Below are 111,060 nucleotides of genomic sequence, written 5' to 3' on the forward strand. Positions count from 1 at the left end.
GAGCGCGGCTTCATCAAGGCCGAGACCATCGCGTATGACGACTACGTCGAGCTGGGCGGCGAGCAGGGCGCTAAGGCCGCCGGCCGCCTGCGCATGGAGGGTAAGGACTACGTTATGCATGACGGCGACGTCGTGCATTTCCGCTTCAACGTGTAGGCATGATCGCCACGCCGATCTATGGCCGCACTACCGCGCAGCCCGATGATGGCGCCGCGCGAGCACGCCTGAAGGAGAGAGGACTCACCTAGATGTTTAAATATGGAAAAAAGGCCGGCATCATGTCGATCGTGCTGATCGTCCTTGCCGTGGTGCCTTTGATTACGGCGGCGCTTTTTGTGCCGCAGATGCCTGAGCAGGTTGCAATGAGGATCGCCCAATCCGGAGAGGTCATGCGTTGGGGTAGCCGCTACGAGATGTTCGTGGTTCCCGTCTTCGCCGTTTTGCTGGGACTCGCTACCTACATGAGCGCCGGCAAGCAGGCTCGCGCCCATGAGATCGATTCGCCTGCGATGGCGGTTGTTACCGCCGAGCGCTTCCTGCGCAACGGCATCGTCACCGGCGTTGTGCTCAACCTGGCCAACGCCTACATGTTCTATGCGGCGCTGACCGGCCACGGCCTGTTCTAGCGTAAGCGTGCCGCGCTGCCGGCCACCTGCGTCCAATAACGCGCTTTATCGCGCGCTCGACAACGCAATAGATTCGCTAATGGCGTCCGGTTTGTCTGGACGCCGTTATTTTATGCTTACCGTCCGTGGGTATTGGGTGCAGCAATCCAGCGCAGGTACGTCCGGGCTCCCAGCTAAAGACTCGGTGCCCGGACGTGCTATCACTGCGTTTCATGCGTGCGCTTTGGCACCCAATTACCGGTTCGGCGCCCGAGCGTGCTTTCTAAACCGCGTGTGTATACAAGGCGGCACCCAGTTTAGAGCTGGGTGCCCAAACGGAAACAAGCGCTATGTAGTTATGTACGTAGAGGCACCGGGACTCAGGCTCGGAGCCCAAACGTGCAAATCAGAAACATGCCTCGATGCCTTGTCGTCCCGTTAGTGCGGCTTTAACAGCTCCCAAACCTCAACATCAAGACAGGCAGCCAAGTTCACCAGCGTTTCAAGCTTGGGGTTGCCGTTACCGCTCTCAATGTGATCCAGCTCGGGGCGACTGATGCCAGCGGTCAGGCAGAACTGGAGCTTGCCCAGTCCGGTTCCTTCCCGCCCGCGGCGGACGTTCTCGCCCAGAATATGTTGGATGCTCGTTTTCATGCCCTGAGTGTGCGGGTATTGCCGGAAAACACTGTAAACTGCAGTTTACAATCCTATGTTTTGCATAATTTCGACGTAAGGCGCCTTAGTCATTTTGGGGCGGCAAACGGTTACACACGGCGGGAGGCGACCGTGCGCATCATCGATATGAACCAGGCTCTTCGGGGCAGCCGGCTTGTTGCCGTGGGCTTATCTGCCGGGTTCTGCGTGGGCGCGCAAGGCGAGTCCGGCTTGTTTTACGAGGACGAGTGGGACCTGCTCAACCGCATGGCGGCGCAGGGCCGACGCGTAGTAGCGCTTTTGGACGATACGCCGCCGCTGCGAGCCCAAGCAACAGCAGAGCCCGCGCAGGTAGATTACGCGTGGGCGTCCCCGGATGCCCTGGGCGTCCTCAGTTTTCCCGTCGCTCGCGGCGAGGCCCTGGCAGCGCTATGCCATCGGCGCTCTCTGCGTATGGGCGATGTTGCCTATATAGCAACCAGCCCCCTGGACCGCGAGGTCGCTATGGGGGCTGGAAGGGTCCTTGCGCTGGCGGAGGCGGGGGACGAGGTCCGGCGCATGGCGGATGTTGTCCTGCCCGCGCGATCGGCGGGCGGTTTGGTGTTAGCGCTTCTGCGCGCTCGGGCCTTTAGTCCAAAACAACGCGATCGAAATTGACCGGTCGGTAGAACAGGTCGCGAACGGTCTGGGGATCGCGCGATTGTCCCAGGGCCCACATGGTCTTCGCTACCAGCGCTTCGGTGGTCATGTCGTCGCCCTTCAAGATGCCGGGATGCTCGGCATAGGCGCGGCCAACCTCGTACACGCCCAGGTCAAGGCCCTCTTCGGGCACCTGCGTGGTCATCACGATGGTGCGGCCGGAATCAACCCAGTCAAAAATCGCCTGCTGATAGGTAGGTCCGGCGTCGGCGCCGTACTCGGGAATGCCTCCCATGCCAAAGGTCTCCAAGATAATCGCGTCGTAATCCTGGGCGAGGAGCTCAAAGACGCGCGGGGTCATGCCTGGCGTGAGCTTGAGCACGCATACGCGATCGTCGATCTTGTTGTACGTAAGCGGCCCGCGTGCGTCCACCGTGCCCGACGTGCGCCGCGCGACCTCGGCGATGGCCTGCGCGGCAACCGCGGCGCCGCTGCGGATGATGCGGTCTGTGCGAATATATGCCAGCGACGGGTAGTTGACGCTGATGAAGGCGTTGGAGCTCATGGTGCGCTGTTTGCGCCCCCGCGTGCCGGCGATCGCCTTGCCGCCAAATACAATCGAGACGTCGCGCGAGTTATCATCGATGGCGTATAGCAGGCTTTGGTATAAGTTGAGCTTGGCGTCCGTAAAAGGGTGCCCCATGGGCTGCTGCGAGCCGGTGAGGACGATGGGCTTGTCGCTGTTCTGGATCAGGTAAGAAAGCGCCGCGGCGGTGTAGGACATGGTGTCCGTGCCGTGCAGCACCACAAAGCCGTCGTGGGTATCGTAGCCGTCCATAATGACGTCGCGGATACGCATCCAATCCTGCGGGCGCATGTTGGTGCTATCGATATTCATGGGTTGGACGATATCCAGCTGGCACATCCCTGCGATCTGCGGTACCGCCTGCGCTAGCTGCTCGCCCGTAAGAGCGGGGGAGAGACCGTTGCCGTCCTCTGCAGAAGCGATGGTGCCGCCGGTGGCGATGAGCAGGATGTTTTTCATTGCATAAAGCCGTTTCTCGTCCAAAAACGCAAAGCCCGTTACGGTAAAGGCACGGCAGGGCGCGGCAAGGGCGATGCGTGGAGTGGATAGTTCCAATTCATCATAGGCGGATATGGGGCGTAGGAGAAGAAGAGCGCGGCATTCCATGTCTTTTAATACGCCCTATTAACTGGTAGCTGTCTGGGCGCCGCGATGGAGCGGTTTGGTGCAAATATGCATTCTCGCAGGTGGTAGGTTACATTTCGCGTCATCTACATAGCGAGCGTGTATGATATGACGGTCGTTTTTTGTACTACCCACATGTTCGCATGGGCGTGCTTCCGTTGCGCCGGGTTGCATCTTGCGCCAAACCGCAGGAGGAACGCTGGCGTTTCCGGGGCTCGCACCGGCGGGCATATTAGGGAGGAGACCCATGTCTCAGAACCAGGCAAACGAGAAGGTGCTGGTGCTCGACTTTGGCGCCCAGTACGCACAGCTCATCGCCCGTCGCGTGCGCGACCTGCACGTGTATTCCGAGATCGTTCCGTGCGATATCTCCGCGGACGAGATTCGCGCCATGGAGCCGTCCGCGCTGATCCTGTCCGGCGGCCCCGCGTCCGTCTATGCCGAGGACGCCCCCGGCGTCGACCCCGCCATCTTCGACCTGGGCCTGCCCATTTTGGGCTTCTGCTATGGCCACCAGATCACCGCCGTCACCTTGGGCGGCGAGGTGGGCCATTCCGAGATCGGCGAGTACGGCCCCGCTACCATCGAGCGCGACCGCGAGAGCGCCCTGTTCAACGCCACGCCTCTCGAGCAGACCGTGTGGATGAGCCACCGCGACGCCGTCTCCGCCGTTCCCGCGGGCTTCGTGGTCACCGCCAGCACGCCGGTGTGCCCCGTCGCCGCTATGGAGAACGCCGAGCGCCGCATCTACACCACGCAGTTCCATCCCGAGGTCAAGCACACCGAGCACGGCCAGCAGCTGCTGCAGAACTTCCTGTTCGACATCTGCGGCCTTGAGGGCACCTGGACCATGGACAACCTGGTCGAGACCATGACCGCTGACTTCCGCGCGCAGGTGGGCGAGGACCGCGTGATCCTGGCGCTTTCCGGCGGCGTCGACTCCTCCGTGGTCGCCGCCCTGGGCGCCCGCGCCATCGGCCGCCAGATGACCTGCGTGTTCATCAACCACGGCCTGCTGCGCAAGAACGAGCCCGAGCAGGTGGAGGAGGTCTTCACCAAGCAGTTCGACGTCGACTTCATCCACGTGCACGCGGAGGAGCGCTACGCCAAGCTGCTGGACGGCGTGACCGATCCCGAGCAGAAGCGCCGCATCATCGGCACGCAGTTCTGGAACGAGTTCTTTGCCGTCGCCAAGGACCTGGAGACCGATGGCCGCCCGGTGAAGTACCTGGCCCAGGGCACCATCTACCCGGACATCATCGAGAGCGGCGCGCGCAAGACGGGCGGCAAGACGGCCACCATCAAGAGCCATCACAACCTCATCCCGTTCCCCGAGGGCGTGCACTTCGACCTCATCGAGCCGCTCGACCACTTCTTCAAGGACGAGGTCCGCGAGCTGGGCCTGGCGCTGGGGCTGCCCGAGCACATCGTGTACCGCCAGCCGTTCCCGGGCCCCGGCCTGGCCATCCGCATCATCGGCGCGGTGAGCCCCGAGAAGCTCGAGATCCTGAAGAACGCCGACGCCATCGTGCGCGAGGAGCTGGACGCCTACAACGCGCGCCTCTTCGAGCAGACCGGCGAGCGCAACTCCGAGCACTCCTGCTGGCAGTACTTCTGCGTGCTGCCCGACATCAAGTCCGTGGGCGTGATGGGCGACGAGCGCACCTACGCCCGCCCCGTGATCCTGCGCGCCGTTGAGTCCAGCGACGCCATGACCGCCGACTGGGCGCGCCTGCCCTACGAGGTGCTCGCGCGCATCTCCGGCCGCATCGTGGCGGAGGTTCCCGGCATCAACCGAGTGGCGTACGATATCACCTCAAAGCCCCCGGCGACCATCGAGTGGGAATAGTAATAGAACATTTGTTCTTGTTTTTCATACGGTTTCGTACGGTTCCGATGGCGACCGATGGGGGCGTTTCGCAACCGCCGCGCCTGCAAGCCACATGGTTTCACAATCGAGCAAAAACTCAGAAGGCTCCTCGAGAAAAACGAGGAGCCTTCCCGTTTCCTTAGGCGCGGACGGATCGGGACCGAGCGCCGATCTAGAGGCACTCGGTCAGAATCTGGAACACCTCGCTGCGCTCCAGTTTCTTGGCGCAGCCGCCGGTGAGCACACAGGTGTCCGCAACCTTGTGCAGCGTGTCGTCGGACGCGTCGGAGCCCATCTCGGCGAAGCTCGTGGGAAGCCCCATCTCGCCGATGAACGTCTGCAGGCGGTCGATGCCCTCGAGCGCCATCGTAAGGTCGTCTTTGCCCTTGGCGTCGACGCCCCACACCTCGCGCGCCCAGCGGGCGAACTGCGCGGGCGCCTCGGGGGCCAGGTGGCGGTAGAGCGCAGGGTGGATGACCGCGAGGCCCATTCCGTGGTTGGTGTGGGTGTACGCGCCGTACTGGTGCTGGATCATGTGCGCCTGGAAGTCCGTTGACTTGCCGATCTTGAGCACGCCGTTCTCGGCCATGGCGGAGTCGTATACGAGCTCGCTTCGGGCATCGAGGTTCTGGTCGTCGTCAGCGATGACGCGCATGTTGCGGATGACGTTGCGCTGGATGGCGAGGTTGATGTCGTCGGTGACGCTGCGTCCGCGCGGGCTTCCGAAATAGCTCTCCATGCAGTGCGAGAGCGTGTCAAACGCGCCGCTCATGAACTGCGCGTGCGGTACGGTGAGCGTGAGCGCCGGGTCGAGCGCCGCCCACATGGGCATCGCCCCCAGATAGGCGCCCTTCACGTGCGTTTCCTCGTTGGTGATGACGGCGCCGTTGTTCTGCTCGGCACCCGTGCCGGAGAGCGTAACGATGCAGCCCATGGGGATGAACGAACTCGGCATCTTGCCGTCGGCGTGCTCGAACGTCTCGATGTCCTCGTCAAGCTTCGCCTGCGCGGAGACCACCTTGCAGCAGTCGAAGACCGACCCGCCGCCGACGGCGAGAATGAAGTCGACCTGCTCCTCGCGGGCGAGCGCGGCGCCTTCCTGGCACTTCTCGTAGGTCGGATTGGGCATGATGCCGCCGAAGTCCACCACGCGCTTGCCGGCGCCCGTGAGCTTCTCGACTACGTGGTCGTAGACGCCGGTCCGCTTGACCGAGCCTCCGCCGTAGGCGAGCATCACTGTCTTGCCCATGGCGCCCATCTCGGCGTCGAGTGCCTGGTCCATGGCCCCCTCGCCGAAGTAGTTCCTGACCGGGTAGTCGTACGTGAATGAGTTCATGGCAATTCCTCCTAGTAAGTTATCAGTGCGGTCTGACCGCTCGTCTACACGTTGCGCGCGAGCCCGGACATCCATTCGATGGTGGCGGGGTCGTGGTGGTCGAAGAACGCGCTGCGCCCGGTGTCGAGCGCGGCGATGGCGACCATCTCGTCGTCGCCCAGCGCGAAGTCGAAGACGTCGAAGTTCTGCTCCATGCGATCGCGGTGCGTGCTCTTAGGGATGCAGACCACACCGCGCTGCAGCAGCCAGCGCAACACGACCTGGGCGACCGTCTTGCCGTGCGCCTCGCCGATGCGAGCGAGGACCTCGTTGCGGAAGAGGTCGTTTCTGCCCTCCGCAAAGGGCGCCCAGCCTTCCATGGCCACCTCCTTGCCGACCATGTACTCCTGCGCCTCGCGCTGTTGGAAGAACACGTTGCACTCGACTTGGTTCACGGCGGGGGCGATGCGGTTGAACGAGATGAGGTTTGCGAGGTGATCGGGGTAGAAGTTAGCTGTGCCTATGGCGCGGATAACGCCCTGCTCGTAGAGCTCCTCCATGGCGCGCCACGCACCGAAGACGTCGCCGAACGGCTGGTGGATGAGGTAGAGGTCGACGTAGTCGAGCCCCAGCCGCTTGAGCGCCGCGTCGAAGCCGCGCTTGGCCCCCTCGTAGCTCGCATCCGACATCCACAGCTTGGTCGTCAAGAACACCTCGTCGCGCGGCAGGCCGCTCGCGCGAATGGCGGCCCCGACCGCCTCCTCGTTGCCGTAGCTCGCGGCCGTGTCGAGCAGCCGGTAGCCGACCGAGAGCGCGTCCTCCACGGCGCGCTGGCATTCCACTGCGCCTGGGATCTGGTAGACGCCGAAGCCGAGTTGCGGCATCCTGACGCCGTTGTTCAAGGTGATGTAGTCCATGGTGCCTTCCTTTCTCGCTACTTGACGTATCCACCGTACGAAGGGCGCCGAACCGGCGGAAGTTTCCGTTGGTGAGGATTCTATAACGCTGGGGTGCGCACGGGGCTATAACCCGCGGGTTCAGGGCACCGCACCAAAGGGGGATTCCGCCGAGCGCTCCGCGGTCGTACGCTTGGCGATGAGAGAGCACAGGCCACCGACAGGGGATGTGCCCTAACGGAGTCCGATGAACGGGCGGACGAGGGCACGCGGTCCGGCTTCGCAAACAAATGACGGATATCATAGACAGGGAGAACAGGAATGGACAAGCGCGTTCTGGGAAAGAGCGGTATCGAAGTCAGCCCGCTCGGTATGGGCTGCATGGGAATCACGCATGCGAGCGGAGACCCGATGCCCGACGACGAGGCCGTGAGCGTCGTCCGTCAGGCCCACGAGATGGGCTATACCTTCTTTGACACGGCGGAGTGCTACGTTGGTACGTGCGCCGATGGGACCGAGGCACACAACGAGGATGTGGTGGGCAAGGCGCTCGCTCCCGTGCGCGACGAGGTTGTCATTGCTACCAAGTTCGGCGTCACGCACGCCCCGGACAAGACCATCCTCGTAGACTCGCGCCCCGAGGTTATCCGCATCTCGGTGGAAAAGAGCCTGCGCCGGCTGCGCTCCGACCACATCGACCTCTACTACCAGCACCGAATCGACCCAAAGGTCGAGCCCGAGGTTGTCGCCAGCGTCATGGCAAACCTCATCAAGGAAGGTAAGATCCGCGCCTGGGGAATCTCCGAGGCGACGGAGGAGTACCTGCGCCGCGCGGACGCTGTGTGCCCCGTTTCCGCCGTCCAGAACCGCTACTCCATGATGGCGCGCTGGAACGAATCCCTGTTCCCCGTGCTCGAGGAGCTGAACATTGCCTTCGTGGCCTTCTCTCCCATGGCGAACGGCTTTCTGACGGGCGCGTACAGCTACAACACCAGATTCGAGGGCGCCCAAGACTACCGCGATGGTATGCCACAGTACACCGAGGAGGGTGAGAGGCGCGCCGAGCCCCTCACGCGATTCGTTCACGAGCTGGCTGGATTGCACGCGGCGACGCCCGCCCAGGTCTCCCTTTCCTGGATGCTCGAGAAGAAGCCCTATATCATTCCCATCCCGGGCAGTCGCAAGCCCGAACGGCTGCTCGAGAACCTCGGCGCCGCCGAGGTCGGGCTCACCGACGATGAGGTTGCCAAGGTCGACGGGTTGCTTGACGGGCTCGACCTCATGGTCTTCGGTGGGCATGCGGTAAGGTAGGGAGCCATGAACATTAGACCCTATGTCATCTGTCACGTCTTTGCCGGGCTCAACGGGCGCATCGACGGCGCGTACATGCTCGACCCCGCCGCCTCGCCCGCACGCGCCGCGTACTCTCGCATGCAGGTCGAGTTCGGGGCGGACGCCGTGGCGTACGGGGCCGTGACCACGAAGGGCTTCGTCGGGTCACGCCCCCTTGCGCTCGATACCCACGGGAGCGCGCCCAAGGGGGACTTTGTGGCGCCTCATGACGAACGATCGTTCTACGTCTCCGTCGACCCCGCCGGGGAGATTGCATGGGAGTCCGCGACCTATCGTCGCGCCGGCCGTGCGGACGCGCACGTCATCGAGGTCCTCACCGAGGCGGCATCGCCGGCGTATCGCGACTATCTGCGAGAGCGCGGCGTCTCATATGTGCTTGCCGGCTCGCACGGGCTAGACCTCCCGCTCGCCCTGCGCAAGCTGCGCGAGCTTTTTGGCATCGAGCGCCTGATCGTGTGCGGCGGCGGAAAGACGGACATGTCGTTTCTTGCCGCGGGCGTGCTTGACGAGCTGAGCCTCGTTCTCTCCCCGACGGTCTCGGGGGAGCCCGAAACGGCTTCCGTCTTCGACGATATGCCTCGCTCAACCGGCGGTTCGCACGCATTCTCGCTCGAGCGCGTCGAGCGCCTTGCCGGCGACGGCCTCCACCTCGTCTATCGAGTGCTGCGATGATGTCGCGCCGTACGTTCTTGGCTGCGATCCTTGGAGCTTCTGGGGTGGCGCTCGGCGGCTGCGCTGCAAACGATCGGGCGGGACATGGATCGAGTTCCCGCTCCGAATCTGTATCCAAGACGGTGCAGGTCTCGGGCTCGACTCTCATCTACGATGTTATCGACAACCCTCTGTTTGAGGGCTATGGGCGCCTGCTCTTTCCCACGACGTTTTACCCGCCGACGGAGGATATGACGCTCGACGACCTTCCCGCATGCCTGCCGTGGTACTCGGAGATTCATACGAGTACCACGATCGATGTCGTCGGCTACCTGCTGTCAGAGCGCGCGGCGGGACGGACAATCTTCTACAACATCTATTCTGACGCCGAGAAGACAGCCGACCCATCGCTCGCCGACACGGGGCTCTTCCACTTCGCTGCCGAGGGGACGGGCGATGCGCCTGCGCCCTTTGCCGTGGTAAGCGCGGGTGGAGGCTTTGCCTACGTTGCCGCCATGCACGACTCCTTCCCGCACAGTCTGCACCTGGCTCGGACCGGTATCAACGGGTTCGCGGTCATCTACCGCCCGGATGCGCAGCTTGCTTGCGAGGACCTGGCCCGCGCCGTCTCCTTCATCTTTGAACATGCCGACGAGCTCGGCGTGGATACGGAGGGTTATTCGCTGTGGGGCGGCTCGGCGGGCGCGCGCATGGCGGCGTGGGTCGGCGGCTACGGCACTGCTGCCTTTGGCGCGCCGGCGGCAACGCCTCAGCCTGCGGCGGTCATCATGCAGTACACCGGCATGAGCGAGCTGACGGGTGACGACCTCGCTACCTACGCCTGCGTGGGCGACCGCGACGGCATCGCCAGCTGGCGCACAATGCAGGGACGCATCGACGCGCTCGCCAAGACGGGCGTGCCCACGGAGTTTCATGTTTACGAAGGCCTGAGCCACGGCTTTGGCCTAGGTGTCGACACCGTGGCAGAGGGCTGGATCGACGATGCCCTCGCGTTTTGGAAGGCGCAGCGATGAGGATGACAAGACGTATCTTCCTTGCGGCGGCGGCCGGCGCAACCTCCGCCCTACTTGCCGGGTGCGGCTTGGATAGCACTGGCGAAGAGCAAGAGTCGGACCGAGGCCAGGCGTCGCTCGTCGGCGTTGCGCGAGGGCTGCGGCGGTTGTATCGGCGATGGAGCCGATGCGCCGGTGGTGGCCGGACCGCACCCCACGGTTATAGGCTGCTTACGAGCGGGAACTTCTCGACAGATCTTTTCACGCCTATGGTAGAGGCGGTATCAGACAATGCGTGAGGAGTGGGACGTATGATTCTCTTCATCAACGGAAGCCCCAACAAGGATGGCAACACGGCGCGCCTGGCGCGCGAGCTCATCGGTGATCGTCCGTACGAGCAGCTTAACCTTGCCGAGCACAAGGTCTACGGCTACGGCCAGAGCTACGGCGACGATGACTTCGAGGACGTGCTCGCGCGCATCGAGGCGGCGGACACCCTGGTCGTGGGGTCGCCCGTCTACTGGCACAACCTCTCCGGCATGCTGCGCAACCTGCTCGACCGCTTCTACGGTCCGGTGCGCGAGGGCAGCATGAGCGGCAAGACGCTCTATTTCGTGTTCCAAGGTGGCGCGCCCACGCGCGAGATGCTCGATTGGGGCGAGTACACCATGAAGCGCTTCGCCGCGCTCTACGGCATGACCTACGGCGGCATGGTCGACAATACGCACGAGGCAAGGGCGCTCTCGAAGAAGCTCGCGTAGCCCCAACTTGCGTAACCCAGTTCGGCGGCGGTGGGCCCGTGAAGACGGGGCCCACCGCCCCTTTTCGTTAGCCTAGCGTATGATCGGACGGGCGCTACGAACGACTGCCCGCATGAGCAGGGCACCCAGAAATGCGAAAAGCGCCATGACGCACGCGTGCTCGAGCAGGTAAGCCGGTAGCGGGGCGCCGGCGGAAAGCACGAAGGGCATGCGCAGCGTCACGTAATCCCATATATGCAGTGAGAAGAACTCGTAGATGCCCACGCATGATGCGAGCAGCCACGCGGCAAATCCCAGCTTCTCAGCAGGTTTCGCCACGTTGCTCGTTGAGCGGCTAAGCGTTTTGGTTGCGTGGAACCCGGCGTGGAGGGGGAAGATGAGCAGTGCGAGATAGGATGAGCTGAGGTGCGCTGCACGGGCGAGCCCATCGAGAGGGCGCAGTACCGGTAAGATACCCGAGAGCACAAGCCCGCTTGCGGCGAGCGATACCATGAGGAGCAGAGATGTCCCCGCGCACACGGCGAGCAACAGGCGTGCGGCGCCCCAGCGCCCAGTTCTAAGCGAGCGGATCCATGTGCCGTTGAGCCAGATGTGGACGCCCGCAGCCGCGACCATCACGACACCCAGAAACGCATGGAAATCCTCTGGGAGCAGCTGGTAGCACATCTGAACCGCAAGCAGGGTCGCAAGGATTATGTCGACCGTGCGGCGCAGCGCCCTTCTCGCCAGTCCCTTTATTCTCCGCGTCATGAGAACAGCCACCCCATAATATCCTCGTCATGTGCAAACAGGTACCCGCCCGCTCCGTGCTGGCCGACGTTCTCGCCGAAGCCGTGTTCGACGAAATAGCTCGTCGGCTTCACGTCGAGTGTTATGAGCTCGTCGATGCGGCTCTCACTGAGCCCGCAAGCCCGGTAGGCCTCTCTTATGCGCTCCGCCGCCTCGCGCGCCGGCTCGGAACCGTAATAGTCGTCGTGCTCGCCGATGGCCATATACACCGGGACCTCGGCCGCTGCGAGCTCATCGATGTCGCCGTCCCAGCGCGAGATGGTGTGGAGCGCACGGCGGTAGAGCTCGGGGCGCGTTCCCAGAACGAGGGAGATGGTCTCGCCGCCGCCCGAGCAGCCGCTCAGATACACGCGGCCCGCATCGATGTTGTAGGCGCCGAGCAGCCATTCGGTGAGCTCCACCACGTCAGCCGCGGATTGCTCACCCCAGTCGTCGAGCTGGGGTGAGGCCACGATCATGTCGGCGATGTAGTCATTCGCCACAAAGGGATAGTCCTCCTGGAGGTTGGCGCCCACGCCCTGGAAGTAGAGCCCCTCCCAGCCGGGGCAAGGCACGTAGAGCGCATAGGGCACGGAACCGTCGTAGGAATCCGGTACATGTAGCGAGAAGTGCAGTGTCCTGCCCGCCGGTGTTTGCAGGGCGTCGTCCACCACGAAACCGCGATCAGTCTGCGATCCCTTCATGAGGACGTAGCCGCCAGGCTCACGGACGTCCGCACCCTCCCCGAGGTCTGAGTCGCCACCTCTCGACGCTACCGAATCCCCCGTTGCAGAGCATCCGGCAAGAGCAAGGGGGGCCGAGGTGGCGAGTGCAAGGAAAGTTCTTCTCGTGATATTCATGCTCTGACCTCCACGAGCTGGTACGTGCGGCCGCCCAGCCCAATCTTCTCGGCGTGCTCGAGCACGTGTTTGCCGCCCAGGTCCTCGATGCGCCCGACGAGGTCGGCCGAATCGTCGTCCGAGCCTCAGGCTTTAGGCATGGCGAGAAGCGCATCAGCTGCCGCTGTTGGCCTCTTGCAGTTCGGCGAGGGTCACGCGCTCGTTGCGGAAGCGTGCTGCGGGGTTCTTGTCGCCCGCCGCGCAGGTGATGGCGTGCGCTAGGCAGGCGTGCATGCAGGCGAGGCACGCGTTGCAGCCAAAGCCCGCCTGCGCGCGGCGGACGGCCTTGCCGTCCTCGAGCGCGATGCACCCGGCCGGACACGCCTTGGCGCATATCCCGCAGCCGATGCACCTCTCGGGGTCGATGGTGAGAAAGTCCTCCAGCGCCGAGGGCTCGAAGCGCAAACCGAGGCTCATGAACTGCTCGTGGGCCGCGCGGTCCTCGTCGGTCACCGGCTCGAGCCGCTGGCGGCGCGCTGCGACGTCCGCGCGGATGCGCGCAAGGTTCTCGCCGATCTTCTTCTCGGGGATGCGGGCGCGCTGCTCGTCCATGTCGAAGTTGGGCAGCCAGTTGTCAACCATGAGGAGCGTGGTCACGTAGGCGGGGTTGAGCCCCGCCGCCCGCGCGTTCTCCAGGCACAACTCGGCGGCGTTGGCGTGCCGGTTTCCGTAGGTGCAGACGAAGTAGAGGTAGGGTGTGTCGAACGACGCGCGGTTGATGAACTCCCGCACCATGTCGGGCATCATGTGACCGTAGATGGGGTAGACGATGCCGATCGCGTCGTCCGCGTAGACGAGCTCGCCCTCGCGGCGCATCTCCTGCGGAATGCTCAGGACCCTCTCGCCCTTTGCGGTCAGCTCACGCGCCGCGTAGAGGCAGTTGCCCGTCCCAGTGAAGTATAGAATCATTCGAAACCCCCAAATTATCAGCGGACTGCCGTTTCCGATGGCCTATGCCAGGTTGAGACTGGAGACCCAATCACGAACCTCGGACTCGTCCGCACTGGACGAGAAGCGCCGGCCCTCCCGCCAGTCGCCGGAGCCCGCCGCCTCGGCAAGCAGATCGCCGCTTTTCCCCAAGCCAGAGCTCGTGGACGTGCAGAACGGGATGACCGTCTTGCCGTCCCAGTCGTTGCCGGAGATGAAGTTGTCGATGGGCCAGGCCGCGATGCCCCACCAGATGGGATACCCAACGAGGACCGTGTCGTAGCCGTCCCAGCCGTCGGGAGCGACCTGGGTGAGCTCCGCGTCGCGCAGGCCTTCATCCTCGTGCTCGAGCGTGACGCGGCTGTTGTCATCGGTCCAGTCAAGGTCATCGTCGGAGTAGGGCTCCACGGGGGTGATCTCAAAGGTGTCGGCGCCCAACTCGTCAGCGATCGTTTGCGCCACAGCCTCGGTGTGCCCCTGCGCCGAGTAGTAGGCAACCAGGACGTTGCCCCGTGCCGATGCGTTGTCCGACGAGGCGCTCGGGGTGCTGTTCTGTGCGCTGGCGGTGCCCCCGGAGGATGTGGCATCATCTTCGGCGCTGCATCCGGCCAGAAGGATGGTGAGCGGCGCGATGGCGGCGACTCCCATGAGGAAGCTGCGTCGGGTAAGGGCTCGTGCGGTGTTCATGTGCTTCTCCGTTCCATGCTCGTGAGGTGAAAGACGGCTCTCGTGGCCGCCTTGGGCTATTCTTGGGCGTCGAAATCCGGTCTGATCTTGAGATAGCCCGCGAGCGCCTCATCGGTCTGCTCGTAGTAGCTCTTGGTTCCGTCGAGCTGGGCGATGCGTGCCATCTCGTCTTCGGTGAGGGAGAAGTCGAAGATGTTCGCGTTGTCGGCGATGTGGTCGGGGTTCTTGGAGCCGGGGATGATGGAGGCGCCCATCTGCACGTGCCAGCGCAGGATCACCTGGGCCGGGGTCTTGCCGTACTTCTCGGCGAGAGCGACGAAGACGGGCTCCTCCAAAAGGCCTTTGTCGCCGTGGCCGAGCGGGTACCACGCCTCGATCACCGTGCCGTACGGCGCGAGGTGGGCGCGCAGGTCGCGCTGGGCGTGGTAGGGGTGGCACTCAACGGTCACGAGTTGCGGCTTGATGTCGGCAACCTCGATGACCTCGGCGATCTTGTCTTGCGGGAAGTTGGAGAGGCCGAGGGCGCGCACCTTGCCCGCGCGGTACGCCTCCTCCATCGTGCGCCACGCGGCCAGGTAGTCGCCTACCGGCTGGTGCAGGATGAGCATGTCGACGTAGTCGAGCCCCAGGCGCTGGAGCGTGGCGTCCACCGCCGGCATGCCCGCGTCGTAGACGCTCAGCCAGAGCTTGGTGGAGACGAAGATCTTGTCACGCTCGATGCCGCTCTTGGCGATGGCACGGCCCACGGCGCGCTCGTTCATGTAGGCGTTGGCGGTGTCGATGTGCTCGTAGCCAGCCGCGAGCGCGGCGGTTGCGGCCGCCTCGGCCTCGGCCGGGGTCATGAGGAAGGTGCCCAAACCCTCGATGGGCATCTCTACGTCGTTGTTGAGCTTCAGATACTCCATGGTCTCCTCCTTGATGGCGACTTTTCGAATACAACGCTACGGTGTTTACTGGCGTGCGAGAAGTTCACGTTGGAATGATGGATATAACCATGGGGTATATACGGCACATAATGCGTGACAGGAGGATCTATGTACAACCCACAGCTCGACACCTTCATCCGCGTGGCGGAGGCGGGCAGCTTCTCCAAGGCGGCACAAGAGTCCTTCATCACGCCCACGGCCGTCATCAAGCAGATGAACCTCTTGGAGTCGCGGCTAGGCCTTACGCTGTTTCACCGATCGCATCAGGGGCTTTCGCTTACGCGAGCAGGCAGGTCGCTGCTCGCCGACGCCCGCCATATCGTGCAGTACTCTCAAGAATCAATCGCACGCGCTCGCATCGCCGAGCGCGGAGAGAAGCGCATCATCCGCGTGGGCGTGTCGCTCATGACGCCCAGCACGCCGCTCACGAAGCTGTGGCCGAAGGTGAAGGAACGTTGCCCTGGCATGAGCCTTCAGGTGGTCACGTTTGAAAACACACCCTCGGCGGCGCGCGGTTTGGCGAACCTCGGGCAAGACATGGATGTCGTGGTGGGGATTTTCGACGATGCCTTTCTTAAAGAGCGCGGGTGCCTGGCCCTCGAGCTCTCGCGCGAGCCGCTCTGGTGCGCTGTTCCCGTCGACAGCGAACTCGCCAAACGCGACATCGTCACATTCGACGACCTCCACAATCACAGTCTTATGCTTATACGTCGGGGCTGGAACGCCGAAATCGACCGCGTGCGCGACGAGATACTCTTGCATCATCCTCAAATCGCGCTCGTAGACTTCCCGCAATATCGGGCGGAGGTGTTCAATCGCAGCGCGAACGAGGACCTCGCGCTTGCGACGCTGCCGCTGTGGGCCAACGTCCACCCCATGCTCAAAACTGTCCCTACCGATTGGGACTGTCTCGTGTCTTACGGGCTGCTTCATTCGCCGCACCCTGCAGACCATGTGTGGGAGTTCCTCGATGCGGTGTCTGCCGCGCTCGAGGCAAAGCATCGATAGGCAATCGCGAGCAGATGCGCTTATGCCTATGGGAATAACGGGAACTGGCTTCTGAGCTTGCGTTTTGATACCGTCGAGTACCGCCTGATGCTGTTTCGGCGTCGCCATAGAGCAAAGCCATCAGCGAAATGACGGGAATAACAGCCTCCGGACCCTCTGGTTCGGAGGCTTTCTTTTTCGTTCTGCTCGGAAAGGGCTCCTTGCCGGAGTCCCATGGGTAGCGAACGGCTTTATCGACCGTGCGCGTTTTCGTAGGCGCCTTTGATCTCTTCCGGCAAATCGTCGGGAATCAGTGCCTTCACTCTATCCTCGTTGCCATCTTGAATCGCCTGCTCGTAGTACCAGCATTTGAACTTCAACATGTCCAGGGCGCGGTTCATCTTCGCGATCTCCGACTCCATGTGGGCTTTCCGCTCCTCGAACATGGTCTTGCGCTGTGGGTAGGTCGATGGCCCCTCTGCGCACCATTCCATGAACAGACGGATGTCCTTGATTTCCATTCCCGCCTTCTTCAGGCATTCGATGACCCGAAGCGCTTCGAGTTCCGTTTCGCCAAATCGGCGTATGCCAGACGTCCGCTCCAATTCCGGGAACAATCCCTGCTTGTCGTAATACCGCAGCGTGGAGACGGGCAAGCCGAACATCTCCGCCACCTGTCCGATTGTGTGCATGGCCCCTCCGGATTAATCTCGGATTCATTCCTTGACCTAAAGTCAGGTTTAGGTATTACCTTCATTCTCGTCAATATAAATCGGGAGTTCAAGGGGTATTCTGCAATGAGCAAAGAGGTATTGATTGTTTCGTCTAGTCCCCGCAAAGGCAGCAATTCCGAGATGTTGGCGGACGCCTTCGCCAAAGGCGCGCGGGAAGCGGGTCACAGCGTGGAGACCGTGCGCCTGCGCGAAAAGCAGCTCGGGTTCTGCAAGGGATGCCTTGCCTGCCTAAAGCTGGGGCGCTGCGTCATCCAAGACGATGCCGTGGACATTACCGCCAAGATGCACGATGCGGATGTGTTGGTGTTTGCAACGCCCGTCTACTACTACAGCGTCTGCGGCCAGCTCAAGACCATGCTTGATCGTGCCAACCCGCTTTTCGACTCCGACTGCGCCTTCACCGAAGCATACCTATTGTCAACGGCGGCGGAAGACGAGCCCGCAACCTTCGACGGCGCAAAAACGGCGGTGCAAGGCTGGGTCGACTGCTTCCCCCGTTGCACGCTTGCGGGGACGGTTTTCGCCGGCGGCGTGAATGACGCAGGCGAAATCGCCGGCCATCCGGCACTGGAGCAGGCTCGGCGAATGGGCATGGAAATCTAGGCGCGGCTTAGCTACGCGGAAGCAGTATGTACTTAAAACCATCGACAGGAGGAATCAAACATGACGATTGAGCAGACGGTGGGCAGGGATGCCCTGGGGGACTTCGCCCCCAATTTGCTCAGCTCAATGACGATGTGCTGTTCGGCGAGGTGTGGAGCCGAGAAGACTGGCTCTCTCTTCGAGACCGCAGCATGGTGACGGTGGTTGCCTTGATTGCACAGGGGCTGCGCCCTGGCGACGTGGTTAACATCGCCCCGGGTGTGAAACATTGGCACGGAGCCGCGCCCGAGAGCTGGTTCTCCCATCTTGCGCTGGGGGTTCCGGGCGAGGAGACCTCTAACGAGTGGTTGGAGCCTGTGGACGACGAGCAATACTTTAAAGCGACTGACAAGGAGGCTTAAGCATGGAACAGTTGGATCTGACGCAGGAATGGGACAAGGTGTTTCCTAAAAGCGAAAAGGTAGACCACGGCAAAGCGACCTTCCGTAACCGCTACGGTATCACGCTGGCGGCCGACGTGTACGTGCCGAAGAGCGCGGAAGGCAAGCTGCCCGCCATCGCCGTCAGCGGCCCGTTTGGCGCGGTGAAGGAGCAGGCATCCGGTCTGTACGCGCAGAAAATGGCGGAGCTGGGCTTTTTCGCAATTGCCTTCGACCCGTCCTATACCGGCGAGAGCGGCGGTACGCCCCGCTATGTAGCATCGCCGGACATCAATACCGAGGACTTCTGCGCAGCGGTGGATTTCCTCTCCGTGCAGGAAAGCGTTGACCCGGAGCGCATCGGCATCATCGGCATCTGCGGTTGGGGCGGCATGGCAATCAATGCGGCGGCCATCGACACCCGCATCAAAGCTACCGCCGCTATGACGATGTACGACATGACCCGTGTGACCGCCAATGGCTATTTCGACGCCGAGGATTCTGAGCAGGCACGCTTCGAAAAGCGAAAAGCGCTGAACGCACAGCGCACCGAGGACTATAAAAACGGCAGTTACGCGCTGGCGGGCGGTGTGGTCGATCCGCTGCCGGAGGATGCGCCGCAGTTTGTAGCGGACTATTACGCCTACTACAAGACTCCGCGAGGTTACCATCCTCGCAGTCTGAACTCCAACGGCGGCTGGAATGTAACGTCCTCGCTGTCGTTTATGAATATGCCGATTTTGCAGTACGCCGGCGAGATTCGCTCTGCCGTGTTGCTGGTACACGGCGAGAAGGCGCACTCCCGCTATTTCAGCGAAACCGCGTACGGCAAGCTGACCGGGGACAACAAGGAATTGCTCATTATCCCCGGCGCCAACCACACCGACCTTTACGATCAGATGGACATCATTCCGTTTGGAAAGCTGAAGGCGTTCTTTGAGGAATATCTGAAATAAGGCGCGACTTGATTCAATACCAAGCCTCCGGCAACGATTCTTCCAGTCATGGTCACAGCATGCGGCTTTATCCCTGCGGAAATGCGCAGGGATAAAGTCACTAGCTAGTGCACATCTACGCTGCCACCGTGCCGGAGGGCTCGGCACGCTTCGCCCGCAAGAGCCAGCTCTCTGACCTGTTCGACGCTGTGAGGCCAGCTCCCTTCCCGTAGAGAACCCGGCGATCGCTGCCCTGCACTTCCTGCAACGCTTGACAAAGGCCGTCGGGCTGCTAGAGTAACCTCACATTACAAAGTCTTCTGGCTTATCGGGGCGGGACTGAGAAATCGGTTCTGCCCCGTTTTCTAGGGGAGATGAAAAACCTCCGGGTTTTGTAAGGGCGTGTCCGCGAGAGCGGATGCGCCCTAGTTTTTTGCCGACAGCTAGAGGTTCGGGCCATGCCCCACCACCACCCGCTGAATCGTCGAGGGTCGGCCGCAGCCCGCCCGCCTCCGCTCCGTTGCGCTCACGGCTCGGAAACCGCCCCGCCCCGTGCCCAAAAGGCGCCGTCCACGACCATGCCCGCCGCTCCGGCCGCGTGAATCTGAATCTACCCCGATTCCATTTACACTTCACTAAGCCGCTTTCGCGGCGCCTTTCCGGTGCCTCGCCTCGTGTATTTGGTAGCCTCGAAGTTGCGGGCTTGAGCGTCGGAAAGTTTCGGACCCGAGGCTCTCCTCGTTCAACGTTGCGATGGGTCCGGGCATGGCCGACCTCCAATATGCTTCTTGTCTCGACGACTCGAATCATGCCGAGGCGGGCCGCGCCTTCCTTCTATCTGGACGCTATTCCGCTGTCAAAGTGCGCAAGAAAATGTACGTTAACGAAGGACAGACCGACGCCGTGAAGCATGCGAAAGGCGATGCCCATCGAAAGGACTGGCACAAACACATAGCCTAGCGGTACGGCGCCCAAGAGGAGCAGACCCGCCACAAGCGCCACTTTGCGAACGCCGTTATCGAGCCACCAGCCTACAAACGGCCATATCGAAGATAAGGCCGGTTTGGCATATGTCTTTATGCTTCGGCTTCCTTTACGACCCTTACTTCTCCTACGTTCGAGAAAAGCGCTCCAAAGACAAGGCGCGTGACGGGAGATGCAGCAAAGAGGTTCCACAGCAGCGCCATGGGGAAGTTTTTGATAAGCGTGCCCACCCAGATGCCCGGGAGTTGGCTTACGGGCATACCCGCAAGAATGATGTTGAACAGGACGCTCGCAACAAGGCTCATCGTAGGGCACATGATAAGAACGGTGCAACAGGAACGGATGGTTCCCTGGACAAAGGCGCTGTCGCGCTCGGGATCGATAAGGCGCTTGGCAAGGGACGCGCCTCCGCGTGTGCCCCACAGATTCGAGAACAGGAAGACGAGGATCCACATGTACGACGCTTCTACAAAGGCTTCGGCGAATACGTCGTTGGTCATATTGGAAAAGCCGCCCGCCATGGTGGGGATGCCCAGCTTCCAAGCCACGTTATAGACCTCCATCCCGTAGGCCATCGCGATGGACATGATGATTCCGTAGATGAATCCCTGCGCTTTGTTCTTTGGCATATGCCTCTCCGTTCCTTCTGGGGCGCTTCCCGCGCCTCCAGCAAACAAAAAGCGTGCGATCGCCCGGGAGGGCAACCGCACGCTTTGCTTACTACGCTGTATTTGCCACGGCAGATGGCGTTGCTCGGCATCTGCGCCGTGGTAGCTTCGCGCTACACGCAGAAGCCATTCTAGCGCGTTGGTGTTGCGACTAACAGAATCAACACGAAGGTGCGACAGCGTTGCCAGCGATTGCGCTGGCCATGCGAATCCGGCGGACGGGAGCTCGCTTCTCGACGCATCCTTTTGCACACTGCTGCGGGCGATGAATAATTCCATTCGTTTTGGTTAAAACAATTTACTGAATGCCTGTCGACTAAAAAAGACGGATTGCTATATAATCTGTCGAGTATAAAAGACAGATTGGGGAATGATGAATAGGGAGATTCTGAAAAGCGTTATCTTCGACCAGCATGAGATTATTCGTAACGCAGATATCGTTCATCGTCGATATTTCCTCGATCCCCAGGCCAACTACGTCGTAACCGGTCTGCGGCGTGCTGGAAAGTCGACGCTTCTCTATGGTCTTGTTCAAGACTTGGTCGCGCAGGGTGTTGACTGGCGTCGGATTATCTACATCAATTTTGAGGACGAGCGACTCGCCGAGTTCACTTTGTCGGACTTCAACGACATTCTCGTGGTCCAAAGTGAGCTGAGCGATGAAGAAGGTTTTTTCTTTCTTGACGAGATTCAAAACATCGATGGTTGGGAAAAATTCGCACGTCGTTTGGCTGATTCTGGCCGTCGAGCATACATAACGGGAGGCAACGCAAAGATGCTGAGCGCTCAAATCGAGACGACGCTCGGTGGTCGCTACCTGACAATGTATGTGACGCCTTATCGATTTGATGAGTATCTCAATGCTATCGGAAAACATTACGATGCGGCGGCCATGTACTCGACGTCTGGTAAAGGTGCAATATCGGCAGCCTTTGAGTCATTTTATGTTGACGGGGGCTTTCCTGAATCGCTTCGCTATGGCATGCCGCGAGCGCATGTGGAGAGCGTTTATCAAAAAGTGCTTTTGGGTGACATCGTTGCTCGAAACAACGTGCGTAACCCGCAGGCGATGAGGGTGTTGATGAAGAAGGTCGCGGAGACGGTTCATAATGAGGCGTCGAGCACGATGCTCTACGGCATGTTGAAGGGCGTCGGATACAAAGTCAGCAAGGACTCGGTGATTAACTATCTTGCCATGGCGCAGGAAGCCTATCTCATCTTTCCCGTTCGCAATGCTGTTGCCAAATTTATCGAGCGCGAGGGAAACCCAAAGTACTATTTCGCCGACAACGGACTGCTCAACCTGTTCCTTTCTAAAAAGGAGCCAATCCTGCTGGAAAATGAGGTCGCGGTCGCAATGCTCGATAGGTACGGTGACGAGCTTTGTTATCTCAAATCGCCAAAAAACGGCATCGACATCGATTTCTACGTGCCCGATGAGGGGCTTGCCGTTCAAGTCGCTTATTCGCTTTCGGAAAGTGCCAATCCGCGCGAAGTGGGCAATTTGCTAAAGCTTGCACGGGTTGACCAAAGCGCCCGTCGCTTGCTCATCGTCACAAAAGAAGAGGATGGATCCATCGAAAGAGACGGCCAGAAAATTGAAGTGATTCCAGCTTGGAAGTTTTTGCTTGAGCTTGCAAGCAGATAATTCGAGTCGTATGCAATAGCCCTGGAGCGCGGTTTTGAACTGCCTCCCATTTCTCGTATCCAATAAATGGGAGGCAGTTCATTTTATCGCGTTCCGGGGCCATTGTTTAAAGGTTTGCAGCGGTTCGACTTTCGCGGTTTTAACCAATTGTCCTAGTCAAACAAGCTCGGCATGTCGTCTTCCTTCATGAGGGCGCCGGCACACGGCAGGCTCTGGGCGGTGAACTTCTCCGCGGAGACGCCGGCCCCCAGCACCTCCTCGGCCGTGCTCACGGTGGTGACGATGCGGCCCTTCTTGGCCGTGAACGCTTGGACGCCTTGCGTGTTGGTGGTCGTCTTGGTCTTGAGCAGCGACGTGTTGAAGCTCATCAGGCGGTAGTCGCTCGAGACTAGCGCGATGTCGCGATCCTCCTTGAGCACCTGGGCGTACAGCAGCTTGGATCCGCCGTAAATGGCGTTCTTGAGGCGCTTGCGGTTGGTCTTGGTGACGTAGCCCGCGAGCGCGACGCGCACGGCGCGGCCGTTCTCGAAGATGAACAACGCGTCGGCCTTGTAGTCCTCGGGGTCGATGACCCAGATCGCGCTCTCGTCCGCCTCCATTTCCAGGTCGGTGGGCAGATACGATCCCAGCTGCGCGGATTTGGTGTCCTCAAATGCCGCGACTTTGCACTTGTACACCTGGCTCTTGTTGGTGAACACTAACAGCTCGTGCGTGTTGGCGGACGGGAACTCGATGAAGGGTTCATCTCCATCTTTATATTTGAGCGCAGCGCCCTTGCGAAGCACGCGGTCCGTCATCTTCTTGAGGTAGCCCTCGCGCGAGAGCATGATGGTGACCGGGTACTCCTCGACCTCGGGCTCCAGGCTTACTTCGATAACGTCGGACGGCTCGATCCTGCCCGTGCGGCGCGGCATGACGTATTTCTTGTTGACTGCGGCCAGCTCGTCGGAAATGACCTTCTTGATGTTGTCCTCGCTCGAGAGGATCTCCTCCAGCTCGGCGATCTCGCCCTCGAGCTTCGCGATATCCTTGGTGCGGTTGAGGATGTACTCCTCGTTGATGTTGCGCAGCTTGAGCTCGGCCACGAACTCGGCCTGGGTCTCGTCGATATCGAAGCCGCGCATCAGGTTGGGGACCACCTCGGCCTCGAGCTTGGTGCCGCGGATGATGGCGATGGCCTTGTCGATGTCGAGCAAGATCGCCTCGAGGCCGTGCAGCAGGTGCAGGCGCTCGGACTTCTTGCCCAAATCAAAGTTCACACGGCGGCGCGTGGATTGGACGCGCCATGCGACCCACTCGTGCAGGATCTGGCGCACGCCCATGACGCGCGGGTAGCCGTCGACCAACACGTTGAAGTTGCACGAGAACGAGTCCTGCAGCGTGGTGGCGCGGTAGAGCTTGGCCATGAGCTTCTCGGGGTCGACGCCGCGCTTCAGATCAATGGCGATACGCAGGCCGGAGAGGTCGGTCTCGTCGCGGATGTCGGCGATCTCGCGTACCTTGCCCTCCTTGGAGAGCTTGACGATACGGTCGATGATGACATCGGTCTTGGTGGTATAGGGGATCTCGTAGACCTCGATGATGCGCTCTTCGGGGATCCAGCGCCACCGCGAGCGGATCTGGAAGCTGCCCAGGCCCGTCTCGATGATGCGCTCCATCTCTTCGCGACGGTAGATGATCTCGCCGCCGGTGGAGAAATCGGGCATGGGCATGTACTCGAGCAGGTCGCAGTCGGGGTCCTCGAGGAAGTGCATGGTGGCGGTGCATACCTCATTGAGGTTGAAGCCGCAGATGTCGGAGGCCATGGCCACGCCGATGCCCTTGTTGGCCGAGACCAGGATGTTGGGGAACGTGGTGGGCAGCAGGCGCGGCTCCTTCATGGCGCCGTCGTAGCTGTCGATAAAGTCGACCGGGTCCTTGTCGATGTCCTTGAAGATCTCGGCGCAGATGGGGGAGAGCTTTGCCTCGGTGTAACGCGAGGCTGCGTAGCTCAGGTCGCCCGAGTAGTACTTGCCGAAGTTGCCCTTCGACTCCACGAACGGCGCCAGCAGCGCCTCGTTGCCCGTGGCGAGGCGCACCATCGTCTCGTAGATGGCGGCGTCGCCATGCGGGTTGAGCTTCATGGTCTGGCCCACGATGTTGGCGCTCTTCTGGCGGTCGCCCTTGAGCAGGCCCATCTTGTACATGGTGTAGAGCAACTTGCGGTGCGAGGGCTTGAAGCCATCGATCTCGGGGAACGCGCGCGAGACGTTGGTGCTCATGGCGTAGGGCATGTAGTTGGTCTCGAGCGTTTCCGTGATGGGCTGTGCCGTGACCTCCGAGTGCAGGCCGATGACGTTATCGGCGTTGACCTGCTTCTTTTTGTTGGGGGTGTTGGTTTTCTTCTTAGCCACGATTTCCTCTTGATGCTTCTTGGGGGCCTGTGCTGCGGTTCAAGCGGGTTCGCCCGGTGACGGGCGACGGACCTTACTGCAGGTCCAGCTGGTCGAGATATTCCTTGCCGTGCTCGGCGATATGGCGCTTGCGTCCCGCCTCGTCGTTGCCCAGCAGCAGGTTGAACATGGACTCCATCTTGGCCACGTCCTCGGGCTCCACCTTGATCAGACGGCGCGTCTCGGGGTTCATTGTGGTGAGCCACATCATGTCCGGGTCGTTCTCACCAAGACCCTTGGAGCGGTTGATGGAGCACTTCTGGTCGCCGATCTCTGCCAAGACATCGTTTTTCTCGAGCTCGGTGTAGGCGAAGTAGGTTTTCTCCTTGCAGTTGATCTCGTAGAGCGGCGACTCGGCGATGTATACGTAGCCCTCGTCGATAAGCGTGGGCACCAGGCGGTAGAGCATCGTCAAGATGAGCGTACGGATGTGGTAGCCGTCGACGTCGGCGTCCGTACAGATGATGACCTTGCTCCAGTTGAGGTTATCAAGATCGAAGGCGCCCAGGTTCTTGATGCGCTTGTCTTTGATCTCCACGCCGCAGCCCAGTACCCGCATGAGGTCCATGATGACGTCGGACTTGAAGATGCGCGGGTAGTCCTCCTTTAGGCAATTGAGGATCTTACCGCGAACGGGCATGACGCCTTGGAACTCGGCATCGCGCGAGGTGCGGATGGCGCCCGCCGCCGAGTCGCCCTCTACGATGTAGACTTCGCGGCGGGTCTTGTCCTTGGAGCGGCAGTCGATGAATTTCTGCACGCGGTTGGCCATGTCGGTCTTCTGCTGCAGGTTGGTCTTGATGCTCTGGCGGGTCTTCTCGGCGTTCTCGCGCGAGCGCTTGTTGATGAGCACCTGCTCTAGGATCTTGTTGGCGGCGTCTTTGTTCTCGATCAGGTAGGTCGAGAGGCGCTCCTTGAAGAATGCCGTCATGGCCTGCTGGATAAAGCGGTTGTTGATGGCCTTCTTGGTCTGGTTCTCGTACGAGGTCTGGGTGGAGAAGCAGTTGGTCACCAGCACCAGGCAGTCCTGGACGTCCTGCCACTTGATGCCGCTCTCGTTTTTGTTGTACTTGCCCTGTTGCTTGATGTAGGCGTCGATTGCGCTGGTCAGCGCGCTGCGGGCGGCCTTCTCGGGCGAGCCGCCGTTCTCCAGCCACGAGGAATTGTGGTAATACTCCTGCATCTGGAAGGTGCGTGAGAAGCACAAGCAGGCCGTGATCTTGACGTTGTAGTCGGGCAGGTCCTCGCGGTCGCGGCCGCGGCGGTCTGCTTCGATGAAGAAGGGTTCGGTGAGGTAGTCGGCGCCCACTTTCTCGAGCACATAGTCCTCGATGCCCTTGGGATAGCAGAAATCCTCTTCGACGAACTCGCCATCGTTGCCCTCGATGCGCAGGCGGAAGGTCACGTTGGCGTTGACCACGGCCTGGCGGCGCATGGTCTCGCGATACCACTCGTGGGGGATGCTGATCGAAGTGAAGACCTCCAGGTCCGGGCGCCACTTGATGGTGGTGCCGGTGCGATCTTCATCTGAAGGCTCGATCTCGAGCGCCTTCTTCTTGGCACCCACGACCTTGCCCTTCTTGAAATGGAGGGAGTACTTGTTGCCGTCGCGCCAGACCGTGACGTCCATGTACTCGGAGGCGTACTGGGTCGCGCAGGAGCCCAGGCCGTTGGTGCCCAGCGAGAAGTCGTAGTCACCGCCCTCGTTATTGTTGTATTTGCCGCCGGCATAGAGCTCGCAGAAAACGAGCTCCCAGTTAAAGCGCTTCTCGGACGGGTTCCAGTCGAGCGGGCAGCCGCGGCCGTTGTCCTCGACCTGAATGGAGCCATCGCGGAAGGCGGTGAGGGTGATGAGCTTGCCGTAGCCCTGGCGCGCCTCGTCGACGGCGTTGGACAGGATCTCGAAGGCGGCGTGCGCGCAGCCGTCGAGCCCGTCCGAGCCGAAGATAACGGCGGGGCGCAGGCGTACGCGTTCCTCGTCCTTGAGCTGACGGATGCTGTCGTTGCCATAGTTTGCGTTGTTCTTTGCCATGCTCGCTCTCTCGGTGGTTCCCTTTTGCGTCTATGTAGCCATAGATGAATACCGTAGCATAGCCCAGCTCGCATTGGGTCTCGTCCAATCGAAATCCATCGAACAAATGTTTGTGTATAGCTTCGTTCGGGGAGTTTTTGCCGAGCGAGATGATCAGAGCACGTGGGGCTTCTTTATAGAGAGGGTGCACGCATATGCACAAGAAAGCTCAAGGAGCGCTCCTGCATTCTTGAGGCGGATTTACGCTTCCAGTGCGTTGTACGCCTCATCATCCACGGGCTCGAGCCACTCGTTGGAGCAGTCCTCGCCAGGGAAGCCAAAGGCCAGGTGGCTGAACCAGCAGCCTGCCTTGGCGCCGTGCCAGTGCTTGACGTTCGCGGGGATCTCCACGATGTCGCCGGGCACAAGGCTCTGGGCGGGCTTGCCCTCTTCCTGGTACCAGCCCTCGCCCTCGACGCAGATGAGTACCTGGCCGCCGCCCTTCGCGGCGTGGTGGACATGCCAGTTGTTGCGGCAACCCGGTTCGAACGTCACGTTGTGGATGGGCAGGTAGGCGCTCTCGTCGGTAAGGGGCTTGAGGTAGCTCTGGCCGATGAAGTACGGTGCAAATGCCTCGTTCTTTTCGCCCAAGCCAAAGAAGCCGCCGTGCCCCTCCGTCTCTGCCGCCTCGTCGGCGTAGACCTCCTTTGCCATGTTGAAGGCTGCCCAGGCGTTGGGCCAGCCGGCGTAGAAGGCGATGTGGGTGAGGATCTCGGCCATCTCGGACTTGGTGACGCCGTTTTTGCGAGCGCTCTGGAGGTGGTAGGCAAGCGAGCTGTCCACGATGCCCTTGCCGAGGAGCGCGCTGACGGTGACGATCGAGCGCAGCTTGAGGGGGAGCTTGTCGTCGCGGTTCCACACCTCGCCGAACAGGATGTCGTCGTTGAGGTGCGCGAACTCAGGGGCGAACTCGCCCATGGCGTCGTGTCCTGCGGTCTGCTTGATGGTCATTGTTTTACTCCTTTGATTGGCAGTCGATTTGCAATGTGTGGATAAGGTAATCAAGGGTTTCCAACTGGCGTTGCTCCGCATGCATGCGCTCGAGCACTTCGCGCCTGTATCGTTTAAGCCGGCAGATGCGGGCACACGCGCTGGACAGACCCTCAAGCTCTTGGATGAGGTCCTCTTGGCACCCGGCATCGCGCAGGTTCGCCATGGTTTTCTCGTCCACGGCTTTTACCTTGTGAGTTTGACGTTGGTGGTGCCGGCAAGAGGAGCCTCGCCGGGGCGGCCCTTGGGCCCCACGAGTGCATGGGGCTCGTAGAGCTCCTCCAGGAAGTCGATCTCGGCATCGCTGAGTTCAAGGTCGAGCGCCGCTACGGCATCGTCGACGCGCTCGGGTTTTGAGCAGCCCACAATGGGGGACTCGATGCCGCGTGCCCAGTGCCAGGCGAGGGCGACCTGCGACATGGCAACGCCGTGGTCGGCGGCAACCTTGGCGACGCGCTCCACGATGGGCATGTCGATGGTTCGATCGTGGTCGTACTTACTCGCCATGGTCTTGTCGGTTGTGCCGCGCGTGCTCTCGCTCTCCCACGTGGGGCGGCAGAGGTGGCCGGACGCCAGGGGGCTGTAGGGGGTGATCGCCATGTCGAACTGGCGGCACACGGGGATCATTTCGCGCTCGTCCTCGCGATAGAGCAGGTTGTAGTGGCATTGCATGCTGGTGAACTGGGCCCAGCCGTTTGCAAGGGCGATATCCTGCAGGTTGTGGAGCTGGTAGGCGTACATGGCGCTCGCGCCCAGGGCGCGGACCTTGCCCTCGCGGACGAGGTCGTTCAGTGCCTCCATGGTCTCCTCCATGGGCGTGTCGTAGTCGAAGCGGTGGATGATGTAGAGGTCGAGGTAGTCGGTGCCCAGGCGCTTGAGCGAGCCCTCGATCTCGCGCTTGATGGCCGCAGCGGAGAGCCCGCCTTCGTTGAAGTGGACCTTGCTGGCGAGCACGACGTTCTCGCGAGCAACGCCCAGGTCGCGCAGGGCTGCTCCTATGTACTCCTCGCTCGTGCCGAAGCTGTAGCAGTTGGCGGTGTCGATGAAGTTGATGTCGCGGTCGAGCGCGCGCTTGATGACGGCGCGGGTCTCGTCCGGACCGACGGTCCACTGGTGGAAGTCTAGGCTGGGGGCACCAAAGCTCATGCCGCCTAGGCAAAGCGGGGAGATTTTGATGCCGGAATGGCCAAGGGTGGTGTAGCGCATGATGCCGCCTTTCTGCTGCGTGTGTGTTGAGATTTACGGTATAGGTCTTGACTGGTAATGTTAAATGCCTATATGTACTATCTTGATATACAAACTTCGCATGGCAGAACCGGGGCGGCGTTTCGCCTTGGAGCCGCGTCGCGGCTGGTGTGCAACACGGTTGAAGAAAAGGGGCATCTATGGAGTTGCGAAGCCTTCGTTATTTCCTTGCGGTTGCTCGCGAGGAGAACATGACCGAGGCGGCGAACGTTTTGCACGTGACGCAGCCAACGCTTTCCCGTCAGATTGCCGACTTGGAGCGCGAGCTGGGAGTGGAGCTGTTCGAGCGCACCAACAGGTCATGCGTGCTTACGACCGATGGCATGCGATTGCGCCAACGGACGGAAGAGATACTCTCGCTTGTAGAGCAAACCGAGATGGAGATGGCAGAACGCGAGCTGGGAATCATGGGCAACATTCGCATTGGCGCGGGGGAGACCAGGGCGATACGGACGGTGCTTGACGTGTTCGCCGGCTTGCGGCGCGACCATCCGGATGTGACGATTGAGCTGTATACGGGCAACGCCGATGCGGTTGAGGAACGTCTGGAGCGCGGTCTTTTGGATTTCGCGCTGCTTCTTGAGCCGGTTAATTTGGAGAAATACGAGTGGGAGCGCATGCCAGGGGAGGACCGCATGGGCGTGTGCGTGGATGCCGACGGAGCCTGGGGAAAACTCGAGGTGGTGACGCCTGCGGACCTGGCGCGCATGTCGCTGCTGTTAAGTTCGCGCACAACGAACAAAGCCATGGACCTCGCCGCTTGGTCCAGCGGTGCGATCGATCCTGAAGCTTTGGACGTTGTGGGTCGTTACGATCTTATTGGCAACGCCTCTCATCTTTTGCGCTCGGGAGTGGCGTGCGCGATGGGTATCGACCATCTGTTTCAAGTTGATGGCGACTCGGGCTTGCGGTTCATTCCTCTCGACCCGCCTTGCAGCATCGCCTCGTACCTGGTGTGGAAGAAGTACCGCCTTCGCTCCCGCGCTTGCGACGAGTTTTTGCGGCGCATGCGCGAGGCCCTGGGCTAATCGTCTATATCGATCGGGCTATCGCTCGACATCGTATGGCCAGCTGTTGATACCACCGAACTCAACCACGTTTGTGTAGCCGAGGTCCGCCAACGTCTGAGACGCCTGTTTGCTGCGGTTTCCGCTGTGGCAGTACACCAAGATGGGCTGGTCCTTGTTGGGCAGGGCGCCTTCGGCGGCGTCCACCACCGTGTCGTGCGGCATCAGGATGGAGCTCGGGATGTGGCCCTGATCGTATTCTGCCTGCGTGCGCGCATCGAGGATGGCGTAATCCTCTTCCTCGTCCATCATTTTCTTGGCAGCCTCCGCGTCTACCTGTTGATATGAGGACGAGCTTTCGCTTTGGATGGCTGGCGTGCTGGCGCAACCGGAGAGGCCGACGAGGCCGGGGGCGGCGATTGCCGGCCTTGCGGTGATGTTGTTGCTTTTCGGCATGCTCTGGCGCGGGCGGACCGCGTGCTTTACTGTTGTTTTCCTGCACCCCGTCAAGGCACGCAAGAAAGAGGGGCCTCGCGTGCGGCTCACGCACGGCGCGCGGCACGCCCGCGCCCCCGCGTTGCGCGGCGCGCATGCGAGCGGGTGCGCTAGCACTAGGTTCTATCTGCTGATATTTACTTGATGTTTGGTTGAGGAGACTCGATGATCTTGTCGCTGGCCCCCATGGAGGGGCTTACCGGATATATGTTCCGTAACGTGCACGCGGAATGCTTTGGTCCGCTAGACCGCTACTACACGCCGTTTCTCGCCCCGCCGCACGTGGGTTCCGGCTTTGGCAAGAAGGCGTTCAAGGAGATCGACCCCAAAAACAACCAAGGGCTCAATGTGGTGCCCCAGCTGCTTACCAGAAACGCGGACGAGTTCGTGTGGGCGGCGCAGGTACTTTCCGAGTTGGGCTACACAGAGGTCAACCTCAACCTGGGGTGCCCGTCTGGAACGGTGGTGGCCAAGGGCCGCGGGTCGGGCTTTTTGCGCGACCTCGGTGAGCTGGAGGAATTCTTGCAAGATGTATGCGAGCGCTCGCCCATAGCCGTCTCCGTCAAAACCAGGTTGGGGCTGGTGCAAGACCAGGAGTACCGGCAGATCCTCGATCTGTACTGCCGCCTGCCCCTGGCAGAGCTCATCGTCCACCCGCGCGTGCAAAAGGACCGCTACCAAGGAGCCCCGCGCCAGGAGGCCTATGGCGAGACGCTGCGACGCGCGCCTTTCGCCGTGGCGTACAACGGCGACATTTTTAGCGTGGACGAGTATAACGCCCTGTGCGCGGCGTATCCGCAGACGCGCCACGTGATGCTGGGCCGCGGCGTGCTGGCGAATCCCGCCCTGGCGCGCATGGTGCGTGGCGGCGCGCCCGCTACGGCGGCGGAGCTCAAGCGCTTTCATGACAAGCTGTTCTCAGCGTATTTGGACGAGATGGGTGGTAACGCGGTTTTTCGCATGAAAGAGTGGTGGTTCTACGCCAAGTTCGCGTTCGCCGACCCGCTGGCGGTGCATCGCACGGTGCGCAAGGTCCGCCGCGTGGACGAGTACGAGCATGCAGCGGCAGGGGTCTTCAGCAGGGAGGCCTTCGCAGCCGTGCCGGTGTTTAGAGCGTAGGACGCACGATCGGCATTGGGCGGCGCCAGGCGGTGTGGGGCCGCACGGCCCGCGCCGGGCGTGAACGCTTACATGTGTCTAAGCGCTTCTTTACAATGCGCCGGGCACGCAGGGGTTCCCGGCGAGTCGCGCGGTCCTCTGACGTGCCGCCTTGCCGTTTGGCACGGCATGTCAACCGCTTGGGCATGGGGTTACGCAGGCATGACAATCCGATGTCACTTGTCGCTTAAAGTAGGCAGGGATTGCATTCGCCAACCATTTAAGGAAGGACTGCGCATGAGTAAGCCGATTGTTCGGAGGACCCTGTTCTCGCTGGGTGCCGCGGCGCTGATCGCCGGCGCCGTGACGGCGGCACCCGCGGGAGCCTACGCTGCCGGGGTTGCCGGCGCTGACGGCGCGTCAAAAGACGGCGCTGTTTCCATTGTCTTTACCAACGACGTTCACTGCGCTATCGATCAGCAGGTTGATAAGGACGGCAACGTGACCGGCATTGGCTATGCCGGCGTCGCGGCGTATGCCAACGCGCAAAAGAGTCTGTACGGCGCGGGCAACGTGACCCTGGTCGATGCGGGCGACGCCATCCAGGGCGGTCCCGTGGGAACGCTCACCAAGGGCGCGGCGCTGGTCCAGATCATGAACGCCGTGGGATACGACTACGCAATCCCCGGCAACCATGAGTTCGACTACGGCATGGACCAGTTCAACGCGCTGGTAAAGCAGGCGGGCGCCACGTACCTCTCCTGCAACTTCACCAAGCTTAACGCCGACGGTTCCAAGGCGAGCGTGTTCGCGCCCATCGCCATCGAGACTTACAAGGACGCAGACGTCGCCGCAGATGACGCGGACGGCGTGCTCAAGGTCGCCTACGTGGGCATCTCCACTCCCGAGACGCTTACCAAGTCCTCGCCCGCAAACTTCCAGGACGCTGCCGGCAACTACATCTACGGCTTCTGTCATGATGAAACCGGCGAGGCCCTGTACGCCGCGGTGCAGAGCGCTGTGGACGAGGCTCGCGCCCAGGGTGCCGATTACGTGGTAGCCGTGGGCCATCTTGGCATCGAGGGTACAACCTCGCGCTGGACCAGCGAGGCCGTTATCAAGCACACCGCCGGCATCGACGCCCTGATCGACGGTCACTCGCACGAGGCCTATGACAAGACGGTTGGTTCCGAGGTCGCGGCGGGTGCCATCCAGACGCTTGCCAACAGCGATGGCGACAAGGTGGTGCTGGTGCAGACCGGTACCAAGCTTGCCAACGTGGGCAACCTGGTGATCGATGCGGACGCGGCAGACGGCCAGGACGTTACCGCGCAGCTGGTCCCGGCGTCTGAGTGCAAGGACGAGGACGCCGCGGTCAAGAAGGTCGTCGACCAGGTGAACGGCGAGCTTGCTGACGTCCTCAACAAGGTTGTGGGCAAGACCGACGTGGCCCTTACCATTGTGGATGCCGACGGCGTGCGCCAGGTTCGCCACCATGAGACCAATATGGGCGACCTGGTCGCGGACGCTTACCGTGCCGCGGTTGGAGCCGATATCGCGCTGGCTAACGGCGGCGGCGTGCGCGCATCTATCGCTGCCGGCGACATTACCAACAACGACCTGCTCTCCGTTCAGCCTTACGGCAACGAGCTATGCCTGATCGAGGCTACTGGCCAGGAGATTCTGGATGCGCTCGAGATGGGCGCTTCCAACGCGCCGGAGGAGTTTGGCGGCTTTTTGCAGGTGTCCGGCCTTAGCTACAAGATCGACGCCTCCATCCCCTCGTCCGTAAAGACGGATGAGAACGGCAACTTTGTCAGCGTGGACGGAGAGCGCCGCGTGTTCGATGTCAAGGTGGGCGACCAGGCAATCGATGCCGCCAAGACGTATAAGGTCGCATCCCACGGATACATGCTGCTTGAAGGCGGCGACGGCCTCACCATGTTCAAGGACAACAAGGTGCTGCAGGAGAACGTGATCCTAGACAACCAGGCGCTTATCAATTACATCACCAACGACCTCAAGGGCGTGGTGGGCGAGCGCTATGCCAATGCCACCGGCGAGGGCCGCATCACGTACGCGACCAAGCCCGGCACCGACTTTAAGGACGTTGCCGCCACCGATTGGTTCGCCGGCGTGGTGGGCCAGGCGGTCGACGCCGAGCTGATGAAGGGGTATTCAGACGATTCGGGCGCTTCCACCGGCTTCTTTGGGCCTTATGACAACATGACGCGCGCGCAGGTTGTGACGGTGCTCTATCGTATTTCCGGCGATGCGACGCCGGGTGAGAAACCGGGTGCCAACAAGACGCCGTTTACCGATGTTGAAGATGGGGCCTACTACATCAACGCGCTCAACTGGGCGTATGAGAACGGACTTACCAGCGGATATACCAAGGCGAACGGCGAGATGGCCAACCTGTTTGGCCCTCACGACACGGTGACGCGCGAGCAGCTTGTCACGTTGGTCTGGCGCGCTGCCGGAGCGCCCGTAGCGACCAGCGACGATGCTTACCGTTCTTGCAAGGACGCCGGCAAGGAGTCCGTCTTCGCCGTCGATGCTCTTAAGTGGGCTGCCTCCAAGGGCATTTTGACCGGTTCGGTCGAGGCGGATGGGTCCTATCTCAAGCCTACGGCTTCCACCCTGCGCTGCGAGGGTGCGAAGGTGTTTGTGCTCGCCAAGGACCTCATCAAGGACGGTGCTAAGTAATCGGTTGCGGCGACCATCTTAGGGTGATCCTGGTCAAGCGGGCGCAAGCCATCTGCAGGCCGTAATCTTCCAAACGCAAGGGCGCTCCCGCTGTTGTTTGCGGGAGCGCCCTTTTTGTAACGGTTAGCTGCGCAAAGAAGGAGCGTTGGCTGTGGGGCTGGTCTCGTTGCGCCTGCGCCTGCGAACGGTCCATATGCCAATGAACGCCATGGTACCGCAGCCTACCAGCGTGAGGAGAAGGCCGGCGGTGAAGCCGGGAGAGCGGTAGGTGAGCTCGATGGTGTGGCTGCCGGTAGAGACGGGGATGGAGCTCATGCCTTTGTCGAACGCGGGCGATATAGGAACCTCGCTGCCGTCCACGCGGGCTTGCCAGCTTTTGTCGTAGGGTATGGAGAGCAGCAGGGTGGTGTCGCGCGCGGCCGTGTATATGCCACAGACGTGGCCGTCTTCAAACACGCTGGGGACAAGCTGTGCCTGTGAAAGGCTGTCATGGATGCGGGCGAACTCGTCCATATTAAGCGCGTAGAACAAGCAGCCCGTGCCAGCGGGGACGGCGCCGCCCTCATAGAACGGGTCGATGTTCACGGTATGGGTTGTGGCACTCTCCACAATCTGGCTGTTGACCTCGCGTACGTTGTTGGAGAAGCGCCATCCTTCCTTTATGAGGGGGCCTCCGTCGACACTGAATGAGACGGGGGAGTAGCTTCCCGCGGTTTCGCCGCGTACCACATAGGCGTAGCCAATGCTGTTTGCCGGAACGTTGACGGTCCAGCTTAGGCGTCCGTCTGCATCGTGTTGCGTGGCATCGATCTTTTGGTAGAGTTCAACCGTGGAGCCCGTGATTGCGGAGAACAGGGCGTTTTGGCGCTCGAATGGATTACCCCCATTGGGGATGGCGAGGCTGTTGTTTGCATCGACGCTTATGCCTAGGGAAAGCGCGTATGGGTTGTACGAAATGGAGGCGCCGTTACTTGGGGTTTCGATGCCGGTCGCGCGGTATCCTGCGGGCGTTCCCCAGGCGCCGACGTAGCGCACGCCAAGCAAACTATCCATTGCCAGCACGGGCGAAGCATAGACGGTTGAGAACTCCCCGACGCTGCTATATCCCATGCTGTTGAGGAACCGTATGGCGGCGGGGGAGTTTGCGGACGAATAGGACGAGAGCTGGTTGAAGCCGTGCGAGATGCCCTCGTTGAACGAGGCGCCGATTCTGTTGTACGTCTTGTCGAAGCGGTAGAAGGGGTCCGTGTCCGCTTGCTTGATTTGAGCGAGCTGCACGTCAGCCTCTTCAACGTAGGCGTTATGCTGCTCCTGCGTGTAGTTGTAATAGATCTTTCCCCATGCGGAGTGGGCGTTGAGTCCCAAATCGACGCATACGAGCAAAAGAAGGGCGGTCAGCGCTGCGTTCTTTGCAATGGGTGCCACTGGGGCATGAGCCGTTTCTTTCTTCGTGTTATTTGCTGTCGCGTGTGCGTATAGGTAATAAGCTGCGGTCCAGATGAGCAGGAAGGTGAACAGGAAGGCGGTTCTAGAATAAAACCCGTTTGGAACTCGCATACCGCACCATACAAACTGGAGGGCGCCAAAAATGCTCGATGCAGCCATGAACGCGAGGAATGCGAATGAGAGGAGCCTGAACTTCCAATCGACCTTTGGGGTGAGAAGGAAGCAGGCGGAAAGCACGAGTGGAATAACGCCTGCAAAGAATTGCGGTACCGTGTCCGGTGCCCATTGCGAGGGAAGAAAGCCCAGCAGGATTGCGTGGGGCGTGGTGACAAGTGGGGAAATCTGGGAAGAGCCAGAGCCTCCCAGCATAGCGAGTACGGTTGGAACGAATGTCCAAGAGGAGAGCAAAAGGCCAAGAACGATGGCGAATGTGAAGCGCCCTGCCCTGCCGGCGACCCAGCGAGCAGAGACGCGCGCGCCGGATGTTATGTGATCCGCCAGTTCGAAGAGGACGAACAGGCAGAGGAACAATAGCGTGATGTAGGCCATGTACCAGCAGGTGGTCACGTCAATGGCGACTATTGCGGCGAGGGGCGCAAATGAGCCGCCTATGATGAGCCTATGGCAGCACCAGGCGGCGAGCGGCAGGATGATGAGCGCGTCGAGCCAAAGCGGGTTGCGCAGGTTGGTTGCCGTCCAGGTCGACCAGGTGTAGCAAAGCCCAAGCGCGAGTGCCCACGCAGGGGAGAGGGAGAACCTCTTTTTGAGATACCAGGTCATGGCGAGTTGCATGCATCCTAGCTTGAGCGCGACGATGACGTAAATGGCAAGGGTGAGATGGTTTTGGTCGAACAACAGGGTCACCAGGTTAAACGGACTGGCGAGGTAGTAGCTGTAAAGCCCCCAGGTATTGGATCCCATGCCTTGGGCAAAGGAGTAAAAGATGCTTCCCTGTCCGCACAACAAGTTTCTGTACCAGGTAAAGAAGTCGATATATTGATATCTAAGATCGTCCGCCAAAAAGGATTGGGCCCCAAATGGGTACGTACCCGCTCAGACGGATTGCACGGCAAGCATGGTGATGGGCAGGGCGAAGCAGGCGGCCCAAAATAAAAGAGTCCTGCAACCGTTCTTATTCATCGATGTTGCTCTCCCTCACGATGTAAAGGGGGCGGTGCTTGGTCTCAAGGTAGGTCTTGGCAAGATATTGACCCATGATGCCAAGACAGAGAAGCTGAATGCCCCCGATGAAGATGATGATGCAGGCGAGTGATGGCCAGCCTTGGACGGCATCGCCGAACAGCAGTGCGCGAAAGAAGATAAAGATGAGGGCGATGAACGCGATTATGCAGAAAATCGTTCCCATAACAGAGGCGATCGAGAGCGGGACGGTAGAGAAGGCGACGATTCCATCGATTGAGTAAAGCAAAAGGGAGAAGAAGCTCCACTTGGTTTCTCCGGCGACGCGGTTCACGTTGACGTAGGGCAGTCACTTTGTTTTGAAACCAACCCAGCCGAATATGCCCTTGGAAAAACGGTTGTACTCCGGCATGGACAGAATTGCATCAACCATGGACCGGCGCATAAGGCGAAAGTCTCGTGCGCCGTCGACAATCTCTGTTTTGGAGATGCGGTTGACGAGGCGGTAGAACATCCGGGCGAAAAATGATCGGATGGGCGGCTCGCCTTGGCGCGTGGTGCGCCGCGTCGCCACGTTGTCATAGTCTTCCGTTTGGAGAATCTCAAACATTTGTGGCAAAAGGGACGGGGGATCTTGCATGTCCGCATCCATGGTGGCGACGTAATCGCCCGTGGCGTGCTGCAACCCTGCGAGAAGACCTGCTTCCTTGCCAAAGTTGCGCGAGAAGGAGACCCACTTGATGGCGAGGGAATCGTGCGCGCTCGCCTGCTCTTTCATAACGTCAAGCGTCCGGTCTGTTGAGCCGTCGTCGACAAGGATGACCTCGAAGGCGAGGGAGTGCTCGCCTTCCATCTTTTTCGCTACGCTTGAAAGCACCTTGAGAAAGAGCGGCAGGCTCTCTTCCTCGTTGAAGCATGGAACAACAACGGATAGAGTTTGCTGTGCGTTCAATGTGATACCCCCGAGTCACTGCGCGAGGCGATAGCGCTTTTATTTGCTGGTTTTTCAATCATTTAAGTATAGGCCTTGGCGTTTCGATTTGGCCAAACTGGCCATATACCGCCGCATGTAAGCTCGGGCGTCTCGGTTGCATGAGCGGGATACAATAAATGGGTTGCAAAACCGCCGCGGGCAGCCGTGGCCTGCATAGATAGGAGCGCCCATGTCCCAGGCCGTGATAGGTCTTGTCGCCCACGTCGATGCGGGCAAAACCACGTTGGCGGAGGCCCTTCTCTATCGAGCGGGGGTAATTCGCCGGCAGGGGCGCGTGGACAAGGGCGATGCGCACCTCGACACGGACGCCATGGAACGCGAGCGTGGCATTACGATTTTTTCGAAGCAGACCTCGCTGGATTGGGCGGGTGCGCACGTAATGTTGCTCGACACGCCGGGCCACGTCGACTTCTCTGCGGAGGCGGAGCGCACGCTGCGGGCGCTGGATTACGCTGTGCTCATCGTGGGCGCCAACGACGGGGTTGAGGGCCATACCGAGACCCTATGGAGCCTGCTTGCCCGATATAACGTTCCTGCCTTTGTTTTTGTAAACAAGCTCGATCTTGCCGCGGACGGCCTCGGTCCCGTTGTGGACGAGATGCATCGCCGCCTGTCGGCCTCGATTGTGGACGGCGCCGCGTTGGCGGCGTTGGCCGCTTCGGCTGGCGGGGCGGGGGAGGGCGCTGCCGCGCTTTTAGAAGACGTCGCGGCGACCGATGAAGACGCGCTGGATGAGTATCTGGAGAGCGGCTCGTTGTCTGTCGAGACGATTCGGCGGCTTATCGTCCAAAGAAAGGTCTTTCCGTGCTTTGCGGGGTCCGCGTTGCGCATGGAAGGTATCGAGGAGTTCTTGGACGGCGTGGTCGCGCTGATGCAGGAGAAGGCGTGGCCGGATGAGTTCGCCGCGCGCGTGTACCGCGTGAGTCGCGGGGCGCATGGCGAGCGCCTGGCCTGGGTCAAGGTCACCGGCGGCGTGCTGCGCGCCAAGGAGCAGTTGAGCGGCTTTGACCGTGGTGCGGCATGGAACGAGAAGGTCGACCAGGTGCGCATCTATGATGCCGACTCGTTTGAGATCGCGCGCGAGGTGCCGGCGGGGCGCGTGTGCGCGGTGACCGGATTGTCCCAGGTTCTGCCGGGGAGTGCTTTGGGCGCGGAGGCGCGTTTGGCCGAGCCCGCTCTGGTGCCCGTGCTTTCCTACAGCGTGAACGCCGCGGGTGCGGACGCTACCACGCTGGTGCAGGCGCTGAGAGAACTTGCGGATGAGGATCCTCTGCTGGGCGTTGCGTGGTACGAGCAGCTGCAAGAGGTGCACGTGCAGCTTATGGGGGAGGTCCAGCGCGAGGTGGTGGCGCGTCAGCTGTTGGATCGCTTTGGGCTCGAGGCGACCTTTGGAGCCGGCGGCATTCTGTATCGCGAGACCGTGACCGCGCCGGTGCGCGGGGCGGGCCATTTTGAGCCGCTGCGCCATTATGCGGAGGTTCAGTTGCTGGTGGAGCCGTCGGAGCGCGGAGCGGGCGTTGAGGCGGGCACCCGCGCCCTCGAGGATGACCTGGACCGCAACTGGCAGCGGCTCATCCTTACCCATGTGCTAGAGCGCGAACACCCCGGCGTGCTGACCGGTGCTCCGTTGACGGATGCGCGCATCACCTTGCTGGGCGGGCGTGCGCACCTGAAGCATACCGAGGGCGGCGATTTTAGGCAGGCAACCTACCGCGCTATTCGTCAGGCATTGATGACGGCACGTGAACAGGGGGCTTGCCAGCTGCTGGAACCGTGGTACCGCTTTAGACTGGGCGTTCCGGCGGACAAGGTGGGTCGCGCGCTTGCTGATTTGCAACGTATGGGCGCCGATTTCGATGCGCCGGTCGCCGAGGGTGACCGCGCGGAGATTGCGGGCGCGGCCCTGGCTTCTGAGATTGGCTCCTACGCGCTAGAGGTGGGCGCGTACTCGGGAGGTCGCGGAAGGTTGTTTTTGGAGTATGCGGGCTACCGGCCCTGCCATAACGCCGAGCAGGTTATCGCTGAGGCCGCCTATGATCCCGTGGCGGATCTTGCCAATACGCCAGGCTCCGTCTTTTGCAGCCATGGCGCGGGTTACAACGTGGCGTGGGACCAGGTTCCCGCGCAGGCGCACGTCGAGATCGACTTTGATCGGCTGCGCCCGTGGCGAAAGGCGGATGCGAGTTTCTTTGCGGGGTGAGGTGCGGCGAGTATCAGGCGATTCTCATGGAATAGTTGCTGTGAAAACGGGTCCTGAATGGTGCGCCCGCGCAGTTCTGAAGGATAATTGCATCGTTTTCAGAAAAGTGCGTGTATACCTGTTTTGCTGGTTGGCTTTACCAGGCGTTTCTTTGGGCAGCATGGCTGTCTACTTGGGGATAATCAAAATCGATGCAATTATCCGTCACAAATGCGTGCGGCATTCTGGAAAGAGCCGCGCACAGGCGCCTGACAAGCAGGGCGGAACGCAGGAAAAGCCCGTTGTAGTCACGAAACATGCCTGGAAATAGAAGGGGTCGCTGTGAAAGCCATCGCACATATTCATACAGACCTGCCGCAGAAGTTCGGCATTCCCCGTAACAGCTTTCTTGCTCCCCATCTGCAGGGGCGCATCGTTTTCGAGCCGGAGTTCGCACTGGACGCGGCGGTGGAGGGGCTCGACGAGTTCTCGCATCTATGGTTGCTTTGGGAGTTCCAAAACGGCACGCCGGGCGGGGCTGCGGCGGATATCGCCGCAGATCTAGCGACTAAGGATAAGAGCGGTGCCACGTCCAAGTGGACGCCTTCCGTGCGTCCGCCGCGCTTGGGCGGTGTCGAGAGGCGCGGCGTCTTCGCTACGCGCAGCCCGTTCCGTCCCAATCCTATAGGTCTTACCTGCGTAAAGCTTGATCATGTGGAGTTGACGCCGCAGGGTCCCGTGATCCATGTGCTTGCGGCGGACCTGCGCGACGGCACGCCCATTTATGACATCAAGCCCTATATTCCCTTTGCAGACTGCCATCCGGAAGCCACGGGAGGATGGATCGAGGACGCGCCCTGGCATGAGCTCGAAGTCGATTTTCCCGACCAGCTACGCGCTCGTTTTGCAGCGCTTGCGGAGGCATCTAAGCTCGAAGGTCTTATCGAAGTCCTGCACCAGGATCCGCGCCGTGCCGGAAGCAAGCACGAGCCCGACCGCGTCTATCATCTGGCATATGCCGGGCTTGATGTCGCGTTCACCGTGGATCGAGACGTGCTGCACGTTCTTGGAGTCGACTAGCGGTTCAACGCGTCTGCAATCGTTTGGGCAACAAATTGCGATCCAGCGGGCGAGGGGTGCACGCCGTCGGCCGCGTAAAACCAACTGGCGTCCTCCATCTGCGCCACGGCTTTTGCCATGTCGACAAAGATGGCGCCATGGGCGGCAGCGGCACGCAGAGATCCCTCATGCATGAGCTGACCCATCTGCGCGGCGCTCATGCCCAGCTTCTTCAGTTTGGCCGAGTCCTCTCGGTATCCCCAGGTTCCGTAGAGCACGGGCATCGCGTTGTGGTCGCGTGCCAGCTCGCATATTTTGGCCACCGCTCGCTCGTGTGCAGATGGGTTGGTTGCGGGCAGATGGCTCATATCCTGCGCGATCACGTAGTCAAAGCATCCGTGCCCTGCCTGAGTTCCATCGCCGTCCAGCGCTTGCAGAACGCGCGATCCCGTTTTGGTGAGAGGGTTGGAGAATTCTGCGAGTCGAGCGCCCCCGCGGGTGATGGCGACCACCTGCGCGTCGAGGAGACTTGCGAGGATGGTTGGCATGGCATTTGCCGCGGTGAGGCTGTTGCCCACCATAAGTATGGAGAGGCTCATGGGACTCCTTCCTTGGGATGCGGATTAGGCAATGAAGAGGCTCGGTGCAAGCAAGGTGGCGGTCCATGCGAGTATACAGGCGATGGCAACCGCCGTCGCAAGGGAGAGGACCAGGGCGTTGAGCGGGTCCTTTACTCCATCGCGGGCGATCTGGTCGGCGAGGCACTCGTCCAAGGGGTCGACTGATCGGCGGTTCTCCTTATCGAGGGCTCTCAGTACCCCTGCGGCGGATTGCGCGGCGGTGGCACGCCCCAGCCCGCGCATGGTCAGGACTATGAACATGGTCGCGCAGATCGCCCCCAGGCAAAGCTGGGCCACGCTGCCAACCATGGGGCGAGCCGCCAGACCAACCGTGATAAGGGCGCACGCGCTCGCCGCGGTGACTGCTGCGAGTAGGATGGTTCGACCGTGGGAAGCGTGCGCTTCCGCCTGAACCATGTCTCGCATCTCGTCCGCATCGCCTAAGACCAAGTCGTCGATGGTTACACCAAAAATCTGGGACAGGATGAGGAGGGACTGGGCATCGGGTAGCGTCCGCCCCGTTTCCCAGTGCGACAGGGTTGGCCTGGACACCAGCGCCCTCTGTGCGAGCTCTTCTTGAGAAAGTCCCATTCTCGCCCTGTGTTCACGGATGCGCTCGCCAACGTTCATGCGGCCCGTCCTTTCGCCCGTTTGTCCTGATGGTACGCCTTCAAGCATGGACAATGGGGGCCATCTTGTCAGTAAAAATATGTAACATGCCAATCTACCTGCTAGTTTAATGCTAATAACAAATGATACGAATCGGTATTCGCGCCGGCGGTATTTTGGGGTTGTGCGCCCGTGCGCCGCCATGTTTTGCCTATGCATGGTTCGCGCGGGTGCCCCCTGGGAGCCATCCTAAAACCACATTCCAATCCACGTTCCGACGGGCCCAAGGTGCTCGGTGGCGCATCGTGCGTTTGAGAAATGACTCCTGAGAGGGGGCGATTCAGCCCGTTTGTTGTGAGCGGGAACCTACGTAGCAGAAAGGATTGGAAACATGGGTAATGGGGGCAAGCGCAAGATGATGCTCGCGGCAACGGTTGCGGCGCTGGCGATTGGCGTCGCGCCCGCGATCGCGGACGCTCAGCCTGCGAGCAGCGTGGTTGCCGGCAGCGTCACCCTGGGCGGAGCGGGCAAGGCCGCGTATGCCAAGACGGACTCTGCCGGATCGGTGGCGTTGGGAGGTGGCGAGGGCGACTACAACCTCAAGTTCCAAGACGGCACGCTGTATCTCAACCATGCCACGGTATCGTGTATCGCCGGCGAGGGAATCCTGGACGATGGCGACCTACGCATCATGCTGAATGGGGACAGCTCGGTTACGTCCCAGGGCGCGAACGGAATCGAAGTCGACGGTTCGCTGTGGATAGGGGGTGCGGGCTCGCTTGAAGTCGAAAGCGGCATAGATCGCCCTGCGCATGATGGCAACGACGAGTGCGATGGCATCTACGCTACGGGCGACGTGGTGATCGATGGCGTTTCCGTCAAGGCGAGCGGTCTGGATCAGGGCGAGAGCGAAGCCAGGTACGGCGTCGGCATCTACAGCGAAGAGGGCGACGTGGTGATCAAGGGCGCGAAGGCGGATGTCGAGGCGCGCGGCGGTCGCGCGGCGGAGGTGAGCGCCGGCATCAGCGCCAACGCCGGCGCCGTGAAGATAGAGGGTGGCACGGTGGTGGCTACCGCTGGGAACACAGATGCAGGTAAGGGGAGCATAAGCAGCGGCATCCACGCCGCCCATGACATCAGCGTCGACGCTGCAAGGCTCACGGCGACCGCGGGCGAAGCGGCGAGCAGCGCTGGTATGGGCAGCGCGTTCGGTTCCATCACCGTGGCGGGAGATTCCGTCGTGAGCGCCTCGTCGTCCGCCAAAGAGGGTGTGGGCATCTCGGCGGTGAGCGCTTCGGTCGCCGGTGGCAAGCTGCTCGCGTCCGGAAACTTTGAAGCGGCCCGTTGCCCCAAGGGATTCACGGTGGCGCCGGATGCGGGCGAGGTTATGAGCGTTGCCACCGCGGACGGCGTGAGGGCGTTGCCTTCGGATGTCGATGGTCTGGATGGGGTGAAGTTCGAGACCGTGGGAGGAGCCCCCTATACCAAGGAGGGTGAGCTTCCCGTCGATGCCCTGCGGGCAAACGTGCTGTACACGACCGAAAAGAAGCCCGTTGATGCGTCGCGTTCCGCGCGGGACGAAGATAGCGAGAAGTCTGAAAGTCCGGCAAAGACGGACGGGGCTGCTAAGGACGATGCGATGAAGGAGGACGCCGCCAAGAAGGACGCCGCCGCAGCCGAGAAGGACGCCGCCGCAGCTGAGAAGGACGTTGAGGGCACGGTCGAGAAGGTGGGCGAAGACGTCGAGAAGGCGCTTGGAGACAGCGAGGCGAATGCTGCCCGGAAGCCCCAGGTTGCCAAGGCGAAGGACGCGTCCGCCCCTTCCAAGGCGGAGGCAGCGGGGCGCAAAGGCTCCATTGCGTCGCACCTCCCCCAGACGGGTGACGCCAACCTTACGCTCCCTCTTGTATTTGCCGGAATCATCGGAGTCGCGCTTCTTGGCGCCGGTATCGCCTTGTTGTTCAATAAGCGCAAGTAGGGCTACACTGCAGCAAGGAATAGATTTACTGCGGCAAGGGAGTTGACCCGTTATGGACCTGCGCGAGGAAATCGAGCTTTACACGCCTTTCAACGCTCAGGAGGAGGCGGACCGTCATGTGATGCTGCGTGCGCTCGACTGCGGCTCCACGTGCTTCGAGCGCACGGCTCCCGCCCACATGACGTGTTCCATCTGGACCGTTGACCCGACGGCTCGCCAAACCCTGCTGGTTTACCACAACATCTATAACTCATGGAGCTGGATCGGTGGCCATGCGGACGGCGAGCGCGACCTTGCAGCCGTCGCCCTTCGCGAGCTGCGGGAAGAGACGGGCGTTACGGGCGCGCACCTGATTGAGTGCGGGTCCGGCGCCATCTTCTCGCTCGAGGTGCTTCCCGTCGCCGGCCATGAGAAGCGCGGGCGCTACGTAAGTTCGCATACCCATCTTAACGTTACCTACCTGGCGGTCGCGGACCCGGCGGAGCCCTTGCGCATTTGTGCGGACGAGAACTCCGCGGTGCGTTGGGTGCCTATGGAAGACGCCATCGCCCTTTCGAACGAGCCTTGGATTCGCGAGCGCATCTACCGCAAGCTTATCGATAAGCTCCGGCAACATGCAGATTGGGTAGCATGGACTCAATGGACCAGCTAGGTTTCCAGTTTGGCCTATCGGTCGGCTGATGGCGGGGACGGAGCGCGCATGGACGAGAAGCGGAGCCTGGGCGAGGAGATCGGCCGTCGCTCTTTTGGGGTTATGTGGATGGACGAGGAAGAGCGTCTTATGCAGGAGCTGGATGATGCTCGCAACGCCGCCGGCTCCTCGTCTGCAAATCGAAGGCGCGCCAAGGGAGCCGGCAGCTATGGCGGAGTCGATACCCCCGGCGGCGCGCTAGTTGTTGCTATTCTGCTGTTTGTAGTCGCCGCGGTGATAATCAACTTCTTTGTAGGGGAGTAGCCATGATGATTTCACCTGAGTCTTACATCGCTCAATTTGAGGATGCTCCTTATAGCGAGCTCATTAGGGCCCGCGCAGAACTTGTGGCAGAGCTCGCGGAGCTCGAGAGTTATTTTGAGCTCGGCCAGCGAGAGGAGCAGTACATCGCCGTTTCCCCTTCTGAGGACACCCGCTACAAGATGGGGCTTGAATACCTTGTAGCCTTAATCGGCTTCATGATCGAGCGCGCTCCCGAGCTAACCGGGGAGGGATGCACTGCGTGCGAGGATGATGACGAGGAAAGGGGCGATTAGTCTAAGGGCTGCTCGTGACCGGGGCTGTCAGTTGGGCATCGATCCTGTTTGGCTTGGACCGTCGTGCGGTTTGCAACGCCCGGCGTTCAATCTTTTCTAGATAAGGTTGGATAAGAGTCGGTATCCCTCATCCTCGATACATCTCCATAGTTCAACAGATTCCGCCGCATCGCGCTCGCGCCGCAGGGCACGCTCCAGCTCCTCCTCGGTTGGCAGGTAGGTCAGGTATTGAGAGGCAAAGAGGTTGTCCTTGTCTGCCCACAAACGCGAAACCGCGCCCCAGCTCCATCAAAAAGTCTTGCAACTTGTCGATGAGTGCCTGTTCCAACGTGCTCTCCAACTGTTTTGGCGATTGAGGGATGTTGAGGAATTCAAGAACATAGGGGTCACGCACAATGCTATCGGCCGCAGTGACTGGATGCGTGGATTGAATCTCTGCAGCGACTTCTTCTTTGTTCCGTTCGCCCCGCGTGGCGAGCAGGCGGTCATAGTAGAGGGTCTGGATTTGCCGGTCGAGCTGGCGGGAGCTCCATCCTGCGTCCGCGGCTTCGTTCATATGCCACAAGCGCCGCCGCTCGTTGTCTACGCGCATAAGCATGCGGTAGTGAGACCAGCTCAATTCGGCACGCAGTGTGTGCCGAATTGGAAACGTGAGGTAAAACTGGCGCATGGCTCGCAGGTTACGCTGCGTAAAGCCCTTGCCAAAGTCATCCGTTAAACGCTTGGAGAGGTATGAGAACAGATGCTTGCCATATTCGGCGCGCTCACCAATCGCCTCGTTAATCTGCCGCCCAATCTCCCAATAAGCGTTCACCATGGCGCCGTTCACGGCACGCGTGACAGATGAGCGCGCTTGTGCAAGGACGTCGTGGACGTTGGAGTAGACCGATTCGTCGTTCGGGGCCGTGTCGCCAGCTTGCTGCTTGCCAGCTGCCACACTCGCGGTTACCTCAAGGGGGCTAGGACTGGTTGGATGTTTCATGGTTGTCTGTCCTTTCCGGTGCTCGAGCGGGTTGTTTAGGCGGGTTGATTACTGTGGACGAGGCTGCCGTGGACGAGGTTGGCGGTTGGCTACTCCCTTCTGGTTGATGTATCGAACCTGTGTTCTATTTCATTGTGCCTTTACTAAACTTTCGTCCGGACATAAATAGGCCCTTGCATGTTACGCGCGGTGGGATAATTCGTCCTAAGAATGACGAGAGGGGCGTGCCATGGTGTTTGAGGATGCAGCCAGAAAGGCGCTGGCGTTTCGTGACGAGAGGGACTGGGCGCAGTTCCATAACCCTAAGGACCTAGCGATCTCTATTAGCTTGGAAGCGGCGGAGTTGCTGGAAACGTTTCAGTGGTCGGGGACGGATCTTGAGGTTGCCAAGAAGCGAGAGGCGATGGTAGAGGAGCTTGCCGACGTCGCTATCTACTGCATCTTTCTTGCCAGCGAGCTGGGCGTGGACCTGGCCGATGCCGTAAGCGCTAAAATGGATGCTAATGCAGTGAAATATCCCGTCGATAAGGCGTACGGCAATTCAAAGAAGTACACGGAGCTGTAACCATGATTATCTACAGCGGTAGCAAGGCCGACTTTATGGTTCAGGTCGAGGAAGACGCCATCGCCTATACCATCCGTGACAATATCTTGGAGAAGATGCACCGCAAGACGCCCGACGCCGAGTTCAGGTCATGGGTGAATTCGCTTGAGTACATGTACAAGGTGCTTAACGATGACGGGATTCCGCGGAATTCTGGCATAGCGATCGAATACAACCTGCCCAACACCGCCAAGCGCGTGGACTTTCTTGTTTCGGGCTACGACGCTAAACGCGCGGCCAATGTGGTGATTATCGAGCTGAAACAGTGGGAGAAGCTGAACAAGGTCGAGGGCCTCGACGCGCTGGTGGAAACGTTCACGGGTGGCAGGGAGCGCCGCGTGGTCCATCCTTCTTACCAAGCCTGGAGCTATGCGGAGATGATCAGGGACTACAACGAATACGCCCAGATAGCCGGCGTGAACCTGTGGCCCTGCGCCTATCTGCATAACTATATGCGTGTGCAGGATGACCCGTTGGACGATCCCATCTACAAGGATTATCTGGACGAAGCCCCCGCGTTTGCCAAGGGCGACGTGAGGAAGCTACGCGAGTTCATTAAGCGCGTGGTGGAGACTGGCGATGACAGCGAAATCCTCTACGAGATCGATAACGGCCGCATCAAACCATCGAAGAGTCTTCAGGACGCTATTGTGGGAATGCTTGAGAGCAATCCCGAGTTCAACCTGATCGACGACCAGAAGGTTGTGTTCGAGCGCATCATGGAGCTCTCTCGCCAATGCGAGCGGGATGGAAAGAAGCGCGTGCTTATTGCGACCGGTGGTCCCGGAACTGGCAAGACGGTTATCGCGATGAATCTGCTTGCTCGCCTTACCCAAGAGGGCGTCTTTGTACAGTATTGTTCGAAGAACAGCGCGCCCCGTACGGTCTACGCCAAGAAACTCAAGGGGCACAGGACAAAAAGCAGCATCGATAACATGTTCAAGGGCTCCGGTGCCTATGTGGAAGCGCCTAGGAACGCCGTTGGAGTTGTGCTGGCCGACGAGGCACATCGTCTGAACGAAAAGTCGGGGCTGTATGGCAACCAGGGCGTCAACCAGATACATGAAATCATCCATGCCGCCAGGCTGAGCGTGTTCTTTATCGACGAATGCCAACGCGTGACCGTGAAGGATATCGGCAGCGTTGGGGAGATTAAGCGCTGGGCCGCCGTTAACGGGGCGGAAGTGCATGAAGAGGGGCTTTCCTCGCAGTTTCGCTGCAACGGCTCCGATGGGTATCTCGCATGGCTGGACGATGTTCTAGAGATTCGCGAGACGGCGAATTACGATATCGAGGGCATCGACTACGACTTCGAAGTGCTTGATTCTCCCGATGAAATGAGGCAAAAGGTAATCGAGCGAAACCAGGGGTCGAACAAGTCGCGCATTTTGGCGGGATATTGCTGGAACTGGCCGCGCGCGGGTCGCGCCGATACAAACACCCATGAGATTACAATAGGAGACTTCGAGATAAGCTGGAACCTGGATGGGGGAGAGGCGTTCGCGCTTAGTCCAACGTCCATCAACGAGGCGGGGTGCATCCACACAACGCAGGGCCTTGAGTTCGAGTACGTTGGCGTGATCATAGGCGACGACCTTCGCTATGAGGGCGACCATGTGGTGACCGACTATACAAAGCGCGCGGGAACGGACCAGTCGATCAAGGGCTTGAAAAAGATGGAGCGCGAAGATCCAAAACATGCGCTCAAGCTTGCTGATGAGATTATTAAGAACACATATCGCACGCTGATGACGCGCGGCATGAAGGGTTGTTATGTATACGCCACGGATCCAAATCTGCGCAGCTACTTGAAGGAGCGTTCGGCAGCGTACGCTTAGGGCGGACCGGTTTAGCGAGTGACGGTAGCTGGATCTTGAGAATGTATGGGAGCGCATGTGACCTCGCCGTTTGATCATTACCTCTACGTGCTGCGATGCGGCGGCGGCAGCCTCTACACCGGCTACGCGGTCGATGCCGCGGCGCGTGTTGCGGCCCATCAAGCCGGGCGCGGCGCCAAGTACACCAAGTCGCACGCACCGGTGAGCCTGGTGGCGCAGGCACGTTTCTATTCCAAGCAACGTGCCATGAGCGCGGAGGCCCTGTTCAAGAAGCTGCCGCGTGAGCGCAAAGATGCGTTGCTGGCCATGGCGGCGACCGAACCGCTTGAGGACGTGCTCTGCCGCGGGCTGCCCGGCTTTGGCGATGATTCCGCCTGCGAATTCGTCGCCCGCAGCCTGAGCGAACGGGTCGATCCCGCATACAGAGACTTTATGGCAAGGCTCACGCCCACGGTTGATCCTAAGCGCATGGTCGGCGTGCGCACGCCCGCCTTGCGTGCAATCGCCAAGGAGCTCGTCCACCGCGATGATGCCGCGACGTTTCTGCGCGCCTTGCCGCACCGCTTGTTCGAAGAGAACCAGGTGCACGCCTTCGCCATTGGGCTGGAGCGCGATTATGGCCGCGCGCTCAAGCTGTACAACCGCTTCTTGCCCCATGTGGACAACTGGGCCACGTGCGACCAGCTGCCGGTGAAGGTGCTTGCAAAGGATCCTTCGCGCACTCTTGAGCAGGCTGAGGCATGGCTCGTTTCTGGCCGCTGCTACACCATTAGGTTTGGCATCGGCGTGCTCATGCGTCTGTTTTTGGACGAACTATTCGACCCGCGGTTTCTCGATATGGTCGCGACCTCTCGCATGCCGCAGACGGCTGCGGACGGTTCGCCCGCGTCTGAGGACGATATCTACTACGTGGACATGATGCGCGCGTGGTACTTTGCCGAAGCGCTCGCGAAGCAGGAATCCGCTGCGTTGCCGTATCTGCAGCGCAAGGGCGACGCTGCACTTTTGGACGAATGGACCCGTCGCAAGGCTATCCAGAAGGCGATTGAAAGCCGCCGCATCTCGTCCACCATGAAGGAACAGCTCCGCGCGATGCGCTGATTATCGATGATGTTGCTGCATTCCTCATTTGTGCGAGTACATTCGCGATGAGGTATTTTGGCATGAGCGCGAATAGGGGCTGCCGCCTCGGTTACCCTGTTGTGCAACACGCGCACTAATAGGAGGTCTCGCATGGAACTTGGCATCACCATTCCGCTTCAGAAGTTCCTCAAACTCAAGCAGCCGCCGTACGGAACCTGTCCCGATCCCTTGTTTTGTTGGGACGTTCACCGTGTCAAGATCGCTAACGGCAAGGTTTTGATGATCGTTTCGAATGCTTCAAGCTATTTTGCTGCCGTCACCCGCATGACTGCCGCCACGTGGAAGCGCTGGGAGGGCGAAGCGGTGGGGGCCATCGCGGATTCCATGGCGGTGTCTGGTTTTGATGGGGCCACGATTAGGGCGTATTTTGATGCTGCGGGAGTAGAGGCAAGCGAGAGCCTCTATCGCCCTACGGAAGGCGTGGAAGTCACCAAAACGCATGGCCGCGTCTCCGTTGGGCACATGAACCAGTCGGTCGATATGATTTGGTTCGAGAACGTCGATAGTCAATGCTCGGTTCAGTCCGACATGTGCTACCTGCTAAATAACAAGTTGATTCGCAACTGCTCGCTGCGCAAGTCCTATATATTTCCGGCGGAGGCCTTTGCGGAGAGCTTGGCGGAGCATGGGATTTTGCGCGGCAAGGTCACGCTGAACTAGATCGAGCTTGCAAGGACTCGCTTTCCATGGGGGCTAGAGATGGAAATCACCCGGATAACCTCGAACAAAAAGCGCTATCTCGACCTGTTGCTTCTTGCGGACGAGCAGGAGGACATGATCGACCGCTACCTCGAGCGTGGCGACATGTACCTGCTCACCTGCGATGGCCAGCCCGCGGCGCAGTGTGTGGTGACCGATGAGGGCGAGGGACTTCTGGAACTCAAGAGCCTTTCGGTTGAGCCGCGCTTTCAAGGCCGGGGCTTTGGCAAGGCCCTTATCTCCTTTATCGAGCGTAACTATCGCAGCTCCCACAACGCGCTGCAGGTTGGTACGGGCGATGTCCCTTCGACCGTCGGCCTCTACAAACACTGCGGTTTCGCGCTCTCGCATAGGGTGGCAAACTTCTTTATCGACAACTACGACCATGCCATCATCGAGGACGGACGGCAGCTTATCGATATGGTGTACCTGCAAAAACCCCTGGTAGCAACTACAAAAGAAGAACTGCTGAGGCAGGATGAGTCGCGCGATCTTGTGGCATGCGGCCGCCCTCTTTCCACATGCGCGGACGATGGCTGCTGGGATGACTCCATCCGCGCGGATTATTGCGCGCATGAGCCTACGCCTACCCCATATTTCATTCTGGAAGACCTCTTTGGCCGTATTCATCTGGACGAGGATTCACACCTGCTCGATGTGGGCTGCGGCGCGGGGCGCGTGTTGGCCTATGCGGTAGAGGCGGGATTACCGGGGCATTTCACTGGCGTGGAGCTTGACCCGGCGCTGGCGGCGCGGGCGCATTCATGGACGGGGCCGTTTGACCAGGTCGACGTGGTCTGCGGCAGCGCGCTCGATATGCCGCTGGAAAGCTTCACCCATTTCTACCTGTTCAACCCTTTTGACAACAACGTGCTGCTGGCGTTTTTGGACAAGCTGGAAGCTCGGGCGCGGCGCCGGGTGGTGCTCGTCCATATGTCTGACAACGGTGAAAACTACTCCTACATGGGCCGTCCCGGCTGGACGCTGCGAGAGCAAGGCGAGTTCTGGCGTTATCCGCATGGGGACAAACGAGGCTTTACGATGTTTGGCTGCCCACAGCACTATTCGATCTGGTGTTTCGACCCTGCTCGAACGGAGTAGGCAACGGTTGCGGGTGGGGCTTCGACCGTGCATGGTGGCGTCCGACCGCGCCGTCGCACGACTTTTCTCGCACGCGTATTGAGAGGACCGCGCTTCTTTGCCACCATAGGATTGGTCTTGTAAGGAGGTGCGGAGATGACGCAGCTGGAAAACCTCAATCGCGCCCTCGCGGTTATAGAGGCATCGCTTGAGGGCGATGTCGACTACGAGGCAGCGGCGCGTGCAGCGGGGTGCTCCCGCTACCAGCTCGAGCGCATGTTTCCCTATTTGGCGAACGTGAGCCTGGCGGAGTACGTCCGTCGTCGCAAGATGACCAGGGCGGCGTCCGACTTGCTTGATCGCGACGCCAGGGTGATAGACGTCGCCCTGCGCTACGGGTATGACTCTCCCACGGCGTTTGCCCGCGCGTTCAAGCGCGTTCACGGCATCTCGCCCAGCGAAGCGAAAAACGGGGGCGTTAAGCTCGCGTCATATCCGCGCCTTGTGTTCACCTTGTCCGTAAAAGGGGAGGAACCAATGGATTACAAGATTGTAGAGAAGCCCGCCTTTCGCGTGGTGGGCGTGCCGTCCACGGGCGAATGGGAGCTTGAGGACGCGGGCGAGAAGGCGGTGCAATACTGGGTTGATGTGGAGCCGCAAGTCGATGCGCTGCTTGGTCTATCGGATGGGGAGCCGGCGGGTCTGCTAGGCGTGCAGTTTTGCCGCGACGGCGCATTCGACGGCTATATGGCATGCGTGGCTACGCAGGCGCCCTGCCCGGACGGCATGGCGGTGCGCGTTGTTCCGGCGGCGACCTACGCCGTCTTCGAGTGCACGGGTGACGTTTCGACCGCTATGGGCGATCTGTGGCATCGAGTGTTGAGCGAATGGCTGCCGTCGAGCGGTTTTTCATGGGAGAGCGGTTCTGATGTGGAGCGCTATCTTTCCAGGGATATGCACGCGGCAGACAGCAGAAGCGAGCTGTGGCTGCCCGTGGTCCGTGCGGAATAGGGCCGCTTGCAACCTATATCGATGGTTCGCGGCTCTTTTCTATTTGATGAACAGCCCTCGTTTTATAAGGTGCCTATGGTATAAACACGCTGCAGCGGAAACACTTTTATCGCCGCTAGCAAGCATATAGATCTCCGGTCCCACGGCGGCGTTCGCTACCATCGTCGCCGGTATCGTGGCGACCGACGGCATGAGCGGACTGGTCGCGGCCACCATCATCGCGGGCGTGCTGCTGATAGTTATGGGCGTCATGCGCTTGGGCACGCTCATCCGCTTTGTGCCGCATACCATCACCACGGGCTTTACCGCCGGCATGGTCGTCACCATCGTCCTCTTTATGAAGATGGTGAGCCAAGAGACCGAGGTGCGCGGTTGGCGTTACTACTGCGATGAGGATTCCGAGGTCACGCACCTGCGCGAGCTGCCGCGCGCCGTCCGCGTGTACGAGATCAACGGCCCCATGTTCTTTGGCATGACCGACCAGCTCAACGACATCTCGGTCAAGGACTTCACGCGCGTGCTCATCATCCGCATGCGCGGCGTGCCATCTCTCGACTCCTCGGCCATGCATGCTCTGGAGGACCTGCTCGATATGTGCCGCGAGCGCGGCGTGCAGCTGGTGATTTCGCATCCCAACGACCAGCCCATGCGCACCATGGAGCGCGCCGGCTTTGTTGACCAGGTTGGCCGCGAGAGCTTCTTGCCCAACATCGATGCCGCCATCGCCCGCGCCGCCGTTTTGGTGGACGAGAAGTAGCGAGGACGGCGCCGCCCGCGTTTGCCGCTACAATGGCAAGGTTCAACCTTTGCGCAAAAGAACAGGAATCAAACCCCATGGCATCTCTTGCTGACCAGATCTCCTCGCGCCGCACGTTCGCGATCATCTCGCACCCGGACGCCGGCAAGACCACCCTTACCGAGAAACTGCTGCTCTACACCGGCACCATCCAGTCCGCCGGCTCCGTCAAGGGCAAGCAGAACGCCCGCCATGCGGTGTCCGACTGGATGGACATCGAGAAGCAGCGCGGCATCTCCGTTACCTCGTCCGTATTGCAGTTCACCTATGGCGGCTGCTGCGTCAATATTTTGGATACCCCCGGCCACCAGGACTTCTCCGAGGATACCTACCGTACCCTGATGGCCGCCGACGCCGCGGTCATGGTGATCGACGGCGCCAAGGGCGTCGAGGCCCAGACCAAGAAGCTCTTTCGCGTCTGCGCCCTGCGCGGCATTCCCATCTTCACGTTCGTCAACAAGATGGACCGCGAGACCCGCGACCCCTTCGACCTTATGGAAGAGGTCGAGAACGTCCTGGGCATCCGCACGTACCCCATGAACTGGCCTATCGGCAACGGTCGCGATTTCCGCGGCGTCTTCGATCGCGCCAGCCGCCACGTGCTGGCCTTTGAGGGCGACGGCCGCGCCAACGGCACCAAGAAGGTCGAGGAAGTCGAGGCGACGCTGGGCGACGCCGCCCTCAACGAGCTGATCGGCGAGAACAACCATAAGAACCTTATGGACGATATCGAGCTGCTGGACGGCGCCGACTCCGAGTTCGACCTGGACGCGGTGCTTTCCGGCAAGCTCTCGCCCGTGTTCTTTGGTTCCGCCCTCACCAACTTTGGCGTCGAGCCCTTCCTTAAGGACTTCCTGCGCCTGGCACCCGGCCCCTCCACGCACGTGGACTCGCTCAGCGGCGAGGTGGTGGAGCCCACCCGCGAGGAGTTCTCCGGCTTTGTCTTCAAGATCCAGGCCAACATGGATAAGAACCATCGCGACCGCATCGCTTTCGTCCGCATCTGCTCGGGCAAGTTCGAGCGCGGCATGGAGGCCTACCATATGCAGGGCGGCCGCAAGATCAAGCTGGCTACCGGCACCACCATGATGGCCGATGACCGCGCGATCGTGGACGAGGCGTACGCCGGCGACATCGTGGGCCTGTTCGATCCGGGCATCTTCAGCATCGGCGACACCCTGTGCGCCGGCAAGAAGCACGTGCAGTTCGCGGGCATCCCCACCTTCGCGCCCGAGCACTTCGCCCGCATCACCCAGGTGGACACCCTGAAGCGCAAGCAGTTTGTGAAGGGCATGGAGCAGCTCGCCATGGAGGGTGCGGTGCAGATCTTCCGCGAGTTGGGCGCCGGCATGGAAAGCGTTATCGTCGGCGTGGTTGGCACCTTGCAGTTCGAGGTGCTGGAGCAGCGCTTGAAGAGCGAGTACCACGTTGAGGTGCGCCGCCAGCCGCTGCCCTACACGGATATCCGCTGGATCTTGAACGAGCCCGGCAGCATCGATATCGCCGGCCTGTCCCTCACCCGCGATACCCTGCGCGTCGAGGACATGCGCGGCGGCAAGCTACTGCTGTTCACCAGCCCGTGGAACGTCGACTGGGCCACCGACCACAACAAGGAGCTCAAGCTCTCCGAGTTTGGCAACGTGGAGTTCTAACGCTTCTTTGGGTCGCCCTGCCCGCCGTCGGGCGCGATCATTTTGATGAAACAACAAAAAAGGACGCTTTTTAGGCGGTGAACTTGCCTGAAAAGCGTCCTTTTTGTCTTCTCATTATAGGGGTGCGCGGGGAACGTGTGCCGAGAGCGTGCGCCGGGGGCGCGCAGGGGCGCGGTCTGGGGGCGCTCCGTTGACCACCTGCAAAGATGCGCCCCTCTGGCCATTCTTACCCCAGCATGCCGCTGGCGACGGAGACCAGGGCGATGATGACGCCGACGATGGACTCGCCGCCCAGGATACCGGATGCCACGATGATGCCGGATTCCTCATGCGTGGTCTCGGCGTCTGCGGCGGTGGCGCGTCGTGCACCGATGCGGTCGTAGACCGCCTTGATGAGGGCTCCCACCGCGGCGGTGAGCGACATGTAGAACGGCAGGTAGATGCCAAGACCCAGCATCATCGAGGGGATGCCCAGGCAGTACAGGGCGATGCCCGCGATAATGCCGATGCCGAACCCGGCGACGCTGGGGATGCCGGAGACCATGGTGGCGACCACGCTGGCCTGGGCGGAGACGAAGAGCTTGCCGGGGCCGAAGGCTTCGGCGCCGTACGCGCCCAGCAGCGCCGCCATGACGGCGACGGAGACGATGCAGCCCAGCAGCGAGCCGATCGCCTGACCGCGCCACAGGTCGCGCGGGTTGGTGCCGATGATGGCGCCGGTTTTGAAATCGCTCATGACGTCGCCGGCAAGACCGCACGCGATGGCGATGATCGCCGCGACGAAGAACAGCTTCACCTGGTTATGCTCGCCCATGGCGGCGATTACCAGAAGGACGATGAGGCCGAAGATCTCCATGGGGTCGATGCCGGTCTGACCCACGGATTGCGCGCTCATGATGGTGGTGACAAAGGCGAGCGCTACAACCACAACGGCGGCGATAGGGGAGAGCCCCAGCACCAAACAGGCCAGGCAGGCGGCGGCTGCCGTGAGGAGGCCCAGCGCGCCGGTGTCCATGCGGGAGAGGCTGCCCAGCTTCTCGGGTTTATCGTCCGCATCTTGCGCGGCGCCCGTCCCGGTGGCGCGGCCGCGCTTAAGGTAGCCCGCGGCCTTGGGCAGGATGTCCTTGATCACCACGCCCAGGCCGGATCCCATCATGAGACCCATGCCCAAACTTGAGACAATGCCCTGCGCCGTCGCGACGTCCCACAGTCCGGTGGCGCTGCCGCCCACGATGATGCCAAAGTTGCCGATGAGCGCTCCCGCGAACCAGAAGGCTACCGCGGCTCCACCTACCAGAAAGCCCACGGAGCACAGCATGGGCGAGTTGTAGAGCGCGAAGTTCACGCCGGGAATGGGCAGCGCTGCGACCATGGCGGGGATCACGCCCGCCACGTCGCGCAGGGCGCACCAGATCCCCGCCAGCGCCATGGAGCCAAAGAGCTTCTTGCCCGTGGCCCCTCCCGCGCTGCTGGCCAGCAGGGTCTGCGCCGCCGCGGTGCCAATGGGATATTCCAGGTTGGACTCCTCCACAAAGCGACGGCGGATCAGGGCGGTGCATACCAGGCCCAAAAGCGTGCCGGCGAGCGCCACGGCCAAAAGCTGAGGCAGGCTTACCTGCTCGTCGAGCCCCAGCATCCAGATACCGGGGATGGTGAAGGCCAGCCCGCCCGCCACCATGGAGCCGGCGGACATGATGACCTGGGTGATATTCGCTTCGTTGAGGCTTTTCCTGCCCAGCGCCCGCAGCACCACCAGGGCGGTGATAGAGGTGAAGATGGTGGGCCAGGGCAGCGCTCCCATCTTAAGGGCGGTGTACACGGACGACGCCGTGATGATGACGCAGCCCACGCATCCGACAACAATGCCGGCAGGCTTAAGCTGCTCGCGCGATTCCGCGCGACCGTTCGATGTATTCATCTGTTCTCCTTCGTATATCCGCTTCCCCTGCAGCGGGAAGTCGGGTTACGGCTTTAAGGACCGCTATAGTATAGACGTCGACCCCTCGCGCGGCGCCGTTATTCGGCCCCCGCGTCGATATATGTTTGGAGACCCCATATGGAGCACATAACGGGCGCGTCTAGGGATGCGTTTCGCCCCTGCACCCTGCTGGCCGTTGACCTTGGCAACACCACCACGCGTTTGGGCGCGTTTTTGGACGAGGAGCTCCTGGGTACTTGGGACATCACCACGCCTGCGGCGCTTACCGCGGACGAGGCGTTCTCGCATATCTCCCACGCCCTGGCGATGTTGGGCGTCGCTACTCCTTCCGAGGCCATCCTTGCCAGCGTGGTGCCGTCGCTTACGGACGCGTGGCGCACGGCGCTGTCCCGCGTTTGCGAGGGCCGCGTCTACGTGGTGGGGCCCGGTCTCAAGAGCGGACTTCGCATGCGTATCGACGATCCGTCCGAGGTGGGCGCCGACCGCGTGGCGGACGCCGTGGCGGCCCGCGACGCCTACGGTTCGCCCGTGGTCGTAGTGGACCTTGGCACCACCACCAACATCGAGGTCATCGATGGGGACGGTGCCTTCGCGGGCGGCGTGATCGCCCCGGGCGTCGCTTTGGGCGCGCGGTCGCTCGCGGCAGCGGCGGCACGCCTGCCGGTGATCGAGCTGCGGGCCCCGGCGGGCGTTATAGGTCGCAACACCCGTGCCGCGATGCAGTCCGGCGTGGTGCTGGGAGAGGTCGCTCGTGTGGACGGGTTGCTTGACGCGGTTATGGCGGAGCTGGGGCAGGAGGCCCCGGTGGTTATCACCGGAGACGGCGCGTCCGGTTTGGCGCCGCTGCTGGCCCATGCGGTGGTTGTGGACAACACCCTGACCCTGCGCGGGCTTTACCGTATCTGGGCGCATGGCGCTGCCCCGCGCTCGCGGAAGCGATGCGATTGAGATATGACGGAGATGCATATGGAAAATAACGACGAGCTTGCAGCTGCCCCGACTGCGCCCTTCGCGCCTTCCGTGCGCGAGCATGCTAAGACAGTCGGCGTGGTGCTCGAGGGCGGCGGCTTTCGCGGCATGTATACCGCGGGCGTGCTCGATGTGTGGATGGAGCACGGCCTTGAGGTCGATGCCATGGTGGGCGTTTCCGCAGGTGCGGCGTTTGGCTGCAACTACAAATCCCGCCAGATAGGCCGTGCGGTTCGCTATAACAAGCGCTTCTGCACGGATCCGCGCTACGCGGGCCTGCGCGTGCTGCTCAAGACGGGCGACCTTTACAGCCGCGACTTCGCTTATCGCGAGGTGCCGTTGAAGCTCGACGTATTCGATACCAAGGCCTTCTCGTCCAACCCCATGCGCTTCACCGTGGTGTGCACGGATGTGGAAACCGGGCGTCCCGTTTACCGTGATCTTCATGGCGGCGATGTGGTCGATATCGATTGGATTCGCGCGTCCGCCTCCATCCCCGTGGTGTCCCGCCCCGTGGAGCTTGAACACGAGGGACGCATGTTGCGGTTGCTGGACGGCGGCGCGGCGGATCCCATCCCCGTGGCATGGATGGCGTCGCAGGGCTACGCCAAGCAGGTTGCCGTGCTCACCCAGCCTAAGGGTTTTCGCAAACAGCCCCAAAAGCTCATGCCGGTGATCCGCCGCGCGCTACGGGGCTGCCCCCGCGTGGTCGAGCTGCTCGAGGGGCGCCACGAGCGCTATAACGCGCAGCTTGACGACGTCGCCGAGCGCGAGGCGGCGGGGGATCTCTTTGTCATCAGGCCCAGCGAGTCGGTGAAGGCGCCGGCGGTGATCAAGGACCCGCAGGAGCTCGAGGACATCTACCAGGTGGGGCGCCGCGACGGCGAGGCGACCTACGGGGACCTGCTGGCGTATCTCGCACGCTAGCCCCATGCGCACCATGAAAGGACGATGATGATCGAAACTCTCCAGGTACCGCTTCTGCTGGTCGCGTCCAAAGGGGCCGATTCAGAGCGCGTCGCCTCCGTTGCCGCCGCGACCGGGGCCAAGATCGCTGAAGGCGCTCCGGACGGTGCCTTGGCGCTGCGGTTGGACGAGGGCGGCCTTTCGCTCGAACGCGACGGCATGGTGCTGCGGGGCGACTTTGCCGATATGCTTCCGCGCCTCAAGCAGGCGAACCTGTCGCGAGAGCTTTTGGTGCGCGCTGCCAAGATCAAAGGCGCCGTCTCGCCCACGGCGGTCGATGCGACGGCGGGCCTGGGACAGGATTCCCTGCTCCTGGCCGCCGCGGGCTTTACCGTCACCATGTTCGAGAGCGATCCGGTGATCGCGGCGTTGCTGCAAGACGCCCTGGACCGCGCCGCAACCGATCCCCGCCTGGAGGGGCTCGTCGCCCGCATGACGCTGGTGCGCGCGGACAGCATCGCCGCGCTTCCCATGATCTCCCCCGCGCCCGATGTGGTCTATCTCGACCCCATGTTCCCCGAGCGCACCAAGAGCGCTGCGGTTAAGAAGAAGTTTCAGCTGCTCCATCATCTCGAAAGCCCATGCGAGGACCAGGAAGAGTTGCTTCGCGCGGCCTTGCTGGCGCATCCGCGCAAGGTTGTCGTCAAGCGCCCGGTCAAGGGCCCGTATCTTGCCGGCGTCAAGCCAAGTCATACGGTTGCGGGCAAGGCTGTGCGCTACGACTGCATCGTGCCCCCGCGCCCTTAAGCTCGCCCCTTAATCTGCTTGCCCTATGGATAGGCGCCGCGGAGGGCGTACGCGGGCGGGGCGGGGGTACATATCCATGCAGGCTTTGGTTTGCCGCGCGCCCGCGGGCGCGATCGAGTGAGAGGACTATCCCCATGTGCACGGGTATGCGGTTCAACGATACCGAAGGCAACATGTTCTTCGGCAGAAATCTCGACTGGACATTCGACTATGGCGAGCGCGTGCTGGTGATTCCCCGCGGTTTCAAGCCGGCTTCCCCCTTTGGGGCGACGGCCGAATGCTCCCATGCGCTCATAGGCATGGGTTTGGTGGAACAGGGGCAGCCCATGCTGTTCGATGCCGGCAACGATGCCGGGCTCGCGGTCGCCGGCCTCAACTTCCCCGGGTACGCCGGGTATGAAAGCGCGCCGCAGGAGGGGAAGACCAACGTATCCGCCTGGGAGTTCCCACTTTGGGTCTGCGCCAACTTCGAAAGCGTCGACCAGGTCGTCGATGCCCTCCAAACCACGGCGATCGTGGACGAGCCCATCGCTCCCCAGTGGCCTTCCGCCCTGCTGCATTGGATCGTGGCGGATCGCACGCGCTCGGTCGTGGTGGAGTATACCGATGCGGGTATGCAGGTCTTCGATAATCCGGTGGATGTTTTGGCGAACCAGCCCGGTTACAGCTGGCATGCCGAGAACCTTCGCAACTATCTCAACGTTTCCAACGCGTGGGGCGGCGAGGGGTCCTTTGGGCGCCCGCTCGCCCCGTTTGGCGCTGGTGCCGCCCAGCGCGGGCTTCCCGGCGACTACACGTCCCCTTCGCGCTTTGTCCGCGCCGCGTACGTAAACGCCAATTATCCTCAAAAGGAGCGGGAGGCCGCCAACGTGAGCCGCATGTTCCATTCGCTTTCCCAGGTAGCGATGGTCGAGGGTAGCGCGATGGCACGTGACGGCAAGACTGAAAAGACGCTCTATACCGGATGCTTCTCGTCGGCTACCCGTACGTATTACTTCAATACGTACGAGGACGTATCGATTCGCTCTTACCGTTTGGACGAGTATCCCCAGACGGGCGATGCAGTCATCGAGGCGTAGGTCCCCGCGCCGCTACATCGTCCGCCTGAGATACATGACGCCGTAGGGAAGTAGCGTCAGCGACCCCTCAAGTTCCAAAAGGTCTCCCGTTTGCGGATAATCTGGCGCGGCGTTGGGGTCGTCGGCGCACGGTGCGCTTGCCAGAAGTACCTCAAAGCGTCCGTTGAGCGTTCCATCGTTCAGGGTGAATGGGCAGTCCTCGGCGTTGACGGCAACAAGCACGCGCTCGGGCGCCTGTTCGCCCTCCGCGGCGGCGTCGCGCTCAAACAGCAGTTGCTTGTTGGTGATCACCACGTTGCGATACGTGCCATGGCACAGCGCCCGCGATGCGCGGCGAACGTGGTTGAGCTCGCAGATGTATGCGGTGAGCTGGTTGGGGGCGCCGCCGCCTTCCCAGCCTGCGGCTAGGTGCTCCAGGGCGTCTGCCGCCGGCGCGTCAAGCTGCGGGCGAATCTCCACGTCTGCCAGGTAGCCCGTGCCCTTTTGGCCCAGCTGGCCCCATTCGCTGCCGTAGTACAGGCACGGGATGCCCGGCATGCCAAAAAGAACGCCATAGGCCCCGCGGAGGTGCTCTGTGCAGGTAAGGATGCTTGCCAGACGCGTTACATCGTGGTTGTCCGCAAAGCTCACCAGGTGCTTGCCGCGGTATATGCACCAGGGATCGCCGCCAAACTGGCGGTGCAGCGAGTGGGCGATCTCAAACATGTTCATGGAGTTGAAGCTGGAGTACAGGCCCTTATAGCATTCGTAGTTGGTGCACGAGTCCAGCATCTCGTCATTAACGATAAGGTTGTAGTCGCCGTGCAGCACCTCGCCGATCAACGGAAAACCGTCGCCCGCCTCGCCGTCAAAGCGGGGCTCTGCCCCCAGCTCTCCCGCTACTTGGTGCAGGCGCTTCACAAAGTCGCGGTCCAGGCTGTAGGCGACATCAAGGCGCAGGCCGTCCACGCCCAGCTCGCGCTTCCACATGCGCACGGCGTCGAGCAGGTAATCGATGACGGCGGGGTTGCGCAGGTTGAGCTTCACCAGGTCCTGGTTGCCCTCCCAGCCCTCGTACCAAAAGCCGTCGCCAAAGTGGGTATCGCCGTCAAAGCTGATGTTGAACCAGTCTTTATAGGGAGACTCCCAGCGTTTCTCCTGCACGTCTCGAAAGGCCCAAAAGCCGCGTCCCACGTGGTTGAATACCGCGTCCAGAACCACGCGCACCCCGCAGGCGTGCAGCGCGTCGACCGTCTCTTTAAAGTCTTGGTTGGTACCCAGTCGGCAGTCGATGGTCAGCATGTCGCGTGTGTTGTATCCGTGCGTATCAGAGGAGAAGACCGGGTTGAGCAAAATGGCGCCCACGCCCAGCTTGCCCAGATAGGATGTCCAGTCAATCAAGTGCCGTACGCGATGCAGCGACGCCTGCTCTTCCTGCGCGGCGTCATCATCGATGGCGGGGGCGTCAAAGGGGCAGCCGAGCATGCCCAGCGGATAGATCTGATACAAGGTGGTGTCGAATGCCCACATAAGAAGTCTCCCTAGAGTCGCCGGGGCGCAATGCGCGGCATGGCTTTCGCTTGCTGGCCCGGGCCGGTGGTGCCTGTATGCTTAAGGATAGTTCGCCCGCACGGGCGCGGACGGCGCATATCGCCCAGCGGCGCAATAGGTGGTACCGTTACAGGGCATGGCGGCGCATCGACGCGGAGGACGGTGACGCACGCGGCGGATAAGGCGGACGAGAAAGGGCGAGGGTTCATGGCTAAGGCATTCGACCAAAGGCAGATGCAGGCGCTGGCAGCCAAGAAGGCGGCGTTTCGCGCGGCGCCGCTTCACAACGTGCGCGCCTCCAAGGGCATGGGCCCCAACAAGGCGTGCGGCCACAAGGGCGGCATCTGCCGCCAGGGATCAAAGCGCGGCTAAGACGGCTTCGAGCCGGATGCAGGGTGCGCCGGGGCGTCTGCGCGCTAGAGCCTGCCCGCTACAGCGTGCATGATAAACAGGACAATGCCCATGGCAAACAACGTTGCATGCGCGGTGACGGGGGAGTTTAGGCGGCATTTGACGCTTGGGTGCATGCAAGCGCCGGACAGCGCGAAGAGGGCGAGCGACGCCCAGCCCAGCGCATAGGCCTCTGGTCGTGCGCCGGAGCCGTAGGCCATGGCGGCCAAGCCGTGGACGGAAGAGGCGGCGAGCAGCACCCTGCCGATTGCGACGTGTCCGCGGCCCAGCCCAACAGAGTCCCCGCCTGACTTCAGCTTCGCGCGGACCGCCTGGATGACAAGCGTCGCCAAAGCGCCAAGGGCGACTAGGGCAGAGGCGATCTCGATAATAAGGACGGGTTTCATACGGCATCCTTTCTTGAAAGGGGCGCACAATGCACCCGCTAATCGGCCAAGAAAGTTAACCATATAAAACAAATATGCCAGTAGAAGAAAGTTTACCGTGCATAACTTTCCCACAACGCCCTATTGGCAGGAGCATCCCATGCCAGATGCGTCGGCGGGCGAGTCGGCGGTGTCCAGGCCCGCTTCTATCTCGCGGTCGCGCACAAGCTCAAGGGCGGCGATCGCGCATTCGAGCATGCCCTGGTCCGCTACGTTGGTGGTGATGCGCTGCATCTGCATGCCGGGCCATAGCACAATCTTGACCAGGGGGTTATCGGGGTGCGCGCCGGCCCATTTCACGGTGACTTCGTAGGATGCGCCGGCGACTAGGGGCAGCATCACCAAACGCGACGCGAAGATAAAAAGGTTGCGGGCAATCCCCTGGATGCCCCACGCGTCCGCCAGCTGCGCCACGGGCACCAATGAGTGGACGATGATGGCGATGGTGACGGTCATGACAAGGAAGGCGGTGCCGCAACGCACGTGCAGGCGCGAGTAGCGCGCGGCGTTTTGGGGCGTGAGGGCGTCGCCGTGCTCGTAGCAGTGGATGGTCTGGTGCTCGGCGCCATGGTAGCCAAAGACGCGAGCCATCTCCGGAAAACGGCCGCACAGCCAGATATAGCCAACCAGCAAGGCGATGCGCGCCAGCGCCTCGACCAGATTCCAGGCAACGGAGTTTTCCGGCGTGAGCTCGCCCATGATGAGGTTCGATAAAAAGACCGGCAGCGCTAAAAAGACGCCCACGCCCACCACGGCGCCCACCGCGCTTGCGATGAGAACATCCAGATGCATGCCATCGTCCGTATCATCCTTGGCGCATGCGCCGGCATCGTCGGCTCCGTCCTCATCCGGATATGCGTGCTCCGCGGCGATGTTCATGGCTTTCAGCGAGAGCTGCATGGACTGAACAAAAGAGACGCAGCCGCGCACCAGCGGCCAGGACCACCAACCAGGGCGGCCGGCGGGGTCGGGAAGGTCATGCGCTTCGGTGTAGATCTGCCCGTTGTCCTGGCGCACGGCGACGGCCCAGTTGAGCTTGCCCCGCATCATGACGCCCTCGATCACGGCAGAGCCTCCAATGTGGGTGCGAAACAGCTCGCCGTCTTCTGCTGTGCCCTCGTTGGTGCGTGCGCTCATGGTGGTCTCCATACTCTTGCATATCAACGCGCATATGCGTTGGCGGTCAGGGTGGCTTTGGCGTTGCGGAGCCAAAGCGGTGCCATCAACCATACCGCAACTAGGGGTGGGTGCGGCTAGAACAGGGCGAAGAGAACCGCAACCACCACGGCGGGCAATAAGTTGGCAACTTTGAAGGTCCGCTCCCAGATGAGGTTTACACCCACGCAGAAGATGAGGATTGCGCCCACGGTGGAGAGGTTGGCAATAGCCGCGGCGGACATGATGGGCTTGATCAGGCGCGCGAGCAGGGTGAGCGACCCCTCGAATATAAAGACGGGTATGGCGGAGAAGATGCAGCCCTTGCCCATAGACGCCGTCATAATGCAAACAAGCAGCGCGTCGATGGCGCCTTTGAGGATGAGGGTGGAAGGGTCGGCGTTGATGCCGTCTTGGATGGATCCCACAATCGCCATGGCGCCTATGCTCACCGTGAGCGACGCCGTGGCAAAGGCGTCTACAAATGAGGAATCTCCCGCGCTGCCCGTCTTATATTTGAGCCATTCGCCAAAGCGGCCAATCTGGTGCTCCAGGTTGATCCACTCGCCCACAAGCGCTCCGGCAGCCAGCGACACCACGATCATAGCGGTGCCGCCGCTTACCAGCTTGCCGTCGGCAACGGAGAGCATGCCGCCAAGAGCGCCGGCGAGTCCCACAAAAAGCACGCTCAAGGCCGTCGCCTTCATAAGGCCGTCTTGCAAGCGCGGGGTGATGAACCTGCCAAAAAGCATGCCGGCGATGCCGCCGGCGACAACCAAGGCGGTGTTGATAAGCGTGCCAAGACCGATCATGTGCGGACTGCTCCCATCCAAATGGAGCGCCGCTGCCAAACGTTGGTGCGGCGCCCGTATTCATTCAATGAGATGGTAGCAAACTCAAGCCGGGCTAGCGCAGTCTCGAGGCCGCCCGCACTGCTTGGAGGGCGGCTTTCTGCGCGCCGGCTGGGGACGGCAGGCCGCGGCCGGTCTGCGCCCGCTCTATCGCCTTGGCAAGAAGCCCGGGGTCATCGAGTTGGTTTGCAGTGACGTGGATGGTGGTGAGGCCCGGAAACGCGCTGGCGTCAACGGGCGCGCTGGCGGGGTCATCGGTCACTTCAAAGGCAACGTGTAGATCGGGCAGGTAGAGCGCCATGATTTCTCCCATCGGTTGGCGTGGCGGGGCTATGGTTGCCCCCGGTGCGGAATACCCTACCTGTCCTTGCGCACGGTTAATCTCCCCCAAACCTCGTCCAAATCTGCACAGGGCAGCATGGCACCCCCTGGGGGTGTGACGTTGCGGATGGAACGCACATAAAACATGCGCAATCTGCCCTTTTCCTTTGGTGGCCGTGCGAGTTCACGTGCTTGACATAATCCGTCGCGCGTGCGCGCGATGCCCGGGGTTCAGGCATAATTGCTGGATGCACTCTATCGAGATAAAGGCAAAAGAACGGGGGATGAGCCGCGCATGCAGCAAATACAAGCGTTTGGTGCGGATTATGACGAGTACCGCCGTGACGAGTCGCGTGTCCAGGGCGAGGCGGAGAGCATCTCGTTTCCGACGACGGAGGACGAGGTCTCCGCGATTCTTTCCAAGCTGGCGGCTTCCGGCACCGCCGTGACCGTGCAGGGGGCTCGTACGGGCCTGGCCGCGGGCGCGGTGCCGCACGGTGGGCACGTGATGAACCTGTCCCACATGAACCGCTGCCTGGGCGCGCACCGCGGTGGGGACGGCACGTTCTACCTCACGGTGCAGCCCGGCGTCATCTTGTCGGAGCTGCGCAAGTACCTGGCAAATAAAACCGTTCCCTGCACGGGTTGGGCGGATGAGGACCTAGAGGTGCTCGAGCAGCTCTACGCCGCGCCCACCCAGTTTTTCCCCACGGATCCCACGGAGGCCTCCGCCTGCCTGGGCGGCATGGCGGCGTGCAACGCCTCCGGTGCGCGCAGCTACCGCTACGGTCCCATGCGTCCGCACGTGAGCGCGTTGCGCGTGGTGCTGGCTGATGGCGACGTGGTGGCGCTCAAACGAGGCGAGGCCCACGCGCGCGGACGTGCGCTTACGCTTGAAACCGTGGGCGGGCGCTGCATTTCGGTGCCCCTGCCCGCCTATGCCATGCCGGCGAGCAAGAATGCTTCTGGCTATTACGTAGAGGACAACATGGACGCCGTCGACCTGTTCATAGGGTCGGACGGTACCCTGGGCGTCATTACCCAGTTGGAGCTGCGCCTATCCGCGTTGCCGGCACTCACCTGGGGCGTCAACTGCTTTTTTATGGACGAGAAGTCCGCGCTCAACGCAACCATCGCTATGCGCGACAGGCTTCCTCGCGCCGCGGCGCTGGAGTATTTCGATGGCGACGCGCTCGACGTGCTGCGTTCCCAGCGCGAGCGCTCCGCTGCCTTCTCGTCCCTGCCTGCGGTGCCAAAGTCCTATGCCGCCTGCGTGTACGTGGAGCTCGAGTGCGATGATGCCGGCCAAGCTGCTGCGGACCTGCACCTGTTGGGCGATCTTTTGGACCAGTGCGGGTCGAGCCCCGCTTATACTTGGGTCGCCCGTACGGACGTGGACCGCGAGCGCCAGCGCTTCTTCCGCCACGCCGTACCGGAGAGCGTCAACATGCTGATCGACGAGCGCAGGCGTACCGACCTCTCGATTACCAAGCTTGGCTCCGATATGTCCGTTCCCAACGAGCGGCTGCATGAGGTGGTGGCGTTGTACCGCGACACGCTTGCTCAGGCGGGCCTGCAGTCTGCGGCGTGGGGCCACATTGGAAACAACCACCTACACGTGAATATCTTGCCGCGCAGCGCGCAGGAGTACGCGGCGGGCAAGCGCCTATTCGCCCAGTGGGCGCGCGAGGTGACCGCGATGGGCGGCGCGGTTTCCGCAGAGCATGGCGTGGGCAAGATCAAGCGGGACTTCTTGCGCATCATGTACGGCGACCAGGCGATCGCTCAGATGGCTAATACCAAGGCGGCGCTGGACCCCCAGGGAATCTTGGGTCGCGGCAACCTGTTTGACGAGGACGAGCTCGACGCGGCCGTCGCCCGCGCGAAGGGAGGCGAGCTGTGATGCATATCGTTGTGTGCGTCAAAGCGGTGCCCGGCAGCACCGAGGTCAAGATGGACCCCAAGACCAATACCATCGTCCGCGACGGAGGGCAGGCGGTTATCAACCCGTTCGACGCCTCCGCGCTGGAGACGGCCCTTCGCATCAAGGATGCCGCCGCGGAGCCGGCGGACGTGCGAGTGAGCGTTCTGTCCATGGGCATTCCCGCCACGGCGGATTTGCTGCGCGATTGCATCGCCCGCGGCGCGGACGATGGATTGCTGCTGAGCGACCGCGCCTTTGCCGGAGCGGATACGCTGGCGACCACCTACGCGCTGTCACGCGGTATCGAGGCGTTGGGCGGCGCCGATCTCATCTTGTGCGGAAAGATGGCCGTCGACGGCGACACGGCCCAGATCGGTCCCGAACTTGCAGGCACGTTTGAGTGGCCGTGCGCGACCGATGTTGTCGAGGTTCGCGGGTTGGAACCGATGTGCGCATGCGTGCGCGCTAACACCGATCGCGGCGTGGCGTCGCTGGCCGTGCCGCTTCCCGCCGTGCTGACGGTGTCCAAGGACATCGCCGATTTGCGTATGCCCAGCATCGCCGGCATCATGGCGGCGGAGGGGGTCTCGATCGAGGTTCTCGACGCGAAGCGCTCCGCGTCGGACGCGCGCCGCATTGGTTTGAGCGGGTCTCCCACGCAGGTGGTGAGGTCGTTTGTTCCCGATCGCGCCGACGGCGCCGTGACCGTTCCGGGCGATGCGGCCGAGCAGGCATGCGCTTTGGCCCAGCTGATTGAGGGGATGTCGCTATGAGTGGCTTGCTGGTAGATAGAGACCTGTGCATAGGCTGCGGCCTGTGCGTCAAGGCGTGCGGCAACGCCGGTATCGTTGTGGAGGGCGAGCGCCCCAACCGCTTCGCCCACGCCACCGATGGGTGCATCCTGTGCGGCGCGTGCGTGCAGGCATGCCCCAAGAAGGCGATTTCCATCGCGCGCGATGAGGATGGGGACGAGACCCCGCAGCAACGCGCAAGCCGCCTGGCGGCTTATAAGGATGTTTGGGTGTTCGCGCAGGTCGACCAGACGGGCCGCGCGCTTCCCGTGGCGTTCGAGTTGCTGGGCCGCGCCCGCGAGCTCGCGGCTATTCGCGGCTGCCGTGTTGTCGCCCTGCTGGGCCAGGGCGCCGCCGCCCCGCAAGACCAGGCTCCAGCGCTGCTCGCGGCAGGTGCGGACGAGGTCTTGCTGTGCCGCGATGACCGCCTGGCAACCTTGGATGCGCGGGTCTACGCGCATTGGATCTGCGATATGGCGGGCGAGCGCAAACCGGAGATCGTCTTGTACGGCGCCACCGCATTTGGACGAGAGCTCGCGCCGGGCGTGGCCGTCCGGCTGCAAACGGGCCTTACCGCGGACTGCACGGTTCTCGACATCGATCCCGCCACGGGCCTATTGCAGCAGACGCGCCCTGCTTTTGGTGGCAACCTCATGGCCACCATCGAATGCCCGCAGCATCGCCCCCAGATGGCCACCGTTCGCCCGGGCATCTTCGCTGCTCCCCAAGTAGATGCTTTGCATGCCGAGCGCGGCCGCATCACCCAAGTCGCCCTGGCCGACGCCTGGCGGCCGAGCGTGCGCGTGGATGCCATCGAGCATGCCGGCGCGACGGACGTCATCACGGACGCCGATGTATTGGTGGTAGCGGGTCGCGGCATCGGTTCCAAAAAGAACCTAGCGGTTGCTCAGCGGCTGGCAGATGCTCTGGGTGGCAAGCTTGGCTGCACGCGCCCCTTGGTGGAGTCCGGTTGGTTGGAGTACTGGCACCAAGTGGGACAGACCGGTGTGTCCGTATCTCCCAAGCTCCTCATCAGCCTGGGTGTCTCCGGCGCTATCCAGCATGTGGCGGGAACGGGCGGCGCGCAGACCGTGATCGCTGTCAACGAGGATCCGGACGCCCCCATCTTTGGATCCGCCACCTATCGCGTGGTGGGCGATTGCGTGGAGGTCGCCCGCGAGCTGACGGCGAGGCTTCAGGCTTAGGCGTGGCGCCGGGCCCGGATAGGGTAGGGCGAAGGCCCTGCGGTACAAATAAGATCATCAAGGGCGGTCGAGTTTTTCGTCCGCCCTTTCTATGCGGTGGCGAAGGTCCGTCTCGGTACCCGGTTTCAAATCGGGTGCCGAGACGGGCGTTCCCGAGCGCGCAGGCGTCCGTTCCGTCCCCGAGTTTGAGATCGGGTGCCGAGACGAACGCACCCGATTCTCTTGCATGGTCGCTCCGGCACCGATTATTAATCTCGGTGCCGAAAAAGCAATACGACCCGTATTAACATCAGGCTCGAGTCCCCGCTCTTTTGCTCGATACCGTTGGCGCGTGAAATCTGCTCCTTTGCAGGAAAGATGACGGCGCCCAGTATTTGCTCACACTTGATTCTGTATAAAGGTAATACCTATTACCTACTACCTATCAACAATGGATGGGGAGGAGACCGACCATGTACCAGTCCCACGAGTTTTACCTTCGCCGCTGCATCGAGATTTCCAAGGATTCCCGCACCCACGGCAACACGCCGTTTGGCGCCCTGTTGGTCGATAAGGACGACAACATCTTGATGGAGCAGGAGAACATCGAGATCACCGAGAAGGTCTGCACCGGCCATGCCGAGGCGACGCTCGCGGCGCGCGCGTCCCATGAGTACTCCAAGGCGTTTTTGTGGGATTGCACCCTGTACACCACCGCGGAGCCGTGCGCTATGTGCGCCGGCGCCATCTACTGGGCGAACATCGGCCGCGTGGTATACGGCATGACGGAGCGTCGCCTGCTCGAGCTCACCGGTTCTAACGAGCAGAACCCCACGTTCGACCTGCCGTGTCGCAACGTCTTCGCATGCGGTCAGAAAAAGATCGAGGTCGTGGGCCCCTTCCCCGAGGTCGAGGTCGAGGCTGCCGCCGTGCACGAGGGCTATTGGGACTAGTTTGAATGGCCCGGCGCATGTTTGCCCGCGCGCCGGGTTTTTGTCCGCTTTCCAGAAGGGAGGCCCTTGTGTTCGAGGAGAACATCTCTAAGGGCAAAATGCTCGTAATCGCGTTCCAGCACGTTCTCACCATGACGCCGGGCGCCATCGCCGTGCCCCTGCTGCTGGCCAGCGGCCTGGGGCTTGATGCCCAGACCACCAGCTTCCTTGTCGCGGCGAACTTCTTCACCAGCGGTATCACCACGCTGTTGCAGGTTATCGGCATCGGCAAGCTTATCGGTTCGCGCTATCCCATCATCTTGGGATCATCCTTCGCGCCTCTGGCGCCCATGATCATGATCGGCACGCGCTACGGTTTGCCCACGCTCTTTGGCTCCATCATCGCTTCGGGCGCGATCATCTTCTTGCTATCGTTCTTCATGGACAAGGTTATGAAGTTGTTCCCGCAGGTAGTGGTGGGTGCCTTTGTTACGCTCATCGGCGTGAGCCTGGCTCCTTCCGCCCTGCGCGACCTTGCGGGCGGAGAGGGAAGCGCCGCCTTCGCCTCCGTTCCCAACCTCGCCCTCGGCTTTGGCGTGCTGGTTTTCGTCCTGTTGGTCGAGCGCTATGGCAAGGGCATCTAGCGCAGCATGTCTCTGCTGCTGGGCATCGTATTCGGCACGGTAGTGGGCGCCTTCCTGGGTATGGTCGACCCTGTGCCCGTTCTGGAGGCGGCGCCTTTCCAGGCGGTAGCCCCGTTTGCCTTCGGCATGCCGGAGTTCCATATCGTCCCCATCCTGTTTATGGTGGTGTTCTGCGTCATCAATACGCTGCAATGCATCGGCGTCTATTCGGTGGTGGACGAAATCACGGGCACCACGTCCACGCCTCAGATCGAGTCGCGCGGTATCCGCGCCCAGGCGTTGGGCCAGATGGTTTCCGGAGCCTTCAATTCCATCCCCTCCACCATGTTCAACGAGAACGCCGGCTTGGTCGATTTGACCCGCATCAAGGATCGCAAGGTCTTCATCGCTGCCGGCATCATGTTGATTATCGTGGGTGTATGCCCGCCCATCGCCGCGGCCATAGTCGCCGTACCCAAGTGCGTGCTGGGCGGTGCCACCATGGCGCTGTTCGGCATCATCACCTCGTCCGGCATCTCGATTCTGTCGCGTCTCGATTTTGGCAAGAACAATAACTTCAAGATCGTCGGCACCAGCATCGCCATCGGCGTGGGTTCGCTGTATGCCTCCGAGGTGTACGCCAACCTGCCCGAGGCCATCTCGATGGTCATGAGCAACGGCCTGTTTATGGTGACGCTCAGCGCCGTGGTTCTCAATCTGCTGCTCAACGGTAAGAAAGCGTTGAGCGTGGACGAGTAGGAGGCTGGGGCGGCTCCGGTAGTCAGCCGCCTCTCTATAAAGAACCCTTCCTATAAGGCGCTCGGCAATGCGATCGTTAGCGGTTGCTGGCCGGGCGCCTTTTCGCACCCGTCTTTCTTAACAGCCTCTGTGATTTGCGCTACGATGGACGCCGACTAAAGGGAAGGCGGCTTGGGGATATGGACCCGTTGAAGACAACATCGCTTTCTGCCCGTGCGCAGGAGGCAATCATGCAGATCATCGAGGGCATGGACCTCGCCCAGGACAACAAGCTGCCTCGCGAGGAGCTGCTCGCATCCCAGCTGGGCGTCAGCCGCACAACCATTCGGCAGGCGCTGAACAACCTGGCAGCCGAGGGCGTGGTATCGCGGCGCCAGGGCAAGGGCACGTTTGTAAACGTCGATTCGATCGGCATCCGCGTGACGTTCTCTCCCTGCATGGAGCTTATGCAGGCGATTCGCAACAGCGGTTTCGAGCCTTCTGTTCGCCTCTTAAGCGCCCATGCCGCCGACGAGAGCTCCGGGTTCTCGTCCGGTAGATACTCCATGGATGACGTGCGCCGCATGTTGGAGCTCGAAGCGGGCGATCGGCTGATAGAGCATGACAAGGTATTCTTTGCGGACGGTGAGCCGTGTGCGTTTTGCCGCGATTACTTTGGAGCGAGCGTGGCGGGTGGCGAGGCCGGCCTGGACGAGCTCGAGCGCTACGATGACTCGCTGTACCGGTTTGTCTATAACCGCAGCGGTCGCCGGGTTGAATGGGATAAGGTCGAGATCGATGTCGCCGCACCCGATGACCTTCCCGCGGTGTTCACCTCGCAGACGCCGCGCGGTGCGAGCCGTCCGCTGCTGTGCATACGCTCGGTCAACTACGACCAGGACAGCAGGCCGGTCGTCTGCGCCGTGGAGTACGTGGACACGTCGGTCATTCGCTATAACCTGGTAAGGCAAAAAGCCGTCGACTACCAAAGGCAATAAGGATGCATCCGCGCCGGCGGCCCCTCTCGGGGTGCCGGCGCGACTCATACGCGTATCGAATGCGGGGGAATGGCTATGGTTTGCATCGATCGAAAACGAGCTCGCGCGGCGTTTCTAGCATATGTGGACGCCTACGATGTTTCCAACAAGCGCATCGCCCTCAAGATCGCCCACACGTATCGCGTCGCGAACCTGTGCGAGCAGATCGCGAAGGGCGAGGGTATGGACGAGGAGGACGTCGAGCTGGCATGGCTCTGCGGCTTGCTTCATGATTTGGGACGCTTTGAGCAGCTGCGCCTGTGGGATACCTTTAGCGACGGGGCGTCTGCCGAGCATGCTGCCATTGGCACCGCCGTGTTACGAGGACTTTCTGCCAGCTCCGTTCCCGCCCGCGTCGCGCCCGCGGAGCATCCTTGGGATGCGCCCCATCCACCGGCGCCCGCCGTAGGCAGCGGCGCCATCGAGTCCTTTCTTCAAGACCGCGCGTTCGACGATATGATTCTCGCTTCGGTTGAGTGCCACAGCTTGCTGCGTGTTCCGCAAGGGCTGGACAACCGCACTCGCATGTTAGTGGATATTGTTCGCGACGCCGATAAGATCGATATCCTTCGGGTCAATTGCGAGAACTCGGTGCAGACCGTGCTGGGCGTGTCCCAGCGGGAGTTTTTGCAAAGTGAGATTGGCTCCGGCGCGGTGCGTGCATTTGAGGAACGCCGGTGCTTGGCGCGCGAGGAACGGCTGTATCCGGCGGATTACCTGGTGGGAATGGCGCTGTTTGTCTTTGAGCTGGTCTATCCCGCCAGTAAAAGAATCATGCGCGACGCGGGCCAGCTACAGCGCATGCTCGTCCATCCTTTTGGCGTGCAGGATGAATTCGAGTTGGCGCAGACGCGTGAGACCTGGTCGCGCATGGCGAAGGTTTTGGTCGAGTACCTCGAGGAGGCGTAGGTCGCACAGGCGGCGAATGGAGGCGGCTTCTCAGTCCGTCCTCTTACTCCTCGAAAACGGCGACGGCGCGTACGGGCATGCCCGTGGCGTCCTCGATTCGCGGCCACATGACAAAGATGATGGCGCCGGTTGCGGGGACCTTGTCCAGGTTGCACATGACTTCTACCTGCAGGTGCCCGTGGTCAAGCACCCAGCGCTCGGCGGCCAGGTCGTCGGCTTCCACCGCCAGGTAGGACGCGTCGGTATCGAACGTCTCGTGTCCGTTCATGGCGATACCGCGCTGCTCGTACAAAAACTCCAGCGCCGGGATGGACCAGCCGGGGCAGTGCTCGCCGCCTTCCTCGTCGAAGTTGTTGAGGGCGTCGTTGTCGGGCCAGCGCTTATACCAGTCGGTTCGCAGCGCTACAAAGGCGCCCTGCGGTATGCGGCCGTGCTCGGCTTCCCAGGCGAGGATGTCCTCGACTTCGATGGCGGTATCCGGGCCGTTTGCGGCTATCTTGGACGTGAGGTCGATAACCACCAGCGGCATCGCCATCTGCTTGCCTCCGAATGCCTGGGAGCTCAGGTGGTCCGGCGTGAAGTGGCAGGGGAAATCGACGTGCGTGCCAAACTGCCCAGGGAACTTGTAAGTATGGATGCGGCAGGAGAGCATCTCCTCGTCGTAATCAAAGACGGTGCGGCACAGCTCCACGAAGCCGTCCGGAATGCCGCCCCAATACGGGCTTTGGTTGTTGAGGGGGTGGGAGAGCTCCACCCACGTGCATGCTTTCAGCTTCTCCAGATCTTGCCATAGGCTCATGATAGGGGCTCCTTTCGGGTGGCGGTATGCGGAATGCTTGCGCCGGGTCGCCGCGGACGGCGCCGGCGAGGGGATTAGCCCAGTTTGCGGGTCGCGCCCATGAAGACGGGCGTCATGGTGACCAGGTCGATGATCAGGTAGGCGAACGGGCGGTCCAGGATGACCTCGTGGACTTCGGGCTCTTCCGCCATCGCGCTGCCCATCATGAGTTCGGCGGAGGTCGCGGCTGCCGCGCGCGTACCGGTCTCGTTCACCTCGATAAACGTCTTGTGGGCGATCTCTCCTACATAGAGGTTTTCGGCGGCGCTTCCCAAGGGGGAGAGGTCGGCCGCCTGCATATCGAAGGCGTCGAACATGCCCATGGCTTGGAGCTGCGCGGTGAGTTTGGTAGCGTATTCAAGCGTGAACTTGGGCAGGCCGGCGTCTGCGAGCGAGAAATCCTTGGGCGTCATGAGGTTTGCCAGCGCCGCGCCGTCCAGCGAGTCGAGCGCCTGGTCCAAGGTGAGCCCCTCTTTTGGAAGCAGGCCCACAAAGCCAAAGTTGTAGTCGCGATACGGTTTGATGAAGCCGGTGAAGGAGTCGTTCTCCAGGTAGCTATCCTCGTGCGAGCGCATCATGCGGCAATCTGTTTGGGAGCCGTCCTGCGCGGTGAAGGCCCAGTCCAATACGTTTTCGTCCTCATAGGGATCGTCCCAAGCACCCTCGAAGGCCAACGCGCTGATGAGGAACAAGCGGGAATCGGGCGAGATGTCGTCGATGATCTGGGGAATCATGCCGTGGGTGTTCTCGTCCACCCATGCGTTGATATCCTGCAGGGTGGTGTTGTCGAAAGGCGCCTCGAACGCCTGCGCATCCAGGATGTTGGCGCAGGTTTCCAGGTAGTCCTCTTGCACGGAGAGGGCATCGTTTTTCAACCAGATGGAATCGGCGAGACTCAGCTCCAGGGGATCCAGCTCGATGCCGCTGCCATAGGGATCCGCGCCGGCAAGGCGCCTGGCGTAGGCGTTGAGATACGCGTTGAGGGCGTTGGTGTCAAAGCCGCTCGCTTGCTCTATCTGGGCAAGCGTCTCTCCTGCTGCGCCGTTTTGCAGCATGGCCAGCACGTGGAGCACGGAGAGCGGAGAGACCAGCACGTTGTCCTCTGCGCCATCGCCCGCGGCAGCAAGGCATTGCTTGAACAGGGCGGTTGCGAATCCGTAGGCGGATGCGAGTTCCTCATCGCCGGCGAGGTAGTCGATGATGTTTTCTTTGGACGAGGTGTCCAGTTCGCGGCGAATCTTCTCGGTGAGGTTGGTTGCGGTCAAGGCCGCTCCCTTCTGCATGGTGTCGTCGCATCCGGAGAGCGCGGCCGCGCCGGCGCCGGCAAGCGCGGCGGCAAGGAGGCTGCGGCGGCTGAGGGCGTGCGGAACGGTACGGTTGCGGGGCGTGTGTGCGGTCATGGAGTCCTCCTAGGGCTACCGGGGCCGTTAGCGGTTTGGGACGCTGTCGGCATGCGTGCGACGAACGGGTATGTTCACGATGATGATACCCATACATACCAGGGCGAGCGCTAACGCCGCGACGCCCGGATTCACCATCGATCCCTCGTCCAGCAAGACCATGGAGAGCAAAAAGCCGAACATGGGGTTCATGAAGCCGAAGACGGTGACGCGCGAGACCGGGTTGACGGCCAGCAGGCGCGACCACAGGCTGTAGGCCATGGCGGAGATGAAGCCCATGTAGACGATCAGGGCGAGGGCGGGAAGCGGCTCGGCGGGGCCGAGGCGCCCTCCGGCTGTCGCGGCGGCGATAGCGAGGACGGTTCCGCCCGCAAGGAACTGCCAGCCGCTGAGCATGACGGGGTCATGATGCTTGCCGAGCACGCCGATAAGGCAGGTCGACATGGCTCCGGCGACGGCGGCGAGCAAGATCATGCCCTCGCCGCCAAGGGTGAAGCCCAAGGTTTCGCCCGCGCCCATGCCGGCGATGTTGATAAGGGCGACCCCTCCAAAGCCCGCGGCGCAGCCCAAGATCTTGCGGGCGGTGAGACGTTCGGTGCGAAACAGCTGGCAGGATAGCAAGATGGCGATGAAATTGCTGCTTGCGGTAACGATGGAGCTGGTGACGCCGGATGCCTGGCTGAGCCCGCGGTAGAAGAACACGTATTGCAGCACCGTTTGGAACAGCGCGAGCAACAGGATGGGGCGGACGTCGCGCTTGCGCGGAATCAGCGGCTTTTTGCGCGCCGCGCTCATGCCGATGATGACCATGGCTCCCGCGATGATGAAGCGCACGCCGGCAAAGAGCATTTGAGAGGAGACGTCATCACCGGGGATGCCGAAGAGGCGGTAGCCGATCTTGATGCTGGGGAACGCCGAACCCCATAGAAAACAGCAGACGGCGCAGGTTGCGAGCAGGCCGGGAAGCGAGGCGAAGAGGCGGTCGAAGCCCTTTTTCTCCACCCGGTCGCGTTGTCCCGGCGTAAGCGATGACGTCACAATCAGCCTTTCTTTGGTGTCTTGTGCGGCCTAGTCGCGGTCGCCCACGATTTGCAGCAGATGGATGAAGATGTTGACCAGGTCGAGCCAGATCTCCGCTGCGTTGAGGATGGCCATCTTGACCGTGGGCTCGCATTGCTGGGCGCGGTAGGTGTCGTGTCCTATGAACCCGCAGAAGACCAGGATGACGGCGTAGTCATACCATGCCATCGAAAAGCCCATGAGGCTTCCGGCGATCCCGGCGACGATGAGGGCGATCAGCGCGGTTACGGCGATGCCCTGGATGCGGGCGAAGAACGTAGGGAAACTCGTTCCCAGCAGGGTGAATAGCGCCGAGATGATGAAGGTGCCCACAAAGGCGTTGGCGATGCTGGGAAGGCTGTAGAAGGGCAGGACCATGCCCGTTGTGAACCCGATGGAGCAGACCAGCAGGGCGTATCCTGCGAGTGTGACGCCGTAGCCCTCGCGTTTCATTCCCATGTGCATGACGGCGATGCCGGCGATGCTGGCGATGAATGACCCGATCGAGATCGCCAGGTAGTTGTCGACGACCGTGTAGAGGAAGGCCGGGGCCTGGGCGAGCAGGGCGCACGCGGCGATGACGGCGAAGCCGGCGGTCACCAGCCCGCCCATGATGAGGTTGTACGTGCGGCGGGTCAGCTGCGCGCTGTGGTCGCGGGAGGGGTCGAACGGGGAGATGGCCTCCTGCTCGGGAGCGTTAAAAGGAGTGTTCTGCATATTCTCGTCCCTTCTGGCGGGTGGTCGAATAAGGTGACGGGCTCGTCGTGGCGTCCACTCGACTATACCCGACCGCGGGAGTAGAGATGCGGCCGCGGCGCGCTTGTCGGTAACTGTTTGCATTTCTCGTGCCCGCGTGCGCCTTGGTAGCGCACTATGGGTAGGAGACAAGCATGGTTGCGCATTGATGCGCATTGATAGGGGCGAGCGGATACGAGAGGCGTGGTGCCGGGTTATGGCGAACGAAGCGATTCATGATGACGAGGAGCGGGGCAAGGTCCCCTCTACCGCCGAGAAGGTTGCGGGCGGTATAGAGATGGCTGCCGGCGTTGCTATCGCCGCGGCGGGCGTGCCCATGATGGTGCTGCCCGGTCCCGGTGCGGCGGCCCTGCTGGGCGGGGCGGCGCTTGCGAGCAAAGGCCAGCGCCGCTATTCCGGCCGCGAGGCGACTGCGGTCGAGGAGAAGCTGGACCAGGCTTCTGCCAAGGCTGCCGAGATGGCAAAGCGCGAGGGGGCCAAAGCGGCGAAGGCCGTGGCGCACAACGCCCCCAAGGTGGCGGCCGCCACGGCTAAGGCGGCGGTAAAGGGCGGTGCCGTCGTGGCGAAAGCGGCGGCTAAAGGCGGCGCGGCAGCAGCCAAGGCGGGCGGCAGGCTCGCCGGCAAAGGCCTTGATGCGGCGGCGGTCGCCTACCTTCGCTATAGGGAGCAGAAGAGGGGCGATGCGCTGTGATGGACGAGAAATCCTCGCTGCCGCGCCGGTCTAAAAGCGCCGCTACGTTTCCCACCTATGTTCGCGAGCGGATGGACACCTTTCTCGACCGCCCGCTGTGCGCGATCGACAGTCTGGTCTTCTCATGGCTTGCCTATGCGCATTTGGGAGAGGACCAGGTAAACGCCTGCTTGCCGGAGGGCATCGCCCTGCATGAGATGCTGCGTGCGGAGGAATTCGACAACATGTTCGGATCCACCTGGGACCCGGAGGGTAGCCGGGACCTCTTGTTCGCCGTTTGCGCCAGTCCGCGTTTTCGCGATGCGCGCCTTACGGAGTTTCGCTTCAAGACCGCCCGCTCCGCCGAGGAGCAGTTCGCGGCCATGACGTTCATTCTGCCCGATGGCAGCTCCTACGTGGCGTTTCGCGGTACCGATTCCACCATTGTGGGCTGGAAGGAAGACTTCAACATGACCTTCCTCAACCCCGTCCCCGCCCAGGAGGAGGCGCGCGCCTACCTTGAATACGTGGCGTCCGTCACGGCCGGTCCGCTGTATGTGGGAGGCCACTCCAAGGGCGGCAACCTCGCTGTCTACGCGGTGGCTACCTGCAATAAGTCGTGCCGCGAGCGCGTTGTCAGGGTGTTTTCGCATGACGGCCCGGGATTCCATCGCGAGTTCTGCGCATCGGACGCCTACCGCAACATCCTTCCCATCATGGTGAAGACCGTTCCCAAATCGAGCATGATAGGCGCGGTGCTCTCCGAAGGTCCCGACTGCCATCCCATCATCGTGGAGAGCGGCGGCTTCTCGCTGTTCCAGCACAATCCGTTTCTGTGGGAGGTCGATGTCGAGAACGCGGCGTTTGTGGAGGCCGACGGCTTCACGGCGTCGTCTCGCTATTTCGACTCGACGCTCGATGCCTGGATGGACAAGTACTCGCTGGCAGAGCGCGCCCGCTTTGTCGACGCCCTGTTCGACGTGATACGCGTGACGGGTGCCAAGCGCTTCTCCGACATCATGGCCGATCGCAAGACCAACGTTCCCCTTATGTTGGAGGCGGTCGAGGGGCTTGACCCGGACCTGCAGCAGTTTATTAGGGACGTGCTTCGCTCCTTTGCCAGGACGGCGACGGTTGAGAAGGCGGCGGGCGCTGCGAGCGGCATCGCTGGAACCATCAAGAAAGCGCGCCCTAGCGTTGCTTTGGCGGTCACCACCTTTAAGAACAGGGGCGAGGGGTCCGATTAGGTGCGGGCTTCCGCCTCGCCCTCGTCCTTATCCAAAAACAATAGAAGAGTTTGAAACATCCTGTCGCACGAGAGCGTATTCAGGGTGAAGGGCCCTTGAATGAAGCACGGCAACAGACGGGAGACGGTATGGATGCGGAGAAGTGGTTTAGGGAGGCGGTCGAGCGCCATCGCGATATGGTGTTCCGCCTTGCCTACACGTACCTGCGCGATCCGGCCGATGCCGACGATGTGACGCAAGACGTGTTTGTGAAGCTGTGCTCCGCAGCGGCAAGCGGTTTGAGGGCGATGAGCATCTGAGGTATTGGCTGGTGCGGGTCACCATCAATGAATGCAAGTCGCTGTTTAGAAAACCCTGGCGTCGCGTCGAGGACATCGAGGCGTACGCGGAGACGCTGCAGGCTCCAAGCGAGCAGCATCGTGATTTGCTGGTTCGCGTGATGAGGCTGCCCGAGAAATACCGTGTGCCCATGGTGCTGCATTACTACATAGGCCTTTCTACGGACGAGGTGGCGCGGGCGATAAAGGTTCCCGCGGCGACCGTGCGCACGCGACTCGCGCGCGGCCGCGCCCGTCTTAAGAGCATGTTGGAGGGTGAGAAGCGATGACGATGAACACGATGCCCGGAAAACGTTCGCGTGCGGATATGCAGGGAGCCTTTGAAGGCATGCATGCCTCTGAGGATATGTACGAGAAGGTGATGGCGCGCGCGTCGCATCGCGGCCGCAAACGCGGTGGCGCGCCCAAGATCGCCGTGGTGGCGACGGTTGCGCTAGCGGCTGCGCTGGCGGCGGGCGGCACGGCGTACGCGGTCCTTGGCGGGGACTTCTTCTTCCGCGGATGGGGCGACCACGGGCATGGTCAGGTGAACACGTGGACGGTGGACGGCGACGGCGTATACAGCCGCACGTTTGGAACGGTTGACGAAGGGGAACTCACCGACGAGTTGAAGGCGTCGGCCGAGTATGCGGGCCGCGCGGTTGAAGCCCATGGCTACACGCTGCTTGTGGAGAGCGTTCTTGTGGACGATCTTGGCTGCGGCGCCGCGACCTTTACCCTGAGCAACCCCGATGGCATCAAGATCAACCCGGCGTACGGCGCACCCGGCGACGTGGTATTTGACGAAGACTCTGACCTGCGTCTTTTGAGGACTGCCTTTGGCGATGGCACGTCTGCGAATGACGATGTGGTGTACGACGCCGAGGCTTCTACCGATACGGAGGTGCGGGGCACCATCTACTTCAACGCGTGGAACGGCGCGGATTCCGTGGCATCTGGTATCAAGTGGGTTCTTAATTTTAATGATGAGGATGTTACAACTGACGTCTTTGTGCCCGCGAAGACCATCAAGAGCCGTGAATTCAAAACGGCTGACGGTGTGAGGGCGATGGTGAGTCCGATTGCGCTGGTTATCGATGGCGAGAGCGTGATGGAGGCCCATGACAATCTATACGGAGTCGATCTGTTGATCATCCATAACCTGTCAGTAACTATGGAAGACGGCACGAGTCTGGTGATCACGGACGATGATGCTCGAGCCTACAACATCTTTGGCTCGTGCCTGCGCGGCGAGGACGGGGTCAATCTGGAGACCGTTTACCGTCCAACTCAGTTGTTGGTGCCGGAGATAATTGCAGGCGTGAATGCTTCTGGCGACTTGTGTCATACGGATGGGCAAAACGAGGCTTGGCAGGCGGAGTTTCTGCCAACAGCGTAAGCAGATAGTTTGCGCCATCATGCTCAGGTGGTTGCGCTAGCTGTATTTGGGCCCCGGGCGTCGCGTGTTGCGCCCGGGGCCCTGCCGTTCTTTTACGCCTCGATAACCACTTCGCGATCTTCGCGGGTGACAAGCGCCTTGACGGCGATCTCGGCGCCAAGGTAGCGCTCCACCAGGCTCGCGAGTTCGTCCATGGCGGCGCGGCAGTCCTCGATGCGCTCGGGGTCGACGCACTCCACAATAAGGAAGGCGTTTGAGGTGGTGTCGGTTAGCGCCGTGCGCACGCCGTCTCGCCAGTTCCAGCAACGGCAGACCGCGCCAGCATCGTCCACATAGCACAGCTCGCCGGGTAGCGTGGGGTCGTTGTCCGCGTTCTCACCCAGCGGCGTGAACTCGTCCCCGCCTTGGGTGATAAGCAGGCGCAGGTCGCCTTGGAAGGTGTCGATGTCCTCTCCGCCCAGGGGCAGCGCGTATGTGAGCGATACGGCGTTGTAGATGTCCACGGCGGGGGAGATGCTTCCCACGGGATTGCCCTTGAGCACGCGCTTGAGCAGGTTCTCGATAGAGCAGCGGGCACCGCGCTTGGTCTTGAACTGCTGGTAGGCTTGGCGCCATACGCGCACCGGTGCGTTCTCGGAGAGCGTGGGCGATTCCAGGTGGCGCTCCGCCGCGGCGTTCGCGCGGGCGAGCAGCTGCTCGATCTCCGTTGCGTCCTCGGGCGAGACCTGGTCTGCGGACTTCATCCCCTTTGCCACCACCACGCCCAGTGACGCTCCGGGAAACAGGTTCCAAAACGAATCCTCGGTGACGAACTTCTTCATCTGCAGGCTCCCTTCCTATTCATCCGCCCCAAAACCTTTCGCTTTACGAGGGGCTGAAAACTAAACGAGCGCCCACACGCCGGCCCCCTTCTTGCGTCCTACGGTGCCGGCACGTGAGCGCTCGCGCGCTGCCCCCATCCGGAGAAGGGGGCGTGTATGTCGCGGTCATTGTAGCGCTTGCTCCCGATCTTCGTCCAGATACGCTGCGGCGGCGTCTAAAAACGCCTGCCCCGCGGGCGAGAGTCGGTGGCTGCGGCTCCAGATGAGCTCTACATGCGATGTGAGCGAGGGGGCGAGCGGTATGAAGGCGAGGCCGTTTTCCGGCGAGGGGGCAACGATGCCGTCCAGGCAGAGCGCCGCGCCAACGTGCGCGCGCACCAGAAGAGAGGCCGTGTAGAGCAGGTTGTACGTGGCGCGCACGTCGAGCCTTGTAAGGTCGCAGCCCATCCAATCGCAGATGCGCTGCTGGGCGAGTATCTTCTCGGGCATGATCAGGGGGCGGTCGATAAGGTCTTGGGGGCCAAGCGACGCGGCTGCGGCAAGGTCGTCGTCCGCCGGTACCAGAGCGCCCCATCGATCGGTATCCGGCAGCTTGAGTGCATGGTAGTCGTCCGTGCGGGCGGGGCCCACCGCGATGCCGAAGTCGACGATGCCGCGCGATAGATGCTCCGTCACATCGTCCGAACTTTCGCTGCGAAACTTAAAACGGATGCCGGGGTGCGTGAGCTCGAGCCGCTTGGCTACGTGCGCTATCGCCAGCGTGGCGCGCGTCTCGCTGCAAGCTATGCTTACCTCTCCGCTGGCGACATCGGGCGCCTTGAGTTCCGCCTCCGTCTTGTCGAGCAGGTCCGAGAGTTCGCGCGCACGGTTAAGGAGCAGATGCCCCGCGTTGGTGAGGGAGATACCATGGCCGCCGCGTTCTAGCAGCTTGCAGCCAAGCTCGTTTTCCATCTTGATGATTTGACGGGAAAGCGCCGGCTGGCTTATGTGCAGCTCCTCTGCTGCGCGGGTGATGTTTCCCGCTTGGGCGATGGCGATAAAGGTTCGAAGCCCCCTGATGTCCATGTGACCTCCCTGCTATAACGTACATGCATATATAGCTATGCAGTATAGGTCTTTGTTATATGAAGCGCTTCGCGTTACGCTTGAGTGGCCGATGAGCGCTCGATTGTTAGGCTTGAGGGAAGACGCAAGGGGCTCCCTACTTCCCCGGCGCCGCATCACGGACGCGCCGTCGGCGTCTTGTTCATTCCGTAGCCTGCTGGAGGAACCATGCGATACGCCAAGCTTGGCACAACGGACATCGAAGTATCTCGCATCTGCCTGGGCTGCATGGGGTTTGGAGACCCTGCGTCGGGCCAGCATTCCTGGACGCTGGGCTACGATGATTCCAGGGCGATTATCGCTTGCGCCCTCGATGCGGGCGTAACGTTTTTCGATACCGCCATGGGCTACCAAAACGGAACCAGCGAGCAATTTCTTGGACGAGCGCTGGACGAGTTGGCGCGCCGCGAGGACGTGGTAGTGGCAACCAAATTCGTCCTAGGCTCGCTGCACGCCCCCGCTATGGAGCAGGGCGGGCATGGCGGTGCTGAGACGGTCGACAAAAAGGTCGAGCGGCTGCTGGATGCCAGCTTGGAGCGCCTGGGTATGGATTACGTCGACCTCTATATCTACCACATGTGGGATTGGGGCACGCCCATCGAGGAACTGCTGCCGGCACTCGACCGTCAGGTTCGCGCCGGCAAGATCCGCGCGTTGGGGATCTCCAACTGCTATGCATGGCAGCTTGCGGAGGCGAACGCCATCGCTCGCGCGAACGGCTGGGCCGAATTCTCAAGCTACCAGGGGCACTACAACGCTATCGCCCGCGAGGACGAGCGCGAGATGGTTCCCCTTGCCGCGACCCACGGCGTCGCGTTGACGCCGTATTCCGCGCTGGCGGGCGGTCGCCTCTCCCGTCTGCCCGGGGAGACCAGTCGGCGCCTTCGCGAGGACGCGTACGCCCACGGTAAGTATGATGCCACCGCCGATGTCGACGAGCCTGTCATCCAAGCAGTCGCCGACATCGCTCGGAGCCGCGGCGTCTCCATGGCAAGCGTCGCCTTGGCGTGGCTTCTCACCAAGGTCACGGCGCCTATTGCAGGCGCTACCAAGCCGCATCATCTGGACGGCGCCGTCGCGGCATGCGATATCGAGCTCACCCAAGATGAGATAGAGGCGATTGAGTCGCCTTACGTGCCGCACGCGGTGGTGGGCGTGGTGGCGGAGAATCGTCCGCGCATACAATAACTTGCCCTAGGCGCTGTGCGGGGCTACTATACATACCATCAGTATGTATAAGGAGGCATCCGTCGCTATGGCGAGAAACAAACATCCCGAAGAGACGGTCGTAAAGATCCTCGACGTCGCGATGCGCTTGTTTGTCGAGCGCGGCTACGAACAGACCAGCATGCAGAACATCATTGATGGACTGGGTGGGCTTACCAAGGGCGCGGTCTACCACCATTTCTCGAGCAAGGAGGAGATCTTCCTCGCCGCGATGGACCGCGTGATGGCGCCCGGTGCAGAGCGCCTGCGCAAGATTCGCGATGCGGAGGGCATGACCGGCCGCGAGAAGATCCAGGCGATGTTTGAAAACGGAGCCCGCGGCGTGGACTCGGCGTTCTTCTCGCAGGCCGATCCCGAGCTTGATCCCATGAAGAACCCGCGCATGCTTGCTGCTGAGTATCGCGACCTGTTCGATGTGAGCGCCCATGAACTCATGTTGCCGGCGATCGAGCAAGGCGTTGAGGATGGAAGCATCCAAACCGACTATCCCCGCGAGCTCGCCGAGACAATCGCCCTGCTCAGCAATTTATGGTGCGTGCCGGCGTTTTTCCCCGCGCGCGACGAGGAAGAGCAAAGGCGTCGCGTTGACTTCATGAACGACTTTCTGTCCGCCATGGGGTTGGAGGTAGTCCTGGACCCGCGGGTTAGCTTGGAAACATGGCGGCGCCGGTGCGGGGAGACCGCCCAGGAGGATGCCCGGGCAGATGCACGGGCGGATGCGCGTGCGCGACGCTAACTTTGGGCGCATGCATGTATGGACGGGAAACCGTTTCGGCGGTTTTTCTCGTTCCAAAATTACATACTGCTGGTATGTAATGGGGGATGAAGGGAAGGCTGCATATGAAAGAGATGGTTGAGCGGTCGGATAGGCGCACGTTCGCGTGCATCTTGGCGGCGCAGTTCTGCTCGCTGCTGGGGCAGGAGGTGCTGCAGTTTGTCCTGCCGCTCTATCTGTTGGATGTGACGGGGTCGGGCGCGCGCTTTGGACTGGCGATTGCATGCGGCTTTGTGCCCTACACGCTGCTGTCGCCCGTGGGAGGGGTGCTGGCGGACCGCACGCGCAAGCGCGGCATCATGGTGGGCGTGAACGCGGCGCTGGTCGCCGTGTTGCTGGCGTTCCTTGCCCTCAAAGGTGTCGGCGACCCGTTTGTGCTGGTAGTGTTCGCGACTATGGCGTCGTTTGTGGCGCAGGCGCTCTACCAGCCGTCTATCCAGTCCACGGTTCCCTTTGTGCTTGCGCCTGCGGACGTGCCCCGCGGGGTCGCGCTGGTGAGCCAGATTGGAAGCCTTACCACGTTGGGCGGCCCGGTGGTGGGCGTGGCGGTCTACGGCGTCGCGGGCTTGGTGCCGGTGGTTTGGATTTCGCTTGCAGCGTTTGCGCTTTCCGGCGCGGTGGTGGCACTTGCGGTGAGGTTTTCCTGCGAGCCTTCGCCGTGGGACGGCGGCGCGCTCGCCATGGTGCGCGATGACCTTGCGGAGGCTTTTCGATTTCTCCACGGCAAGCCCCTTCTTCTAGGTGGCATGGCGACGGCGACGTTTGTGAACGTCTCTGCTGGCGCGCTTATCAACGTGGGGACCGTGTACGTTGTGACCATCACGCTTGGGCTTGGTGCGGCGTATGCCTCTTTTGCCCAAATGGCGATGGGCGCGGGCAGCCTTGTGGGCCACAGCTTGCTTGTGGTGGGACCGCGCCTGTTCTCGTTGAGAAAGTCGTCCGCTTATGTGGGCGGCGTGGCTGCCGCTATGACGGTTGCCGCCCTGGCGCTCTGTTCTATGGGGTCGACGGGACCCGTGACGGTGTTCTTGATCCTTGTTGCGAGCTACTCGTTCGCGACGATGAGCGGCGGCCTCATGGGTTCCTGCATGTTGGCGGAGCTGCAGTCCGGTGCGCCCGTGGAGTTGGTAGGTAAGTTGATCGCGCTTTTTATGACGCTGGTGAACTGCGCCACGCCGTTTGGCCAAGCTGTCTATGGGGCGCTGTTCGACGTTCTGCCGGCTTGGGTCATCGCGGCGGCGACCGCGGTCGAGTTGGCGGCAGTCACGGTGGCGTGGCGCTGCTTCTTACGTCGCAATCAAGTGTAGCCGCCCCGAGCCGCGAGCGCGCGCAGGCGGGGCGGCGCCATGCTAGCGATGCGAGACCGCTCCCTTGCCGTTGGGTACGCGACGCCCCGCCTTGCCGGAGATATGGTTGAGGTCGATGGCCCATACGGCGGTAACGGATAGCTCGCGGTCGATGGCGCCCCCGATCTCGTCCTTGTATTCGGGAGCGTATTTCAGGCAGAGCAGGGCGAGCGCTCGGCGAATCTCCGCCATTTCGGTGACGCGTCGCACGGTACCCGTTGCGATAACGCTCGCGAAGCGCGTGGTGAAAAATCCCGGCTCGCCGTTTTCCTCCACAAAGACAGGTTCCATATCCATGGCGGCGGTGACGCATACGCGTGGATCGCGCTCCCAATCCTCGGTCTTCTGGCCGCCGGCGGCCCCCGTGTGGATGAGGAGCGTATCTTTGTCCAGCGCATATGAGAGGGGCGTGGCGTAAGGGTGTCCGTCCTCATCGACGGTGGCGACTACGCAGTACTCGGCGTCATGTAGGATCTCGCGCGCCTCTTCCTCGGAGATCGCGCGTTCGGGCAGCTGTTTCATGGGCTGGTGCATGATGGGTCCTTTCTTGTTGAGCGTGAGGTGGCTTGGATTCGGTGCTGTTTTGTGGCTCCTCCAGTTTAGAGCCCGCCTTTGCGACGGGGCCGCACGGGAAAGCTGAAAGGTATTTTGCAACGAATAGAGGGCGTGCACGTATAGTCTCATAGCAGTGGAAAAGCGAATGCCGCACGAGGGGGTGATCGAATGGCGAGCGGGGACGCTGCGTTGGTGCGCAAGATTGTCCTTACCGGATCGCGCCGAAGTGCGGACAAGTTGATTCGCAGACACTATGACGACATCTATTGATTTGTCGCCCACCAGATGCGGGACAAGGACGATGCCCTCGATGTGACGCAGGACGTCTTTGTGGCGGCGATCCGCGCGCTTCCGTCCTTCGACGTGCGGCGCGCTTCGTTTCGAACGTGGCTCTTCCGTATCGCCGCCAATAAGGTCATCGATTGGTATCGCTTCCGTGCACGTTCGGCCTCGCTTTCCATAGATGAGGTGGAAATCGATCCTGCGGACGTGCGAGATGAGTACGAGGACCTGGTCGATCGTTCTTGGAGCGAGGATAGGGCGCGACGGGCGATAGAGCTTCTGCTGGAACTTGAACCCAGGGTGCAGGCGGTGGTGCGCTTGCGGGTGTTTGCCGGTAGCAGCTTCGCAGAGATCGCGCAGGCGACCCAGCAAGGCGAGGCGGCTGCCAAGGCCCAATACTACCGGGCAGTCAAGACGATTAGGGCATGCATTGTACGGGAGGAGCGATCATGAGCAAAGCGGAATGGCGCGAAGGACTGAGTTGCGAGGAGCGCGATCGCGCCATTGAATCCATTCTCGATGTGGCGCTGCCCGCATGCGAAACGTCTCGTGGGCGTATGCGGGAGAATCTCGCCGCTTTATCTTTGCGCGCCCTGTTCTTTGGAATTGAGGACTGCGCGATTCTGGCAGTGATCGTCGCCCTTGCTGGCGCGGTCCCTATGGCGTTCATGACAGAACACGAGCATTCGGCGCTTGCGGTCTTTATGCTGGCCCCCTTGTTCTTCGCGACGCTTCAGGGCCTTGTTGCATGGAAGGACCGAGAAAGCGGAACAATCGCCTGGCGTGCGGTATGTCGCATGACGGTCCTCGAGCTCCATGCGGTCCGCATGCTGGTGTTTGGGGCGATGGCGATCCTATTCACCGTACCGCTGGCCGCTGCCGCCTGGATTGCGAGCGCGTACATGGTCTCGTTTTGGTGGATGCTGTCCCTTGCTGCGGCGAGCCTCGCGATTTTTGGGGCCCTCTCCCTTCTGCTTTTTCGGCTTAGCGCGGCAGGGCGAGCACACGGGGCGGCTCCAGGGCTTGTCGCCGTGCTGGGGCCGATTATCGCCTGGATGTTTTTAGGCATGTTGTTGGCGGTACTTCCCGCATCCGCCGCGGTGTTGCTCGCTGTTCCTGCAGTGGTGTACTTTGCGGTTGCTGTGGTTGCGACGGTTTTATTCGTCCACCTTGTCACAGAGATTTGCACGATGTCCTCCGCTGAATACGCGTAAAGGAGATGCGCCATGCTTACCGTCGAGCACGTGACCAAGCGATTCAAAAGTAACGTTGTGATCGAGGACGCGACGCTTGCGTTTTCCAAGGGCGTAACCGGTCTGATAGCACCAAACGGAGCCGGCAAATCGACGCTTTTCAAGATACTTGCCACGCTCACCTTTCCAACCGAGGGGAGAATCTGCTGGAACGGCGAGGATATCCATGCAATGGGGGAGCGATACCGCGCTGCTCTTGGTTACCTGCCCCAGCAGTTTGGATACTACCCAAGCTATACGCCTCGGGCGTTCCTTCGCTACGTGGGCGCTCTGCAGCGAATGGACAAGCGCGACATCGCACGCAGAACCGATGAGTTGCTTGAGCTGGTAGGGTTGGACGATGCGGCAGACCGTCGCATGCGCGAGTTCTCTGGCGGCATGATTCAGCGCATCGGCATCGCGACTGCGCTCCTTGCCGATCCCCAGGTCCTCATTCTTGATGAGCCCACTGCAGGACTCGATCCACGCGAACGCGTGCGCTTCCGCAACATCATCCATGGGCTTGCGCAAGAGCGCACGGTGGTTCTGTCGACGCATATCGTGTCGGACATCGAGGCTATCGCCGGCCAGATCGTATTCATCCAAGGCGGCCGTGTTCGGGCGTATCCGGGTAGCGCCGAGCTCTGCGCCGAGCTCGCTGGAATGATATTCGAGATGCCGGTTCATGTGGGGCTTCCAAGCGCTTGTCAGGTGCTGGGAGAGCGGGAGAGGGATGGGCGTACGGTGCTTCGCGTGTATGCCAAACAGAAGCCCGAGGGCGCGTGCGCTGTTTCCCCCACCTTGGAGGATGCGTTTCTGGTGCGGTATCGCGAGGGGCGGTGAGGAAAATGACGGCGCTGAGCGCGGCGGTATCGCGCTCGCTCGGGTTGCCGCTGCTTGCGGAGGGGCTGCGCCGGATCGTTCGCATGCCCCTGCTTGTCGCGTTACCGTTCGCCTTCCTCGTCTTGAACGGTGCGCTCATCTTTGGCAACTCGTGGCTGTTTCCACATATGGCGGAAATCGCTTCGGTTGCGCAGCAGGTGGGCGTTCGTGTGGACCAGGAATTCTTGGATGCGGTGGCGGTGCGTCCACCGAGCGGCGCTCGCGATCAGCTTGCATTTTCCGTATCTCACGCCCGGGGTGTCGTCGCGGCTTTTGATGCCGGCGAGGCTGCTGCTGCCGCGGCGAGCGATATGGATACATCGCTGGCATCGCGCTTGATGGCTTCGAAATATGCGGCCTGGGAAAGTCGAGTCGATGCTGTGAGGGCATCGGGGCAGGAGTGGGATGTATACGGTGCTACCTATACGTTCGAAGTGCACCAATTCTTATTCGGCACGCTCGTGCCCGCGGTGATTCTGGAGGCTTCTTCTTTAGGGATAGCGGTGCTGCTTGTTATGAGTGAGTTGGACGAGCGGACGGGGGCGCGGTCTATCGTATTGTCGAGTCCTGTCGGGCGAGGCGTCGTCACAACAAGGCTTGCCGCATCCTTGATGTGGGCGCTGGCGATGTACGCCGTGCTAGCGGCTCTGACCTTCGGGGCAGCCGCCGCGCTATCCGGATGGGGGACCAGCATCGCCTGGGAAAGCAGTGTCTCGAGCTTGTTCAACGTTGCGGTGGACGGAAGCGCTGCGCGGCCGTTCGTGACATGGAGTGACTGCTCTGTAGGCACATACCTTATATGGTCTTTGCTTCTGGGATTGGGTTTCATGGTGCTGCTTTGCCTTGCGGTCCAAGTGGTCCTGTTGGCAACCTGTTGCAGTGCGGTCCGCGCCGCCGTGACGGCTTGCGCGCTCTTGATGGCGCCGCTGGGGATACAAGCGGCCTGCGTGCTCAACGGGTGGCATACCGCCCGTGCGCTCATGCACCTCTTTCCAGCGCCCCTGCTTGTCGTGAGCGGCCAGTGGTTTACCGACCTGGGGCTTCGCTCGCTCATTCCATGGCAGGAAGCTGCAGCTGTGATCTGCGACATCGCTGTCCTGTTGTGCATGCACCCGGTGCTGAGTCGCATGTGGTTCGATGAGGATGTGGCATAGATGAGCTTGTTTGCACAGGAGTTGAAGAAGATATGGCGCCCCGGCATTTTTGTGGCGCTGTTGGTATCTGGAATCGCTTTCTGGTTTCTTGTAGGACGGGGACCGGGGATAGCTGCATTTCCCAACGGGAGCCAGGCGACCTTCCACTTCGAGCTTGCTCAGGAGTGGGTGAATAGGTTTGGGGGCGCAATCGATGACGATGGGCTACGTGAGATTCGCGAGGACGTGCGTTTGGCAGAAGAGACGCTCGAGTCTGATTTGGCGACGTTTGAGGGGACTGCTGAGCGCGGTATCCGTACACGTGCGGACTTTGACACATTTTCAAACGAGGTGCTCGATCGCGAGTTAGAGGTGCAGCAGGCAGGGGGCGAGCCCGATGATGCGCTTAAGGAGGATGTCGCGTTGCGTGAGCAGATACTTGCCCTGCCTTCTTGTGAACGGGTGTATGAGACGGATCTTTTTCTTCAGGCCTTGGAGGGGGAAGAGGGTGCCCGCGGATACCTGTCGCATATGTGGTTGCAGGATATCGAGACATACCTTAACCGTCTATCAACGTGGCTTGTGGTCGCGCCCGTCTTCGTGATGGCTCCTGCCGCGGCGAGCGATCGGCTGCATCACATGCGGGCAGCCCAATGGTCCTCGCGCGTCGGACGCAAGGTGTTCGGCGCAGCTGGCCACCGCGATGCTGTCGGCGGCGCTTGTCCTTATCGCAAGCATGCTGGCTTGGGCGGTTCCTCTTGCCGGAGCTGGGATCGACGCCCTGTTGGGTTGTGCTATCTCCGGACCTCTGAGCGGTTATGCCTGCGGCTGTGATATGACGCTGGGGGCCTATATGGCTGCGCGCATCGCGTTGATGGCGGGCTTGGGTCTCGCTACAGGGCTCCTCTCTTTTGTCCTGGCTCGGATGAGTTCGGGCTATGTTGGAATGCTCTTGCGCGTTGTGCCCGTGTGCGCGGGTCTTGGGTGGCTGCTTGCGCCAATGCTGTTCGATCATGCGCTGTGCGAGCGCGCGGTGTCGGGGAGCGCCAGCCCCTTCTCAACGGGTTGGCTACCGGTGGGCGGGGAGCTGGCGTTTATCGCGGCTATTGTGATGGCGGCTATTGCTGCCTGTGTGTTCACTTATATGCGAGAGAGCTGGCACGATTTGAGGTAGCTGTCTGCAAAACGGTCCTCTTGCCCGCGGCGCAAAACCGTGCGAAGGGCGAGGGTCCGAAAATGGCGGAAACCTAAAACTGGCACTTGTGTTTGAGTGCGCTCCAAGGCGTACGCTCTCTTTGTTCGAACGGCGTTTCGATACGTAAGGGAGAGAGCAATGTCTGGAAAAACACTGGTAGCGTACTTTTCCGCAAGTGGCGAGACCGAGCGCGTGGCGCGCCGGCTTGCCGATGCGATTGGGGCAGACGTATTCGAGATTGCGCCCAGGGAGGCGTATACCGCCGCCGACCTTGATTGGACCGACTCCTCAAGCAGGAGCACTCGCGAGTGCAGGGACCCTGCGTGCAGGCCCGCCTTGAAGTCGATGCCGGAAGGGGTGGAGGAATACGAGACCGTGCTCATAGGCTTCCCCATCTGGTGGTATACCGCTCCAAACATCATCAAGACGTTCTTGGAGGCGGGGGACTTCTCGTCCGCGCGAATCGCCTTGTTCGCTACATCGGGCGGAAGCGGCATGGGCAAGACTATGAGCGACCTTGAGCCAAGCGCTCCCCAGGCCCGGTGGCTCGACGCTCGCAGGTTCTCAGGCGGTGCGAGCGCGCGTGATCTGGCAGCATGGGTGGATACGCTGGCATAGGGCGTACGAGCACGGGAATGAGCTATAAGAAGGACGCCTCTGGTCGGTTTTGACCAGAGGCGTCCTTTATTGCTCGATTGGCGCTAAGCCGAGTGCTTCACGCGTGGGCGATCTTACGCGAAGTAGGCAACGCCACTCTCGAACAGCGGCATGAACTTGTCGCCGGGGACGTTCTTGTACAGGCCGTCGCCGCGACGCTCCACATGGCCCATCTTACCGAAGACGCGGCCATCCGGGCTGGTGATGCCCTCGATGCAGGCGACGGACCCGTTGGGGTTGACGTCGAGGTCCATGGACGGCATGCCCGCCACGTCAACGTACTGCGTGGCGATTTGACCGCCCTCGCGCAGTTGGGACAGAACGTCGTCGTTGGCGACGAAGCGGCCCTCGCCGTGGGAGATGGCCACGGTGTAGAGCTCATCCGGGTCGCACTGGGTGAGCCACGGCGACAGGTCGCTGCAGATGCGGGTGCGAACCAGGCGGCTCTGGTGACGGCCGATCTGGTTGAAGGTCAGCGTGGGCGCGTCGGCGGTGGCGTCGACGATGTCGCCGTAAGGCACCAGGCCCAGCTTGATGAGTGCCTGGAAGCCGTTGCAGATGCCCAGCATAAGGCCGTCGCGGGCCTGCAGCAGGTCGCGAACCGCCTCGGTGACCTCGGGTGCGCGGAAGAACGCGGTGATGAACTTGGCGGAACCGTCGGGCTCGTCACCGCCGGAGAAACCGCCCGGGATCATGACGATCTGGGACTCGCGGATGCGGCGGGCCAGCTCACGGGTGGACTCGGCGACGTTCTCGGGCGTGAGGTTGTTGATGACGAAGATGTCTGCTTCGGCGCCGGCGGCACGGAACGCGCGCGCGGAGTCGTACTCGCAGTTGTTGCCGGGGAAGACGGGGATGACCACGCGGGGACGGGCGATCTTGAGGCCGCCGTAGGTCGCGCGGATGCGGCCCTCCTCCTCGCAGCGGTAGCGCTCCTCGGGAACGAGTTCCTCGGGGGAGTCGACGTCGTCGGCGGCGCTGCGATAGGGGAACACGCCCTCGAGGGCGCTCGCCCAAGCCTCCTGCAGGTCTTCCATGTCGAGCGTCTCGCCGTAAGCGGTGAACTCGTATGCCTGCGTGGTGCAGCCAAGCTCGATGACCTCGACGCCCTCGACTGCGGGCAGCTCGGTGCCCTCGGCGAGTTCCACGACGAAGCAGCCGTAGGAATGGTCGAACAGGTCGCGGCCCTCTGCCTCGTAATAGGCGTCGGAGAGCTGGAAGCCCAGCTTGTTGCCAAGGCAGGCCTTGAAGAGGACCTCGGCCAGGCCGCCGAAGCCGGCGGTGGAGACGGAAAGCGCCTTGCTTTCGCGGACGAGGCCCTCGACCGCGCCGAACGCGGAGAGCAGGGAGTCGGTCTGCGGCAGCAGGTCGTCCTCGCGATAGGCGGGCTGGATCAGCGCGACGCGGCTGCCCGCGACCTTGAACTCGGGGGAGACCACGTTGGCGAGCTTGTCGACGGCGACGGCGAAGGAGACCAGGGTGGGCGGAACGTCGAGGTCCTCGAAGGAGCCGGACATGGAATCCTTGCCGCCGATGGCGCCGGCACCCAGGTCGACCTGGGCCATCAGCGCGCCCAGGACGGCTGCCATGGGCTTGCCCCAGCGCTCGGGCACGTCGCGCAGGCGCTCGAAGTACTCCTGGAAGGAGAGGTAGGCCGATCTGTGGTCAAAGCCGGTTGCGACCAGGCGGGCGATGCTCTCGACAACGGAGAGGTAGGCGCCGCGGAACTGGTCGGCCTCCATGATATAGGGGTTGAAGCCCCAGGCCATGCCGGAGACCGTGGTGGTCTCGCCGTCGACCGGGAACTTGGCGACCATGGCCTGGGCGGGGGTGAGCTGGCGGGTGCCGCCGAAGGGCATGAGCACGGTCGCGGCGCCGATGGTGGAATCGAAGCGCTCGGAGAGGCCCTTGTTGGAGCAGACGTTGAGGTCGCTTACCAGGGTGCGCATGGCCTTCTCGAAGGACTCGACCTCCTCGGCGCCGGGCACCATGGGGACGGTGCTCTCGTAGACGTTGTCGAGGCTGCCGAACTCTTCGAGTGCTGCCTGGGCGAGCTCGCTTTCGGGGTCGATGGGGGCGATGCCCTGGCCGGGAACGTGGACGTCCTGGAACTTGGGCGCGCCGTTGGAGTTGAGGAACTCGCGGGAGAGGTCGACGATGGCGTCGCCCTGCCATGCCATGCGGACGCGGGGCTCGCAGGTGACCTCGGCGATGACGGTCGCCTCGAGGTTCTCCTCGGCGGCGTAGCCCATGAACTCGTCCACATCTGCCTCTGCGACGGCTACTGCCATGCGCTCCTGGGACTCGGAGATCGCGAGCTCGGTGCCGTCCAGGCCGTCGTACTTCTTGGTGACCATGTCGAGGTCGATGTAGAGGCCGTCTGCCAGCTCGCCCACGGCGACGGATACGCCGCCCGCGCCAAAGTCGTTGCAGCGCTTGATGAGGCGGCAGGCATCGCCGCGGCGGAACAGGCGCTGTAGCTTGCGCTCCATGGGGGCGTTGCCCTTCTGGACCTCGGCGCCGTCCTTCTCGATGGACTCGACGTTATGGGCCTTGGAAGAGCCGGTGGCGCCGCCGATGCCGTCGCGGCCGGTGCGTCCGCCCAGCAGGATGATCTTGTCGCCGGGCACGGGGCACTCGCGGCGGACGTGGCTTGCGGGGGTTGCACCCACCACGGCGCCGACCTCCATGCGCTTGGCCATGTAGCCGGGGTGATAGAGCTCGGAGACCTGGCCGGTTGCAAGGCCGATCTGGTTGCCGTAGGAGGAGTAGCCGGCAGCGGCGGTGGTGACCAGCTTGCGCTGCGGCAGCTTGCCGGCGATGGTGGCGGAGACGGGGACGGTGGGGTCTGCGGCGCCGGTGACGCGCATGGCCTGGTACACGTAGGAGCGTCCCGAAAGCGGGTCGCGGATGGCGCCGCCCACGCAGGTCGCCGCGCCGCCGAACGGCTCGATCTCGGTGGGGTGGTTGTGGGTCTCGTTCTTGAAGAGGAACAGCCAATCCTGGTCCTCGCCGTCAACGTCCACGGTCACCTTGACGGTGCAGGCGTTGATCTCCTCGGACTCGTCCAGATTGGTGAGGATGCCCTGGGCTTTAAGCCACTTGGCGCCGATGGTGCCCATGTCCATGAGGCAGACGGGCTTCTCGTCGCGGCCCAGCTCGTGGCGCATCTCCATGTAGCGGTCGAAGGCGGCCTGGACCACGGAGTCATCGATCTCGATGTTCTCGAGCACGGTGCCAAAGGTGGTGTGGCGGCAATGGTCGGACCAGTAGGTGTCGATGACGCGGATCTCGGTGATGGTGGGATCGCGGTCCTCGTCCTTAAAATACTGCTGGCAAAACGCGATGTCCGCCTCGTCCATGGCAAGGCCGCGCTCGGCGATGAAGGCGGCGAGGCCGGCCTCATCGAGCTCGCGGAAGCCGTCGATGACCTCGACGGGCTCGGGCTCGGGAACATCTTGGGTAAGGGTTTCGGGGAGCTCGAGCGTGGCCAGGCGCGCCTCGACGGGATTCACCACGTAGCGCTTGATGGCCTCGACGTCCTCGTCGGATAGCTCGCCGTCCAGGATATAGACCTTGGCGGAGCGGACGGTGGGGCGCTCGCCTTGGGAGATGAGCTGGATGCACTCGCTGGCGGAATCCGCGCGCTGGTCGAACTGGCCGGGCAGGAACTCCACGGCGAACGTGGCGACGCCGCCGGTGGGCAGCTCGTCGTAGGCGAAGTCCACCTGGGGTTCGGAGAACACGGTGGGGACGCAGGAGCGGAACAGGTCCTCGTCCGCGCCTTCCACGTCGTAACGGTTGATGAGGCGCAGGGAGTCGAGCCCCTTTACGCCGAGGATGGTGACGAGCTCGCTTTTAAGCTGCTGCGCCTCTACATCAAAGCCGGGTTTCTTCTCCACGTAGACGCGAGAGACCATTGATGCCTGCCTTCCTGTTGGATGGTCGGTGCGAATCGACGGCGGCGGTCGGTGTCCGGATGCGCTGAGAGCTGCAGCGGCACCGCCTTTAACCGTGCGATTTTATTAACCTCACCATGATACGACAGGAATGTGGTGGCAGGCTGCAGGTTTCGGGTGGGGTTGCGCGGGTAAGGCCATCTCAGGGAATCTCCCTTGTTCGACGTTACCGTTTGTTTCTTGACGAGAATAATATTCATGCGAGAATAATCAGCGTTGTAATGCCTGCTAGATGGGAAGAGAAGTGGCAAAGACTGCATGCGAACGCGCCGCTCGCGGCGAGGCGTCCTCACGTGCGCTGGTGGGGGTCTCTATTCGCCGTGCACGCCTAGTGATCGTCTTGTCCGCGGCGCTGCTTCTTGTTCTTGCAGCGGTATCGCTCATGCTGGGGCGATATCCCATAGACCCCGCTCAAGCGGTGCTCATGCTGGTTGATCGCGTGGTGCCGGTTGAACGGGTGTGGACCAACCAGCAGGAGACGCTATTCTTCAACGTGCGCCTGCCGCGCATCGCGCTTGCCTGCATGGTGGGCGCGAGCCTTTCGGCTGCCGGCGCCGCCTTTCAGGGCACGTTTAGAAACCCCCTGGTGTCACCGGATGTCTTGGGTGCTTCGCAGGGGGCCGCCCTGGGCGCGGCGGCGGCGCTGCTTGCAGGTGCGGGATCGTTTGCCGTTTCTGCATGGGCGTTCGCCGCGGCCATGGCCACCGTGGCGGTGGTGATGCTGGTTAGCGCCCGGGCCCGAGCATCTGAGCACTCGCTTACGGTGGTGCTGGTGGGCGTTATGGTGAGCAGCCTGTGCCAGGCAGGCGTGTCTTTTGCCAAACTGGTGGCGGACCCGTCAGACCAGCTTCCCGCCATCACCTATTGGCTGATGGGTAGTCTTACGGGCGCGCGCATGGCGGATGTGCTCTTCGCCGCCGTTCCCATGGCGGCGGGCGCTGCGGTGCTTCTGGCACTGCGTTGGCGCATCAATTTGCTGACCATGGGCGATGACGAGGCCCGCGCCATGGGCGTCAACGCGCGTCGGCTTCGCATGGCGGTCATGGTCGCGGCAACGCTTCTTACGGCGGCGAGCGTCTCGGTAAGCGGCATGATCGGCTGGGTCGGCCTGGTGATCCCGCACGTGGCACGCATGCTTATCGGGTGCGACTATCGCCGCCTGCTTCCCGCCAGCATGTTGCTGGGCGCGTCGTTTCTGCTTGTGGTCGATAACGTGTCGCGCCTTGCTTACACGGCGGAGATTCCCATAGGCATCCTCACGGCGTTTTTGGGCGCCCCCTTCTTCCTGTACCTCATCATGACCAGGAGGCGCGGCGCATGAGTATCAAGATCAAGGACCTTTCCTTCTCATATGGCACGCGTCGATGCGCTGGCGCGGGGCGTGGGCAAGGGCCCTATGACGTGCTGCGGCACATTGACCTTGACCTTCCAGACGGCTGCTTGGTCAACGTACTGGGTCCCAACGGAGCGGGCAAGTCGACGCTGTTTCGCTGCATGCTCTGCCTTGAGGACGGCTATACCGGCTCTATCGCTATCGACGGGCGCGACCTGCGCCAGATGAGCGTGCGCGAGCGTGCCCGCACGATAGCCTACATTCCTCAGACGCACGAGTCCGTGTATGACTACAGCGTGCTCGACGTGGTGCTTATGAGCGCCGCTTCGCAGGCGGGCGCCTTTGGGGTTCCGCGCGCCGACCAGGTGAAGCGCGCTTGGGAGGCTCTCGAGCGCGTGGGCATAGCCCGCTTGGCGCATCGCCCGGCGACGCGAATCTCCGGTGGCGAGCAGCAGCTGGTGCTTATCGCCCGGGCGCTGGCGCAAAACGCGCACACCATCATCATGGACGAGCCCACTTCTGCGCTCGACTATGGCAACACCATGCGCGTGCTGGGCTGCGTTCGCCAGCTGGCCCGCGAGGGCCTTTCCATCATCCAATCGACCCACCAGCCGGACCAGGCGTTTTTGTTCGCCGATAAGGTGCTGGCCATTAACAAGGGGCGCGTTCGCGCCTTTGGCGATCCGCGCGACGTGATAACGGAGGAGCTTGTTGCGGAGCTCTACGGCGTGGACGTCTCAATTTGCTCCCTGTTTGGCGACCGCATGCGGGTATGCGTGCCGTCGCAAGAGATAGATGTGACAGGGCAGGATGCGCGATCGCGCGTCAAGTAGGAAAGAAAGGGTATGGATATGCAGAAGAACATGGGCCGCCGCCGCATTTTGGGCTGTGCGCTGGCTGCAGCGGCGACGCTTGCGTTGGCGCTGGGTCTGTCTGCCTGCGGGGGCGCGCCCGCTGCGGGCTCGGATGCCCAAGCGGGTTCGGCGTCGCAGCGCGAGACCAAGACCGTTGTCTTTACGGATTCCGCGGGGCGCGAGGTCGAGGTGCCTGCGAACATCGAGCGCGTGGTGCCTTCCGGCCATACGGCCACCCAGGTGCTCATCACCCTTGCGCCGGAAAAGCTCGCTGGCCTCTCCCAAGAGATAACCCAGGACCAGCGCGCCTACCTTACCAATGCGCCCGATGAAAGCCTTCCCGTTTTGGGTGCCGCGTTTGGTTCCAAGGGCGACCTCAATAAAGAGGCGGTTGCCGCTACCGGCGCTCAGGTGCTCATCGATACCGGCGAGTACAAGGAGGGTATCGAGGAGGATCTGGACTCGCTGCAAGAGCAGCTGGGTATCCCTTGCGTCTTCATCGAGACCAAACTGGACGAGTGGCCTGCCGCCTACCGCAAGCTGGGCGAGCTTTTGGGCGTCGAGGACCGCGCCGAGGAGCTGGCGACATATTGCCAGGATGCCTACGACCAGGTGAGCGAGGTTATGGCGGGCATTCCTCAGGCAGAGCGCGTTCGCGTGCTGTATTGCGTGGGCGCCACGGGTACCAACGTGCTCGCCAAGGGGTCCTTCCAGTCCAACGTGGTCGATATGCTGGCGGACAACGTTGCCGTGGTCGATTCGCCCGCGGGCAGCGGAGCGGGCAACGAGTCCAACCTGGAGCAGATCGCCGTATGGGACCCCCAGGTGATCCTATTTGGCGCGGACGCGTTCGCTGCCGGCGTGGCGGACGATCCCGCATGGCAGACGCTGACCGCCATCCAAGAGGGCAGCTATTACAAGGTTCCAAATGCGCCCTACGTGTGGCTCAACAACCCGCCCACCGTCAACCAGGTGCTGGGCATGCAATGGCTGGCGCGCGTGCTCTATCCCGCGCAGTTCCAGGGCAAGGGCAGCGCATATGACGTTGCCAAGTCCTATTACAAGACGTTCTATGGGTACGATCTTTCTCAGGACGAGTACGGCAGGCTGACTTCGTAACGCGCTTTAGCCCGGCGATTCTAAATGGGCGCGGGGTGAGGGGCGGCATGCGGATAAGGAGGGAAAACGTGCTTTTCATACTCACGGGCGAGATCCAAACGGGCAAGACCCGTTGGCTGCAGGGCGTGCTCGGGGCCCTTTCCGCATGCGGCGTGCCCCTTCGCGGCGTGGTGGCGCCGGGAGTGTGGACAAGGGTTGGCCGCGGGTTCGATAAGCTTGGAATCGATAACGTCTTGCTACCATCGGGCGAGGTGGTGCACCTTGCTCGCCGCCGCGATTTGGCGCAGGCGTCCGGCTGCCTGGACGCTTGCGGCCAGTCTGAGAGCGCGGGCCTGGGGTGGGCTATGGCCGATGATGCCCTCGACCGCGTGGACGCGCATTTTGTCCAGCTCATGAAAGGCGATGCATCGCCGGCTGACGTGGGGTGCGGGGATTTTGCCCTCGAGCCCCCTCTGCTCCCGGGCTTGACGGTGGTGGACGAGCTGGGCCGTCTGGAACTGCTGCGTGGGAGGGGTCTGGTTCACGCCCTGGAGCTGCTCGAGCGCGGGCCTTCCGCGGCCTGGCCGCACGCGATCGCGGTGGTGCGGCGCGACCTGGTCCCCGCCGCGCGCGAGCGCCTGGTTGGCGCGTGGGGCGATGTTGTTGCCGTTGGGCCAGATGATGAATCGGCGTCCATGGTTTGGCACGCGCTTTTAAGGGGCGCCGCCGGCACGGTTGCCGGATTGTGACAATCGTTCACATTTTGGCGGCGCCGGCGCCCGCCCGCATATGAAAAAAAGTGGCTCTAAGCTCTAAAACACATATATTTAGCTGCAAGAACAATTGAATGACAATACCGTCACCCCAATCTTACCGTTCGTATATGGAATAGGTTGCCCGCGCGTCCTACCCTCGTTGTCAACGGGGTGGGGCGCGCTGCTTTCCCGCTCCGTGCGCGCCTGCTCACATTCGGTAGCGCGGGCGCGTCAGTTTTCCCGTATGGATGATGGGGGCGCTTCTCGCGCCCAAGCGATCCGTACCAACGGAAGGGAATCACCATGAAGTACCTCGATAGCATCGAGCATTTTGCCGCCAGCCAGCCCAACGCCCCCGCGGTCCGTACCTCTATGGGCGGCCACATGACCTACGGCGAGCTTTGGGCGGCGTCCGAGGCCATCGCCTGCCTGCTTGCCCGCGATGGTTCCAGCTCGCCCGTGGTGGTGTATGGCCACAAGGACCCTCTTATGGTCGCCAGTTTTATCGCGTGCATGAAGGCGGGGCGGCCCTATGTGCCGGTGGACCGCTACTCCGTGCCCCAGGCCCGTGTTGCCTCCATCATCGGCCAGCTTAAAACCCCTACGGTCCTTGCGGTCGACCATTTCTCGCCCAAAGAGGCGGACGGCGCGCGCATCATCAATCGCCTGGAGCTCGATGTCGCCCAGACCATGGGCGGCCAGAGCGACCGCGACAGCTGGATAGCGGGCGAGGACCTGTGCTATATCCTGTTCACCTCCGGTTCCACGGGTGCGCCCAAGGGCGTGGAGATCACCGCTTCTTGCTTCGACAACTTCACGGCGTGGGCGCGCGGCCTGGGCGGGGAGTGCCGCGAGGGCCGCGTCTACCTTGACCAGGCGCCGTTCTCCTTCGACCTGTCCGTCTTTGAGCTTGCCTGCGCGCTGTCAAGCGGCGGATCCCTTTTTAGCCTCGAGCACGAGACCCAGCAGTCGCTGCGCGCCACCTTCGAGGCCCTGCGCGCTTCCGGTGTCAACGTCTGGGTATCTACGCCCTCCTTTGCCGACCTGTGCCTTGCCAGCGAGGATTTTGACGATCAGGTGATGCTCGCGCTGGAGACCTTCCTGTTTTGCGGCGAGACGCTTTCCGTTCGCACGGCGCAGAGGCTCATGCAGCGCTTTCCCGCGTGCAGCGTGGTCAACACCTACGGTCCCACGGAGTCCACGGTCGCCGTCACGCAGGTGGTGGTGACGCCGCAGATGGTCGCATCCGGTAGCCCCCTGCCCGTCGGCGCCCCCCGGCCTGGCACCCGCCTGCGCATTGTCGACCCGCGCGGCCGCGAGCTGGGCGCCATGCAGCCCGGTGAGGTTGTTATAGAGGGCGATACGGTGGCAAGGGGCTACCATGGCAGGCCCGATCTTACGCAGCGCGCGTTTGGCGCCGCCATGATGGACGGACGCGCCGTCCGCACGTACCGCACCGGCGATGAGGGCTATCTGGATCAAGACGGCATGCTGCATTACCGCGGACGCCTTGACCTACAGGTGAAGCTCAACGGCTTCCGTATCGAGTTGGGCGAGATCGAGCAGCACCTGCGCCGCCTGTCCCAGGTGACCTCCGCCGCGGTGGTTCCGGTTATGCATGGTGACAAGGTTGCGCACCTGGTTGCGCACCTGGTGGTCGAGGGCGAGCTGGGCGTGTCCGAGTTTCGCGCCGGCCTCGCCATGAAGGAAGCGCTCAAAGAGACGCTGCCGCACTACATGGTTCCCAAAAAGATCATGTTCCACAGCTCGCTGCCCATGACCGGTAACGGCAAGGTCGATCGCCGCGCTCTCGCGGCATCGTCCAAATAGGCGGGAGCCATGAGGCGCTTCGCTGCCCTGGGGGCGGCCGCTGCCCTTGCAGTCTTTACGGGCGGCGCGTCGCTGGCAGGGCTCTACCAAACGGTTGACCGCGATCCGGTGATAGGGTATCCCAGCTTGCAGGAGGTCACCAATTTCGATGTTATGGCGCGTTCGTACGATCGCCGCCGAGAGCAGGGCGACAACCCGCGCTTGGTCTTTGGTTCTTCCGAACTCAATCCCGGTCCGGCGGGCCCCGCTCATCCCGCGAGTCTGCTCGAAGGGGGAGACTATGGCGTGGACGTCATGGTCACGGGGCGCGCGTTTTGCGAAGACCTATGGCAGGCCATCGAGGTGGGCGCGTTCGCTGGCCGTATGGACCAGGACGATTCGTCGCGCCGGGTGGTGCTTATCCCCAGCATGCAGTGGTTCATGTGCTACAGAAACGCCAAGCGTGACTTTACCGCGTCGTTTTCCCAGGGCGCCTATGACGCCTTTATGGCGAACCCGGCCATTTCGGACGAGCTCAAGGACCAGGTGACCCAGCGGATGGCGGTTTACGGCGTTGACCGCACGGGCCCGTCTTCTCCGTCTGCGGCGGTCGCGGCTTGGCTCGATAGCGCGAGCGACCAGCTCTTGGCGACTTTGCGCCTGTCGACCACCGCCGTCGCGCCAAGAGCAGCTGCGGACGGCAAGCGGGAGAAGGGCGTGTCGCGGGGCGCCGACGGGGGCGGGACGACGCATGCCGCGGATTCCTCGTCCAATGCAACGAACACGCCTACCGCCGCGACCCCCAATTGGGATCAGACCTTTAGTGACGCGGACCTAACTGCGCGCGAGAAGGCGTCGTCCAACGCCATGGGCATCAACGACTCCTGGTATGCCAAGCACCTGGCAGATTGGCAGGCGGGAACCAAGGATTGGAAGGTCGAGGGCAACGAGTACTTCAGCGAGCAGGAGTTTGAGGACTTCAAGCTGCTCTTACGCGTGTGCCGCGAGGCCGGAGTGCTTCCCATGGTCTTGATCCAGCCGGTCAAAGGAGAGCTTTACGACCAGACCATTTACGGTCCCAAGGTGCGCCAGCGCTATTACCAGATGATTCGGCAGGCGTGCGAGCAGGCAGGCGTGCCCGTGGCGGATTTTTCAAGCCACGAGTACGACACGTACTTTTTGCGCGAGTACTCCCATCCGTCCGATTTGGGCGGCGCCTACTACTCCAAGGCGATCTACACCTATCTCACCACGGGGGTCGCAGACACCTCGCCGTCGGGCGGGGTGGCGTTTGAGACCCGGAAGGAATGACGCATGGGCTTCTATACCTCACCATCGTTCTTCATCGTGCTGGTGGCGCTTGCGATCCCCGCGGCGGCGTGCGGCGTGATGGAGCGGGGCCTTAAAGCCTGGGGCATGGTTGCCTCCGCGATCATGCTGGCATTTCTGTTTGGCTCTTCGCCCGCGCAGGCGGCGGCGTTCGCCCTTTTTGTCTGCGTCGCCTGCACCTGCGCATATGCGACGCTCGCAAGCTGGAAGAGCGGCAAAAAGAGCATGGTTGTCTATCGCGTCTGCCTTGCCGCGACCATTGCGCCGTTGGTGGCCTACAAGGTGGGTGCCGTATTCGACCAGAACATACTCGCCTTCGCGGGCATCTCATACGTCACCTTCAAGGCGGTGCAGGTGCTTATCGAGATTCGCGATGGCCTTATCACGGAGCTGCGTCCGGCGGACTACCTGTATTTCCTTACGTTTTTCGCCACCATCACCTCCGGGCCCATCGATCGCTCGCGGCGGTTTATGGACGATATCCGGCGCCAGCCAACGCGTGCCGAATACCTGGACATGCTGTCGCGCGGCATGCTCCTGTTGTTGTTGGGTGCGGTTTTTCAGCTGGTGATCGCGTCGGTGGCCAAGTACTACTACGTTCCCACCCGCCCGCTCGCCACCCCCAGCATCGCCTATGGCATAGCGCGCCAGGTGGCCAACGCCTACCTGTACGGCATCTACCTGTTCTTCGATTTCGCCGGCTATTCCATGATGGCGATGGGGGCGAGTTATTGCTTTGGCGTTCGCACCCCGCGCAACTTTCGCGCTCCGTTTGCCGCCGTCGACATCAAGGACTTCTGGAACCGCTGGCACATCACCTTGTCCACGTGGCTTCGCGACTTTGTCTTCGTGCGCTTTGTACGCTGGGCCACCAAGCGCAAGGTCTTTGGCAGCCGGCTGTCCTGCGCGTGCGCGGCGTACATGGTCGACATGGCGCTTATGGGCGCCTGGCACGGCCTTACGGCGGACTACCTGGCCTACGGCGTCTACCACGGCGCGCTTCTAGCCGCCACGGAAGCCTACCAAAAGAAGTCGTCGTTCCATAGACGCAACCGCGACCGCATCTGGTACCGCCTGTTGAGCTGGTTTATCACCATGCAGCTGGTTTTCTTTGGTTTCGCGCTGTTCTCCGGACAGCTTCACCTTATTGTAGAAAGGATCATCAATGGATAAGGGCATGATTGAAGAGCAGGTTATCGACCTTTTGGCTGACATCTGCGACGACGACGCGGTGCGCGAGGAGCGCGATATCGACCTATTCGACGCCGGCCTGCTCGATTCGCTGGCGGGCATCGAGGTGCTGGTCGCCATAGAGGAGGCCTTTGGCGTGCAGATCGCGCCCACCGAGGTCGAGCGCGGTGACATGAATACCGTTAACAAGATCATCGACCGCATCGCGGAGCGCTTGTAATGGCTGGCAACGCGCGCATAGCCAACGCGTCTTCCAAGGTGCCGGCAGCGCATCCCATACGCGACGCGCAGCGCCGCCTGGCTCCGGTCAGGCGCTGGTTCTTCTCCAATGCATGGTCTGCGGCGCTCGCGTGGTTTGCAATCGCGATCATGCTGGTCGCCGCCTTGGGCTGGTTCTTTGTCTTCTCGCCGTACGGCGCGCCCGCGGCCCCTGCATATGCGGCGTACTAGCGAGGCTCGGACGAGCGCTCGTCGCCTGGCGTTCATGCTTGCCGGCGCGGCTCTTGCGAGCGCCTTGGGCGTCTGGGGGTTCGGTGCGGCGAAGCGCCTCGATGCGAGTGTGCCCGCAGCCGCCTATCCCACTCGGGCGCAGCTGCTCGATTTCTCATATATCGTGGACGAGTACGGGCGTCGCGCCGCGGCCGATGCGCGCCTTGGCGTCGCGACGGGTTTGGTGCTGGGGTCAAGCGAGCTGTACCCGCCCGCCGGTATGTCCGAGCATCCGGTTGAGCTTTTGGCCCCGGGACGCAGCGATGTTGACATCATGGCTCTTGGCCGTCCCAATTGCGAGTGCTTGTGGCAGGCGATCGAGGCGGGTGCGCTTGCGTCGAGCGATGCCCCGGCCCGCATAGTCCTCATTCCCAGCTTGATTTGGTTCTCGGTCGCCCGCCGTCCGGCGCAGGAGTGGCCGGCCACGTTCTCGCAAGGGGCCTACGATGCGTTTATGTCCAACCCGCGCATCTCCGCGGCGCTCAAGGACCGCGTGACCAAACGGCTCGCTGCCTACAACGTGGACGCCCGCGTTGCGGGTCCCTCGCTCGAGGGCGTCGCCGCGGGCGTGGACGCGGCCGTTGCCAAGGGGGTGCAGACCGCACGACGCCTATTCGCGCCCGCGGGGTCCGGGCTGCCCGTGGCCGGCGTCGTCGTCAACGGGGTGGACGCCTTGGAAGACGGCCAGGATGCAACGAGCGAAGCGGGGGAGCCGGATTGGTCCTCCCTGTATACCGGGGCACTTGCCGAGGACGCTCGCTCCTGTGCGTCCAATCCCTGGGGCGTGTTCGATACATGGGCTCAAGAAGGACTGTCCGATTTTTGGCGCCGTGCATCGGAATGGGACGAGCGCGAGGGCGACGATTTGAGCTCGCAAGAGCTGGATGACTTCGAGATGGCGCTTGAAGTGTGCCGCGAGCTGGACATCGAGACCATGGTGTTGCTGCAGCCCGTCAACGGGCGCCTATACGATCGCACGCGCTACGGCTTCGATGCGCGCCGGCGGTACTACCGGATGGTCCGCGATGCCTGCGGGCGCGCCGGGGCCAAGGTGGCGGACTTCTCGTCCCATGAATACGACGAGTTCTTCTTGCGCGATGACAACCATCCGTCGCATGTGGGGTCGCTCTACTACTCGCGAGCCCTGTACAGGTTCTTCGCGTACGGCGAGGTGGCGGACGACGACCTTGGATAGGGCCGCATCGATCGGGCGCCATGCAACGCTCCGCGCGCAACAAGAGCGCCCCGCCATCCTGCCTGGCGTACCAGGTGGATGGCGGGGCGTTTGCATGCGTGCGCGTTATACGTGAAGGCGCGCCGGCTAGTTGTCCATCACGCCGTCGCTCCAGGCGTCGACGTCCTCGATGCGGATGACGCTGCCGATCTTCTGCAGGCAGCTAGCGCCCTTGAGGGCGTCGATGGCCGCGCGCACGTCGCGCTCCGAGCATGTGTGGGTGAGGAACACCACGGAGCAGGAGTCCTCGTTGCCGCCGTCAAGCTGCATGACCTGCTTGATGGAGATGTTCTTCGACGCGAAGGCGTCGACCGTCTCCGCTAGAGCGCCCACGCGGTCGGCGACCTTAAGACGGATGTAGTAGTTGGTCGAAAGGTCTTCGATATCACGGATGGACAGGTTGCGGCCAAAGGGCTCGGGCTCTGCCATGGGCGCGGTGCCGCGCGAGATGTGCTCGGACAGCGACAGCACGTCGCCCACCACGGCGCTCGCGGTGGGGAAGGATCCTGCGCCGGCGCCGTAGAACATGGTTTCGCCCACGGCGTCACCAACCACAAACACGGCGTTCATGGCGCCGTTCACCGCGGCGAGCTGGTGAGTAGCCGGAATCATCGCGGGGTGCACGCGCACGTCCACGCCTTCGTCGGTGTTGCGGGCGATGGCAAGGAGCTTGATGACATAGCCCATGTCGCGAGCGACGGCGATGTCTTCGGAAGTGATGTCGCGAATGCCCTGCATATAGACGTCATCGGTGGTGATGCGGGTGCGGAAGCCGATTGAGCCCAAGATGGCGATCTTGCTGGCGGCGTCAAAGCCGTCGACGTCGGCGGTGGGGTCCGCCTCGGCGTAGCCCAGGCGCTGGGCGTCGGCGAGGACGTCGGAGTAGTCCAGGCCCTCGGCGGCCATGCGCGTGAGGATATAGTTGGTCGTGCCGTTCATGATGCCGGCGATGGTGAGCACCTGGTTGCCCACCAGATCGTGCTCGAGGGTTCCCACAATGGGGATGCCGCCGCCCGCAGCCGCCTCGCAGCGAATCTGCACGCCGGCTGCCGCCGCCTTGGCGCCAAGCGCTTCAACATGGCGGCCCAACAGGGCCTTGTTGGCGGTGACCACGTGCTTGCCCGCGGCGAACGCGGATTCAAAGATCTCGGTCGCGGGGTGCTCGCCGCCGATGAGCTCGATCACAATGTCTACGGCGGGGTCGCTGACCACGTCGTGCCAGTCGGTCGTGAACGCCTCGGCGCCAATGCCCAACTCCTCGGCGCGCGATTGCTCGAGCGCGCATGCGCGGACGATGCGCAGGTCGGCACCGTATGCGGCGACGTAGTCGTCATGGTGCTTCTGAATCAAGCGGACCACACCGCCGCCGACGGTGCCCAGACCCACAATGCCAATTCCAACCGAGCGAGTTGCCTCGTTCATGCCAGGCTCCTTTCTTACGTGGCATACACCTCTTTTGGTAAATCCCCTTATCATTCTAGCGTGGTGAATGAGCCGGGATGCGAAACGGTCTCGTTACAATGCATCCCGTGCAATCGCCTTGCCTTCCTGAACTGCGATTGCCATAGGATAACTTTATTATAGAAAAGCGGTTATATGGGCAAATGAATGTTTCCAATGTATAAAGTACTCGCTTTAGCGAATCAAAGCGAGTACTCTAAAGCAACGCTCTTAAACGACGGACGGACCGTTGGTCGAAGGGCGCGGCCATATAGGTTGACCGGAGCGGGGGCTCCGGCTTTGCACTCGAGGGGAGAGCCGCAATGACGTATCAGAACGCATTCAATCCTGCTGTAACCCGTAGGAATCTTATCGCTGGTGTCGCAGGTCTGGGGGCCGCGGGCATTCTTGCCGGTTGCTCTTCCAACGGCGGCGGCGCTGGATCCGGCTCCGCCTCCGGCGCCGGAGAGTTCAAGATCGGCTCCATCGGACCGCTGACCGGCGCCGCCGCATCCTACGGCACCTCCGTCAAGAACGGCGCCGAGCTGGGCTGCAAGGATTTCTCCACTGACGCCATCACCTTTGTTTCCAAGTGCGAAGACGACGTCGCCGACGGCGAGAAGTCCGTCAACGCCTTCAATTCTCTGGCAGACTGGGGCATGCAGGCGCTCGTCGGCCCCACCACCACCGGTGCTTCGCTGGCGGTCGCCGAGGTCGCCAACTCCGATCCAAAGATCTTTATGATCACCCCGTCCGCTTCCAGCCCGGACGTCACCGCTGATAAGACCTGCGTTTTCCAGGCGTGCTTCAGCGACCCCAACCAGGGAGCCAACGCCGCCACCAAGCTGGCCGAGATGTTCCCCGACGAGAAGTTCGTCGTCTTCTATAACTCCGGCGACACCTACTCCTCCGGCATCCGCGACGCCTTCATCGCCAAGGCCGAAGAGCTCAAGCTTGAGATCGTGGACGAGGAGACCTTCAAGGACGATTCCCAGACCAGCTTCACCAACCAGCTCACCAAGGCCAAGGACAAGGGCGCGACCATGATCTTCGCTCCCATCTACTACACCCCCGCCTCGGTGCTGCTCTCCAACGCCGCCGCCATGGGCTATGACGTCAAGATGATGGGCTGCGACGGAATGGATGGCATCCTGGGCGTCGAGAACTTCGACACCAGCCTGGCAGAGGGTCTCTACCTCATGACGCCGTTCTCCGCGGACGAGGAGAAGAACGCCGATTTCGTTACCGCCTATAAGGACGCCTACGGCGAGACTCCCGACCAGTTCGCCGCCGACGCCTACGACGCGGTCCATGCGATTTCCGCCGCTCTCGAGGAGGCGGGCCTTGGCGCCGACGCCGATCCCACCGAGGTCGCTGAGAAGCTGCCCGAGGCCATGACCAAGATCACCGTCGAGGGGCTTACCGGCACCCTTACCTGGAACGACAAGGGCGAGGTCGAGAAGGATCCCATGGTCTACGTCATCCAGGACGGAAAGTACGTAGCGGCGTAGTTTTTCGCCCGGTACGTTTGCGCCTTAGCGGTATGGGCCGCCGGTGCATAGCAATGTAAAAGACGGGGCGGTACTCATAGGGGGCCGCCCCGTCTTGCAGTTTTGGGCCAACATGCGGCCCGCTAACATCCGAAAGGGGGATATGCACATGACGGTCTTTCTTCAGTACCTGGCGAACGGCCTTTCCATGGGCAGCATCTACGCCATCATCGCGTTGGGCTACACCATGGTCTACGGCATCGCCAAGATGCTCAACTTCGCCCACGGCGACGTCATCATGGTCGGTGCGTATATCTCGTTTTGCACGACAGCCTATCTCGGTCTTCCCGCTTGGGTCTCCGTTATCGCCGCCATGGCGGTTTGCACGGCGTTGGGCGTGATCATCGAGGGCCTGGCCTACAAGCCCCTGCGCCAAGCCGGCCCGCTCGCGGTCCTCATCACCGCTATCGGCGTCTCCTATTTTCTGCAGAATGCGGCGCAGCTCATCTGGGGCGCCACACCTAAGAACTTCACCTCGATCGTGAACTTCCCCGTGCCCGAGGCCTTGCGCGCCTACAACATTTCCTCGGTCGCCATCGTGACCGTTCTGGCGTGCCTGCTCATCATGGCGGCGCTCATGTGGTTTACCGGCCACACCAAGATGGGCAAGGCCATGCGTGCCGTGTCAGAGGACAAGGCGGCGGCCCAGCTCATGGGTATCAACGTGAACCGCACTATTTCCATGACGTTCGCCATCGGCTCGGCGCTCGCGGCTATCGCCGGCGTGCTGCTGTGCTCCTACTCGCCGGTCTTGCAGCCCACCACCGGCTCCATGCCCGGTATCAAAGCGTTCACCGCCGCGGTCTTCGGCGGCATCGGGTCCATTCCCGGCGCCTTCGTCGGCGGCATCCTGCTCGGCATCATCGAGGCCATGGCCCAGGCCTATATCTCCACCAGCCTTGCCAACTCCATCGTGTTCGGCGTCCTGATCGTGGTCCTTCTGGTCAAACCCGCCGGCCTGTTTGGCAAGTACGTCCCGGAGAAGGTGTAGGTGCCCTATGTTCAAGTTTCTCAAGAACAAGCAGACCCGTCATGATTTCGTGACGTACGCCCTGGTCATCCTCGCCTTTATCGTCGTCAGCTTCATGCGCGCCAACGGCATGATTCCGCGCATGATCGTAGGCCAGCTGGTTCCCATCTGCGCCTACGTGGTCATGGCCATCTCGCTCAACCTGGTGGTTGGCGTCGCGGGCGACCTGTCGCTCGGCCACGCCGGCTTTATGAGCGTCGGCGCCTACACGGGCATCGTTGCCGCCATGAGCCTGGCCGAGGCGGTTCCCAACGATGCCGTTCGCCTCGTCATCGCCCTGCTCGTC

The 111,060-nt window shown here is 61.9% G+C and carries 107 protein-coding genes and 3 pseudogenes (1 of these 110 running past the window's edge); 71 read left to right on the forward strand and 39 right to left on the reverse strand.

What is annotated here, in order from left to right:
* A partial coding sequence (locus B3H65_RS04360) for a DUF933 domain-containing protein (RefSeq protein ID WP_286684744.1) occupies positions 1–156 on the forward strand: 156 nt, incomplete at its 5' end.
* A gap of 92 nt (positions 157–248) precedes the next feature.
* Positions 249–626, forward strand: a complete 378-nt coding sequence (locus B3H65_RS04365) for a DUF1648 domain-containing protein (RefSeq protein ID WP_009141887.1) — start codon at positions 249–251, stop codon at positions 624–626.
* A 417-nt stretch (positions 627–1,043) separates the two neighbouring features.
* On the opposite strand, the gene B3H65_RS04370 is transcribed toward B3H65_RS04365, so the two are convergent.
* A complete protein-coding gene (locus B3H65_RS04370) occupies positions 1,044–1,259 on the reverse strand; it encodes a helix-turn-helix domain-containing protein (RefSeq protein ID WP_286684273.1) in 216 nt (71 codons plus the stop codon).
* Positions 1,260–1,391: 132 nt separating this feature from the next.
* Here B3H65_RS04370 and B3H65_RS04375 point away from each other — a divergent pair, with 132 nt between their 5' ends.
* Positions 1,392–1,916 (forward strand): hypothetical protein, encoded by a 525-nt coding sequence (locus B3H65_RS04375; RefSeq protein ID WP_286684274.1) that lies wholly within the window; start codon positions 1,392–1,394, stop codon positions 1,914–1,916.
* Here B3H65_RS04375 and B3H65_RS04380 read toward each other — a convergent pair.
* Positions 1,888–2,943 (reverse strand): asparaginase, encoded by a 1,056-nt coding sequence (locus B3H65_RS04380; RefSeq protein WP_286684745.1) that lies wholly within the window; start codon positions 2,941–2,943, stop codon positions 1,888–1,890. The two genes, B3H65_RS04375 and B3H65_RS04380, sit on opposite strands and share 29 nt — an antisense overlap.
* A gap of 412 nt (positions 2,944–3,355) precedes the next feature.
* On the opposite strand from B3H65_RS04380, the gene guaA reads away from it, so the two are divergent.
* Complete coding sequence (gene guaA / locus B3H65_RS04385) at positions 3,356–4,957, forward strand: glutamine-hydrolyzing GMP synthase (protein ID WP_286684275.1); 1,602 nt, start codon at positions 3,356–3,358, stop codon at positions 4,955–4,957.
* Between the two features lie 193 nt (positions 4,958–5,150).
* Here the strand turns inward: guaA and B3H65_RS04390 are convergent, their stop codons facing one another.
* Positions 5,151–6,314: an iron-containing alcohol dehydrogenase gene (locus B3H65_RS04390; protein WP_286684276.1), complete on the reverse strand. Its 1,164-nt coding sequence runs from the start codon at positions 6,312–6,314 to the stop codon at positions 5,151–5,153.
* Between the two features lie 44 nt (positions 6,315–6,358).
* Positions 6,359–7,210, reverse strand: coding sequence for an aldo/keto reductase (locus B3H65_RS04395; RefSeq protein WP_286684277.1), 852 nt, complete (start codon positions 7,208–7,210; stop codon positions 6,359–6,361).
* 300 nt (positions 7,211–7,510) lie between these two features.
* Here B3H65_RS04395 and B3H65_RS04400 point away from each other — a divergent pair, with 300 nt between their 5' ends.
* From B3H65_RS04400 to B3H65_RS04415, 4 genes are all read left to right on the forward strand, one after another.
* The gene (locus B3H65_RS04400; RefSeq protein WP_286684278.1) at positions 7,511–8,500 is read left to right on the forward strand and encodes an aldo/keto reductase; all 990 of its coding nucleotides are present in this window, start codon (positions 7,511–7,513) and stop codon (positions 8,498–8,500) included.
* A gap of 6 nt (positions 8,501–8,506) precedes the next feature.
* The gene (locus tag B3H65_RS04405; protein WP_286684279.1) at positions 8,507–9,214 is read left to right on the forward strand and encodes a dihydrofolate reductase family protein; all 708 of its coding nucleotides are present in this window, start codon (positions 8,507–8,509) and stop codon (positions 9,212–9,214) included.
* Complete coding sequence (locus B3H65_RS04410; protein ID WP_286684280.1) at positions 9,211–10,227, forward strand: alpha/beta hydrolase; 1,017 nt, start codon at positions 9,211–9,213, stop codon at positions 10,225–10,227. The genes B3H65_RS04405 and B3H65_RS04410 overlap by 4 nt, the downstream gene beginning before the upstream one ends.
* Before the next feature lie 290 nt (positions 10,228–10,517).
* Positions 10,518–10,967, forward strand: a complete 450-nt coding sequence (locus B3H65_RS04415) for a flavodoxin family protein (RefSeq protein WP_286684281.1) — start codon at positions 10,518–10,520, stop codon at positions 10,965–10,967.
* Between the two features lie 72 nt (positions 10,968–11,039).
* On the opposite strand, the gene B3H65_RS04420 is transcribed toward B3H65_RS04415, so the two are convergent.
* From B3H65_RS04420 to B3H65_RS04440, 5 genes are all read right to left on the reverse strand, one after another.
* The gene (locus B3H65_RS04420; protein ID WP_286684282.1) at positions 11,040–11,717 is read right to left on the reverse strand and encodes a hypothetical protein; all 678 of its coding nucleotides are present in this window, start codon (positions 11,715–11,717) and stop codon (positions 11,040–11,042) included.
* Positions 11,714–12,595, reverse strand: coding sequence for a prolyl oligopeptidase family serine peptidase (locus tag B3H65_RS04425; RefSeq protein WP_286684283.1), 882 nt, complete (start codon positions 12,593–12,595; stop codon positions 11,714–11,716). Before B3H65_RS04425 ends, B3H65_RS04420 begins: the two co-directional genes overlap by 4 nt.
* Positions 12,596–12,748: 153 nt before the next feature.
* Positions 12,749–13,543 (reverse strand): EFR1 family ferrodoxin, encoded by a 795-nt coding sequence (locus B3H65_RS04430; protein WP_286684284.1) that lies wholly within the window; start codon positions 13,541–13,543, stop codon positions 12,749–12,751.
* Between the two features lie 42 nt (positions 13,544–13,585).
* Positions 13,586–14,248: a flavodoxin gene (locus B3H65_RS04435; RefSeq protein WP_286684285.1), complete on the reverse strand. Its 663-nt coding sequence runs from the start codon at positions 14,246–14,248 to the stop codon at positions 13,586–13,588.
* Between the two features lie 56 nt (positions 14,249–14,304).
* Positions 14,305–15,153, reverse strand: a complete 849-nt coding sequence (locus B3H65_RS04440; RefSeq protein ID WP_286684286.1) for an aldo/keto reductase — start codon at positions 15,151–15,153, stop codon at positions 14,305–14,307.
* Between the two features lie 129 nt (positions 15,154–15,282).
* Between B3H65_RS04440 and B3H65_RS04445 the strand changes: the two genes are divergently transcribed.
* Complete coding sequence (locus B3H65_RS04445) at positions 15,283–16,182, forward strand: LysR family transcriptional regulator (protein ID WP_286684287.1); 900 nt, start codon at positions 15,283–15,285, stop codon at positions 16,180–16,182.
* Positions 16,183–16,412: 230 nt separating this feature from the next.
* Here the strand turns inward: B3H65_RS04445 and B3H65_RS04450 are convergent, their stop codons facing one another.
* Positions 16,413–16,853 carry a MerR family transcriptional regulator gene (locus tag B3H65_RS04450; protein WP_286684288.1) on the reverse strand — a complete coding sequence of 147 codons (441 nt, stop codon included), beginning with the start codon at positions 16,851–16,853 and terminating at the stop codon, positions 16,413–16,415.
* A gap of 105 nt (positions 16,854–16,958) precedes the next feature.
* Between B3H65_RS04450 and B3H65_RS04455 the strand changes: the two genes are divergently transcribed.
* The 4 genes and pseudogenes from B3H65_RS04455 to B3H65_RS04470 all read left to right on the forward strand — a co-directional run bounded on the left by B3H65_RS04455 (position 16,959) and on the right by B3H65_RS04470 (position 19,812).
* On the forward strand, positions 16,959–17,498 hold the full coding sequence (locus tag B3H65_RS04455) for a flavodoxin family protein (protein WP_286684289.1): 540 nt from the start codon (positions 16,959–16,961) through the stop codon (positions 17,496–17,498).
* A gap of 60 nt (positions 17,499–17,558) precedes the next feature.
* Positions 17,559–17,899, forward strand: a pseudogene (locus tag B3H65_RS10455) (hypothetical protein).
* 2 nt (positions 17,900–17,901) lie between these two features.
* The gene (locus tag B3H65_RS04465) at positions 17,902–18,873 is read left to right on the forward strand and encodes an alpha/beta hydrolase (RefSeq protein WP_286684290.1); all 972 of its coding nucleotides are present in this window, start codon (positions 17,902–17,904) and stop codon (positions 18,871–18,873) included.
* 744 nt (positions 18,874–19,617) lie between these two features.
* The gene (locus tag B3H65_RS04470) at positions 19,618–19,812 is read left to right on the forward strand and encodes a hypothetical protein (RefSeq protein WP_286684291.1); all 195 of its coding nucleotides are present in this window, start codon (positions 19,618–19,620) and stop codon (positions 19,810–19,812) included.
* Positions 19,813–19,928: 116 nt separating this feature from the next.
* On the opposite strand, the gene B3H65_RS04475 is transcribed toward B3H65_RS04470, so the two are convergent.
* Positions 19,929–20,465, reverse strand: coding sequence for a hypothetical protein (locus B3H65_RS04475; protein WP_286684292.1), 537 nt, complete (start codon positions 20,463–20,465; stop codon positions 19,929–19,931).
* A 412-nt stretch (positions 20,466–20,877) separates the two neighbouring features.
* On the opposite strand from B3H65_RS04475, the gene B3H65_RS04480 reads away from it, so the two are divergent.
* A complete protein-coding gene (locus B3H65_RS04480; RefSeq protein WP_286684293.1) occupies positions 20,878–22,152 on the forward strand; it encodes an ATP-binding protein in 1,275 nt (424 codons plus the stop codon).
* A gap of 152 nt (positions 22,153–22,304) precedes the next feature.
* On the opposite strand, the gene B3H65_RS04485 is transcribed toward B3H65_RS04480, so the two are convergent.
* The 5 genes from B3H65_RS04485 to B3H65_RS04505 all read right to left on the reverse strand — a co-directional run bounded on the left by B3H65_RS04485 (position 22,305) and on the right by B3H65_RS04505 (position 28,851).
* Entirely contained in the window at positions 22,305–24,545 is a 2,241-nt protein-coding gene (locus B3H65_RS04485; RefSeq protein WP_286684294.1) for a DNA gyrase subunit A, read from the reverse strand.
* A 73-nt stretch (positions 24,546–24,618) separates the two neighbouring features.
* A complete protein-coding gene (locus tag B3H65_RS04490) occupies positions 24,619–26,616 on the reverse strand; it encodes a DNA gyrase/topoisomerase IV subunit B (protein WP_286684295.1) in 1,998 nt (665 codons plus the stop codon).
* A gap of 240 nt (positions 26,617–26,856) precedes the next feature.
* Positions 26,857–27,606 (reverse strand): carboxymuconolactone decarboxylase family protein, encoded by a 750-nt coding sequence (locus B3H65_RS04495; RefSeq protein ID WP_286684296.1) that lies wholly within the window; start codon positions 27,604–27,606, stop codon positions 26,857–26,859.
* 4 nt (positions 27,607–27,610) lie between these two features.
* Complete coding sequence (locus B3H65_RS04500) at positions 27,611–27,826, reverse strand: hypothetical protein (protein ID WP_286684297.1); 216 nt, start codon at positions 27,824–27,826, stop codon at positions 27,611–27,613.
* Between the two features lie 5 nt (positions 27,827–27,831).
* A complete protein-coding gene (locus B3H65_RS04505; protein ID WP_286684298.1) occupies positions 27,832–28,851 on the reverse strand; it encodes an aldo/keto reductase in 1,020 nt (339 codons plus the stop codon).
* Positions 28,852–29,030: 179 nt separating this feature from the next.
* Between B3H65_RS04505 and B3H65_RS04510 the strand changes: the two genes are divergently transcribed.
* Positions 29,031–29,918 (forward strand): LysR family transcriptional regulator, encoded by an 888-nt coding sequence (locus B3H65_RS04510; protein ID WP_286684299.1) that lies wholly within the window; start codon positions 29,031–29,033, stop codon positions 29,916–29,918.
* An 18-nt stretch (positions 29,919–29,936) separates the two neighbouring features.
* On the opposite strand, the gene B3H65_RS04515 is transcribed toward B3H65_RS04510, so the two are convergent.
* Complete coding sequence (locus tag B3H65_RS04515) at positions 29,937–30,353, reverse strand: rhodanese-like domain-containing protein (protein WP_286684300.1); 417 nt, start codon at positions 30,351–30,353, stop codon at positions 29,937–29,939.
* A 204-nt stretch (positions 30,354–30,557) separates the two neighbouring features.
* On the opposite strand from B3H65_RS04515, the gene B3H65_RS04520 reads away from it, so the two are divergent.
* Complete coding sequence (locus tag B3H65_RS04520; protein ID WP_286684301.1) at positions 30,558–31,511, forward strand: tRNA dihydrouridine synthase; 954 nt, start codon at positions 30,558–30,560, stop codon at positions 31,509–31,511.
* Between the two features lie 276 nt (positions 31,512–31,787).
* Positions 31,788–34,199 (forward strand): 5'-nucleotidase C-terminal domain-containing protein, encoded by a 2,412-nt coding sequence (locus B3H65_RS04525; RefSeq protein ID WP_286684302.1) that lies wholly within the window; start codon positions 31,788–31,790, stop codon positions 34,197–34,199.
* A gap of 123 nt (positions 34,200–34,322) precedes the next feature.
* Here the strand turns inward: B3H65_RS04525 and B3H65_RS04530 are convergent, their stop codons facing one another.
* The 4 genes and pseudogenes from B3H65_RS04530 to B3H65_RS04545 all read right to left on the reverse strand — a co-directional run bounded on the left by B3H65_RS04530 (position 34,323) and on the right by B3H65_RS04545 (position 37,737).
* On the reverse strand, positions 34,323–35,624 hold the full coding sequence (locus B3H65_RS04530) for a YfhO family protein (RefSeq protein WP_286684746.1): 1,302 nt from the start codon (positions 35,622–35,624) through the stop codon (positions 34,323–34,325).
* A gap of 48 nt (positions 35,625–35,672) precedes the next feature.
* Positions 35,673–36,683, reverse strand: a pseudogene (locus tag B3H65_RS04535) (YfhO family protein); the annotation flags it as partial.
* 94 nt (positions 36,684–36,777) lie between these two features.
* Positions 36,778–37,074, reverse strand: coding sequence for a hypothetical protein (locus B3H65_RS04540; RefSeq protein WP_286684303.1), 297 nt, complete (start codon positions 37,072–37,074; stop codon positions 36,778–36,780).
* Positions 37,075–37,134: 60 nt separating this feature from the next.
* Positions 37,135–37,737, reverse strand: coding sequence for a glycosyltransferase family 2 protein (locus B3H65_RS04545; protein ID WP_286684304.1), 603 nt, complete (start codon positions 37,735–37,737; stop codon positions 37,135–37,137).
* Positions 37,738–37,948: 211 nt separating this feature from the next.
* Between B3H65_RS04545 and B3H65_RS04550 the strand changes: the two genes are divergently transcribed.
* Together B3H65_RS04550 and tsaA are read left to right on the forward strand one after the other, a co-directional pair.
* Positions 37,949–39,979 (forward strand): GTP-binding protein, encoded by a 2,031-nt coding sequence (locus B3H65_RS04550; RefSeq protein WP_286684305.1) that lies wholly within the window; start codon positions 37,949–37,951, stop codon positions 39,977–39,979.
* A gap of 321 nt (positions 39,980–40,300) precedes the next feature.
* Positions 40,301–41,038, forward strand: a complete 738-nt coding sequence (tsaA, locus tag B3H65_RS04555; protein WP_286684306.1) for a tRNA (N6-threonylcarbamoyladenosine(37)-N6)-methyltransferase TrmO — start codon at positions 40,301–40,303, stop codon at positions 41,036–41,038.
* Here tsaA and B3H65_RS04560 read toward each other — a convergent pair.
* Together B3H65_RS04560 and B3H65_RS04565 are read right to left on the reverse strand one after the other, a co-directional pair.
* On the reverse strand, positions 41,035–41,616 hold the full coding sequence (locus tag B3H65_RS04560; RefSeq protein ID WP_286684307.1) for an SGNH/GDSL hydrolase family protein: 582 nt from the start codon (positions 41,614–41,616) through the stop codon (positions 41,035–41,037). The two genes, tsaA and B3H65_RS04560, sit on opposite strands and share 4 nt — an antisense overlap.
* Before the next feature lie 24 nt (positions 41,617–41,640).
* Complete coding sequence (locus B3H65_RS04565) at positions 41,641–42,267, reverse strand: helix-turn-helix domain-containing protein (RefSeq protein WP_286684308.1); 627 nt, start codon at positions 42,265–42,267, stop codon at positions 41,641–41,643.
* A gap of 370 nt (positions 42,268–42,637) precedes the next feature.
* On the opposite strand from B3H65_RS04565, the gene B3H65_RS04570 reads away from it, so the two are divergent.
* The 4 genes from B3H65_RS04570 to B3H65_RS04585 are packed head-to-tail and all read left to right on the forward strand — an operon-like array spanning position 42,638 to position 45,472.
* Complete coding sequence (locus tag B3H65_RS04570) at positions 42,638–44,224, forward strand: LPXTG cell wall anchor domain-containing protein (RefSeq protein ID WP_286684309.1); 1,587 nt, start codon at positions 42,638–42,640, stop codon at positions 44,222–44,224.
* A gap of 52 nt (positions 44,225–44,276) precedes the next feature.
* Positions 44,277–44,876, forward strand: coding sequence for an NUDIX hydrolase (locus B3H65_RS04575; RefSeq protein ID WP_286684310.1), 600 nt, complete (start codon positions 44,277–44,279; stop codon positions 44,874–44,876).
* 48 nt (positions 44,877–44,924) lie between these two features.
* Positions 44,925–45,179 (forward strand): hypothetical protein, encoded by a 255-nt coding sequence (locus B3H65_RS04580; protein ID WP_286684311.1) that lies wholly within the window; start codon positions 44,925–44,927, stop codon positions 45,177–45,179.
* A gap of 2 nt (positions 45,180–45,181) precedes the next feature.
* Complete coding sequence (locus B3H65_RS04585; protein ID WP_286684312.1) at positions 45,182–45,472, forward strand: hypothetical protein; 291 nt, start codon at positions 45,182–45,184, stop codon at positions 45,470–45,472.
* Positions 45,473–45,623: 151 nt separating this feature from the next.
* Here B3H65_RS04585 and B3H65_RS04590 read toward each other — a convergent pair whose 3' ends face one another.
* The gene (locus B3H65_RS04590) at positions 45,624–46,454 is read right to left on the reverse strand and encodes a PDDEXK nuclease domain-containing protein (RefSeq protein ID WP_286684313.1); all 831 of its coding nucleotides are present in this window, start codon (positions 46,452–46,454) and stop codon (positions 45,624–45,626) included.
* A gap of 229 nt (positions 46,455–46,683) precedes the next feature.
* Between B3H65_RS04590 and B3H65_RS04595 the strand changes: the two genes are divergently transcribed.
* The 8 genes from B3H65_RS04595 (at position 46,684) to B3H65_RS04630 (ending at position 55,277) form a co-directional block, all read left to right on the forward strand.
* Entirely contained in the window at positions 46,684–47,019 is a 336-nt protein-coding gene (locus tag B3H65_RS04595; RefSeq protein WP_286684314.1) for a nucleotide pyrophosphohydrolase, read from the forward strand.
* 2 nt (positions 47,020–47,021) lie between these two features.
* Positions 47,022–48,896 (forward strand): DNA/RNA helicase domain-containing protein, encoded by a 1,875-nt coding sequence (locus tag B3H65_RS04600; protein WP_286684315.1) that lies wholly within the window; start codon positions 47,022–47,024, stop codon positions 48,894–48,896.
* Between the two features lie 57 nt (positions 48,897–48,953).
* Entirely contained in the window at positions 48,954–49,997 is a 1,044-nt protein-coding gene (locus B3H65_RS04605; protein WP_286684316.1) for a DNA alkylation repair protein, read from the forward strand.
* Between the two features lie 132 nt (positions 49,998–50,129).
* The gene (locus B3H65_RS04610) at positions 50,130–50,699 is read left to right on the forward strand and encodes a DUF6933 domain-containing protein (RefSeq protein WP_286684317.1); all 570 of its coding nucleotides are present in this window, start codon (positions 50,130–50,132) and stop codon (positions 50,697–50,699) included.
* A gap of 39 nt (positions 50,700–50,738) precedes the next feature.
* On the forward strand, positions 50,739–51,839 hold the full coding sequence (locus B3H65_RS04615; RefSeq protein ID WP_286684318.1) for a GNAT family N-acetyltransferase: 1,101 nt from the start codon (positions 50,739–50,741) through the stop codon (positions 51,837–51,839).
* A gap of 135 nt (positions 51,840–51,974) precedes the next feature.
* Positions 51,975–52,829 carry an AraC family transcriptional regulator gene (locus B3H65_RS04620; RefSeq protein WP_286684319.1) on the forward strand — a complete coding sequence of 285 codons (855 nt, stop codon included), beginning with the start codon at positions 51,975–51,977 and terminating at the stop codon, positions 52,827–52,829.
* Between the two features lie 130 nt (positions 52,830–52,959).
* The gene (locus B3H65_RS04625) at positions 52,960–53,586 is read left to right on the forward strand and encodes an STAS domain-containing protein (protein ID WP_286684747.1); all 627 of its coding nucleotides are present in this window, start codon (positions 52,960–52,962) and stop codon (positions 53,584–53,586) included.
* A 77-nt stretch (positions 53,587–53,663) separates the two neighbouring features.
* The gene (locus B3H65_RS04630) at positions 53,664–55,277 is read left to right on the forward strand and encodes a peptide chain release factor 3 (protein ID WP_286684320.1); all 1,614 of its coding nucleotides are present in this window, start codon (positions 53,664–53,666) and stop codon (positions 55,275–55,277) included.
* Positions 55,278–55,503: 226 nt separating this feature from the next.
* On the opposite strand, the gene B3H65_RS04635 is transcribed toward B3H65_RS04630, so the two are convergent.
* Positions 55,504–57,195, reverse strand: coding sequence for an OPT/YSL family transporter (locus B3H65_RS04635; RefSeq protein ID WP_286684321.1), 1,692 nt, complete (start codon positions 57,193–57,195; stop codon positions 55,504–55,506).
* Between the two features lie 138 nt (positions 57,196–57,333).
* Here B3H65_RS04635 and B3H65_RS04640 point away from each other — a divergent pair, with 138 nt between their 5' ends.
* From B3H65_RS04640 to bsh, 4 genes are all read left to right on the forward strand, one after another.
* Positions 57,334–58,164 carry a type III pantothenate kinase gene (locus B3H65_RS04640; RefSeq protein WP_286684322.1) on the forward strand — a complete coding sequence of 277 codons (831 nt, stop codon included), beginning with the start codon at positions 57,334–57,336 and terminating at the stop codon, positions 58,162–58,164.
* Positions 58,165–58,182: 18 nt separating this feature from the next.
* Complete coding sequence (locus B3H65_RS04645; protein ID WP_286684323.1) at positions 58,183–59,112, forward strand: patatin-like phospholipase family protein; 930 nt, start codon at positions 58,183–58,185, stop codon at positions 59,110–59,112.
* A 27-nt stretch (positions 59,113–59,139) separates the two neighbouring features.
* Positions 59,140–59,898 carry a class I SAM-dependent methyltransferase gene (locus tag B3H65_RS04650; RefSeq protein ID WP_270481200.1) on the forward strand — a complete coding sequence of 253 codons (759 nt, stop codon included), beginning with the start codon at positions 59,140–59,142 and terminating at the stop codon, positions 59,896–59,898.
* A gap of 134 nt (positions 59,899–60,032) precedes the next feature.
* Positions 60,033–60,977 (forward strand): choloylglycine hydrolase, encoded by a 945-nt coding sequence (bsh, locus tag B3H65_RS04655; RefSeq protein WP_286684324.1) that lies wholly within the window; start codon positions 60,033–60,035, stop codon positions 60,975–60,977.
* Positions 60,978–60,989: 12 nt separating this feature from the next.
* On the opposite strand, the gene B3H65_RS04660 is transcribed toward bsh, so the two are convergent.
* Complete coding sequence (locus B3H65_RS04660; RefSeq protein ID WP_286684325.1) at positions 60,990–62,486, reverse strand: alpha-amylase family glycosyl hydrolase; 1,497 nt, start codon at positions 62,484–62,486, stop codon at positions 60,990–60,992.
* Positions 62,487–62,714: 228 nt separating this feature from the next.
* Here B3H65_RS04660 and B3H65_RS04665 point away from each other — a divergent pair, with 228 nt between their 5' ends.
* Positions 62,715–62,879: a hypothetical protein gene (locus B3H65_RS04665; protein WP_009142151.1), complete on the forward strand. Its 165-nt coding sequence runs from the start codon at positions 62,715–62,717 to the stop codon at positions 62,877–62,879.
* A 44-nt stretch (positions 62,880–62,923) separates the two neighbouring features.
* Here the strand turns inward: B3H65_RS04665 and B3H65_RS04670 are convergent, their stop codons facing one another.
* The 4 genes from B3H65_RS04670 to B3H65_RS04685 all read right to left on the reverse strand — a co-directional run bounded on the left by B3H65_RS04670 (position 62,924) and on the right by B3H65_RS04685 (position 65,650).
* Positions 62,924–63,304 (reverse strand): hypothetical protein, encoded by a 381-nt coding sequence (locus B3H65_RS04670; protein ID WP_286684326.1) that lies wholly within the window; start codon positions 63,302–63,304, stop codon positions 62,924–62,926.
* Between the two features lie 120 nt (positions 63,305–63,424).
* Positions 63,425–64,480: a DUF1385 domain-containing protein gene (locus B3H65_RS04675; protein ID WP_286684327.1), complete on the reverse strand. Its 1,056-nt coding sequence runs from the start codon at positions 64,478–64,480 to the stop codon at positions 63,425–63,427.
* A 116-nt stretch (positions 64,481–64,596) separates the two neighbouring features.
* A complete protein-coding gene (locus B3H65_RS04680) occupies positions 64,597–65,310 on the reverse strand; it encodes a DUF554 domain-containing protein (RefSeq protein WP_286684328.1) in 714 nt (237 codons plus the stop codon).
* Positions 65,311–65,404: 94 nt separating this feature from the next.
* Positions 65,405–65,650, reverse strand: a complete 246-nt coding sequence (locus B3H65_RS04685; RefSeq protein WP_009142155.1) for a hypothetical protein — start codon at positions 65,648–65,650, stop codon at positions 65,405–65,407.
* Positions 65,651–65,965: 315 nt separating this feature from the next.
* On the opposite strand from B3H65_RS04685, the gene B3H65_RS04690 reads away from it, so the two are divergent.
* The 7 genes and pseudogenes from B3H65_RS04690 (at position 65,966) to B3H65_RS04720 (ending at position 73,808) form a co-directional block, all read left to right on the forward strand.
* Entirely contained in the window at positions 65,966–67,573 is a 1,608-nt protein-coding gene (locus B3H65_RS04690) for an FAD-binding oxidoreductase (RefSeq protein ID WP_286684329.1), read from the forward strand.
* Positions 67,573–68,367, forward strand: coding sequence for an electron transfer flavoprotein subunit beta/FixA family protein (locus B3H65_RS04695; RefSeq protein ID WP_181973247.1), 795 nt, complete (start codon positions 67,573–67,575; stop codon positions 68,365–68,367). The genes B3H65_RS04690 and B3H65_RS04695 overlap by 1 nt, the downstream gene beginning before the upstream one ends.
* Positions 68,364–69,590 carry an FAD-binding protein gene (locus B3H65_RS04700; protein WP_286684330.1) on the forward strand — a complete coding sequence of 409 codons (1,227 nt, stop codon included), beginning with the start codon at positions 68,364–68,366 and terminating at the stop codon, positions 69,588–69,590. The genes B3H65_RS04695 and B3H65_RS04700 overlap by 4 nt, the downstream gene beginning before the upstream one ends.
* A gap of 452 nt (positions 69,591–70,042) precedes the next feature.
* Positions 70,043–70,522: a nucleoside deaminase gene (locus B3H65_RS04705; RefSeq protein WP_286684331.1), complete on the forward strand. Its 480-nt coding sequence runs from the start codon at positions 70,043–70,045 to the stop codon at positions 70,520–70,522.
* A gap of 98 nt (positions 70,523–70,620) precedes the next feature.
* Positions 70,621–71,883 (forward strand): annotated as a pseudogene (locus B3H65_RS04710) (uracil-xanthine permease family protein).
* A 179-nt stretch (positions 71,884–72,062) separates the two neighbouring features.
* Positions 72,063–72,860, forward strand: a complete 798-nt coding sequence (locus B3H65_RS04715; RefSeq protein ID WP_286684332.1) for a GntR family transcriptional regulator — start codon at positions 72,063–72,065, stop codon at positions 72,858–72,860.
* A 75-nt stretch (positions 72,861–72,935) separates the two neighbouring features.
* Positions 72,936–73,808 (forward strand): HD domain-containing protein, encoded by an 873-nt coding sequence (locus B3H65_RS04720; RefSeq protein ID WP_009142162.1) that lies wholly within the window; start codon positions 72,936–72,938, stop codon positions 73,806–73,808.
* A gap of 43 nt (positions 73,809–73,851) precedes the next feature.
* On the opposite strand, the gene B3H65_RS04725 is transcribed toward B3H65_RS04720, so the two are convergent.
* The 4 genes from B3H65_RS04725 to B3H65_RS04740 all read right to left on the reverse strand — a co-directional run bounded on the left by B3H65_RS04725 (position 73,852) and on the right by B3H65_RS04740 (position 77,822).
* Positions 73,852–74,607, reverse strand: coding sequence for a cyclase family protein (locus tag B3H65_RS04725; RefSeq protein ID WP_286684333.1), 756 nt, complete (start codon positions 74,605–74,607; stop codon positions 73,852–73,854).
* A 74-nt stretch (positions 74,608–74,681) separates the two neighbouring features.
* Entirely contained in the window at positions 74,682–76,046 is a 1,365-nt protein-coding gene (locus tag B3H65_RS04730) for a serpin family protein (protein ID WP_286684334.1), read from the reverse strand.
* Between the two features lie 27 nt (positions 76,047–76,073).
* Positions 76,074–77,084, reverse strand: a complete 1,011-nt coding sequence (locus B3H65_RS04735) for a DMT family transporter (protein WP_286684335.1) — start codon at positions 77,082–77,084, stop codon at positions 76,074–76,076.
* 30 nt (positions 77,085–77,114) lie between these two features.
* On the reverse strand, positions 77,115–77,822 hold the full coding sequence (locus B3H65_RS04740) for a Bax inhibitor-1 family protein (protein ID WP_286684336.1): 708 nt from the start codon (positions 77,820–77,822) through the stop codon (positions 77,115–77,117).
* Positions 77,823–78,057: 235 nt separating this feature from the next.
* On the opposite strand from B3H65_RS04740, the gene B3H65_RS04745 reads away from it, so the two are divergent.
* The 5 genes from B3H65_RS04745 (at position 78,058) to B3H65_RS04765 (ending at position 81,494) form a co-directional block, all read left to right on the forward strand.
* A complete protein-coding gene (locus tag B3H65_RS04745) occupies positions 78,058–78,552 on the forward strand; it encodes a hypothetical protein (RefSeq protein WP_286684337.1) in 495 nt (164 codons plus the stop codon).
* Complete coding sequence (locus B3H65_RS04750; RefSeq protein WP_286684338.1) at positions 78,552–79,778, forward strand: Mbeg1-like protein; 1,227 nt, start codon at positions 78,552–78,554, stop codon at positions 79,776–79,778. Before B3H65_RS04745 ends, B3H65_RS04750 begins: the two co-directional genes overlap by 1 nt.
* A gap of 128 nt (positions 79,779–79,906) precedes the next feature.
* Complete coding sequence (locus B3H65_RS04755; protein ID WP_286684339.1) at positions 79,907–80,077, forward strand: RNA polymerase sigma factor; 171 nt, start codon at positions 79,907–79,909, stop codon at positions 80,075–80,077.
* Positions 80,035–80,385, forward strand: coding sequence for an RNA polymerase sigma factor (locus B3H65_RS04760; protein ID WP_286684340.1), 351 nt, complete (start codon positions 80,035–80,037; stop codon positions 80,383–80,385). Before B3H65_RS04755 ends, B3H65_RS04760 begins: the two co-directional genes overlap by 43 nt.
* Positions 80,382–81,494 carry a hypothetical protein gene (locus tag B3H65_RS04765; protein WP_286684341.1) on the forward strand — a complete coding sequence of 371 codons (1,113 nt, stop codon included), beginning with the start codon at positions 80,382–80,384 and terminating at the stop codon, positions 81,492–81,494. The genes B3H65_RS04760 and B3H65_RS04765 overlap by 4 nt, the downstream gene beginning before the upstream one ends.
* 92 nt (positions 81,495–81,586) lie before the next feature.
* Here B3H65_RS04765 and B3H65_RS04770 read toward each other — a convergent pair whose 3' ends face one another.
* A complete protein-coding gene (locus B3H65_RS04770; RefSeq protein WP_286684342.1) occupies positions 81,587–82,315 on the reverse strand; it encodes a B3/B4 domain-containing protein in 729 nt (242 codons plus the stop codon).
* A 165-nt stretch (positions 82,316–82,480) separates the two neighbouring features.
* Positions 82,481–83,380 (reverse strand): LysR family transcriptional regulator, encoded by a 900-nt coding sequence (locus tag B3H65_RS04775; RefSeq protein ID WP_286684343.1) that lies wholly within the window; start codon positions 83,378–83,380, stop codon positions 82,481–82,483.
* A gap of 207 nt (positions 83,381–83,587) precedes the next feature.
* Here B3H65_RS04775 and B3H65_RS04780 point away from each other — a divergent pair, with 207 nt between their 5' ends.
* From B3H65_RS04780 to B3H65_RS04790, 3 genes are all read left to right on the forward strand, one after another.
* Positions 83,588–84,607, forward strand: coding sequence for an aldo/keto reductase (locus B3H65_RS04780; protein ID WP_286684344.1), 1,020 nt, complete (start codon positions 83,588–83,590; stop codon positions 84,605–84,607).
* A gap of 67 nt (positions 84,608–84,674) precedes the next feature.
* Positions 84,675–85,382, forward strand: a complete 708-nt coding sequence (locus tag B3H65_RS04785) for a TetR/AcrR family transcriptional regulator (protein WP_286684345.1) — start codon at positions 84,675–84,677, stop codon at positions 85,380–85,382.
* A 104-nt stretch (positions 85,383–85,486) separates the two neighbouring features.
* Entirely contained in the window at positions 85,487–86,728 is a 1,242-nt protein-coding gene (locus tag B3H65_RS04790; RefSeq protein ID WP_286684346.1) for an MFS transporter, read from the forward strand.
* Positions 86,729–86,770: 42 nt separating this feature from the next.
* On the opposite strand, the gene B3H65_RS04795 is transcribed toward B3H65_RS04790, so the two are convergent.
* Positions 86,771–87,301, reverse strand: coding sequence for a pyridoxamine 5'-phosphate oxidase family protein (locus B3H65_RS04795; RefSeq protein WP_286684347.1), 531 nt, complete (start codon positions 87,299–87,301; stop codon positions 86,771–86,773).
* 306 nt (positions 87,302–87,607) lie between these two features.
* Between B3H65_RS04795 and B3H65_RS04800 the strand changes: the two genes are divergently transcribed.
* From B3H65_RS04800 to B3H65_RS04830, 7 genes are all read left to right on the forward strand, one after another.
* A complete protein-coding gene (locus B3H65_RS04800; RefSeq protein WP_286684348.1) occupies positions 87,608–88,057 on the forward strand; it encodes an RNA polymerase sigma factor in 450 nt (149 codons plus the stop codon).
* The gene (locus tag B3H65_RS04805) at positions 88,054–88,818 is read left to right on the forward strand and encodes a hypothetical protein (protein ID WP_286684349.1); all 765 of its coding nucleotides are present in this window, start codon (positions 88,054–88,056) and stop codon (positions 88,816–88,818) included. The genes B3H65_RS04800 and B3H65_RS04805 overlap by 4 nt, the downstream gene beginning before the upstream one ends.
* 12 nt (positions 88,819–88,830) lie before the next feature.
* The gene (locus B3H65_RS04810) at positions 88,831–89,679 is read left to right on the forward strand and encodes an ABC transporter ATP-binding protein (RefSeq protein WP_286684350.1); all 849 of its coding nucleotides are present in this window, start codon (positions 88,831–88,833) and stop codon (positions 89,677–89,679) included.
* Between the two features lie 5 nt (positions 89,680–89,684).
* A complete protein-coding gene (locus B3H65_RS04815) occupies positions 89,685–90,872 on the forward strand; it encodes a hypothetical protein (RefSeq protein ID WP_286684351.1) in 1,188 nt (395 codons plus the stop codon).
* Positions 90,873–91,685, forward strand: a complete 813-nt coding sequence (locus tag B3H65_RS04820) for a hypothetical protein (RefSeq protein ID WP_286684352.1) — start codon at positions 90,873–90,875, stop codon at positions 91,683–91,685.
* 19 nt (positions 91,686–91,704) lie between these two features.
* On the forward strand, positions 91,705–92,025 hold the full coding sequence (locus tag B3H65_RS04825) for a hypothetical protein (protein ID WP_286684353.1): 321 nt from the start codon (positions 91,705–91,707) through the stop codon (positions 92,023–92,025).
* Between the two features lie 159 nt (positions 92,026–92,184).
* Positions 92,185–92,664, forward strand: a complete 480-nt coding sequence (locus tag B3H65_RS04830; protein ID WP_286684354.1) for a flavodoxin — start codon at positions 92,185–92,187, stop codon at positions 92,662–92,664.
* A gap of 113 nt (positions 92,665–92,777) precedes the next feature.
* Here B3H65_RS04830 and B3H65_RS04835 read toward each other — a convergent pair whose 3' ends face one another.
* Positions 92,778–96,623, reverse strand: coding sequence for a phosphoribosylformylglycinamidine synthase (locus tag B3H65_RS04835; RefSeq protein WP_286684355.1), 3,846 nt, complete (start codon positions 96,621–96,623; stop codon positions 92,778–92,780).
* 283 nt (positions 96,624–96,906) lie between these two features.
* Here B3H65_RS04835 and B3H65_RS04840 point away from each other — a divergent pair, with 283 nt between their 5' ends.
* From B3H65_RS04840 to B3H65_RS04885, 10 genes are all read left to right on the forward strand, one after another.
* Positions 96,907–97,983: a FecCD family ABC transporter permease gene (locus tag B3H65_RS04840; RefSeq protein WP_286684356.1), complete on the forward strand. Its 1,077-nt coding sequence runs from the start codon at positions 96,907–96,909 to the stop codon at positions 97,981–97,983.
* Positions 97,980–98,828, forward strand: coding sequence for an ABC transporter ATP-binding protein (locus B3H65_RS04845; RefSeq protein ID WP_286684357.1), 849 nt, complete (start codon positions 97,980–97,982; stop codon positions 98,826–98,828). Before B3H65_RS04840 ends, B3H65_RS04845 begins: the two co-directional genes overlap by 4 nt.
* A gap of 12 nt (positions 98,829–98,840) precedes the next feature.
* Positions 98,841–99,968: an ABC transporter substrate-binding protein gene (locus B3H65_RS04850; protein WP_286684358.1), complete on the forward strand. Its 1,128-nt coding sequence runs from the start codon at positions 98,841–98,843 to the stop codon at positions 99,966–99,968.
* Positions 99,969–100,036: 68 nt separating this feature from the next.
* Positions 100,037–100,696, forward strand: a complete 660-nt coding sequence (locus tag B3H65_RS04855) for a hypothetical protein (RefSeq protein WP_286684359.1) — start codon at positions 100,037–100,039, stop codon at positions 100,694–100,696.
* A 309-nt stretch (positions 100,697–101,005) separates the two neighbouring features.
* Positions 101,006–102,532 (forward strand): D-alanine--poly(phosphoribitol) ligase subunit DltA, encoded by a 1,527-nt coding sequence (dltA, locus tag B3H65_RS04860; RefSeq protein ID WP_286684360.1) that lies wholly within the window; start codon positions 101,006–101,008, stop codon positions 102,530–102,532.
* Between the two features lie 9 nt (positions 102,533–102,541).
* Complete coding sequence (gene dltD, locus B3H65_RS04865) at positions 102,542–103,822, forward strand: D-alanyl-lipoteichoic acid biosynthesis protein DltD (protein WP_286684361.1); 1,281 nt, start codon at positions 102,542–102,544, stop codon at positions 103,820–103,822.
* Between the two features lie 3 nt (positions 103,823–103,825).
* Positions 103,826–105,013: a D-alanyl-lipoteichoic acid biosynthesis protein DltB gene (gene dltB / locus B3H65_RS04870; RefSeq protein WP_286684362.1), complete on the forward strand. Its 1,188-nt coding sequence runs from the start codon at positions 103,826–103,828 to the stop codon at positions 105,011–105,013.
* Complete coding sequence (gene dltC, locus B3H65_RS04875; RefSeq protein WP_009142193.1) at positions 105,006–105,251, forward strand: D-alanine--poly(phosphoribitol) ligase subunit DltC; 246 nt, start codon at positions 105,006–105,008, stop codon at positions 105,249–105,251. Before dltB ends, dltC begins: the two co-directional genes overlap by 8 nt.
* Positions 105,251–105,481 (forward strand): hypothetical protein, encoded by a 231-nt coding sequence (locus B3H65_RS04880; protein WP_286684363.1) that lies wholly within the window; start codon positions 105,251–105,253, stop codon positions 105,479–105,481. Before dltC ends, B3H65_RS04880 begins: the two co-directional genes overlap by 1 nt.
* The gene (locus tag B3H65_RS04885) at positions 105,468–106,715 is read left to right on the forward strand and encodes a D-alanyl-lipoteichoic acid biosynthesis protein DltD (protein WP_286684364.1); all 1,248 of its coding nucleotides are present in this window, start codon (positions 105,468–105,470) and stop codon (positions 106,713–106,715) included. The genes B3H65_RS04880 and B3H65_RS04885 overlap by 14 nt, the downstream gene beginning before the upstream one ends.
* A 126-nt stretch (positions 106,716–106,841) precedes the next feature.
* Here B3H65_RS04885 and B3H65_RS04890 read toward each other — a convergent pair whose 3' ends face one another.
* Positions 106,842–108,176 carry a homoserine dehydrogenase gene (locus tag B3H65_RS04890; RefSeq protein ID WP_286684365.1) on the reverse strand — a complete coding sequence of 445 codons (1,335 nt, stop codon included), beginning with the start codon at positions 108,174–108,176 and terminating at the stop codon, positions 106,842–106,844.
* 341 nt (positions 108,177–108,517) lie between these two features.
* Between B3H65_RS04890 and B3H65_RS04895 the strand changes: the two genes are divergently transcribed.
* From B3H65_RS04895 to B3H65_RS04905, 3 genes are all read left to right on the forward strand, one after another.
* Positions 108,518–109,705, forward strand: coding sequence for an ABC transporter substrate-binding protein (locus B3H65_RS04895; protein WP_286684366.1), 1,188 nt, complete (start codon positions 108,518–108,520; stop codon positions 109,703–109,705).
* A 148-nt stretch (positions 109,706–109,853) separates the two neighbouring features.
* Positions 109,854–110,735 carry a branched-chain amino acid ABC transporter permease gene (locus B3H65_RS04900; protein WP_117678642.1) on the forward strand — a complete coding sequence of 294 codons (882 nt, stop codon included), beginning with the start codon at positions 109,854–109,856 and terminating at the stop codon, positions 110,733–110,735.
* A 7-nt stretch (positions 110,736–110,742) separates the two neighbouring features.
* On the forward strand, positions 110,743–111,060 hold the beginning of the coding sequence (locus B3H65_RS04905) for a branched-chain amino acid ABC transporter permease (protein WP_286684367.1). 774 nt of this gene lie beyond the right edge of the window; 318 of the gene's 1,092 nt are visible here — the first part of the coding sequence; it begins with the start codon at positions 110,743–110,745; the stop codon falls past the right edge of the window.

It is taken from the genome of Collinsella sp. UBA1693 (assembly GCF_002320115.1).
GTDB classification, from domain to species: domain Bacteria; phylum Actinomycetota; class Coriobacteriia; order Coriobacteriales; family Coriobacteriaceae; genus Collinsella; species Collinsella tanakaei.

What these genes read in the sequence shown, in the direction of transcription:
- B3H65_RS04480 (WP_286684293.1), top strand. Translation starts at nt 20,878, where the DNA reads ATGAATAGGGAGATTCTGAAAAGCGTTATCTTCGACCAGCATGAGATT.
- B3H65_RS04805 (WP_286684349.1), top strand. Translation starts at nt 88,054, where the DNA reads ATGAGCAAAGCGGAATGGCGCGAAGGACTGAGTTGCGAGGAGCGCGAT.
- B3H65_RS04885 (WP_286684364.1), top strand. Translation starts at nt 105,468, where the DNA reads ATGCGGCGTACTAGCGAGGCTCGGACGAGCGCTCGTCGCCTGGCGTTC.
- B3H65_RS04685 (WP_009142155.1), bottom strand. Translation starts at nt 65,650, where the DNA reads ATGGCGCTCTACCTGCCCGATCTACACGTTGCCTTTGAAGTGACCGAT.
- B3H65_RS04390 (WP_286684276.1), bottom strand. Translation starts at nt 6,314, where the DNA reads ATGAACTCATTCACGTACGACTACCCGGTCAGGAACTACTTCGGCGAG.
- B3H65_RS04570 (WP_286684309.1), top strand. Translation starts at nt 42,638, where the DNA reads ATGGGTAATGGGGGCAAGCGCAAGATGATGCTCGCGGCAACGGTTGCG.
- B3H65_RS04615 (WP_286684318.1), top strand. Translation starts at nt 50,739, where the DNA reads ATGGAAATCACCCGGATAACCTCGAACAAAAAGCGCTATCTCGACCTG.
- B3H65_RS04585 (WP_286684312.1), top strand. Translation starts at nt 45,182, where the DNA reads ATGATGATTTCACCTGAGTCTTACATCGCTCAATTTGAGGATGCTCCT.
- B3H65_RS04790 (WP_286684346.1), top strand. Translation starts at nt 85,487, where the DNA reads ATGAAAGAGATGGTTGAGCGGTCGGATAGGCGCACGTTCGCGTGCATC.
- B3H65_RS04635 (WP_286684321.1), bottom strand. Translation starts at nt 57,195, where the DNA reads ATGAATACATCGAACGGTCGCGCGGAATCGCGCGAGCAGCTTAAGCCT.
- B3H65_RS04680 (WP_286684328.1), bottom strand. Translation starts at nt 65,310, where the DNA reads ATGATCGGTCTTGGCACGCTTATCAACACCGCCTTGGTTGTCGCCGGC.
- B3H65_RS04730 (WP_286684334.1), bottom strand. Translation starts at nt 76,046, where the DNA reads ATGACCGCACACACGCCCCGCAACCGTACCGTTCCGCACGCCCTCAGC.
- B3H65_RS04400 (WP_286684278.1), top strand. Translation starts at nt 7,511, where the DNA reads ATGGACAAGCGCGTTCTGGGAAAGAGCGGTATCGAAGTCAGCCCGCTC.
- B3H65_RS04780 (WP_286684344.1), top strand. Translation starts at nt 83,588, where the DNA reads ATGCGATACGCCAAGCTTGGCACAACGGACATCGAAGTATCTCGCATC.
- B3H65_RS04755 (WP_286684339.1), top strand. Translation starts at nt 79,907, where the DNA reads ATGGATGCGGAGAAGTGGTTTAGGGAGGCGGTCGAGCGCCATCGCGAT.
- B3H65_RS04775 (WP_286684343.1), bottom strand. Translation starts at nt 83,380, where the DNA reads ATGGACATCAGGGGGCTTCGAACCTTTATCGCCATCGCCCAAGCGGGA.
- dltC (WP_009142193.1), top strand. Translation starts at nt 105,006, where the DNA reads ATGGATAAGGGCATGATTGAAGAGCAGGTTATCGACCTTTTGGCTGAC.
- B3H65_RS04370 (WP_286684273.1), bottom strand. Translation starts at nt 1,259, where the DNA reads ATGAAAACGAGCATCCAACATATTCTGGGCGAGAACGTCCGCCGCGGG.
- B3H65_RS04810 (WP_286684350.1), top strand. Translation starts at nt 88,831, where the DNA reads ATGCTTACCGTCGAGCACGTGACCAAGCGATTCAAAAGTAACGTTGTG.
- B3H65_RS04395 (WP_286684277.1), bottom strand. Translation starts at nt 7,210, where the DNA reads ATGGACTACATCACCTTGAACAACGGCGTCAGGATGCCGCAACTCGGC.
- B3H65_RS04640 (WP_286684322.1), top strand. Translation starts at nt 57,334, where the DNA reads ATGGAGCACATAACGGGCGCGTCTAGGGATGCGTTTCGCCCCTGCACC.
- B3H65_RS04620 (WP_286684319.1), top strand. Translation starts at nt 51,975, where the DNA reads ATGACGCAGCTGGAAAACCTCAATCGCGCCCTCGCGGTTATAGAGGCA.
- B3H65_RS04580 (WP_286684311.1), top strand. Translation starts at nt 44,925, where the DNA reads ATGGACGAGAAGCGGAGCCTGGGCGAGGAGATCGGCCGTCGCTCTTTT.
- B3H65_RS04525 (WP_286684302.1), top strand. Translation starts at nt 31,788, where the DNA reads ATGAGTAAGCCGATTGTTCGGAGGACCCTGTTCTCGCTGGGTGCCGCG.
- B3H65_RS04700 (WP_286684330.1), top strand. Translation starts at nt 68,364, where the DNA reads ATGAGTGGCTTGCTGGTAGATAGAGACCTGTGCATAGGCTGCGGCCTG.
- B3H65_RS04880 (WP_286684363.1), top strand. Translation starts at nt 105,251, where the DNA reads ATGGCTGGCAACGCGCGCATAGCCAACGCGTCTTCCAAGGTGCCGGCA.
- B3H65_RS04595 (WP_286684314.1), top strand. Translation starts at nt 46,684, where the DNA reads ATGGTGTTTGAGGATGCAGCCAGAAAGGCGCTGGCGTTTCGTGACGAG.
- B3H65_RS04745 (WP_286684337.1), top strand. Translation starts at nt 78,058, where the DNA reads ATGGCGAACGAAGCGATTCATGATGACGAGGAGCGGGGCAAGGTCCCC.
- bsh (WP_286684324.1), top strand. Translation starts at nt 60,033, where the DNA reads ATGTGCACGGGTATGCGGTTCAACGATACCGAAGGCAACATGTTCTTC.
- B3H65_RS04895 (WP_286684366.1), top strand. Translation starts at nt 108,518, where the DNA reads ATGACGTATCAGAACGCATTCAATCCTGCTGTAACCCGTAGGAATCTT.
- B3H65_RS04705 (WP_286684331.1), top strand. Translation starts at nt 70,043, where the DNA reads ATGTACCAGTCCCACGAGTTTTACCTTCGCCGCTGCATCGAGATTTCC.
- B3H65_RS04420 (WP_286684282.1), bottom strand. Translation starts at nt 11,717, where the DNA reads ATGACGCGGAGAATAAAGGGACTGGCGAGAAGGGCGCTGCGCCGCACG.
- B3H65_RS04770 (WP_286684342.1), bottom strand. Translation starts at nt 82,315, where the DNA reads ATGAAGAAGTTCGTCACCGAGGATTCGTTTTGGAACCTGTTTCCCGGA.
- B3H65_RS04825 (WP_286684353.1), top strand. Translation starts at nt 91,705, where the DNA reads ATGGCTGCGCGCATCGCGTTGATGGCGGGCTTGGGTCTCGCTACAGGG.
- B3H65_RS04440 (WP_286684286.1), bottom strand. Translation starts at nt 15,153, where the DNA reads ATGGAGTATCTGAAGCTCAACAACGACGTAGAGATGCCCATCGAGGGT.
- B3H65_RS04645 (WP_286684323.1), top strand. Translation starts at nt 58,183, where the DNA reads ATGGAAAATAACGACGAGCTTGCAGCTGCCCCGACTGCGCCCTTCGCG.
- B3H65_RS04850 (WP_286684358.1), top strand. Translation starts at nt 98,841, where the DNA reads ATGGATATGCAGAAGAACATGGGCCGCCGCCGCATTTTGGGCTGTGCG.
- B3H65_RS04590 (WP_286684313.1), bottom strand. Translation starts at nt 46,454, where the DNA reads ATGAAACATCCAACCAGTCCTAGCCCCCTTGAGGTAACCGCGAGTGTG.
- B3H65_RS04610 (WP_286684317.1), top strand. Translation starts at nt 50,130, where the DNA reads ATGGAACTTGGCATCACCATTCCGCTTCAGAAGTTCCTCAAACTCAAG.
- B3H65_RS04515 (WP_286684300.1), bottom strand. Translation starts at nt 30,353, where the DNA reads ATGCCGAAAAGCAACAACATCACCGCAAGGCCGGCAATCGCCGCCCCC.
- B3H65_RS04720 (WP_009142162.1), top strand. Translation starts at nt 72,936, where the DNA reads ATGGTTTGCATCGATCGAAAACGAGCTCGCGCGGCGTTTCTAGCATAT.
- B3H65_RS04675 (WP_286684327.1), bottom strand. Translation starts at nt 64,480, where the DNA reads ATGAGCGCACGCACCAACGAGGGCACAGCAGAAGACGGCGAGCTGTTT.
- B3H65_RS04565 (WP_286684308.1), bottom strand. Translation starts at nt 42,267, where the DNA reads ATGAACGTTGGCGAGCGCATCCGTGAACACAGGGCGAGAATGGGACTT.
- dltD (WP_286684361.1), top strand. Translation starts at nt 102,542, where the DNA reads ATGAGGCGCTTCGCTGCCCTGGGGGCGGCCGCTGCCCTTGCAGTCTTT.
- B3H65_RS04830 (WP_286684354.1), top strand. Translation starts at nt 92,185, where the DNA reads ATGTCTGGAAAAACACTGGTAGCGTACTTTTCCGCAAGTGGCGAGACC.
- B3H65_RS04650 (WP_270481200.1), top strand. Translation starts at nt 59,140, where the DNA reads ATGATCGAAACTCTCCAGGTACCGCTTCTGCTGGTCGCGTCCAAAGGG.
- dltA (WP_286684360.1), top strand. Translation starts at nt 101,006, where the DNA reads ATGAAGTACCTCGATAGCATCGAGCATTTTGCCGCCAGCCAGCCCAAC.
- B3H65_RS04795 (WP_286684347.1), bottom strand. Translation starts at nt 87,301, where the DNA reads ATGCACCAGCCCATGAAACAGCTGCCCGAACGCGCGATCTCCGAGGAA.
- B3H65_RS04900 (WP_117678642.1), top strand. Translation starts at nt 109,854, where the DNA reads ATGACGGTCTTTCTTCAGTACCTGGCGAACGGCCTTTCCATGGGCAGC.
- B3H65_RS04475 (WP_286684292.1), bottom strand. Translation starts at nt 20,465, where the DNA reads ATGCCAAAGAACAAAGCGCAGGGATTCATCTACGGAATCATCATGTCC.
- B3H65_RS04785 (WP_286684345.1), top strand. Translation starts at nt 84,675, where the DNA reads ATGGCGAGAAACAAACATCCCGAAGAGACGGTCGTAAAGATCCTCGAC.
- B3H65_RS04665 (WP_009142151.1), top strand. Translation starts at nt 62,715, where the DNA reads ATGGCTAAGGCATTCGACCAAAGGCAGATGCAGGCGCTGGCAGCCAAG.
- B3H65_RS04765 (WP_286684341.1), top strand. Translation starts at nt 80,382, where the DNA reads ATGACGATGAACACGATGCCCGGAAAACGTTCGCGTGCGGATATGCAG.
- guaA (WP_286684275.1), top strand. Translation starts at nt 3,356, where the DNA reads ATGTCTCAGAACCAGGCAAACGAGAAGGTGCTGGTGCTCGACTTTGGC.
- B3H65_RS04450 (WP_286684288.1), bottom strand. Translation starts at nt 16,853, where the DNA reads ATGCACACAATCGGACAGGTGGCGGAGATGTTCGGCTTGCCCGTCTCC.
- B3H65_RS04670 (WP_286684326.1), bottom strand. Translation starts at nt 63,304, where the DNA reads ATGAAACCCGTCCTTATTATCGAGATCGCCTCTGCCCTAGTCGCCCTT.
- B3H65_RS04490 (WP_286684295.1), bottom strand. Translation starts at nt 26,616, where the DNA reads ATGGCAAAGAACAACGCAAACTATGGCAACGACAGCATCCGTCAGCTC.
- B3H65_RS04465 (WP_286684290.1), top strand. Translation starts at nt 17,902, where the DNA reads ATGGAACAGTTGGATCTGACGCAGGAATGGGACAAGGTGTTTCCTAAA.
- B3H65_RS04455 (WP_286684289.1), top strand. Translation starts at nt 16,959, where the DNA reads ATGAGCAAAGAGGTATTGATTGTTTCGTCTAGTCCCCGCAAAGGCAGC.
- B3H65_RS04725 (WP_286684333.1), bottom strand. Translation starts at nt 74,607, where the DNA reads ATGAGCCTATGGCAAGATCTGGAGAAGCTGAAAGCATGCACGTGGGTG.
- B3H65_RS04505 (WP_286684298.1), bottom strand. Translation starts at nt 28,851, where the DNA reads ATGCGCTACACCACCCTTGGCCATTCCGGCATCAAAATCTCCCCGCTT.
- B3H65_RS04510 (WP_286684299.1), top strand. Translation starts at nt 29,031, where the DNA reads ATGGAGTTGCGAAGCCTTCGTTATTTCCTTGCGGTTGCTCGCGAGGAG.
- B3H65_RS04430 (WP_286684284.1), bottom strand. Translation starts at nt 13,543, where the DNA reads ATGATTCTATACTTCACTGGGACGGGCAACTGCCTCTACGCGGCGCGT.
- B3H65_RS04425 (WP_286684283.1), bottom strand. Translation starts at nt 12,595, where the DNA reads ATGAATATCACGAGAAGAACTTTCCTTGCACTCGCCACCTCGGCCCCC.
- B3H65_RS04550 (WP_286684305.1), top strand. Translation starts at nt 37,949, where the DNA reads ATGTCCCAGGCCGTGATAGGTCTTGTCGCCCACGTCGATGCGGGCAAA.
- B3H65_RS04410 (WP_286684280.1), top strand. Translation starts at nt 9,211, where the DNA reads ATGATGTCGCGCCGTACGTTCTTGGCTGCGATCCTTGGAGCTTCTGGG.
- B3H65_RS04750 (WP_286684338.1), top strand. Translation starts at nt 78,552, where the DNA reads ATGGACGAGAAATCCTCGCTGCCGCGCCGGTCTAAAAGCGCCGCTACG.
- B3H65_RS04575 (WP_286684310.1), top strand. Translation starts at nt 44,277, where the DNA reads ATGGACCTGCGCGAGGAAATCGAGCTTTACACGCCTTTCAACGCTCAG.
- B3H65_RS04845 (WP_286684357.1), top strand. Translation starts at nt 97,980, where the DNA reads ATGAGTATCAAGATCAAGGACCTTTCCTTCTCATATGGCACGCGTCGA.
- B3H65_RS04415 (WP_286684281.1), top strand. Translation starts at nt 10,518, where the DNA reads ATGATTCTCTTCATCAACGGAAGCCCCAACAAGGATGGCAACACGGCG.
- B3H65_RS04380 (WP_286684745.1), bottom strand. Translation starts at nt 2,943, where the DNA reads ATGAAAAACATCCTGCTCATCGCCACCGGCGGCACCATCGCTTCTGCA.
- dltB (WP_286684362.1), top strand. Translation starts at nt 103,826, where the DNA reads ATGGGCTTCTATACCTCACCATCGTTCTTCATCGTGCTGGTGGCGCTT.
- B3H65_RS04890 (WP_286684365.1), bottom strand. Translation starts at nt 108,176, where the DNA reads ATGAACGAGGCAACTCGCTCGGTTGGAATTGGCATTGTGGGTCTGGGC.
- B3H65_RS04715 (WP_286684332.1), top strand. Translation starts at nt 72,063, where the DNA reads ATGGACCCGTTGAAGACAACATCGCTTTCTGCCCGTGCGCAGGAGGCA.
- B3H65_RS04820 (WP_286684352.1), top strand. Translation starts at nt 90,873, where the DNA reads ATGAGCTTGTTTGCACAGGAGTTGAAGAAGATATGGCGCCCCGGCATT.
- B3H65_RS04660 (WP_286684325.1), bottom strand. Translation starts at nt 62,486, where the DNA reads ATGTGGGCATTCGACACCACCTTGTATCAGATCTATCCGCTGGGCATG.
- B3H65_RS04800 (WP_286684348.1), top strand. Translation starts at nt 87,608, where the DNA reads ATGCGGGACAAGGACGATGCCCTCGATGTGACGCAGGACGTCTTTGTG.
- B3H65_RS04365 (WP_009141887.1), top strand. Translation starts at nt 249, where the DNA reads ATGTTTAAATATGGAAAAAAGGCCGGCATCATGTCGATCGTGCTGATC.
- B3H65_RS04470 (WP_286684291.1), top strand. Translation starts at nt 19,618, where the DNA reads ATGGCCGACCTCCAATATGCTTCTTGTCTCGACGACTCGAATCATGCC.
- B3H65_RS04495 (WP_286684296.1), bottom strand. Translation starts at nt 27,606, where the DNA reads ATGACCATCAAGCAGACCGCAGGACACGACGCCATGGGCGAGTTCGCC.
- B3H65_RS04740 (WP_286684336.1), bottom strand. Translation starts at nt 77,822, where the DNA reads ATGCAGAACACTCCTTTTAACGCTCCCGAGCAGGAGGCCATCTCCCCG.
- B3H65_RS04695 (WP_181973247.1), top strand. Translation starts at nt 67,573, where the DNA reads ATGCATATCGTTGTGTGCGTCAAAGCGGTGCCCGGCAGCACCGAGGTC.
- B3H65_RS04435 (WP_286684285.1), bottom strand. Translation starts at nt 14,248, where the DNA reads ATGAACACCGCACGAGCCCTTACCCGACGCAGCTTCCTCATGGGAGTC.
- B3H65_RS04405 (WP_286684279.1), top strand. Translation starts at nt 8,507, where the DNA reads ATGAACATTAGACCCTATGTCATCTGTCACGTCTTTGCCGGGCTCAAC.
- B3H65_RS04600 (WP_286684315.1), top strand. Translation starts at nt 47,022, where the DNA reads ATGATTATCTACAGCGGTAGCAAGGCCGACTTTATGGTTCAGGTCGAG.
- B3H65_RS04630 (WP_286684320.1), top strand. Translation starts at nt 53,664, where the DNA reads ATGGCATCTCTTGCTGACCAGATCTCCTCGCGCCGCACGTTCGCGATC.
- B3H65_RS04560 (WP_286684307.1), bottom strand. Translation starts at nt 41,616, where the DNA reads ATGAGCCTCTCCATACTTATGGTGGGCAACAGCCTCACCGCGGCAAAT.
- B3H65_RS04835 (WP_286684355.1), bottom strand. Translation starts at nt 96,623, where the DNA reads ATGGTCTCTCGCGTCTACGTGGAGAAGAAACCCGGCTTTGATGTAGAG.
- B3H65_RS04690 (WP_286684329.1), top strand. Translation starts at nt 65,966, where the DNA reads ATGCAGCAAATACAAGCGTTTGGTGCGGATTATGACGAGTACCGCCGT.
- B3H65_RS04445 (WP_286684287.1), top strand. Translation starts at nt 15,283, where the DNA reads ATGTACAACCCACAGCTCGACACCTTCATCCGCGTGGCGGAGGCGGGC.
- B3H65_RS04815 (WP_286684351.1), top strand. Translation starts at nt 89,685, where the DNA reads ATGACGGCGCTGAGCGCGGCGGTATCGCGCTCGCTCGGGTTGCCGCTG.
- B3H65_RS04520 (WP_286684301.1), top strand. Translation starts at nt 30,558, where the DNA reads ATGATCTTGTCGCTGGCCCCCATGGAGGGGCTTACCGGATATATGTTC.